The following is a 115,343-nucleotide window of genomic DNA, read 5'->3' as shown; positions in this document are numbered from 1 at the left end:
TCCTGGCCGCCGTTCCCGAGGCCGACGCGCTGCTGGTGCGCTCGGCGACGACCGTGGACCGCGAGGTCCTCGAGGCCGCCGAGAACCTGAAGATCGTCGGCCGCGCCGGCGTGGGCCTCGACAACGTCGACATCGACGCCGCCACCGAGCGCGGCGTGATGGTCGCCAACGCGCCGACCTCCAACATCCACTCCGCCTGCGAGCACGCCATCGCGCTGCTGCTGTCGACCGCCCGTCAGATCCCGGCGGCGGACAAGACCCTGCGCGCCGCCGAGTGGAAGCGCTCCTCCTTCAAGGGCGTCGAGGTCTTCGGCAAGACGATCGGCATCGTCGGCTTCGGTCACATCGGCCAGCTCTTCGCGCAGCGCCTGCGTGCCTTCGACGTCGACGAGATCGTCGCCTACGACCCCTACGCCAACCCCGCGCGCGCCGCCCAGCTCGGCGTCGACCTCGTCGACCTCGACGAGCTGATGCAGCGCAGCGACTTCGTGACCATCCACCTGCCCAAGACCGCGGAGACGGCCGGCATGTTCGACGCCGAGCTGCTGGGCAAGGCCAAGGAGGGGCAGATCATCATCAACGCCGCCCGCGGCGGCCTGGTCGACGAGCAGGCCCTGGCCGACGCCATCAAGGCCGGCCGGATCCGCGGCGCCGGCTTCGACGTCTACTCCACCGAGCCGTGCACCGACTCGCCGCTGTTCGCGCTCGACGAGGTCGTCGTCACCCCGCACCTGGGCGCCTCCACGGTCGAGGCGCAGGACCGCGCCGGCACCGACGTCGCCGCCTCCGTGCTCAAGTGCCTGGCCGGCGAGTTCGTCCCGGACGCCGTCAACGTCTCCGGCGGCGCCGTCGGCGAGGAGGTCGCCGCCTGGATGGACCTGGCCCGCAAGCTCGGCCTGCTGGCCGGCCGTCTCCTCGGCGAGGCCCCCGACAGCGTGTCCGTGCAGGCCCGCGGCGAGCTGTCCACCGAGAAGGTCGACGGCCTGGGCCTGTCCGCCCTGCGCGGCCTCTTCTCCGCGATCACCCAGGTGCCGGTGACCTTCGTCAACGCCCCGCGCATCGCCGAGGAGCGCGGCGTGGACCTGAAGGTCTCCACCGCCACCGAGTCGGCGACCCACCGCTCCGTCCTCGAGGTCACCGTCATCGGCGCCGACGGCGCCCGCGCCACCGTCATCGGTGCGCTGACCGGCCTGGAGCGCGTCGAGAAGATCGTGCGCATCAACGGCCGCGGCGTCGACATGCGCGCGGAGGGCCACAACCTCTTCCTGCGCTACACCGACGTGCCCGGTGCCCTGGGTAAGGCCGGTGCCCGCCTGGGCGAGGCCGACATCAACATCGAGGCCGCCGCGCTCACCCAGGCCGCCAAGGGCGACGGCGCCACCCTGATCCTGCGCGTCGAGCGCGAGGTGCCCGAGGAGCTCGTCGAGGACATCTGCTCGGCCCTGGGCGCCACCGCCGTCCAGCTCAACCTGGGATAGTCCCCGGCAGACCCTCCGGCCCCCGCGGCGTCCACGGACGGACGCCCCGGGGGCCGTGGTGTGTCCGGGTGCGTCGCCGCCACCGCTTCCGCCACTGCTTCCGCCGGCGCGTCCACCGGCGTCTCCGCAGGCGTCACCCCCGAAAATGAGGGTGCGCACGTGCGTCGGCCGAGCACGTTGTAGGGTGGACGAAAGCCCACTAGGCGAGAAAGGAATCCCGCAACATGAAACTGGCAGTGATCGGCGGAGACGGCATCGGCCCGGAGGTCACCGCGGAGGCCCTCAAGGTCCTCCAGGCGGTCCGCGACGACGTCGAGATCACCGAGTTCGACCTCGGCGCCCGGCGCTACCTGCGCACCGGCGAGCTGCTGCCGGAGGAGGACCTGGCCCGCCTGCGCGAGCACGACGCGATCCTGCTGGGCGCCATCGGCTCGCCCGGCGAGGTCCCGCCGGGCGTCCTGGAGCGCGGCCTGCTGCTGGCCATGCGCTTCAAGCTGGACCACCACGTCAACCTGCGCCCCGCGAAGCTCCACCGCCCCGAGGCCTCCCCGCTGGCCGAGCCCGGCGAGATCGACTTCGTCGTCGTGCGCGAGGGCACCGAGGGCCTCTACTGCGGCAACGGCGGCACCCTGCGCGAGGGCACGCCCCACGAGGTCGCCAGTGAGGTCTCCCAGAACACCCGCTACGGTGTCGAGCGCGTCGTGCGCGACGCCTTCGAGCGCGCGAACGGCCGCCGCCGGCACCTGACCCTGGTGCACAAGACCAACGTGCTGGTCAACGCCGGCGACCTGTGGCAGCGCACCGTCGCCGAGGTCGGGGAGGAGTACCCGGACGTCACGGTCGACTACTGCCACATCGACGCCGCGACGATCTACATGGTCACCGACCCGGGCCGCTTCGACGTCATCGTCACCGACAACCTCTTCGGCGACATCCTGACCGACCTGGCCGGCGCCGTCACCGGCGGCATCGGCCTGGCCGCCTCCGGCAACATCGACTCCACGCGCGCCAACCCGTCGATGTTCGAGCCCGTCCACGGCTCCGCGCCGGACATCGCCGGCACCGGCGTGGCCGACCCCTCCGCCGCGATCCTCTCGGCCGCTCTGCTGCTGCGCCACCTCGGCGACGAGGACAACGCCCGCCGCATCGAGGAGACCGTCGCCGCCGACGCCCTGTCCCGCGAGCCGGGCGCCCCGGTGCGCACCACCGAGGTCGGCAACCGCATCGCCGCCGCCGTGCGGGCCTGAAGCACCCGGGAATTGCCGACGTCGCGCCCCGCGACGTCGGCTTTTTCGTGCCACGTGGCGTGGCACGCGGCGTCGTCAAGCGTGGGTGGGAACCAACGTGGGCGGCTCAGTGCACGGGCACGCGCACGCGGTCGTCGATGGCGGCCGCGGCCTCGGTGCCCTGGCGGATGGCGCGCTTGGCGTCGAGCTCGGCGGCCACGTCCGCGCCGCCGATGACGGTGACGGGGACACCGAGGCGCTCGAGGGGCTCGACCAGCGCGCGCTCGGAGACCTGGCCCGTGCACAGCACCACGGTGTCGGCGGCGACCGTGTGCGCGCTGCCGTCGGAGAGGGTGACGTGCACTCCGGCGTCGTCGATGAAGCGGTAGGTCACCCCGGAGATCTGCTCGACGCCCTTGGCCCGCACGGCCGCGCGATGCACCCAGCCGGTGGTCTTGCCGAGCCTGCGGCCCATCTTGCCCTCGGTGCGCTGCAGCATGGTCACCCGGCGCGCCGGTGCGTCCGGAACGGGCTCCGTGACGAAGCCGGGGTTGTCCGGGTCGCGGCTGACGCCCCACTCGCGCTCCCAGGCGGCCAGGTCGAGCGTCGGGGACTCCTTGGTGGTCAGCCACTCGGTGACATCGAAGCCGATGCCTCCGGCGCCCAGCACGGCGACGGTGCCGGCCGGCTCCACGCGTCCGGAGAGCACGTCGGCGTAGGTGCACACGCTCGGGTGGTCCACGCCCTCGATGTCGGGCACACGCGGGCGCACGCCGGTGGCCAGCAGCACGTGGTCGTGGTCGGCGAGGTCCCCGGCCGCCACCCGGCGGTTGAGGTGGACGTTCACGCCGGTCTCCTCCAGGCGCACGGTGAAGTAGCGCAGGGTCTCGGCGAACTCCTCCTTGCCGGGGATCTCGGCGGCGAGCGCGAACTGCCCGCCGAGGTGCCCCGAGGCCTCGAAGAGGTCGACGCGGTGGCCGCACTCGGCGGCCGAGACCGCGGCGGCCATCCCGGCCGGGCCCGCGCCGACGACGGCGACGCGCACCGGGCGGCGGGCGCGTGTCAGCCGCAGCGTGGTCTCGCGCCCGGCGCGCGGGTTGACCAGGCAGGAGACGGGCTTTCCGGAGAACGCGTGGTCGAGGCAGGCCTGGTTGCAGCCGATGCAGGTGTTGATCCGCTCCGGGGAGCCGGCGGCGGCCTTGGCCACGAAGTGGGGGTCGGCGAGCAGCGGGCGGGCCAGGGCGACGGCGTCGACGCGGCCGCGGGCCAGGATCTCCTCGGCGACCTCGGGGGTGTTGATGCGGTTGGCGGCGATCAGCGGCAGATCGACGACGTCGCGCAGGTTCTCGGTGAAGTCGACGAAGGCGGCGCGCGGCACGGAGGTGACGATGGTGGGAACCCGCGACTCGTGCCAGCCGATGTCGGTGTTGATCGCGTCGACACCCAGGCGCGCGCAGGCCCGGGCGGTCTCGGCGATCTCCTCGAAGGTCTGCCCGCCCTCGACCAGGTCGGCGACGGACTGGCGCAGGATGACCGGGAAGTCGGCCGGCACGCGCCCGCGGATCGCGGAGACGACCTCGAGCAGGAAGCGGCGCCGGTTGGCCGGGCCGCCGCCCCAGTCGTCGGTGCGGTCGTTGGTGCGCGGGCACAAAAACTGGTTGATCAGGTAACCTTCGCCGCCCATGATCTCCACGGCGTCGTAGCCGGCCGCCACGGCTCGTGCCGCGGCGCGGCCGAAGGCGGCGATCTCGTGGCGGATCAGAGGGGCGTTGAGGCGGATGTGGCGGAACGGGTGGATCGGCGATGGCTCGGTGCCCGGCGCGGTCTTGAGCGGGGTGACCCCGTAGCGCCCGGCGTGCAGCAGCTGGACGGCGATCAGTCCGCCGGCGGCGTGCACGGCGTCGGTGACCCGGCGGTGCGCGGCGACGTCCCCGCGAGAGGTGAGCGTGCCGGCCAGGGGCTGCAGCTTGCCGGTGGCCGAGGGGGCGATGCCGCCGGTGACGATGAGGCCGACCCCGCCGCGGGCGCGTTCGGCGTAGAAGGCGCCGAGCCGGCCGGCGTCGCGGTGGCGGTCCTCCAGCCCGGTGTGCATGGAGCCCATCACGGTGCGGTTGGGCAGCTCGATCCCGCCGATGCGCAGCGGGCGCATCAGGTGCGGGAAGGGGGTGACGGTCTCGTGCCGGGAATCAGACATGTGACACAGGTTACTTGCTAGGGTTGGCGCATGTCCGCCGAATTGCGTGAGGTCCGCGACTTCCTCGCCGCCCACGAGCCGTTCTCCCGGTTGCCCGCCGAGGAGCTCGACCGCCTGCCGGCGAAGCTGACCATGCGCTACGTGCGCCGCGGCGAGGAGCTGCTCACCGAGGGCGAGACCAACGACGCGATGTTCATCCTGCGCTCCGGGGCCGTGGACGTGCTCTCCGGCCAGGTGCTGCTCGACCGCCGCGGCGAGGGCGACTACTTCGGCTACTCGACTCTGGTCGGCGAACCCGAGTCGATCTATCAGATGGTCACCGTCGAGGACAGCCTGGTGCTGGTCATGCCGCGGGAGGTCTTCGCCGGGCTGCACGCCGGCCACCCGGTGCTGCGCCGCTACTTCGACTCGGCGACGAAGCGCATGCGCGCCGCCGTCGACGAGCTGCACGACACCCGCTTCCAGGCCCTGTCCACCCCGGTCGCCGAGCTGATGAGCCACGGGGCGCACACCGTGGGACCCGGCGAGTCGATCGCCGCGGCGGCCCGGGCGATGGAGGCAGCCCGCTCCTCGAGCCTGATGGTCACCGACTCCGGGCGGCTCACCGGCATCCTCACCGACCGCGACCTGCGCGGCCGCGTCCTCGCCGCCGGGGTGGACCCGAGCGCCCCGGTGGCACGCGTGATGACCCCGGAGCCCGCGACCGTCGCCCCCGGCGAGCCGGCGCTGGCGGCCCTGCTGACCCTGGCGCGCCTGGGGGCCAACCACCTGCCCGTCGTCGACGGCGCGGAGCTGGTCGGGGTGATCACCACCGGCGACGTGATGGCACTCATGCGCCAGGACCCCGTGTACCTGGCCGCCGACCTGGCGCGCGCCGCCGAGCCCGGGCAGCTCACCGGGGCCTTCCGGCACGCCGCGGAGGTCACGGCCCGCTTCGTCGAGCGCGGGACCGGGGGAGCCGAGGCCGGCACCATCATGACCGCGCTCGTCGACGCCGTGGCCGTGCGCCTGTGCGAGCTCGCCGAGGAGGAGCTGGGCACCCCGCCGGTCGACTACGCCTTCGTCGTGCTCGGCTCCCAGGGCCGCGGCGAGACCATGCTCGCCAGTGACCAGGACAACGCGCTCATCCTCGCCGACGACTTCGAGGATGCGGCCCACGGCGCCTACTTCGCCCGCCTGGCCCAGTACGTCTGCCACGGCCTCGACGCCGCCGGCCAGGTGCTCTGTCCGGGCGAGATGATGGCGCTCAACCCCGGGTGGCGGATGACCGCACGGGCCTGGGAGGATACCTTCACCGCCTGGGCCACCGCCCCGGGGCCGGACGCCCTGCTGCACGCCCAGACCTTCTTCGACCTGCGCGTCGTGCACGGCGACGAGCGCCTGGCCGCCCGGGTGCGCGCGGCCGCCGTCAGCGCGGCGAAGGGCTCGAGGCGCCTCCACGTCCACCTGGCCACGCTCGCCGCCCGGCGCCAGCCGCCGCTGAGCTTCTTCCGCGGGCTCGTCGTCGAGCGCGGCGGCGACTACGCCAGCACCCTGGACGTCAAGAAGGGCGGGCTGCACGCCGTGGTGCAGATCGCGCGGCTGAGCGCGCTCGCCGCGGGGTCGACGGCCACCTCCACCCGCGATCGCCTGGCCGAGGGCGACCTCTCCGCGCAGGGCGCCCGCGACCTCACCGCCGCCTTCGACTGCCTGCAGGCCATCGCCCTGCGCCACCAGGCCGCCCAGCTGCGCGCGGGCGAACACCCCGACTACCACATCGACCCCGCCCGCCTGGCGCGTACCGACCGCGACGTCCTGCGCGACTCCTTCCAGGTCATCCGCTCCGCGCAGAACGGGCTGGCCACCCGCTACCCGGTGCACGCCGCATGACGGGCCGCGACACCGGGGGTCGGACGAGTGGCGCGGACGGGCTGTGGGCGCGCCTCGGTGAACTCCTCTCCCCGGCGCGCGCCCGCCTGCCTCGCCGCAGTATCGGCGAGCTGCGCCTTGTGGCCGTCGACGTCGAGACCACGGGACTGGACCCCCGCCGCGACCGCCTCGTCGAGGTCGCCTGGGTGCCCGTCGAGGACCGTGAGATCCGCCTCGGGGAGGCCGGTCGCCTCATCGTGCGCGGCGGCGAGGTGGGCCAGTCCGCCACCGTGCACGGAATCGGCGACGACGCGGTGGCCGGCGGAGTCGAGCCCGTCGCGGCGCGCCGGGCGGTCACCGAGGCACTTGACGGCCGCGTGCTGCTCGCGCACTTCGCCCCGATGGAGCTGCGTTTCCTTCGCCTGCGCGGGGTGCCGGTGGTCGACACGATGGACCTCGAGCGCACGGGGATGGAGCGGCGCGGCACCTACCCACGCGGGGAGGACCTCCGCCTGCCCAGAGCCAGGGCCCGCCACGGGCTACCGGCCTACCGCAACCACGGGGCGCTGACCGACGCGCTGGCCTGCGCGGAGCTCTTCCTCGCCCAGACCGCCGGCAGAGAGGACCGTCCGGCGCGCACGCTCGTGCGGTGACACGCACGCTCGTGCGGTGACACGCACGCTCGTGCGGTAGATCGTGCGGTATACGGGGTGTCAGCCGCGGGCGGCCAGGATCATCCGGTCGATCTCCTGGAGCACCTCGTCGACCGCCCCCGGGTCCACCCCGCGCTCACCCCGGGCGGCGAGCAGCTCCTGCTGGGCCGCGCGCAGCGAGGCCAGCCGCAGCTGTTGGGCCGCCCCGCGCCAGCGCTCGATCTCCTCGTGGTCGGGGCCGTGGCCGGACTCGTGCTCGTCGAAACGCACCCGCACCCAGCGCCCGACCGCCTCGTGGGCCTCCTCGGGAAGGTCGCGGGTGTGCCCGGCCAGGTAGTCGCGCGCGGCGCGCCGGGCCCGGTCGTGCAGGTGGTCGACCTGCTCGGGGCTCTCCACCAGGTCGAGCGCGCGCATCAGCGCCGGCAGGGTCAGCCCGGGCAGCACCATGGTCAACAGGAGCACGACCAGGGCGATGACGGCGGCCTCGTGGTGCAGGGTGTCCGAGGCACCCGCCGGGATGGACAGCACCAGCGCCAGGGTGACCAGCCCGCGCATGCCGGACCAGGTCATCAGCAGCACCTCCTGGAGGCGCAGCGGGGCGGTGGCGCGCCGCCCGCGGCGGATGTTGACCCGGTAGAGCAGCCACAGCCAGATACCGCGCACCACGACGGCGACCACGGCGAGGACCGCGCCGACCCAGGCGGCGTGCCACAGCTCGGCGCCGACCTCCTCGACGGCGTCGCGCACCGACAGCCCGATCAGGCCGAAGGCCACACCGGTGAAGAGCATCTCGACGGTGCCCCAGAACGCGCCGCCGGACAGGCGGTCCTCGGCGCCCAGGGAGGCCCGGCTGGTCAGCTCGACGGCGGCGATGACCACGGCGATCACCCCGCTGGCGGCGACCTCCTCGGCGAGCAGGTAGACGGCGAAGGGCACGACCCAGCTCAGGGCGTTACGCGCGGTGGTGTCGCCGACGTGGTCGGTGAACCAGGCGGTCGCGCGCCCGGCGACAAGCCCGATGACCACCGAGGCGATGACGGCCCAGACGAAGTCGAGGACGCCCCCGGCAAAGGAGACGTCCTCGCCGGCGAGCAGGGCGGCCAGGCCGAGGTGGAAGGTGACGATGGAGGCGGCGTCGTTGAACAGTCCCTCCGAGGCCAGCGCCGAGGTGATGCGCCGGGGGATGCCCACCGGCTCGGCCACGGCGTCGACGGCGACGGGGTCCGGCGGGGCGAGGGCCGCGGCCAGCACGATGGCCCCGGCCAGGCCCAGACCGGGCATCAGCCACAGGGCGGTGCCGGCCAGGGCGGCGACGGTGACGAAGACGAGCAGCACGGACAGCGAGACGATGGTGGACAGCTGGGCGCGGATCGAGCCCCAGGAGGTGCGCCGGGCCAGCGCCCACAAAAGGGGCGGCAGGAAGATCGGCAGGATCATCTCGGCGGGCACCTCGAGATCCGGCAGGCCGGGCAGGAACAGGGCGCCGGCGGTGAGCAGCACCAGGAGCACGGGCCAGGGCAGGCCCGCGCGGTCGCCGACGGCGACGACGATGACGGTGGCCAGCATGAGGCCGACCAGGGCGGCGAGGACGGTCACGGAGGGTCTTCTTTCGGGGCGGTGTGAGCGATCACCCCATTTTTACCCCCACGCCGGTGTCTGCCGGAGGTGGTGGCGGCGGGTAGGCTGCCCTGCATGCGTTTCGCCAGAATTGCCACCCCGGAGGGTATGTCCTTCGCCGTCATGGACGGTGAAGGCGACGACCTGACCGCCAAGGCCATCGCGGCCACCCCGTTCACCGCCCCGCAGTACACGGGCAAGGAGTACCGGGAGGGGGAGTACCGGCTGCTCGCGCCGATGCTGCCCGGCAAGGTGGTGGCCATCGGCCGCAACTACGCCGACCACGTCGCCGAGGTCTTCAAGCAGTCCGCCGAGCAGTTGCCGCCGACGCTGTTCATCAAGCCCCCGACGGCCGTCGTCGGCCCGGGCGCGCCGATCCGCATCCCCGACTTCGCCACCCGCGTCGAGTTCGAGGGTGAGCTGGCGCTGATCATCGGCAAGCCGTGCAAGAACGTCAAGGCCGACAACTGGCGCGACGTCGTCCTCGGCTACACCGTGGTCAACGACGTCTCCTCGCGCGACCTGCAGTTCTCCGACGGCCAGTGGGCCCGTGCCAAGGGCATCGACACGTTCTGCCCGCTGGGCCCGTGGATCCAGACCGACCTGGACGCCATCGAGACCGACGACCTGCCGATCAAGGCGCGGCTGACCCACGGCGGGGTCACCGAGGTCAAGCAGGACTCGAACTCGAACCAGATGATCATGGACCTCGGCGAGATCATCGAGTTCATCACCGCGTCGATGACGCTGTTGCCCGGCGACGTGATCTGCACCGGCTCGCCGGCCGGCACCGCGCCGATGGAGCCCGGCGACTACATCGAGATCGAGGTGCCCGGCGTCGGCGTGCTGGGCAACCCGGTCGAGCGCGCCTGACGCGCGGCTTCCTCCGGGGGCGCAGGCCCCGGTGGAACAGGACCCCGCTGAAACAGGCCCCCGCTGAAACAGGCCCTGGCGCACGCGCGCCGGGGCCTGTCGCCGCTCAGAGCTTGACCGGAACCTTCCAGAAGGTCTCGCTGGCCAGTGCGTCCTCGCTCTCGTCGTGGGAGAAGGATCCCGACGTGTCGGTGGGGAAGACGATCAGGACCGCGTCGAACTCGCCGCTGATGGATCGGAACGTCTGGCCGCAGTAATCGATGTCGTGGGTGTCGCCCGGGGACATCCGGTACGAGGACCGCGGCTCGATGAGCTTGACAACCTCGCCCGTCGGGGCCATCAGCCACATCTTGGGGGTCGAGAAGTGGGGCGCGTCGTTGACGTCCTCACCCAGGCGGTAGGTGGTGTGCGCGCAGATCTTGCCCTTACCGGAACCGGTGTCGGCCACGGTCTCGAACTCGTTGAGCTTCAGCCCCGATCCAGGGAAGTCAGGGGTGTCGGGGTCGATCTCCTCCTCGCGGGGCTTGGCGTTGGCCAGGCGCTTCGAGAACTCCTCGGTGTCCGCCTTGCCGTCGGCGGTGCCGACCTCGATGTACTCGGGGGAGGAGAAGTCGAAGAGGTCGTGGTCGGTGGTGTCGAACTCGTACTGTTTGGCTAGGTTGCTCAGCTGGCGGGCGGCCGGGGCGATGAACGCGCAGTCTCCCGTCGCCCGCAGGTGGACGCCCTTGAGCGACCCACGGCCGTAGAGGTTGCAGGCCGCGCCGTTATCCCACCACTCACCGTCTCCACCGGTGGACGTGCGCAGCATCTTCCAGTCCTCGAGCCCGGGCAGGTCGGCGGCGCCGGCGTCGTCCGGGACGTCCGCCTCCTTGGCCTCGGTCGTGGTGATGTCGACGGGGATCCGGGCGGTGCCGGCGTGCACCGTGCCGGTGCACTTCTCCGGGGAGTGGACCTCGGAGTCCCGGATACCGGCGCTCTCGTAGAAGTCGTCGCCGAAGTCGCAGTCGGTGAAGTCGCCGCCGTCGGTCTTGTCCGCGACGTCGTCGGCGGACCAGCCGAGCGGGCCGGGCGGGGCGTCGCGCTGGGAGTGCCGGTAGAGCAGGCCGCCCGCGACGAGCGCGGCGACGAGCACGACCGCGATCACGGTCAGCGGCCACCACCGGCGCCGGGACTTCGCGGGGGCACCGCCGGGGACGGGGCCGGCGGGACCGCCGGGGCCGCCGTAGCCGCCGCCCTGCGGCACGGGGTAGCCCTGCCGGGTCGCGGGATAGCCCTGCTGGGGCGCGGGATAGCCCTGCCGGCCTGCGGGGTAGCCCTGCGGGGCCGCGGGATGACCCTCGTGTCCTCCGGCGTGGCCCTGCCGGCCTGCAGGATCGGCGCCCCACTGGCCGTCATCCGCGGGGTTGTTCCACTGGCCGGGACCGGGGTTGTTCCCCGCGTCGCCGCCGCTTCCCCAGGTGTCGTTCATCGGTTCTCCCGTCATTGGCAGCGTTCAACAAGTCATTTGACAGGTTAACCGTGGGAAGCGGCCACCGGAAAGCGAATGGGGAGTGGTCCGCGCCCGGGCACCGGGGAACAAGAGAACTGGAGGGGCGGTTCCCGGTCAGGTCCGGACCGGAACCGCCCAGTAGTCGGGCGCGGCGGTGGCGGCCTCGTCGACACGCGAGGTGTCGGCGTCCGCGGCGAAGGTGAAGGGGATGACCAGCAGCTCGAAGTCACCGGCGATGGTGCCGACGCCTTCGCCGCAGTAGGTGATCCCACGGGCCTCGCCCACGGCGAGGGACAGGCCGTCCTCGACGGGGGAGAGGAAGGACGTCTCGCCGTTCGGGGTGACGGCCACCAGCGTCGGCACGCGCACCGTCGTCGAGCCGGCGGCGTCTTCGCCGAGCACGAAGGTGGTCTCGGCGCAGACCTCCAGGGTGTCCGCCCGCGCGGAGTCGAGGCGCAGCGTGGAGCCGGGGAAGTCCGCGTTGCCGGCGTCGAGGGTCTCGCCCGGGGCGGAGGCCGCGCCGATGCGCTCGTCGTAGCGCGCCCAGGAGAGCTCACCCTCGGGCTCGCCGACGTCGAGGTAGTCCGGGCCGGAGACGGCCAGCAGCCCGTGGGCAAAGTGCTCCTCGTCGAGCTGGACGCCGAAGTTCTGCAGCTGACGAGCCAGCGGCGCGGCGAGCGAGCAGGGGCCGTTGACGGAGACCGCCACGCTGGCGAGGCTGCCCGGCCCGGTCATCCGGCAGTTGGGGCGCCCGGCCAGGCTGCCCTCGAAGCCGTCGCCGCCAGGGTCGCCCGAGCTGGTCCACTCCTCGAGGCCGGGAAGATCCGAGGAGATCTTCTCGCGCTTCTGCTCGCCGGCGGGTTCCACGATCACCGAGGCGGTCACCCGCGCGTCGCCGACGGCGATCCAGCCCGAGCACTCCGTCTGCCCGTCCTCGCGCCCGCCCTCGGCGACGGTGACGTCCTCGACGCCGGCACGGGAGTAGAAGGCCTCGCCGAAGTCGCAGGAGCGGAACTGCTCGCCGTCGGTGAAGCCCTCGATCTCCGAGGTGGTCCAACCCAGCGGGCCGATCGGGGTCTCGTGGCGCGACCCGGCGATCAGCAGCACGGCCGCGGCCAGCACCATCACCAGCAGCACCCCGACGGCCACGCCCACCGGGATCCTGCCCCGGCGCCGCGCGGCGCTCCGGCTCCCGGGGCGCACCGCGGCGCGGCCGCCCACGGGGTCTGCCGTCTCGCCCACGGCCGCGGGGCGCACGTCGGTGGCCTCGCGTCCGGTCCGCGGCTCACCGTCCACGCCTCGGTCACCCTTTCTCTTCCGGTCCACAGTTACCCCGCAACATTAGCCAAAGCGCCCGCGCGCGAGGGCACCCGCCGCACGGAACCGCCCCGGGTGACCGACGCGGCGTCGGCAATCTCTCTAACGCAGGCGGGTGCCGTCGGCGAGCTCGAAGAGGTGGGCGAGCACCGCGCCGTCGGAGGCGCGCAGCCCGTTGTGCTCGTGCTCGCTGGTCACCCAGGTGCGCAGGCCGGGCATGAAGCCGGCGGTCTCGCGGGAGAACTCGAGCGGCACGTAGGCGTCGTTGACGTAGACGGCCGCCGCACCGCGCGCGCCGGACTCCTCGAGGGCGACCGGGTCGTAGAGGTGGTTCCACGGCTGGCCGGCCAGCTCGCGGGCGACCGGGGCCCAGGGGCGCAGCCCCGGCACGGTCTCGAGCCACTCGCGCGAGACGTGCTCGCCGGTCAGGAGCGTCGGGTCCTCGGCGAAGTCGGTGGGCATGGCGCGCTCGGCGGCCCAGTCGGTCACCACGCCGTCGGCCATCGAGGACTCGTGGAGGACGTAGTAGAGCGGGTTGCGCGCGCCGAAGGGCAGGAGACCGGCGAGGTCGTGGCGGAAGGCGGTGGTGCGCGGGTCCTGCTCGAGCAGGTTGAACAGGCTCAGCCAGCCGTCGTCGGAGCCGAGCAGCATGCCCAGGCTGCGCACGCGCGAGACGGAGACGACCTCGGAGTCCGGCAGCACCAGCTCGCCGGCGGCGGCCAGTTCCACGAGCTCGGCGACGGCGTCGCGGTGGTGCGGGAAGCGTGCGTAGTAGGCGAGGGATTTACGACGCAGCTCGGTGAAGGTGGTCGCGTAGATGTCCTCGGCGCGGTGGCCGACCGGGGCCAGCCCGCCGGTGAAGTAGGCGTCGTCGACGCTCTCCGGGTGCACGGTCAGGTAGTGCAGGAGGGTGAAGCCGCCGAAGGACTGGCCGAGCACGCTCCAGGTCTTCGCCCCCAGGTGCTCGCGCATGGCCTCGCAGTCGCGCACGATCGCGTCGGCGCGCAGGTGGGTCAGGTACTCGGCGGTGGCGCTCTCCGGGTCGACCGGGGTGGAGCGGCCGGTGCCGCGCTGGTCGAGCAGGACGACGCGGTAGCGGGTCAGTGCGGTGGTCATCCAGGACGGGAAGAGCGCCGGCGACTCGTTGCCTGGCCCGCCCTGCAGGAAGACCAGGTAGGGAAAGTCCTCGCCGCCGCGCGGGGTGATCACTCGGGCGAAGACGTCGACGGTGCGCGCGTCGGCCGGTTCCTCGGTCAGCGGGCAGGTGATGGTGTGGTCCTCGAGGAGGCGGGTGCCGATCTGGATGCTCATGTCCGCCATGCTAGCCCCGGGCGCGGCGGGCCCGGGGTCGTGACCGGGGCCGTTTCGGGCTGGTGCCCGGGGTGGCTCAGAGGCCGAGCGCGCCGAGGATGGTGCCGAGCTTCGCGGTGGTCTCGGCCAGCTCCGCGTCGGGGTCGGAGTCGGCGACGATGCCGCCGCCGGCCCAGGCCCGTGCCGAGGCCCCGTCGGCGGCGACCTCGGCGCAGCGGATGGCGACCATGTACTCGCCGTCGCCGCCGGCGTCCGCCCAGCCGACCGTGCCGGCGTAGAAGCCGCGGGGCGACTCGACGCGCGCGATGTAGTCGCGGGCCGGGGCGGTCGGCGTGCCGCAGATGGCGGGGGTGGGGTGCACCAGGGCGGCCAGCTCGAGGGCGGTCAGGTGCGCGTGCCCGGCGTCGAGCTCGCCGGTGATCGGGGTGGCCAGGTGCCAGACCTCGTTGGTGGCGGTCAGCTCCGGCTCGTCGGGGATCTGAAGGCGCGAGCAGACGGGCTCGAGTGCGGCGCGCAGGTGCTCGACGACGAAGGCGTGCTCGGCGCGGTCCTTGCCGGAGGCGGCCAGTCCGCGGGCGACCTCGGCGTCCTGTCCGGGGTCGGCGGCGCGGGCGGCGGAGCCGGCCAGCGGGTAGGCGCTGACCGTCGTGCCGGACTTGCGCACCAGGACCTCGGGGGAGGAGCCGACGAGCATGCGCCCGGCGAAGTGGCCGCCCGCCGGCGAGAGGTCGCAGATGAAGCCGTCGTGGCGTGCGGAGGTGTCGATCAGCCGGGCGGCGACCAGGCGCGGGTCGACCGGCGGGTCGAAGGCGATGTCGACGGCGCGGGCGAGGACGACCTTGTCCATCGCTCCTGCGCGGATTTCCTCGACGGCGGCGGCGACGCGCGCGCGATGCTCGTCGGCCTCGGGGTCGCCCCGCACGAGGCTTGCGTAAAGTTCAGAGCCTTTACCTTCGAGGTAGTACGGGTGCGGGTGGAGCACACCGGGCTCGCGGATGATGCTCTCCGGGACGGTGAGCGCGGCCGGGGCGTCGGGCAGGAAGGGCAGGGCGCCGACGACCATCTCCGCCTCGCCGGAACGCAGGGCCGCCGCCGCGGCGGGGACCTCGGTGAAGGTGCGCGCGGCACCCTGGGTGCGCACGGAGCCGTGGCCGCGGGAGAGCAGGAAGTCCGGGGCGGTGGACGGACGGGAAGTGGACATGACCCCCGAGTCTAAGACAGCGCGGCGGGGGTGCGGTCCTGAGGCGGCGGGCGCAGCGGTCTGGGTGCGGTCCCCGGCGAGGGTTCAGACGGGGGTATCGGTGCATGAAACGCATGGTGAATGTGTTGCGGCTGTGGTTTAAGTGACATAATCTCAGGTGCGTGAAACTCCTCCGTGACCTCCGCGCCCTCGCCGTCGCCGCACTGGCCGCCGGCGCCGTCATCGCCGCGCCCGGCCAGGCCGTCGCCCAGGAGGCGCCCGCCCCGGAAGCCGCCGTCGAGCCTGCGCCTGCACCCGCGCCCGAGGCTCCGGCACCCGCGCCGGGGCCCGAGGCACCCGCGCCGGGTCCCGAGGCGCCCGCGCCGGCGCCGGCCGCGCCGGAACCGCCGGCACCCGAGGCCCCGCCGGCACCGGTCGCCCCGCCCGTCGCCCCGGGCGCCGACGGGGAGATCGACCTGAACGGCCGTTCCTACGTCATCCACGTCCCGGCCGACTACACCCCGGAGAGGGCCTGGCCGGTGCTCGTCGGCTACTCGGCCTACCGGGACTCCACGGAGAACTTCCGCAGCTACTCCCGCCTGCGCGAGTCCACCGCCGGGCGTGAGGCGATCATCGTCTACCCGCGCTCCGTCGGCGGCTCCTGGGAGGGCTCGCCGACCGCGGAGTCGCGCCCCGGCGAGGACATCGCCTTCACCCGTGCGATGATCGACGACGTCGCGGGCAAGTACTCCGTCGACCGGGCCCGCGTCTACGCCACCGGAATGTCGACCGGCGGCGGGATGGCCATGGTCGCCGCGTGCCACCTCCCCGACGTCTTCGCGGCCGTCGCCCCGGTCTCCGGCGCCTACTACACGCCGGTCAACATGAACTGCCCCGGTGCCCCGGTCTCCGTGCTGATGGTGCACGGCACCGGCGACACCCTCATGGAGTACGACGGCGGCAACCGCCACGGCGCCGACTACCTCGCCGTGCCCGACCTCTTCGAGTCCTACGCCCAGCGCAACGGCTGCGGGCCGGGGCGAGAGACTCGTCCCGAGTGGGACGGCGCCGAGCGCGTGGTCGCCGGCGGCTGCGCGCGCGAGACCGAGCAGATCCGCGTGCTCGGCTCCAACCACCTGTGGTGGTACGAGAACCCGGACACCACCGAGGAGATCTGGGCCTTCCTCGCGCGTCAGCACAACTGACGCACCCCGCCGCGGGGAAACGTCCGCGGCGGGGAGCGGGACGCTGTCAATCGACGACGCCTCAACGCACGGCCGGGGCGGGGTGCGCGGGTTGTACGATGTGGGGCATGTCTGAAGCCTCTGACGTCCGCGTACGTTTCTGCCCCTCACCGACCGGCACCCCCCACGTGGGTATGGTGCGCACCGCGCTGTTCAACTGGGCCTACGCCCGGCACACCGGCGGCAAGCTCGTCTTCCGCATCGAGGACACCGACGCCGCGCGCGACTCCGAGGAGTCCTACCAGGCGATCATCGACTCGCTGAACTGGCTCGGCCTCGACTGGGACGAGGGCATCAACGTCGGCGGCCCGCACGAGCCCTACCGGCAGTCGCAGCGCGGCGAGATCTACGCCGACGTGCTGGACAAGCTCATCGAGGGCGGCTACGTCTACCCGGCGTACTCGACCAACGAGGAGGTCCAGGCCCGCCACAAGGCCGCCGGCCGCGACCCGCACATGGGCTACGACAACTACGACCGCGACCTGACCGACGAGCAGAAGGCCGCCTTCGAGGCCGAGGGGCGCAAGCCCGTCTGGCGCCTGCGCATGCCCGACCACGACTGGTCCTGGGACGACATGGTGCGCGGCACCGTGGAGTTCAAGGCCGGGACCCAGCCGGACTACGTGGTCGCCCGCTCCAACGGCGAGCCGCTCTACACCCTGGTCAACCCCGTCGACGACGCCCTGATGGGCATCACCCACGTGCTGCGCGGCGAGGACCTGCTGCCGTCCACCCCGCGCCAGCTCGCCCTCTACGAGGCGCTCAAGGAGATCGGCGTGGCCGAGCGCACCCCGGTCTTCGGCCACCTGCCGTTCGTCATGGGCGAGGGCAACAAGAAGCTGTCCAAGCGCGACCCGAAGTCCAACCTGTTCAACCACGTCGAGGACGGCATCATCCCCGAGGGCATGCTGAACTACCTCGCGCTGCTGGGCTGGTCGCTCTCCGCGGACCGCGACATCTTCTCCCGCGAGGAGCTCGTGGCCAACTTCGACGTCAAGGACGTGCTGGGCAACCCCGCCCGCTTCGACCAGAAGAAGCTCGAGGCCATCAACGCCGACCACATCCGTCTGCTCGAGCCGGACGACTTCCGCGACCGGCTGCGCACCTTCCTGACCGAGCACACCGACTTCCCGGCCGACTACCCGGCCGAAAAGTTCGCCGTCGCCGCCGAGCTGGTGCAGACCCGCATCAAGACCCTCTCCGAGGCCTACGGGCTGCTGAAGTTCCTCGTGACCGCCGACGACGAGCTCGAGCTCAACGAGAAGGCCGCCCGCAAGAACCTCAAGGAGGCCGCGATCGAGCCGCTCGACGCCGCCATCGAGCGCCTCGACGCCGTGCCCGAGGACTCCTGGGAGCGCGGCCGCATCGAGGAGGTCCTCTCGCAGGGCCTCATCGAGGAGCTCGGCCTGAAGCCGCGCAAGGCCTACGGTGCGCTGCGCGTGGCCGTCACCGGCGAGCAGGTCTCCCCGCCGCTGTTCGAGTCCATGGAGCTGCTGGGCAAGGAGTCCACGCTGAAGCGTCTGCGCGCCGGCCGCGCCGCGACGCCGTTCGTGCCCGCCGAGCAGTAGGGGAGCTCTGTAACGGGCTCCGAGGGGGCTTCCGGCTCCTTCAGACCGCGACCCCGTGGTCGCCTCCCGGGTGGAGGTGGCCGCGGGGTCGACGTCTGTCCGGGGGCGGTGCGGGGCGGGGCCGGGGCGCGGCGCCGGCTGCCGGGGCTGGGGCTAGAGCGCGTTCGTGCGCCGGACGCGTGCCCGCAACGTACTGACAACGCTGGAATTCGTTGATGACCTGCTGGTTTGTGTGTTTCCGCGCCGTCTGGTTATAGTAATCCCCGTTGCGCACGGAGATGCGGCAAGCAGATCCGGGCAAAACGATGGCCTATGGTGTAATTGGCAACACAGCGGTTTCTGGTACCGCCATTCTAGGTTCGAGTCCTGGTAGGCCAGCTGCGATCACAGATCGCGTCCTCAAGCCCCGTTCGTCTAGCGGCCTAGGACGCCGCCCTCTCACGGCGGTAACGCGGGTTCAAATCCCGCACGGGGTACAGATAAAGAAGTCCCGGACACCACCTGAGGTGGTGTCCGGGACTTCTTCGTTGTTTGGGTGTGGCCAGGCTGAGCGCCGACGCCCCTGACCGGCGGCGCCGGGTCCGCTCAGCCCACCGACCCCCGGAACACCCGCGCCACGGACGGCACCACGTTGGCGTCGAAGACGCTCGGGATGATCTTCTCCGGCGAGGCGTCCACCACCGCGGAGGCCAGCGCCTCGGCCGCGCGCATCAGGTGCTCCCGCGTGAAGCGGGTGACACCGTGGTCGAGCGCCCCGCGGAAGATCCCGGGGAAGGCCACCGCGTTGTTGACCTGGTTGGGGTGGTCGCCGCGCCCGGTGGCGATCACCGCCGCCCCGCCGGCGCGCGCCTCCTCCGGGGTGATCTCGGGGTCCGGGTTGGCCAGGGCGAAGACGATCGCGGCGCGGTTCATGCGCATGATGTCCCCGCGTGCGAGCAGCCCCTTGTGCGAGATGCCGATGACGGCGTCGGCGCCCTCGAGCGCCTCCTGGAGCGTGCGCGCCTGCGAGTCGTGGTAGGCGGCCAGGCGCTCCTTGTACTCGTTGAGGTGGTCGCGCCCGCGCGAGATGACCCCGCGGGAGTCCACGGCGATGATCTCGGGGGCGGCGTACTCGTGCAGCAGCGTGGCGATGGCGACGCCGGCCGCACCCGCGCCGACCATGACGATGCGGGTCTCTGAGAGCCTGCGCCCGGTGACCTTGCAGGCGTTGATCAGCCCGGCGAGCACCACCACCGCGGTGCCGTGCTGGTCGTCGTGGAGCACCGGGATGCCGAGCTCCTCGCGCAGCCGGGCCTCGACCTCGAAGCAGAGGGGCGCCGCGATGTCCTCGAGGTTGATCGCCCCGAAGCTCGGCGCGATCGCCTTGACCGCCGCGACTATCTCGTCGGCGGTGTGCACGTCGAGCACCACCGGCACGCAGTCCACGCCGGCGAAGTGCTTGAAGAGCATCGCCTTGCCCTCCATGACGGGCATGGCGGCCCGCGGCCCGATGTTCCCGAGCCCGAGCACCGCCGAGCCGTCCGAGACCACCGCCACCAGGTTTCCGGTCCAGGTCAGCTCGCGCAGGCGTGCCGGCTCCGCGGCGATCTGCTGACACGCGGCGGCGACGCCGGGGGAGTAGTAGGCGCTGAGCTTCTCCCGGGTGATCGGGCCTGAGTCGCGCAGCGCCGTGGCGATCTTCCCGTGGTGTTCGCGGTGCAGCTTCAGGGAGAGATCGTTGAGGTCCATGAGGCGCGACCTTATCAGCGCCCGCCATCGCCGGCCGGTTATGCGACCGTCCGATCGGTGGGGCGTGTCACAACGGCCCGTGCGACGTGCTTTCCGACGACCGCGGCGTCGCCTGTGAGGTCACCCCCGTGCGGCGCGGCACGCAGGCGATTTACGACGCCGCGGGGGTGGCCCACGCGCGCGGGCGCGCGCGGGCGTAGCGTCTGAGGTATCGGGAAAGCCCCGGTGGGGATGTCCCGACAGACCCCGTCCGCGGTGAGTAAAGGAGATTGTATGCAGGCAAGTTCCTCAGACGAGTCGCATCACTCCTCCCGGCTGCGTGCACAGCCGTAATCCTCGACTTCCCAGCGCAAGAGATGCGTGAAGTAGGAGCAGTCCGGTCGAGTGTGAGGATGCAGATGACGTCGATTTCCACGGATGCGGCGTCGGACGAGATCGCCCGGCACACGCCCTGAAGGGTCGACGCGGACGCGGTGACCAACCGCCGGAGACTTCCGCTTGAGCGCCGTGGAGCGTGACCGCCCACCGCCGCACCAGTTCAAACCCCGCCCCCCTCGGAGAGGGAGGCGGGGTGCCTCCGTCTTCGGGGCGCGGGCGCGACGTCGGGAATCGGCGGCGAAAATATGCGCCGACGTGCGGATTTGTGCGCTATTGAGCGTTCCTTTAAAGTGGTGCAGGTCCGAGAGACAAGCCCTGTTCGTCTAGGGGCCTAGGACGCCGCCCTCTCACGGCGGTAACACGGGTTCAAATCCCGTACAGGGTACAAAGGCCAGGCGCCGCCCGGAACCACTTCGGTTCCGGGCGGCGCCTTTTTGTCGCCGGTGGGGCAGGGGGGACGGCCTGCGACCGCCCCCGCGCCTCAGTGCATCAGCGGCGCAGCCGGCGGCTGAGCTCGGCGGCGGCCTCGAGGATCTCGTCGGCCCACAGCGCACCGGGCGAGGGCTTGAGGCGCTCGGCCACGCCGGACAGCGAGATGACGGCCACGGGCTCGCCCTCGGCGTCGAAGACGGGGGAGGAGAGGCTGGCGAGCCCCACCTCGCGCTCGGAGACCGACTCCGCCCAGCCGCGGCGGCGCACCTCCTCGAGGTCGGCCTCGGTGAACCCGGCCTCGGGCAGGACGCGCTCGCGCAGCTCCTCGTCGCCGTAGGCGACGAAGACGCGGGCGGCGGAGCCCGCGGTCAGCGGCATGCGCGTGCCCACGGGTACCGTGTTCTGCAGCCCGGACTCGGGCTCGCGGGCCGCCACACAGGTGCGCGTGGTGCCGGTGAGCCGGTAGAGCTGGACGGACTCGTTGGTGGCGTCCTTGAGCTCGTCCATGACGGGCTCGGCGGCGTCGATCAGCTCGTCGCGCCCCGTGGCCAGCTGCTCGAGCATCGGGCCGGGCACCCAGCGCCCGTCGCCGGCGCGACCGAGCAGGCGGTGCGTCTCCAGCGCGGTGGCCAGGCGGTGGGCCGTGGCCCGCGGCAGTCCCGTGTCGTCGCACAGCTCCGCGAGCGTGCGCGGCTCGCGCGAGACGGACGTCAGGATGGCGACCGCGCGATCGAGGACCTTGATGCCGGATGAGTTGAATTGTCCCATGCCACGATACTATCATCTCATTTAGCGGAACTTTCCGTTTGTGGTGTAGGTCTCGGATCACCGGAGACCACCTGCAGTTTCCCGTCTGGTGAGAGAGAAAGCGTGTGAGGACATGAGCGACAAGCTGACGCTGGCCGAGAAGGTCTGGCGCGATCACGTCGTCGCCCCCGGGGCGGACGGCGAGCCCGATTTGATCTACATCGACCTCCAGCTCCTCCACGAGGTCACCAGCCCGCAGGCCTTCGAGGGACTGCGCATGAGCGGGCGCACGCTGCGTCGGCCCGACCTGCACCTGGCCACCGAGGACCACAACGTGCCCACCGTCGGCGTCGTCGGCGGCAACCTGCTGGACATCAAGGACCAGACCTCGCGCACCCAGGTGGCCACCCTGCGCAAGAACTGCGAGGAGTTCGGCGTGCGCCTGTACCCGATGGGCGACGTCAAGCAGGGCATCGTGCACACCGTCGGCCCGCAGACCGGCGCGACCCAGCCCGGCATGACCATCGTGTGCGGCGACTCGCACACCTCGACCCACGGCGCCTTCGGCTCCATCGGCATGGGCATCGGCACCTCCGAGGTCGAGCACGTCATGGCCACCCAGACGCTGAGCCTGAAGCCCTTCAAGACCATGGCCGTCGAGGTCTCCGGCACCCTGCGCGAGGGCGTCACGGCCAAGGACATCATCCTGGCGATCATCGCCAAGATCGGCACCGGCGGCGGCCAGGGCCACATCATCGAGTACCGCGGCGAGGCGATCCGCAAGCTGTCGATGGAGGCGCGGATGACCATCTGCAACATGTCCATCGAGGCCGGCGCGCGCGCCGGCATGATCGCCCCGGACCAGACCACCTTCGACTACCTGGAGGGCCGCGAGTTCGCCCCCAAGGGCGCCGACTGGGACGCCGCCGTGGCGTACTGGAAGACCCTGCCCACCGACGAGGGCGCCGAGTTCGACACCGTCGTGCACATCGACGGCGACGCCCTGACCCCGTACGTCACCTGGGGCACCAACCCCGGCCAGGGCCTGCCCCTGGGCTCGAGGGTCCCGGACCCGGAGGACTTCACCACCGACGCCGCCAAGGCCGCCGCCACCAAGGCCCTGAAGTACATGGACCTGACACCGGGCACCCCGCTGCGCGACATCGCCATCGACACTGTCTTTTTGGGCAGCTGCACCAACGCCCGCATGGAGGACCTGCGCCTGGCCGCCGGCGTGCTGCGCGGGCGCCACATCAGCCCGAAGACCCGCATGCTGGTCGTGCCGTCCTCGGCCGAGGTCAAGCGCCAGGCCGAGGAGGAGGGCCTCGACGAGGTCTTCCGCGCCGCCGGCGCCGAGTGGCGCACCGCCGGCTGCTCGATGTGCCTGGGCATGAACCCGGACCAGCTGGCCCCCGGCGAGCGCTCCGCCTCGACCTCCAACCGCAACTTCGAGGGCCGCCAGGGCCCCGGCGGGCGCACCCACCTGGTCAGCCCGCTCGTCGCCGCCGCCACCGCCGTGGCCGGCCACCTGGCCGCCCCCGCAGACCTGTAGACCGCACGCCGAGAACCCAGGGAGAAAAGCCATGGAGAAGTTCACCACCCACACCGGCGTCGGCGTGCCGCTGCACGCCTCGAACGTCGACACCGACCAGATCATCCCCGCCGTCTACCTCAAGCGCGTCGCGCGCACCGGCTTCGAGGACGGGCTCTTCGCCAACTGGCGCAAGAACGACCCCGACTTCGTGCTCAACCAGGAGACCTACGCCAACGGCTCCGTGCTGGTCGCCGGGCCCGACTTCGGCACCGGCTCCTCGCGCGAGCACGCCGTGTGGGCGCTGAAGGACTACGGCTTCCGTGCCGTGTTCTCCCCGCGCTTCGCCGACATCTTCCGCGGCAACGCCGGCAAGTCCGGCCTGCTGGCCGGGATCATGGAGGAGACCGACGTCGAGCTGCTGTGGAAACAGATGGAGCAGGAGCCGGGCCTGAAGCTGACGGTCAACCTCGAGGACCGCACCGTCACCGCCGGCGAGCGCGTCTACCCCTTCGACGTCGACGACTACACCCGCTGGCGCCTGATGGAGGGCCTCGACGACATCGGCCTGACCCTGCGCCAGGAGGACAGGATCGCCGCCTTCGAGGCCGCCCGCCCGTCCTTCAAGCCCGCGGTGCTCTGACCGCCGCGGTGACTGACGGACCACTGGACAGGCGCCTGGACTACCTCGAGCTCGACGTCTTCGCCACCGGGGCCTTCACCGGCAACCCGGTCGGCGTGGTCGCCGGCGCCGACCGCCTGAGCGACGCCGGGATGGCGCGCATCGCGGCCTGGACCAACTTCTCGGAGACGACGTTCCTGCTCGAACCCCGCGAGCCGGGCGCGGACTACCGGGTGCGCATCTTCACACCCACCGAGGAGTTCCCCTTCGCCGGGCACCCCACCCTCGGCACCGCCGCCGCCTGGCTGGAGCTCGGTGGCAGGCCCGCCCGTCCCGGCACGGTGGTCCAGGAGTGCGGCGCCGGCCTGGTCGAGGTGCGCGTCACCGGCGACGAGCTGGCCTTCGCCACCCCGCCGCTGCAGCGCACCGGGCCGCTCGACGACGCCGAACTCGCGCGGGTCACCGCCGCCTTCGGGTTGGCGCCGGACGAGATCGTCGCGCACGCCTGGGGAGACAACGGCCCGGGCTGGCGGCTCATCCAGCTCGCCGAGCCCGCCCGTCTCGATTCGCTGAGGCACCCCGGACCGGGCGGACCGAAGGTGGGGTTCTGTGTCCTGACCGGCGACGACGCGCCGTTTTACCGTGTGCGCGCCTTCACCCCGAACTTCGAGGACCCGGTCACCGGCAGCCTCAACGGGGCGCTGGGACAGTGGCTGCGCGCCCGCGGGCTGGCGCCCGAGCGCTTCACCGCCGCCCAGGGCGCACACGTCGGCCGCGCCGGCGAGGTGCTGCTCTCCGACGACGGCACCGACGTCTGGGTCGGCGGGCGCGTGCGCACCCGCGTGCGCGGCACGCTGCGCGTCTAGGAGAGAGATTTCCGACGCCCCGACGCAGGCGCGTCAGTCCCCGCCGGCGTCGTCGCCGCCCGCGGCGCCACTGCCGTGCCCGCCCGGGGTACCGCGGTGCTCGGGCAGGAAGGCGGCGACCGCGAGCGCGATCCCGCCGAGGACCATCCCCGCCAGGCCGGCGATGTTGATGGCGGTCGGCGGGGCGGTGATGAAGGAGACCGCCGAGGCGGAGACCACCAGGCCCGCGATCAGGGAGACCACGCCCGAGGAGGTGCGCCGGTCCGCCTCCCGCAGCGCGGGAATCGCGCTGAGCGCGGTGAGCACGCCGAGGGGAACGGAGGACCACATCAGGACGGGCACGACGGCAGGGTTCATGACGGCCACCCAGATCCCGAGGGCGGCGAGCGCGGTCAGTGCGCTGAGGATCTTCCTGGGCATGTCGGGGCCTCCCGGAGGGTCGACGGCAGCGGAGGGCGGGTCGTGGTCGGCCCGTCGCGGCGACCCGGGGGCCGCCGCCAGGGGCCCGAGGCTACTTGGCGGGCAGGGGGCTCGCCAGGTAGTCGGCGCCGACCAGGCGGCCGTCGGCGAAGGAGAGCACCCAGCAGCTGGCCTTCTTCGCCTCCGCGTCGGAGTCCAGCGGGAGCGTGCCGTTGGCCGAGAGCCAGGCGATCATGTCCGGGATAATCAGGCCCTGGCCGACGATGACGGGCACCCCGCCCTCGGCCACGACGTCGGTGAACGCCTTCTGCGCGCCGGTCATGTTCTCCAGCCAGCCCTCGTCGCCGAAGGCGCGGTCGACGGTGACGTCCACGCCGAGCTCGTCGGCCAGCGGCGCGGCGGTCTGCCGGCAGCGGTCCGGCTCGGCGGAGTAGACGGCGGTCGGGTGGAAGGGCAGAAGCGCCGGGATGAGCATCTCGGACTGGCGGCGGCCCTTCTTGTCCAGCGGCCGCTTGAAGTCGTCGCCGGCCCAGTTGCGGCGCTGGTGCGCGCGGGCGTGGCGCACGTAGAGCACGCGCGTGTCCACCCCGGCGGTGATGCGCTTGAGCGCCTTCTCCAGCACCCTGCGGTCCACCGCGTAGCTGAGCAGCTCGGCGGCCTCGTCGAAGGGCAGCCAGCGCAGCTCGTCGACCTCGTTGTTGGCGGTGAACTCGCCGGAGACCACCGAGGCCGTCCAGTAGTAGACGACCTTGGTGCGGTCGCCGACCGGGTAGGTCACCGTGCCCACGAGCTTCTCCAGGCGGGTCTCCAGTCCCGTCTCCTCGACGATCTCGCGGTGCGCGGTGGTCGGCATCGCCTCACCCGGGTCGACCTTGCCCTTGGGCAGCGACCAGTCGTCGTAGTGGGGACGGTGCACCACGGCGGTCTCCCAGGCGTCGGTCCCGGTCGCGTCCTCGGCGGTGTCGGCGCGCCGGCGGTAGAGCACGGCGCCGGCGGCGAGCGTGGCCCGCTTGAAATGCTTGGCGGGGTCGCGCGGGATGCGCTGGTACCGCCCGTCCACGAGCAGTTCGGCGGCGGAGTCCTTGTCCTCTTCGTGCAGTGCCATGTACCTATTTCTACCCCGCCCGGGCCCGCACGCGCGCGTCGGCGACCGTTATGCTGGGGAAGCGATCCGCACCGCTATTCTTTTTGGCGGTCCTGCGACAGCTCGAGAGCGAACCGACGGAAAGGAGGCGGCCGTGGTCAACGTCGCCGTGATGGGGGCGGGTTCCTGGGGGACCACCCTGGCGAAGGTCTTCGCCGACGCGGGCAACTCCGTGCGCCTGTGGGCGCGCCGCGAGGAGCTCGCGCGCGCGATCACCGAGACCCGCGAGAACCCCGACTACCTGGCCGGCATCCGCCTGCCCGAGGCGATCACGGCCGGCAGCGACGACGCCGCCGCGCTCGAGGGTGCGGACATCGTGGTGCTCGGCGTGCCCAGCCAGACGCTGCGCGAGAACCTCTCGCGCTGGCGCGACGCGATCCCCTCCGACGCGACCGTGGTCACCATCTCCAAGGGTGTCGAGTCCGACACCTACCTGCTGATGAGCCAGGTCGTCGAGGAGGCCGGGGACGTTCCCCGCGAGCGCATCGCCGTGCTGACGGGCCCGAACCTGGCCCGCGAGATCGCCGAGGAGCAGCCCGCGGCCACCGTCATCGCCTGCGCCGACGAGACCCGGGCGAAGTTCGTCCAGGCCGCCGTGGCCACCGGCTATCTGCGCCCCTACACCAACACCGACGTCACCGGCTGCGAGATCGGCGGCGCCTGCAAGAACGTCATCGCCCTGGCCTGCGGCATCGCCGCCGGCCGCGGGCTGGGCCAGAACACCCTGGCCACCGTGATCACCCGCGGCATCGCGGAGATCACCCGCCTGGGCGTGGCGCTCGGCGCCGACGCGCGGACCTTCTCCGGGCTCGCCGGTCTCGGCGACCTGGTGGCCACCTGCACCTCGGACCTGTCGAGGAACCGCAGCTTCGGCGCCCGCCTCGGCGAGGGCGGCACCCTGGCCGAGGCCACCAAGGCCACCCACGGGCAGGTCGCCGAGGGGGTGATCTCGTCGCGCTCGATCTTCGAGCTGGCGGGCACCCGCGGCGTCGAGATGCCCATCACGCAGGCCGTCTTCGCCGTGTGCCACCGCGGTATGGACGTGCGCGACATGATCACCGCCCTGATGGGGCGCTCCAAGAAAGCAGAGTGAACTTGAGCCAGACCACCACCGTCGCCGTGCTCTACGGCGGCCGCTCCACCGAGCACAACATCTCCTGCATCTCCGCCGGGGCGATCATGTCCCACCTCGACCCCGAGCGCTTCGAGGTGGTGCCCGTGGGCATCACCCGCTCCGGCAAGTGGGTCGCCGGCACCCGGGACCCGGAGGAGCTCAAGGCCCACGACGGCAGGCTGCCCGAGGTCACCGACGGCGAGGAGGTCGTCCTCACCGTCAACCCCGAGCGCGCCGGCGAGCTGACCTACCTCGACGGGAGCCGCTACGCCCGCGTCGACGTCGTCTTCCCCGTGCTGCACGGCGTCTTCGGCGAGGACGGCACCATGCAGGGCCTCTTCGAGCTCTCGGGCGTGCCCTACGTCGGCCCGGGCGTGCTCGCCTCCGCCTGCGGCATGGACAAGGAGTTCACCAAGAAGGTGCTCTCCGCCGCCGGGCTGCCGGTCTCCGCGGGCACCGTGCTCGCCGCCGGGCGGACGCTGTCGACCGAGGACCGCGGGGAACTGGGCCTGCCCGTCTTCGTCAAGCCCGCCCGCGGCGGCTCGTCGATCGGCGTCTCGCGCGTGACCGACTGGGCCGACCTGGACGCCGCGCTCGAGGAGGCCTTCGCCGACGACGACAAGGTCCTCGTCGAGGCCGAGACCGTCGGTGCCGAGGTCGAGGTCGGCGTGCTCGAGCGTCCCGACGGCACCGTGGTCGCCTCCGTGCCGGCCAAGCTGACCGGCACCGAGGACTCCGACGAGGGCTTCTACGACTTCGACGCGAAGTACCTCGACGACGTCGTGCACGCGGAGATCCCCGCGAGGATCGGCGAGGAGACCACCGAGCGGCTGCGCCAGATGGCCGTGACGGCGTTCACCGCCCTGGAGTGCTCGGGGCTCGCCCGCGTGGACTTCTTCGTCACCGATGACGGCCCGGTGCTCAACGAGGTCAACACGATGCCCGGCTTCACGCCGATCTCGATGTACCCGCAGGTCTTCCGCGCCGTCGGCGTCGAGTACGCCGACCTGCTGGCCACGCTGATCGAGACGGCCCGCGCCTGAGGGCCGGCCCCGGCCTGACCTACTGTGCCTCCTTGAGCGCGTCGCTCAGCGCGACGAGCACGCCGTCGGCGCCCACCGGGGGAGTGGAGACCGCGACGACCTCGTCCAGTCCCAGCGCGTAGAGCGTGTCGCCCTCGGAGAACCAGTTGACCCCGTTGATCTCGGTGACCTGCCCGCCGGGGGCGTAGGACTCCGGCATGGCCACACCGCAGACGGCCACGACCGGCGGCAGTCCGCGCGCGGTCCAGTGCGCCCGCGGGGCCTCGGCCTCGACGCGGCGGTAGTCGCCGATCTCCCCGGGCAGCGCGGCGAGCACCTCCTCGCAGCCCCCGGCCTCCGGGGTGTCCAGGTCGGCCAGCGGCAGCGGGTTGCGCTCGACCGAACCGGCCGGCAGCGCGGCCACGGGCTCGGCGAGCTCCTCCGTCGGATCGAAGCCCTCGGCGGTGACGGCCACCACCACGGAACGGTCCACGGAGTACCAGGTGGTCAGGTCCGTGTCCGGGTCGGTGACCGGAAGCCACTCGACGCCGCCGCTCTCCTCCGTCTCGGCACCCTCGGTCCACTGCGCGGGGGCGTCGACACCGCAGCGCAGCGTGACGCGCTCGGTGGAGCTCTTCGACCAGGCGGCCGCGCCCGCCGGCGCGGGCTCGGCCAGCTCGGCGCGGTCGAAGTCGCCCAGGGAGTCCGGCAGGTCCTCGATCAGCCCCGTGCACTCGGGGGAGTCGGCCTGGCCCGCGGGCAGGTCCGGCAGCGCGACCGGCTGGTCACCTGCGCGTTCGAAGACGACGCGGGCGCCGATGAGCACGCCGACGACGAGAACGACCGCCAGTACCAGGGCCGCGTAGACAGGTGTGCGGCTAAATTGGTTCGTGTCGCCCATGGGCAACCAGTCTAGCGGTTTGCCTCCCGGGTCCAACTTTAGGAGGAATGCAGACCGTGGCCACCATCTTCCCCGCCCGTTTCACGGGACCGACCGTCGCCGAACTGGGGGAGAAGGCGGTGATCCGCGAGATCGTCGCCCAGGCGCCCTCCGAGTTCAACGGCGACGACGCCGCGGTGCTCTTCAACGCCCCGCCGAACTCGCGCACGGTGGTCACCACGGACATGGCCGTCGAGGGCCGCCACTTCCGCCTCGAGTGGTCCACCCCCGAGGAGATCGGCGGCAAGGCGATCATCCAGAACTTCGCCGACGTCGAGGCGATGGGCGCGCGCCCCGTCGCGGCCGTCCTCGCCGTCGCGGCCCCCACGAACACCCCGGTCAGCTTCCTGCGGGCGCTGGCCCACGGCATCGGCGAGCGCGTCGTCGAGTTCTCCGCGGACCTCGTCGGCGGGGACATCGTCGCCGGTGAGCAGCTGACGGTCTCGGTGACGGCCATCGGCTCGCTCGGCGGCAGCCTGCCGCCGCTGACCCTGGACGCCGCCCGCCCGGGCCAGCAGCTCGTCGCCGCCGGCCGCATCGGCCACTCGGCCGCCGGCCTCGCCCTGCTCGAACACTACGGCCGCGAGGTGCCCGAAGGCCTCGAGGTGCTCCGCGACGCCCACACCAGCCCGCGCATCGACCCCACCCGCGGCATGATCGCCCGCTCCACCGGCGCGACCGCGGCCACCGACAACTCCGACGGCCTGATCGTGGACCTGACCACGCTCGCCGCCGCCTCCGGGGTGACGATCGACCTCGACCGCGACGCGATCGCCCCGGACGCGGACATGATCCGCGCCGGCGAGCTGACCGGCACCGACCCCTGGGAGTGGGTGCTCGCCGGCGGCGAGGACCACACCATCCTGGCCACCACCGCCGGGCCCGCCCCCAGCGGCTTCCGCGTCATCGGCCGGGTGGCCAAGGGCTCCGGCGTCACCGTCGGGGGAGAGCGGCCCGCCCACTCGGGCGGCTGGGTAAGCTTCTAGGGACCATGAGTCTTCCCGTCCACCCCTCCTGGCAGCCCGTCCTCGCCGACGTCGAGGACCGAGTCCACGAGATCGGTCGGTTCCTGCGCGCGGAGAACGCCGCCGGGCGCGGCTACCTGCCGGCCGGGACCGACGTGCTGCGCGCCTTCCAGTACCCCTTCGACGAGGTCAAGGTCCTCATCGTCGGCCAGGACCCCTACCCGACGCCCGGCCACGCGATGGGGCTGTCCTTCTCCACTCAGCCCGGCGTGCGCCCGCTGCCGCGCTCCCTGGCGAACATCTTCACCGAGCTGCACGACGACCTCGGACTCGACAAGCCGGAGGACGGCGACCTGACCGCCTGGTCGCGCCAGGGCGTCGCGCTGTTCAACCGCGTGCTGACCGTGCAGCCGCGCAAGCCCGCCTCGCACCGCGGCAAGGGCTGGGAGGAGGTCACCGAGACCGCCATCCGGGCGCTGGCCGGCCGCGGCCTGCCGCTGGTGGCCATCCTGTGGGGCCGCGACGCGCAGAGCTGCGCCCGCTTCCTCGGCGACACCCCGCGCGTGGAGTCCCCGCACCCCTCGCCGCTGTCCGCCCACCGCGGCTTCTTCGGCTCGCGCCCCTTCAGCCGCGCCAACCAGCTACTCGTCGACCAGGGCGGCGAGCCCGTCGACTGGCGGCTGTAAGGTTGGGATCCATGACCGCCCCCGCACGCCTCGACGGCGAGACGCTGCTGCGCTGGTCCCGTCGCGCGGTGGCCGAACTGGCCAGCAGGCGGCGGGAGATCAACGAGCTCAACGTCTTCCCCGTCCCCGACGCCGACACCGGCTCCAACATGGCGCACACCATGAGCGCCGCCCTCGCGGAGGCCGAGAAGCTCGACGACGGCGCCACGGCCCCCGCCGTGGCCGCCGCCCTGGCCACCGGCGCCGTCAAGGGCGCCCGCGGCAACTCCGGCCTCGTGCTCTCCCAGGTGCTGCGCGGGCTGGCCGAGGCCGCCGGGCGCGGCGAACTCGACGGCACCGCCGTGGCCGAGGCCCTGCGCATCGCCCTCGTGCTCGTCGACCGCGCGATCTCCGAGCCCGTCGAGGGCACCGTGATCACCGTGCTGCGCGCCGCCGGCATCGCCGCCGCCGAGCAGAGCGAGCTTGCCGACGTCGTGCGGGCCGCCGTCGCGGCTGCCCGCACCGCCCTGGCGCAGACGCCCTCGCAGTTGAAGGCCCTGCGCGACGCCGGCGTCGTCGACGCGGGCGGGCGCGGCTTCGTGATCCTGCTGGAGTCGCTGGCCGAGGAGCTCGCCGGTGCCGAGGCACCCGAGGTGCCCGCGCCCGAGTCGCACGGCCGACCCGCCTACCTGGAGGTCATGTGCCACGTCGCCGGCACCGACCTCGCCGCGCTCGAGGAGCACCTGAGTGCGATGGGCGACAGCCTCGTGCTCGCCTGCGACGGCGAGGACGCCGCCGGGGTGCACATCCACACCCGGGCCGCCGGCGAGGTCATCGAGGCGCTCTTCGCCGCCGGCGCCGTCACCGCGCTGCGCCTGGAGGTCCTGCCCGAGCAGGCCCAGACCCCGCGCCGCGCCGTCATCGCCGTCACCCCGGCCGGCCCGGTGGCCGACCTCTACCGCGAGGCCGGCGCCGCCGTGGTCACGCCGCCGGCGCCCGAGGGCGACGACGACATCGTCTCCGCGATCGCGCGCACCGTGCGCACCAGCGGCGCCGACGAGGTCATCCTGCTGCCCAACGGGCTGCTCAACCACCGCGAGCTGGTCTCCGTCGAGCGCGCCGGCCACGCCTTCGAGCAGGAGATCACCCTGCTGCCCACCGCCCGGCTGCTCTCCGGCATCGCGGCGCTGGCCGTCCACGACCCCGGCCAGCCGGTCGGCGTGGCCGCCTACGTCATGCAGGAGGCCGCCGCCGGCATGCGCACCGCCGTGCTCGTGCGCGCCGAGTCCGCCCGTCTGACCCCGGCCGGGCCCTGCGCCCGCGACGACGTCCTCGTCCTCGAGGGCGAGACCGTCACCGCCGTGGCCGAGGACGTCGCCGAGGCCGTCGAGTCCACCTGCCGCCGCCTGCTCTCGGCCGGCGGCGAACAGGTCAGCCTGCTGCTGCACGAGTCCGTCGAGGTCGACGAGCTGGAGCTGGCCGAGCGTCTCGGCGTCGAGGTGATGGCCTTCCCGGCCGGCGACATCGACGAGCTGGTCGAGATCGGCGTGGAGTGACACCGTGCTCGGGTGGAGGGACCAGCGGCCGCTGAAGAAGATCCTGCCGGCCCGGCTCTCGCGCGGGCTGAAGCGCTCCTTCGGCTACGAGACCGCCGACCAGCTGTGGGCGCACCTGCCGCGCGCCTACTCCGTGTCCGGCTCCGCGGTGGACCTCGACGAGGTCGAGGCCGGCGAGATCGTCACCTGCGTCGCCCAGGTCATCAACGTCAAGACCCAGCAGCTGCGCCGCCGCTCGGCGGGGGAGCGCCCCCGGTTCCTGAGCAAGGTGCTCGTCACCGACGGCACCTCGCACATCGAGGTCACCTTCTTCAACAGCCCCTGGGTCTCCGAGCGCCTGCTGCCGGGCACCCGGGCGATGTTCTCCGGCAAGCTCTCCTTCTTCCGCGGGCGGGTCCAGCTGCAGCACCCGAAGTTCATCGAGCTGCCCGGCGGCGACGACGCGGATGCGGGCACGGCCGCACCCGCGGGCGCGGACGCAGCCGGCGGCACGGACCAGGGCGCCGCAGGCGCCCGCGACGGTGCGGGAACCGCCGACGCGGCGGGCGCGACGTCGTCAAGCGGCGGGGGCAAGGGCAGGGAAGAGGACGCCGACGCCGAGATCCGCCGCCTGCTCGCCCAGCAGCGCCACCTGCCCGTCTACCCCGTCAAGCAGGGCATCACCTCGTGGCGCATCCTGCAGGCCGTCGACTGCCTCCTGCGCGCCACGGAACCGCTGCCCGAGCCGCTCGACCGGGTGCCCGAGGGCTTCATCGGCTTCGACGCGGCCGTGCGCGGGGTGCACCTGCCCGGCCCCGAGGGACCCGAGGCCGCGGTGCGCCGGCTGAAGTACAACGAGGCGTTCACCCTGGCGTGCGTGACCGCCCTGCGCCGCGACGACAACCGCCGCCGCCACGCCGTGCGCTGCGCGCCCAGGCCGGACGGACTGGTGGACCGGCTGCTCGCCGGGCTCGGTTTCGAGCTGACTGCCGGCCAGCTCGAGGTGCTCGGCGAGATCTCGGCGGACCTGGACTCCACCGAGCCGATGTCCCGGCTGCTGCAGGGCGAGGTCGGCTCGGGCAAGACGCTCGTCGCGCTCGCGGCGATGCTGCAGGTCATCGACAACGGCCACCAGTGCGCCTTCCTCGCGCCCACCGAGGTGCTCGCCGCCCAGCACGCCCGTTCACTGACGGCCACGCTCGAGCGCGCCGGCCTGGACGTGACCGTCCACCTGCTCACCGGCAGCATGTCGGTGGCCGAGAAGCGCGCCGCCCTGCTCGCGGCCGTCACCGGCGAGGCCGACATCGTCGTGGGCACCCACGCGCTGCTCGAGGACACCGTCGAGTTCTTCCGGCTGGGCCTGGCCGTCGTCGACGAGCAGCACCGCTTCGGCGTCGAGCAGCGCGACCGGCTGCGCCTGAAGGGCGGCCACCCGCACCTGCTGGTCATGACGGCCACCCCGATCCCGCGCACGATCGCGATGACGGTCTTCGGCGACCTCGAGGTCTCCACCCTGCGCGAGCTGCCGCACGGGCGCCGCGACGTCAAGAGCTTCCTCGTGCGCCGCGACCAGGCCAGCTGGGTCGCGCGCGTGCCCGGGCGCATCCGCGAGGAGGTCGCCGCCGGCGGGCGCGCCTACGTGGTCTGCCCGCGCATCGAGAAGGAGGGCGGCGTCGAGGACGTCGCCGCCAAGCTGCGCCACGGCGCGCTGAGCGGCCTCTCCGTCGGGGTGCTGCACGGGCGCATGCGGCCCGAGGACAAGGAGCGGGTCATGGCGGACTTCGCCGCCGGGCGCGTCCAGGTGCTCGTCTCCACCACGGTCATCGAGGTCGGCGTCGACGTGCCCGAGGCGACCGTGATGCTCATCCGCGGCGCCGAGCACTTCGGCGTCAGCCAGATCCACCAGCTGCGCGGGCGCGTCGGCCGCGGGACGCGCCCCGGCGTGTGCTTCCTCTACACCGAGTCCGAGCAGCCGCGCGTGCTGCAGCGCCTGGCCGCGGTGGCCGACACCGACGACGGTTTCGCGCTCGCCGAGCTCGACCTCGAGCTGCGCCAGGAGGGCGACATCCTGGGCGCGAGCCAGTCGGGCCGCAACAGCCTGCGGCTGCTGGACATGAAGGGCGACCGCGACCTCATTGAGCTCGCGCGCGCCGAGGCCGACGCCCTGGTGGCGCGCGACCGCGGCCTCGCCGAGAGCTTCGCGGCGGAGATCAACCCGGACAGCCAGGACTACATCGAGAAAAGTTAAGCTGGTGCCCATGGAGATTCACGCACCCTTCGCCGGAACCATCCGGTATCACGTCGCGGTCGGCGACACCGTCGACACGGGCGACCACCTGGCGACCATCGAGGCCGCCAAGCTCGAGGCGAGCGTCGACGCCCCGGGCCCCGGCGTCGTCACCGACGTCGACCGCGAGGATTTCACCGATGTGGGCGGCGGCGACCGCATCCTGACCCTGGGCGAGCGGAAGTAATGCCGCGCATCGTCGCCGGCGCCGCCCGCGGCCGCAGGCTCGCCGAGGCGCCCGAGGGCACCCGGCCCACCGCCGACCGCGCCAAGGAGGGCCTGTTCTCCTCGCTGGAGTCCCGCTTCGGCGTCGAGGGCCGCCACGTGCTCGACCTCTACGCCGGCTCCGGCGCGCTGGGCCTCGAGGCGCTCAGCCGCGGCGCGGCCGAGGCCGTGCTCGTCGACTCCTCGGCCGCCGCCTGCTCGGTCGCCCGCACCAACGCGGAGGCCGTCGGGCTTCCCGGGGCGCTCATCGAGCAGGAGGACGTCTTCGCCTACCTGCGCCGCGCGCCGCGCGGGCGCTTCGACATGGTGCTCGCCGACCCGCCCTACGACGTACGCGCCTCCACCGTGCGCAAGGTGCTGGCCGCGCTCGAGCCCGTGCTTGCCGACGTCGCGGTGGTCGCCGTGGAGCGCCGCGCCGCCGACGAGGAGACCACCTGGCCCGAGGGGTTCGAACCCACGCGGCAGAAACTGAAGAAGCGCACCTACGGCATCGCGCGCATGGACGTCGCCGTCTTCGAGCGCGCCGAGAGCTGAGCGCGCGGACGTGCGGGCACCGGGCGTGCCGGCGCCGTTGAACTGACTGATCCGAACGAGGAGGCCGAGAGAGCCGTGAAAGCCGTCTGCCCCGGGTCCTTCGACCCGATCACCCTGGGACACCTGTCCATCTTCGAGCGCGCCGCCGCGCACGTCGACCAGCTGACGGTGCTGGTGACCGCCAACCCGAACAAGAACACCGGGCTGTTCACCGTCGACGAGCGCATGGAGCTCATCCGCCGCGCCGTCGAGCACCTGCCCAACGTGGACGTGGACACCTGGGGCGGCCTCCTGGTCGACTACACCACCGCCCACGGCGTCGACGCCCTGGTCAAGGGACTGCGCTCCTCGCTCGACTACGACTACGAGCTGCCGATGGCGCAGATGAACCGCCGGCTGACCGGGGTGGAGACCTTCTTCCTGCTCACCGACGAGAAGTACGGCTACGTCTCCTCGACGCTGTGCAAGGAGGTCGCCCGCTACGGCGGCGACGTCTCCGGGCTCATGCCCGACCACGTGGTCGCCGCGGTGCGCGAGAAGTACCGCGCCCTCGACAGCGGAGAGAAGGCCTGAGCCCCGTGGTCGGAACGGGAACCGGGGTGGTGCTCATCCTCCTGGTGACCATCCTCATCGGCGCGACCATGCAGCGCGTCTCCGGCATGGGCCTCGGCCTGGTCGGCGGCCCGGTGGTCAGCCTGCTGCTCGGCCCCGTCGAGGGCATCCTGGTCATCAACGTGCTCGCCGTGGTCAACGCGACGATCGTCACGGCGACGACCTGGCGCAACATCGACCTGCGCAAGTTCCTGCTCGTCGGCTCCACCCTGGTCGTCGGCGCGGTGCCGGGCGCGATCGTCGTCCGCGAGTTCTCCCCGGACCTGCTGCAGGTCGTCGTCGGCTCGCTGCTGCTCATCGCCCTGGGCGTGGTGACCTTCGGGCTGCGGTGGGTGCCCACCCCGCGCGGGAAGGCCCCCGCGCTGATCTCCGGGGCCATCGGCGGCTTCATGAACACGCTGGCCGGCATCGCCGGGCCGGCGATCACCGTCTACGCCCAGGCCGCGCGGTGGGACCAGCGCGTCTACGCCGCGACCCTGCAGCCGCTCTTCGTGGTGGCCGGCTTCATCAGCGTGGTGATCAAGCTGGTCACCGGCGCCGGCGACCTGACGGTGGTCAACCCCTGGCTGTGGCCGGCGGGCCTGGTGGGCATGCTGCTGGGCATCTGGGCCGGCACGCGGCTCTCGCGGCACATCCCCCGCGACAAGGCGCACGCGCTGGCGCTGGCGCTCGCCGCCCTCGGCGGGCTGACCGTGCTGGTCCGCGGCGCCTCAGGGCTCTTGAGCTGAGCCGCAGACAGCGGAAAACCGGGGCCACCGATGGGGTGGCCCCGGTTCTCTTGTGCCCGGCCGTGGCGGCGGTGCGCCTGCCGCGCGGGCGGGCAGCTACTTGAGCAGGTTGGAGAGAAACGACTGCGTGCGCTCCTCCTGCGGGTCGTCGAGCACCTCGGCCGGGGTGCCGCGCTCGACGATGCGGCCGTCGGCCATGAAGACCACCTGGTCGGCGACCTCGTGGGCGAAGCCCATCTCGTGGGTGACCACGAGCATGGTCATGCCGTCGGCGGCGAGCTGCTTCATCACGCGCAGCACCTCGCCGACCAGCTCGGGGTCGAGCGCCGAGGTCGGCTCGTCGAAGAGCATCAGCTTCGGGCGCATGGCCACCGCGCGGGCGATCGCCACGCGCTGCTGCTGGCCGCCGGAGAGCTGCGCCGGGTAGGCGTCGGCCTTGTGGCCGAGCCCGACCATGTCGAGCAGCTCGCGGGCGTGGCGCTCGGCCTCACCGGAGTCGATGCCCTTGACGTGCACCGGGGCCTCGGTGATGTTCTCCAGGGCGGTGCGGTGGGGGAAGAGGTTGAAGTTCTGGAAGACCATGCCGATGTCGGCGCGCTGGAGGGCGGCCTCCTTCTCGGAGATCTCGTAGAGCGTGCCCTCCTTCTCCCGGTATCCGATGAGCTCACCGTCGACGTAGAGGCGCCCGGCGGTGACTTTCTCGAGGTGGTTCACGCAGCGCAGGAACGTCGACTTGCCGGAGCCCGAGGGGCCGATCAGGCAGGTCACGGAACCGGCGGGCACGGTCATGTCGATGCCCTTGAGCACCTGCAGCTGGCCGAAGGACTTGCAGACCTGCTGGGCGTCGATCATCGGGGTCGCGGCGCCCGCGCCGGCGGCGTTGTTGTTGGGCTGGGTCACTTCTTGGCCCTCCGTTCCGGTTCGGGGATGACGGTGACGTTTCCGGGCAGCGAGCCCTCGGCGTCGGCGAGTGCGGCCAGCTGACGGCCGGTCAGCTCACGGGTGGAGCCGCGCTCGTAGTACTTCTCCAGGTAGTGCTGGCCGATCATGAACAGCGAGGTGATCACCAGGTACCAGGAGGCGGCCACCAGCAGCAGCGGCACCGGCTGGAACAGCGCGTTGGCGATGTCCAGCGAGCGGCCGTAGAGCTCGTGGGTGTAGGGGATGGCCACGACCAGCGAGGTGGTCTTCAGCAGCGAGATGAACTCGTTGCCGGTCGGCGGGATGATGATGCGCATCGCCTGCGGCATCACCGTGCGCCGCATCGTCATCCACCAGCCCATGCCGAGCGCCTTGGAGGCCTCGAGCTGGCCCTCGGGGACGGCCTGGATGCCGGAGCGGACGATCTCCGCCATGTAGGCGGCCTCGTTGAGGCCCAGGCCGAGCACGGCGAGCAGGAACATGTTGCTCAGCACGGCCTCGACGCTGATCTCGACGGGGCCGACGGCGATGACCTGGTAGATGGAGCCGAGCAGGCCCCAGAAGACCAGCTGGACGTAGATCGGGGTCCCGCGGAAGACCCACAGGAAGCCCCAGGCGACCACGCGCAGCACCGGGTTGGGCGACATGCGCATCACGGCCAGCAGCACGCCGCCGACGACGCCGAGGACCATCGCGAGCGTGGTGATCGCGATGGTGTGGCCCGCCGCGGTGACGATGCGGCTGTCGAAGAGGTAGGCGAAGTAGGTGTCCCACCCGTAGGCCTCGTTGGTGGCCGCGCCGATGAGGAACCAGGCGGCCAGCCCGACCACGATCGCGGCGGTCACCCAGCGGCCCGGGTGCTTCAGCGGCACCGCGCGGATGGGCGCGGGCTGAGTCTGTGCGTTTTCAGTCATCGGATATCAGCCGGTTCCTCGTTGATCAGGGCCTGGTCGACCAGGCCGTCGGTGATGTTCCACTGCGCCATGATGCGCTCGTAGTCGCCGGAGTCGATGAGCACCTGCATCGCCGCGGCGACGGCGTCGGTCAGCTGCGAGCCCTTCGGGGTGGCGAAGCCGTAGGGCGCGGCGGCGAAGACGTCACCGGTGGTGGTGATCTTGCCGTCGGCGCGCTCGATGGCCCAGGCGGTGATCGGGGAGTCCGCCGAGAGCGCGTCGGCGCGGCCGACCACCAGGGCGGTGGCGGCCTGGTCGGCGGTCTCGTAGGACAGGATCTCGATCGGCTTCTCGCCGCGGGCCTCGCACTCCGCGGACTTCGGGCGCACGTCGTCGGTCTCGGCGACCGTGGTGCGCTGCACCGCGACCGTCAGCCCGCAGGCGTTGTCCGGGTCCACCGGGGGCTTTCCGGACTGCTGCGCCCACTGGATGCCGGCGTAGAGGTGGTCGATGAAGTCGAAGCCCTGCCGGCGCTCCTCGGTGTCGGTGAAGCCCGTCGCGCCGAAGTCGATGGTGCCGCCGTTGATCGCCGGCAGGATCATGGCGAAGTCCTGCTGGCGGATCTCCAGGTCGAGCCCCATCACGGAGGCGACGGCGGCGGCGAGGTCCATCTCGAAGCCGATGATGTTGCCCTGCGAGTCCTTGAACTCGAAGGGGGCGAACGGCGGGTTGGTGCCGATGGAGATGGAGCCGCGGACGGCGATCTCCTCGGGGACCAGCGCCTGCACCTGCGGGTCGGCCGGGGGAGCGATCTCCTCCCAGCCGGCGGGGTGGCCGGTCTCCTCGTTGGTCACGCACGCGCTCAGGCCCAGCACGCAGGCGAGCGCGGTGACGGCACCGGCCAGCGTGCGCAGCGGGCGGCGCAGCGTTGAGGCGGTCATTGTCAGGCCTCCGGATCTTTCTCTGTGACGACCTTCGAGCCACGGGACTCGAGAACGTGGTCGGTGACCAGCAGGGCGGCGACGAGTGCCGCACCGACGGCCACCGCGACGAGCACCGGACCGACGTTGCCCGAGGGGGCCAGCAGCGCGGCGTCGTCGTTCTGCCAGGGCCACAGCGCGCGCAGGGAGCCGGCCATGAGCCCTGCCATGACAGTAAGCGTCACCGTCCGGTGCTCGGACATCAGGTGGTCCAAAACGCGCACGAAGAGCACCAGGCCGAGCAGCGCGCCGAGGGCGAAGGTGATGATCACCGGCCACTCGCGCGCCGAGAGCGAGCCCATCACCGGCTGATAGAGGCCGAAGGCCAGCAGCAGGAAGGAGCCCGAGAGACCCGGCAGCACCAGGGCGCAGACGGCGATCATTCCCGCGAAGAACAGGATGACCAGCGAGGGGTCCTCGCGTGGGGCCGAGGTGAATCCGGTGCCGAAGAACGCCGCGGCCGCGCCCAGAAGGAAGAGCACCACGAGCAACGGCAGGCGCTCGCGCACGTGCCGGCGGTCCATCATGCCGACCGGCACGAGGATGGAGACGGCGACCATGCCGAGGAAGAGGCCGCGGGCGATCTGCGGGTGGCCGTCGACGAAGCCGTGCAGCACGGAGGACATGGTGAACACGGCGGTGACCATGCCGACACCGACGGCGGCCAGGAACAGCCAGTCGATGCGGCGGGCCGCCTCGCGGGTGCGCTCCTTGGCCAGGTCGAGCAGGAGGCTGCCGTTGTGCAGGGCGCGCTCGTAGATGCCGACGATCAGGGCGACGGTGCCGCCGGAGATGCCGGGCACGAGCTCCGCGAGGCCGATCAGCCCACCGCGGACGAAGTCGAGGACGACGGATACCGGACGGGACATCTAGCGCACCACGCTCCCGGGCGGGCGGGTCATGGACAGGGGGCGACGCACGGGGCTACCTCCAGTTACGAGCGGATCTTGACCCACCCAGCCTAGCAGCGGTTCTGCACCCCCGAACGGCGCCGCGCCCGACGGTTACCGCCCACGGTAAGGGGCGCGACGTCGGCAATCGGGGGTGGCGGGGGCAGCAGAAAGGCGCCGCACGTGGTGCGGCGCCTCCGGCGGTGCCCCCGGTGGGAATCGAACCCACACATCCTCGCGGATACCGCATTTTGAGTGCGGCGCGTCTACCAATTCCGCCACAGGGGCCTGCGGGGGAATGCTAGCGCACCGGGACCGCGCGGAATAAACGCGGCTGTTTAGACTGGGCGGGCGTGACGGAACGACTGCTGCTCATCGACGGCCACTCCATGGCCTTCCGCGCCTTCTACGCTCTGCCGGTGGAGAAGTTCTCCACCTCCGGCGGCCAGCACACGAACGCGGTCTACGGCTTCCTGTCCATGCTCGCCGGCCTGCTGCGCGACGAGGAACCCACGCGCATCGCGGTCGCCTTCGACGTCGGGCGCCACACCTTCCGCACCGATCTCTTCCCGGAGTACAAGGCCCAGCGCGAGGCCGCCCCGGAGGCGTTCCGCGGCCAGGTGGAGATCATCCGGGAGGTGCTGGGCACCCTCGGCATCACGACGCTGAGCGTGGACAACTACGAGGCCGACGACATCCTTGCCACCCTGGCCACGGCCGCCGACGGCGACGAGGCGCTCGGCCAGACCCTGATCGTCACCGGCGACCGTGACTACCTGCAGCTCGTCGACGAGAACACCACCGTGCTCTACCCGACCAAGGGGGTCTCCACGCTGCACCGCTTCACCCCGGAGGCCGTCGAGGAGAAGTACGGGCTCACGCCTGCGCAGTACCCGGACTTCGCCGCGCTGCGCGGCGACCCCTCCGACAACCTGCCGAAGATCCCGGGCGTGGGCGAGAAGACCGCGCAGAAGTGGATCCTCAAGTACGGCGACCTCGAGAGCCTGCTGGACAACGCCGACGAGATCACCGGAAAGACCGGCGACAACCTGCGCGAGCGCCTCGACCAGGTGCGGATGAACCGTCGGCTGACGCAGATGGTCACCGACCTCGACCTCGGGGTCAAGCCCGAGGAGTTGACTTTCCGTGAGGCGAAGGTGGCCGAGGTGGCCGCCAAGTTCGACGAGCTCGAGTTCGGCACCCAGCTGCGCGAGCGCGTGCTGGCCGTCGTGCCGCACGACGACGGCGAGCTGCCCGCCGACGACACCCCCGACGCCGTCACCGTCTCCGACGACGGCGTGGAGTGGTTGAGCGAGCGCCCGATCGCGCTCGACCTCGTGGGCGAGGAGACGCTCGTGCTTGCCGACGTCGCGCGCAGCGCCGTGGTGCTGGAACTGGCCGACCTGGACGCGGCCGAGGAGGCCAGGCTCGCCGAGTGGCTCGCCGGCGACTCGCCCAAGTTCGTGCACGGCGCCAAGGACCTCATCCACCGGCTGGCCGAGCGCGGCTTCGAGCTCGGCGGGCTGGCCCACGACACCCTGCTGGCCACCTACCTGCTGCACCCGGGCCAGCGCACCTACGCCCTCGACGACGTCTACCAGCGCCACCTGCGCCGCTCGCTCGGCGAGCGCGACGTCGACCGGGCCGCGGCCGTCCTGGAGCTCTCCGCCGAACTGGTCGAGGAGCTGCAGGGCATCGACGCCTACGAGCTCTACCTGGACATGGAGCTGCCGCTGGTGGGGATCCTGGCGCGCATGGAGGCCACGGGCATCGCCGTGGACATCGACGTGCTGCGCGAGCAGCTCGCCGGCTTCGAGGACTCCGTGGCCCACGAGGAGGAGGCCGCCCGCGAGATCGCCGGCGACCCCGAGCTGAACCTGTCGAGCCCCAAGCAGCTCCAGGTCGTCCTCTTCGAGACTCTCGGCATGCCCAAGACGAAGAAGACGAAGACCGGTTACTCCACGGCGGCCAAGGAGATCGAGCAGCTGGCGGCCAAGCACCCGCACCCGTTCCTCGACCACCTGCTGGCCCACCGTGAGTACCAGAAGATGAAGTCGACGCTGGAGGGCCTGATCAAGTCGGTCGGCTCCGACGGGCGCATCCACACCACCTTCCACCAGACGGTCACCTCGACCGGCCGGCTCTCCTCGACCGACCCGAACCTGCAGAACATCCCCGTGCGCACCCCGGCCGGGCGCAAGATCCGCTCCGCGTTCACCGTCGGCCCGGACTTCGAGTGCCTGGTCACCGCCGACTACTCGCAGATCGAGATGCGTGTGATGGCGCACCTCTCCCGCGACGCCGGGCTGATCGAGGCCTACCGGGGCGGCGAGGACCTGCACAACTTCGTCGGCTCCCGCGTCTTCGACGTGCCCGTCGACCAGGTCACCCCGGAGCTGCGCCGCCGGGTCAAGGCCATGAGCTACGGCCTGGCCTACGGGCTGTCGGCCTACGGACTGTCCCAGCAGCTGGGCATCGCGCCCGGCGAGGCGAAGTCCATCATGGACAGCTACTTCGAGCGCTTCGGCGGGGTCAAGGACTACCTCGAGGGTGTGGTCGAGGTCGCCCGCCGCGACGGCTACACCTCCACCGTCTTCGGCCGGCGCCGCTACCTGCCGGAGCTGGCCAGCACCAACCGCATCGCCCGCGAGAACGCCGAGCGCGCCGCCCTCAACGCCCCGATCCAGGGCACGGCGGCCGACATCATCAAGGTCGCCATGATCCGCGTCGACCGCGCGCTGCGCGAGCGGGGGCTCTCCTCGCGGGTGCTGCTGCAGGTCCACGACGAGCTCGTTGTCGAGGTCGCCGCCGGCGAGCGCGAGGAGGTCACCGACATCCTGCGCACCGAGATGGACGGCGCGATCGAGCTGCGCGTGCCGCTCGAGGTCAGCGTCGGCGTCGGCGAGAACTGGGAGGCGGCCGCGCACTAGTCCGCGGCGACTTCGTCACCGCGGCCAGGGGAGCAGACGCCGCAGCCGGGGACACGACACCGCGGCCAGGGGAGCAGGCCCCGCAGCCGGGGACGCGACACCGCGGCCAGGGGAGCAGACGCCGCAGCCGGGGACGGGGCGCCGCGGCCGGGTGCGAAACCCGGCCGCGACGTGCCGTGTCGCGGTTGAAATAGGCGCCGGAGATCGCTAGTATCTACCGGGCGTATCTGTGCGCGCGCGTCCACGACCCGGTGATAGGTCGGGCGGGGCGGGCGTCGCGGGATCGGTGCGGCCGCGTGGCCGGGACCTTCGGGCCCGGGGCAGCCGTGGCCGGCACCGAGAGATGCGCGATCCTGTACACCTACGAGTCCTATCCCATTTCGGAGCACACGAACATATGCCCAACACCAACGTCCCTCAGGTAGCCGTCAACGACATCGGCTCCGCTGAGGATTTCCTCGCCGCGGTCGACCAGACCATCAAGTACTTCAACGACGGTGACATCGTCGAAGGCACCGTCGTCAAGGTCGACCACGACGAGGTCCTGCTCGACATCGGCTACAAGACCGAGGGCGTCATCCCGACGCGCGAGCTGTCGATCAAGCACGACGTCAACCCGGACGAGGTCGTCGAGGTCGGCGACGAGATCGACGCGCTTGTCCTCACCAAGGAGGACAAGGAAGGCCGTCTGATCCTCTCCAAGAAGCGTGCCCAGTACGAGCGCGCCTGGGGCACCATCGAGGACCTCAAGGAGAAGGACGAGCCGGTCACCGGTACCGTCATCGAGGTCGTCAAGGGCGGCCTGATCCTCGACATCGGGCTGCGCGGCTTCCTGCCGGCTTCCCTGGTCGAGATGCGCCGCGTGCGCGACCTGGAGCCCTACATCGGTCAGGAGCTCGAGGCCAAGATCATCGAGCTGGACAAGCACCGCAACAACGTCGTGCTGTCCCGCCGCGCCTGGCTCGAGCAGACCCAGTCCGAGGTCCGCTCCGAGTTCCTGCACCAGCTGCAGAAGGGCCAGGTCCGCAAGGGCGTCGTGTCCTCCATCGTCAACTTCGGCGCCTTCGTCGATCTCGGCGGTGTCGACGGCCTGGTGCACGTCTCCGAGCTGTCCTGGAAGCACATCGACCACCCGTCCGAGGTCGTCTCCGTGGGCGAGGAGGTCACCGTCGAGGTCCTCGACGTCGACCTGGACCGCGAGCGCGTCTCCCTGTCGCTCAAGGCGACCCAGGAGGATCCGTGGCGCATCTTCGCCCGCACCCACGCGGTCGGCCAGATCGTCCCGGGCAAGGTCACCAAGCTCGTCCCGTTCGGCGCGTTCGTCCGCGTCGAGGAGGGCATCGAGGGCCTGGTCCACATCTCCGAGCTGGCCCAGCGTCACGTCGACGTGCCGGACCAGATCGTCACCGTGGGCGAGGAGCTCATGGTCAAGGTCATCGACATCGACCTCGAGCGTCGCCGCATCTCGCTGTCGCTCAAGCAGGCCGACGAGGACTTCTCCGAGGAGTTCGATCCGTCGAAGTACGGCATGGCCGACTCCTACGACGATCAGGGCAACTACATCTTCCCGGAGGGCTTCGACGCCGAGACCAACGAGTGGCTCGAGGGCTACGAGACCCAGCGCGAGGAGTGGGAGGCCCGCTACGCCGAGTCGGAGCGTCGCCACCAGCTGCACGCCGCACAGGTCGAGCGTCACCGCGTCGCCGCCGCCGAGGCCGCCGACGAGGCTTCCGCCTCCGCCAACTACTCCTCCCGCACCTCGGACGCGGCTCCGGCGTCCGAGCCCGAGGAGAACCACGGTGGCACCCTGGCCTCCGATGAGCAGCTCGCCAAGCTGCGCAAGAAGCTGACCGGCAACTGATCGGTCCGCCGCCCCCGGCGGTGACCACCCGGTGACACCGGGCTGAGTCCCGCCGGCGGCACCAGCGGTCCCGTCCCCACAGAGGGACGGGGCCGCTTTTTCGCGTCTGACGGGGGTGTCGTCTGCGGGCGCCCGGGCCACGCAGCCTCCGGGCGCGCGGAACCGCCCCGTGTCGTGAGCGCCACGGTTGGGGTGATATTCACCACGACGCATCGGTGCGCGCGTGGGGGAACGGGTCAGGCGGGGGAGGCACGGACGGGGGAGCGGCGGGGCGTCGTGGGTCCCCCCGGTACGGGCACCGGGTGGGGCGCCCGCACCCGCGGATGTGGGAACGGGATCGTCTCGGACGCTGACGGGGGTGGTTATGTCCGATTCGGTGGAATTTAGGTGATCGGTGGAGCGCTCGTTTCTTTCGTTTTTCAACCCGAATAGGGGGAACGGAAGGCTGTGAGGGCGGTCCGAGGGTGTGGGAATGTGATCATCGCCATTGCCCCTAAACAGGGTAGCGGGCCCATTTTTATTGCCCGTTTTGCACCGAACGGGCGTAAAGTCGACTGGGCATACGTTGTGAGCGGGCGCGAACATCGCCCGTGGCATCGAAAGGGGAGCCAACACATGGCATCATCCACGACCACCACCGCGGAGCACATCCTCCGTGAGATGGGCGGTCCCGAGAACATCACGTCGTTGACCCACTGCGCCACCCGCCTGCGCTTCCAGGTCGCCGACCAGTCCATCATCGACACGGACAAGCTCGACAGCGACCCCGCCGTCCTCGGCGTGGTCAAGCAGGGCTCCACCGGCATGCAGGTGATCATGGGCGGCGGTGTGGCCGAGTACTACAGCGCCCTGAACAAGCTGCCCGGCATGGGCGACAACAAGAAGGCCTCGAACGAGGGCTCCAACAAGAAGGAGTACGGCGGTGTCCGCGGCAAGTTCGCCGGCGTCGACTACGCCTTCGAGTTCCTCTCCGACACCTTCCGCCCCGTCCTGTGGGCGCTGCTCGGTGCGTCGCTGATCATCACCCTGCTGGTCCTCGCCGACACCTTCAAGCTCCAGGACTTCCACCAGGACCTGGTCGACCAGCCGGCTGAGTTTCAGCTGGCCCACGCCATGTGGCGCTCGGTGTTCTACTTCCTGCCGATCATGGTCGGCGCCACCGCCGCAAAGAAGCTCGGCGCGAACGAGTGGGTCGGCGCGGCCATCCCCGCCGCCCTGTTCACCCCGGAGTTCCTCGGGATGAAGGAGATCGCCGAGGAGGTCCCGACCGCCGTCGAGGGCCAGTACAACTACGTGGTGCACATCTTCAACATCCCGATGTACATCCAGGACTACGGCGGCCAGGTCTTCCCGCCGATCTTCGCCGCGATCATCCTGTACTTCCTGGAGAAGGGCCTGAAGAAGATCATCCCGTCCGCGGTGCACATGGTCTTCGTGCCGTTCATCTGCCTGCTGATCATGATCCCGCTGACCGCCCTGGTCGTCGGCCCGTTCGGCGTGGGCCTGGGCAACGCCATCGCGCACTTCCTCGGCTGGATCAACGGCATCTCGCCGTTCATCCTCTCCGTGGTCATCCCGCTGCTCTACCCGTTCCTGGTGCCGCTGGGCCTGCACTGGCCGCTCAACGCCATCATGATCGTCAACATCAACACCCTGGGCTTCGACTACATTCAGGGGCCGATGGGCGCCTGGAACTTCGCCTGCTTCGGTGTCATCACCGGCGTCGTGGTCGTCTCCTGGCGTGAGCACAACAAGCAGATGCGCCAGCTCTCCTTCGGCGCCTCGATGGCCGGCCTGCTCGGCGGCATCTCCGAGCCCAGCCTCTACGGTGTGCTCCTGCGCTACCGCCGCTCCTACTACCGCCTGCTGCCGGGCTGCTTCCTCGGCGGTGTGGTCATGGGCATCTTCAACATCAAGGCCTACGCCTTCGTGTTCACGTCCCTGCTGACCATCCCGGCCATGGACCCGATCGCCGGCTACGTCATCGGTATCGCCGTCGCCTTCTTCACCTCCTTCCTGCTGGTCGTCTTCCTCGACTACCGCACCCCGGAGGAGCGCGACGAGATGCGCGCCCAGATCGCCGCCGAGCGCGAGGCCGCCAACGAGGCCGAGGACCAGCGCGTCGCCGCCGCCGGTGCCGCCGGTGCCGCCGGTGGCGCGGGCACCGCGCTGGCCGCCGACGAGGTCGCCGGCGAGCCGGTCCAGGTCGGCTCCCCGCTGGCCGGCGCCGTCGTGCCGCTGGCCGACACCCCGGACGAGGCCTTCGCCGCCGGTGCCGTGGGCAAGGGAGTCTCGGTCGACCCGACCGGCGACACCGTCTACGCCCCGGCCGCCGGCAAGGTCATGGCCGCGTTCCCGACCGGCCACGCCATCGGCCTCAAGCTCGACGACGGTGTCCAGCTGCTGATCCACATCGGCATCGACACCGTCAACATGGAGGGCGACGGCTTCACGCTCCACGTCAAGAAGGGCGAGCGCGTCGAGAACGGCACCCCGCTGGTCAGCTTCGACCGCGCCAAGATCGAGGCCGCCGGCTACTCGCCGATCACCCCGGTCCTGGTGACCAACCACAAGAAGCTCGCCGACGTCACCCCGCTGCTCAGCGGTGGCACCGTCGAGGTCGGCGAACCGCTGATCGAGGCGACGCCGAAGATCAAGGTCGCCCAGCAGTAGCGCACTGACACTGCGCGGCTGAGCCGCCGCCTCGACCCCGGAAGGACCCGGGCCCCACGCGGGCCCGGGTCCTTCTTCTCGTCCCGGCCCTCCTTCGGGGCCGACCGTTCCCGCGGCCGACCACACTCGACTTCCGGCCCCTTGCGGCCCGGACGCGGCTAGCATGGGCGCATGCTCAAGATCGGACTGACCGGGGGAATCGGCTCCGGCAAATCCACCGTCGCCAATCTGCTGGCCGAAGCCGGCCTCGAGATCGTCGACGCCGACCGCATCGCCCGCGAGGTCGTCGAACCGGGGCAGCCCGCCCTGGCCGAGCTCGCCGAGGCCTTCGGCGCGGACATCCTGAACGCCGACGGCACGCTCAACCGCGGGGAGCTCGCCCGCCGCGCCTTCGTCGACGCCGAGCACACCGGGCTGCTCAACTCGATCACGCACCCGCGCATCTCCGCCGAGACCACCCGGCGCTTCGCCGCGGCCGAGGCCGCCGGCACCCGTGCCGTCGTCTACGACATGCCGCTGCTCATCGAGCAGGGGCTCGACGCCGGGATGGACCTCACCGTCGTCGTCGACGTCCCCGCCGAGACACGCGTGCAGCGCCTGGTGGCGCAGCGTGGGATGGACGAGAACGACGCCCGTGCGCGCATCGCCGCGCAGATTTCCGACGAACGCCGGCGCGCCGCCGCCGACGTCGTCCTCGACAACTCCGGGCCGCGCGAGGCGCTCGACGCCCAGGTCGCCGAGCTGGTCGAGCGCGTGGACCGGATGGCCGCCGCGGAAGCGGCCGAGTAACCTCGTAGCCCATGAGTCAGGAGCAGAACGCACAGGACGACATCTGGGGCACCGGCCCCTTCGACAACTCCGAGGCCAAGGAGCTTCTCGAGGACATCGCCTCCGGGGTCTTCGACCCGGTGCACCTGCTTCCCGACCGCTCGCAGCGCCACCTCAACGCCGACGAGGGGCAGGTGATCGTCGCCCTGGCCGCCCTCGCGGCCGCCGACGACGCCGACCTGCCCGAGGGCATCGAGCCCGCGGCGGTGTCCGGTCTGCGCGAGCCGGCCCACCGCGAGCGGCTGCGTCAGTCGCTCGAGGCCGTGCTGGCAGACGCCTCGGTCTCCGGTCTCTACGAGCGCTGGCAGCTCTCCGACGGCCAGCTGCTCGAGTGGAAGGCGCAGAGCTGGGTCGACCTCTCCTGATCGGCGGTTGACGCGGGGGCTTTGATCCGGGACCGATCGGGGTCGCTCCGTCCGCGGTCAGGCGGCGACGACCACGCCGACGATCGCGGCGTTGAGCATGTTGGTCAGGAAGCCCGCGCACAGGGCCTTCGGGCCGTTCTTGGCCACCTCGCCGCGGCGCTCGGGGCACAGCCCGCCGATGGCGCCGATCTGGATCGCGATGGAGGAGAGGTTGGCGAATCCGGCCAGCGCGAAGGTGGCGATCATGACGGACTTCGGGTCCATGGCGTCCACGTGCTCGCTGAACGAGGTGTAGCCGACGAACTCGTTGAGGATGGTCTTCTCGCCGATGAAGCTGCCCACCAGCGTCATGTCCTGCCACGGCACGCCGATCAGCCACGCGACGGGGGAGAAGAGGAGGCCGAAGAGGCCCTCGAGGGACCAGTTGTCCTGCCCGAACCAGCCGCCGACGCCGCCGATGATCGCCGAGAGCATCGCGATGATGGCGATGAAGGCGATCAGCAGGCAGGCGACCGAGACGGCGATCCTGCCGCCGGCCATGGCGCCGGTGCCCATGGCGTCGATGACGTTGCGGGAGTCCTCGTCGCGGACGTCGCGCACGCTGGCGTCGAGCTCGCTCTTCTCGGTCTCCGGCACCAGCGCCTTGGCCACGAGCAGGGAGCCGGGGGCGTTCATGATGGAGGCCGCCAGCAGGTACTCCAGCGGCGCGCCGAGCAGGGCGTAGCCGAGCAGCGTGGAGCCGGCGACCGAGGCGAAGCCGCCGGACATGCAGGCGAACAGCTCGGACTTGGTCAGTCGCTTCAGATACGGGGCGATGACCAGCGGGGCCTCCGACTGGCCGAGGAAGATCACCGTGGCGGCCCAGACGCTCTCCACCTTGGAGGTGCCCATCACCTTCCCGATGCCGGTGCCGACGATGTCGACGATGTACTGGATGACCCGCAGGTAGTAGAGCACCGCGATGATCGCGCCGAGCACGATGACCACCGGCAGCACGTTGAGCGCGAAGATGAACCGCGAGTCCGGGTCGAAGAGGTCGCCGAAGACGAAGGCGGTGCCCTCGTTGGTGAAGTCGGACAGCTTCTGGATGCCCTCGGAGACCTTCTTGAGCACCCGGAAGCCCGGCTCCCAGGCCAGGACGAGGAGCGCGAAGACGACCTGGAGGGCGAAGCCGGCGGCGAGGGTGCGCCACCGGATCTTCCGGCGGGCGTTGGAGGCGACGTAGATGACGGCGAAGACGGCGAGGATGCCGAGCAGTCCCTGGAGGCGGTCCACGGTCAGTCCTCCAGATCCTGCGGGCCGAAGGCGTGGGGGAGGATCTCCGCGTAGTCGTGGGCGCGCGGGCTCCCGTCGGCCTCGACGACGAGCGTGCGGCAGCCGAACTCGTGGAGCACCTGGCGGCAGGCGCCGCAGGGGTAGCACGGCTGCCCGTCCGCCTTCAGGCCGACGACGGCGGCGACCTCGATGCGGGGCTGCTCGGCCGTCGCGCGGGAGACCACCGAGCGGGTCGTGGCGGTGCGCTCGGCGCAGATGGTCATCCCGAAGGACGCGTTCTCCACGTTGCAGCCGGTGACCACGCGGCCGTCGGCGAGCAGCAGGGCGGCGCCGACGGGGAAGCCCGAGTAGGGCACGTAGGCCTTCCCGGCGGCCCGGCGGGCCAGGTCGATCAGCTCCCCGTGGGTGGGGCGCTCCCCGTCTCCGGGGCCGGACGGTTCGGTGGGACCCATGGTCACCTCCTCGGCGACACATGCGCATATCGCCGTTGACAGTATGTGTGAGCGGCATCATAATTGGCACGAAAGGCCTTCACAAGGGTCTCGCCCAGGTGAAGGAGCCCCGACCCCAAGGAGAGACCGCAATGGCCGCCGAGAAGGAACAGACCACCACGGGCGTCGAGGACTTCGACGTCGTCGACATGATCCGCGCCAAGCGCGACCGTCACAGCCTCAGCGACGCCCAGATCGACTGGGTCGTCGACGCCTACACCCGCGGAGTCGTCGCCGACGAGCAGATGTCGGCGCTGGCCATGGCGATCTTCCTCAACGGCATGGAGCCCGGGGAGATCGCCCGCTGGACCAACGCGATGATCGACACCGGCGAGCGCATGAGCTTCGCCGACCTGGGCAAGGTCACCGCGGACAAACACTCCACCGGCGGTGTCGGCGACAAGGTGACCCTGCCTCTGGCCCCGCTGGTGGCCAGCTACGGGGTGGCCGTCCCGCAGCTCTCCGGGCGCGGCCTGGGCCACACCGGCGGCACCCTCGACAAGCTCGAGGCCATCCCCGGCTGGTCGGCAGACGTGAGCAACGCGCGGCTGCGCGAGATCCTCGCCGACCCCGGCTGCGTCATCTGCGCCCCGGGCGCCGACCTGGTCCCCGCGGACAAGCGCCTCTACGCCCTGCGCGACGTCACCGCGACCGTCGACTGCATCCCGCTGATCGCCAGCTCGATCATGTCGAAGAAGATCGCCGAGGGGGCCGGGAGCCTGACCCTCGACGTCAAGGTCGGCTCCGGCGCGTTCATGAAGGACGCACAGACCGCCCGCGCCCTGGCCGAGACGATGGTGCGCCTGGGCAAGGACTCCGGACTGGCCACCTCTGCGCTGCTGACCGACATGTCGCGCCCGCTCGGCCGGGCCATCGGCAACGCCCTCGAGGTCGAGGAGTCCGTGGCCGTGCTCGCCGGCGGCGGGCCGGCGGACCTGGTCGAGCTGACGGTCGCGCTGGCCGACGAGATGCTCACCAAGTCCGGCGTCGACCACGACGACCTGGCCGAGCGACTCGCCGACGGGCGCGCCATGGACACCTGGAAGGCCATGATCCGCGCCCAGGGCGGTGACCCCGACGCCGAGCTGCCGCGGGCCACGCACACCGAGGACGTCGTCGCCGAACGCGACGGCTGGCTCACGGAGACCGACGCGCTCGCCTTCGGCGTGGCCAGCTGGCGCCTCGGCGCGGGCCGCGCCCGCAAGGAGGACCCGGTGCAGGCCGGCGCCGGCATCGAGCTGCACGCCGTGGTCGGGGACAAGGTCAGCGCCGGGCAGAAGCTGTTCACGCTGCACACCGACACCCCGGAGCGCATCCCGCGCGCCCTCGAGGCGCTCACCCCGGGCTTCACCGTGGGCGACGACGAGCCCGCCGAGCGCGCCTCGGTGATCCTGGACGCAGTGAAGTAACGCGCGACGTCGTCAATCGGAGTCGCAAGGCCCACGCCGCGGCGTGGCTAGAGTGGGGCGCATGGCATTCGCTGCTGAACACCCCGTGCTGTCCCACTCCGAGTTCCGCCCCGTCGGCGAGGTGGAACGCTCCGACGGCAGGTTCGAGGTCATCTCGGACTACGAGCCGGCCGGCGACCAGCCGAAGGCGATCAAGGAGCTCGACGAGCGGCTCGACCGCGGCGAGTCGGACGTGGTGCTCATGGGCGCCACCGGTACCGGCAAGTCGGCGACGGCGGCGTGGCTGATCGAGAAGCAGCAGCGGCCCACCCTGGTCATGGCCCCGAACAAGACCCTGGCCGCGCAGCTGGCCAACGAGCTGCGCCAGCTGCTGCCCAACAACGCCGTCGAGTACTTCGTCAGCTACTACGACTACTACCAGCCCGAGGCGTACATCGCGCAGACGGACACCTACATCGAGAAGGACTCCTCGATCAACGAGGACGTCGAGCGCCTGCGCCACTCGGCGACCTCCGCGCTGCTCTCGCGCCGCGACGTCGTGGTCGTCTCGTCGGTGTCCTGCATCTACGGCCTGGGCACCCCGCAGTCCTACCTCGACCGCTCCCTGGTGCTGCGCGTCGGCGAGGAGGTCGAGCGCGACCGCTTCCTGCGCCTGCTCGTCGACATCCAGTACGACCGCAACGACTACTCGCTCGAGCGCGGCGCCTTCCGGGTCAAGGGCGACACCGTCGACATCATCCCCGCCTACGAGGAGGTCGCCGTCCGCGTCGAGTTCTTCGGCGACGAGATCGACTCGCTCTACTACATCCACCCGCTGACCGGCGACACCATCCGCCAGGTCGACGAGATCCGCATCTTCCCGGCCACCCACTACGTCGCCGGGCCTGAGCGCATGGCCAAGGCCGTCGAGGACATCAAGGCGGAGCTCGCCGAGCGGCTCGACAGCCTGGAGAACCGCGGCAAGCTGCTCGAGGCGCAGCGCCTGCGCATGCGCACCGAGTACGACCTCGAGATGATCGAGCAGGTCGGCTTCTGCTCCGGCATCGAGAACTACTCGCGCCACGTCGACGGCCGCCCCGCCGGTTCCGCCCCGGCGACGCTGATCGACTACTTCCCCGAGGACTTCCTAACGATCATCGACGAGTCCCACGTGACCGTCCCGCAGATCGGCGGCATGTTCGAGGGCGACATGTCGCGCAAGCGCAACCTCGTCGAGTTCGGCTTCCGCCTGCCCTCGGCCATGGACAACCGCCCGCTGACCTTCGACGAGTTCGAGGACCGCGTCGGCCAGACCGTCTACATGTCCGCCACCCCCGGCGACTACGAGATGGCGGCCGCCGGCGGCGAGTTCGTCGAGCAGGTCATCCGCCCGACCGGCCTGGTCGACCCGAAGGTCACCGTCAAGCCGACGACCGGCCAGATCGACGACCTGATCGCCGAGATCCGCGAGCGCACCGACAGAGACGAGCGCGTCCTGGTGACCACCCTGACCAAGAAGATGGCCGAGGACCTCACCGACTACCTGCTCGAGAACGGCGTGAAGGTGCGCTACCTGCACTCCGACATCGACACCCTGCAGCGCGTCGAGCTGCTGCGCCAGCTGCGCCTCGGCGAGTTCGACGTGCTCGTCGGCATCAACCTGCTGCGCGAGGGCATCGACCTGCCCGAGGTCTCGCTGGTGGCCATCCTCGACGCCGACAAGGAGGGCTTCCTGCGCTCGGATCGCTCGCTGATCCAGACGATCGGCCGTGCCGCCCGAAACGTCTCCGGCGAGGTGATCATGTACGCCGACTCGGTGACCGAGTCGATGCAGTACGCCATCGACGAGACCGAGCGGCGCCGCGAGAAGCAGATCGCCTACAACGAGGAGCACGGCATCGACCCGCAGCCGCTGCGCAAGAAGATCGCCGACATCCTCGACCAGGTCTACGAGAACGACGCCGACACCGCGGGCGACGGCGCGCGGGAGACCGACGGCTCGCGCGCCTCCGGCGCGGGCGCGGACGCCGCGGTGGCCGGCCGCCGCGACACCGGATCCATGGCCGCCGACGAGATCCAGGGCCTCATCGACGACCTGACCAACCAGATGCGCGCCGCCGCCGGCGAGCTGAAGTTCGAGCTGGCCGGCCGCCTGCGCGACGAGATCCTCGACCTGAAGAAGGAGCTGCGCGGGGTCAAGGAGGCCGGCATCTAGGCCGGGCGGCCGTGCGGCCGGGGCCGGGGGAGTCCACGGGGCCACCCGGAAGTGGGGGAGCACCCACGACCCGGCGCGGGGTGAGCCCCACGACAGTCCGGAGCGGGGTACCCTTAGGGGGCCAGCAAAGACGAAAGGACCTGATAGCCCCATGACCTCCTACTCTTCGATCGCCGTCGGCACGGACGGGACCGACACCGCCGAGGTCGCGGTCCGCCGCGCCGCAGGTATCGCCCGTGACGCCGGCGCGAAGCTCACCATCATCAGCGCCTGGCACGGCCAGAACCGGGCCCTGCTCGACCCGCCGACCGCGGACACCTCCGTGCCGGTGATGGGCCAGCGCAACGCCGAGGAGTACGCCGAGGCCGCGCGCGTCATCGCCGAGGAAGAGGGCGCCACCGACGTCGAGACGTACACCGTGCGCAACCCCGCCGCCAACGCGCTCATCGACGCCGTCGACGAGAAGAACATCGAGCTGATCGTCATCGGCAGCCAGGGCGTGCACTCCCTGGCCGGGCGCCTGTTCGGCTCCGTGGCCATGGAGGTCCTCCGGCACTCGCCGGTCGACGTCATGGTGGTCAACACCGACGCCGTCAAGTGACGGTCCGCCGGGGCCTCCCGGTGCTAGAATTTCCCCAGTTGACAGCAGTCTAAGGAAGGTCACATGAGCGACACGTACGAGAAGATCGTCGTCGGCACCGACGGCTCCAACTCCTCGATGCTCGCGGTCGAGCGCGCCGCCCGTATCGCGGCCGCTTTCGACGCCACCCTCGTCATCGGGTGCGCGTACTACGAGAACAAGGAGGAGGCGTCGAAGACCCTGCGCCAGGAGTCCGTCACCATCCTCGGCGACGACCCGGCCCAGAAGAACCTCGAGACCGCCGCCGAGCACGCCCGCAAGTTCGGCGTGGACAAGATCGAGACCGAGATCCGCCCCGGCGCCCCGGTCTCCGCCCTGATGCAGATCGTCACCGACCTCAGCGCCGACCTGCTCGTCGTGGGCAACCGCGGCATCAACTCCCTGACCGGCCGCCTCCTCGGCTCCGTGCCGGCCGACGTCGCCCGCCAGTCCGACTGCGACGTGATGATCGTCCACACCGTCGACTAGGTCTCCGCCACCCCGCCCGCGCCCTGCGTGGAGCGGGGACCCCGGGGAAGAGGGGGAGAGAAGAGGCCGCGCGGCAAGCCGTGCGGCCTCTCGTCATGCGGTGAGAGGGTCACCGTGGCACCGGGGCCCCGGTGCGCGGACACCCGACGACCCGCTCACCCGATCAGCGTCAGCGAGCGCGTCGCGCGGGTGACCGCCACGTAGAGGTCCTGCAGGCCCAGGGGCGAGGCCTGCTCGACCCCGTCCGGGTCGACCACGACGACGTGGTCGAACTCGAGACCCTTGAGATCACCCACCGAACCGGGACGCACCACCGCGACCGAGCGCTCCGGTTCCGCGCGCCGCAGGTCCCCGGCGACCTCGTCGGGGTCCGTGCCCGCGGGCAGGCGGCGCACCGGGATGCCGGTCGACCGGATCGCCTCGGCCGGCTGCGCCTCCGGGTCGATGCGGGAGAGCAGCTCGTCGGCGACCTCCATGACCTCGCTCGGGGTGCGGTAGTTGACGCTGAGCGCGTGCCGGCGGAACCGGGAGCCGACGAAGGGCTCCAGCGTGTCCGCCCAGCTGTCGACGCCGGCGGGCGAGCCGTTCTGCGCGATGTCGCCGACCAGCGTCATCCAGCGGGCCGGGCACCGGCGGAAGACCGCGCGCCACTCCATCGGGGTCAGCTCCTGCGCCTCGTCGACGACGACGTGGCCGTAGGCCCACCCGCGGTCGGCGGCCGCGCGCTCGGCGGTGGTGCGCGTGTCGCGCTCCTCCTGGCGCGCGGCCAGCGCCTCGGCGTCGAGGACGTCGTAGGCGCCCAGGTACTCCGCGTCGAACTGGTCGTCGTCGTTGTCCGTGACGGCCGAGCCCTCGAGGACGTCGAGGGCCGCCTGCGCGGCCTCCAGCCGGCGCCGCTCGGCCTTCTCCTCCGGGTCGTCGTCGCGTTCGCCGGCCTCGCCCAGCAGCTCGGCGAGCTCGTCGAGCAGCGCGGCGTCCGAGGCCGTCCAGGCCTCGCCGTCCTCGCGTAGCAGCGCCGCGCGCGTCTCCTCGTCGTAGGCGCGGGCCGCGGAGTCGACGGCGGCCCGGGAGGAGAGCAGGCCCGCGAGCACCCCGGTCGGGGTCAGCCGGGGCCACAGCTCCTCGACCAGGTCGCGCACGACGGGCTCCTCGGCGAGGTCGTCGTGGAGCTGGTCGACGTCCGCGGCACCGAGCAGGTTCTCCCCGCCGAGCGGGTCGGCGCCGATCAGCTGCGCCATCTGCTCGGCCAGCTGGGTGATGAGCGACTCGGCGAAGGCGCCGCGGGCCTCGTTGTGCGGGCGCCGCGAGCGCCGCGCCCGGGTGCGTGCCGTCTTGACCATCGCCGGCTCGACGGTCAGCGTCAGCGAACCGATACGCAGCTCGCGGGCCTCCCCGGGCACCACCTGCAGGTCGCGCACGGCCTCGCGCAGCACGGTGACCATCTCCTCGGAGCCCTTGATCTCCCGGCCGAGCATCGGCTCCTCGGCCACCGGGCGCACCCCGGGGTAGAGCTCGCCGACGGTGGAGAGCACCACGCCCGTCTCGCCGAGCTCCGGCAGGACGTGCGAGATGTAGTCGAGGAAGACGCGGTTCGGCCCGACGATGAGCACGCCGGAGCGCGAGAGTTGCTCGCGCCAGGTGTAGAGCAGGTAGGCCACGCGGTGCAGGGCCACGGCCGTCTTGCCGGTGCCCGGGCCGCCCTCGACGACGAGCACTCCGCGGGTGGGGTCGCGGATGATCTGGTCCTGCTCACGCTGGATCGTCTCCACGATCGAGGACATCCGCCCGGTGCGCGCGGCCTGCATCGCCTCGTAGAGCGCGGCCTCGCCGCCCACGCCGGCGCGCAGGCTCGCCGCCTGCTCGGCCGGCAGCTCGGCGGCGGCCTCGCCGGAGAGCCGCTCGTCGTCCACGCCGGTGACCTCACGGCCGCGCATGCGGATGTGCCGGCGGGTGCGCACGCCCTCCGGGTGCGCGGTGGTGGCCAGGTAGAAGGGACGGGCGGCCGGGGCGCGCCAGTCCAGCAGCAGCGTGCGGTAGTTGTCCTCGCGCGCGTCGAGACCCATGCGCCCGATGTAGCGGCGGTCCAGGCCCTCCGCTCCGGCGACCGGGTTGTCGCCGTCGCCGGTCGGGTCCTCGACGTCGATGCGGCCGAAGACGAGGCCGAGCTGGGCCAGGGCCAGGCGGTCGAGGCGCTCGTTCAGACCGTGGTACTCGGTCTCGCGCTGGACCAGCGCCTCGGCCTTGGGGTTGGCGGGGTCGACGTTGGCCTGGACCTCGTCGAGGCGGGCGCGCGCCTGCGCGATCTCGTCGTCCAACCGGGCGAACAGGCCGTCGGCGTAGGCCTGCTCCGCCGCAACCTCGGCGGCGTAGTCGGTGTCTTTCTCGCTGTCCCGGCTGGTCACGCTTGTTTCCTGCCTCCCGGTCTCGTCGGATGTGCGCATGTCACGAACAGAGCGACCAGGATACCCGTTTCCCGCGGCGCGCGGCGCCGGCTCACGGCGGCCCGGCCGGACGCGCGCGGCGCCGGCCCACGGCGGCCCGGCCGGACGCGCGCGGCGCCGGCTCACGGCGGCCCGGCCTCCGGGATTCCTCCGGGTGCGGCAGGCACCCGGACATGCGCGCGCCCCCGCACCGGTGGTGCGGGGGCGGGGCCGACGCGACGTCGGCAATCAAACGCGGGGAAGCGCTAGCCGAGCTTCTTCTGCGCCTTGGTGATCGCCTTGTCGGCGCGCTTGCGCAGCTTGGCGGCGCGCTTGCGGGCCTTCTTGGCGCCGCGGGAGTTGGCCTTCTTGTCGGCCTTCTTCTCCGCCTTCTCGGCGGCGTCCTGGAAGCGGTCCTGCGCCTTCGCGGCGGCCTTGACCACGCCCTTCTTGGCGGTCTCGGCGTTGTCCTTGGCGTCGGCCAGCCACTGGTCCTTGTTGTCCTCGAAGAAGTCCTGGGCCTTCTCGGCCAGGTCGGAGGCGGTCTCGCCGACCTTCTGGACACCCTCGCGGGCGGCGTCGATCCAGTCGTCCTTGTTGTCCTCGACGTAGTCCTGGACGGTGGTGGCCTTGTCCTGGATCCAGTTGTTCGCCTTCTCGGAGAACTCCTCGGTCTCGGACTGGCTCGGCAGCGCGGCCTGGACCTTCTTCTTGCCGCGGCGGGCGGCGTCGTTGGCGCGCCAGGCGACACTCGGCTTGCCCTCGGTGTCGACGGAGGTGATCGCCAGGCCGCCGAGCAGGGCCAGGTGGGTGATGAAGCCGGAGCGGCGGTCCGCCTTCTCGCTCTCGTCCTGGGTCTCCCAGAAGGCGTACCGGCCGACCAGGGTGGGCACCGCGGTCAGCGCCAGCGCCGTGGCGGCCGCGCGCGGCGCCTTGCCCAGGGCCAGCAGGGAACCGGCGCCGACCTTGACGCCACCGAGGGCGCGGGCCACCAGCTCCGGGTCCTCCGGGACCTTGCGGGCGTACTTGCGCGGCAGCAGGGAGCGGGTCCGGTTGATCACGGACTCCGCGCTGTCGATGTGGGCCTCGGTGTTCACGAGCGTGTCGACGCCGTCGATGACGTAGACCGACGCCAGCATGGGGCGGGCCAGCTTGCGGATCATGTGTACCACTCCTCGGTTCACAGGTAGATGTTCGCTACCCGTCTCACTGTACTTGTTCCGCGTCACCAGCGACGGCGGTACCACGTCTCGAGGTGCGGGCGCTCCGCGCCGAGCGTGGTCGCCGCGCCGTGACCGGGGTAGACCACGGTGTCGTCGTCGTAGACGTCGAAGATGCGCGAGGTGACGTCGTTGTAGAGGCGCAGGAAGTCGGCCTCCGCGGAGGTCTTGCCCAGCCCGCCGGGGAACAGCGAGTCGCCGACGAACAGGCAGGTGCGCCCGTCGATCTCGGCGGTCAGGGCGGCGCCGCCCGGGGTGTGGCCGCGCAGGATGGCCACCGGCAGCTCGTGGCCGGCGAAGTCGATGTGGTCGCCGTGGTTGAGCTCGACGTCGACGGCCGCGGGCAGCGCCGGGGCGTCGAGGAAGGGCGCGTAGTGGGTCGCGCCGGTGGCGTCGAGGACCTCGGCGAGCGCGCGGGTGTGGTCGGCGTGGCGGTGGGTGGTCAGCACCTTGGTGATGGTCACGTCGTTGTCGGCGGCCAGGCGCAGCAGGCGCGGGGCGTCGTCGGCGGCGTCGACGAGGAGGCCCTCGCCGTCGGCGTGGAGGAGGTAGCAGTTGTTGTCCATCGCGGAGACGGACACCTCGGCCATCTGCAGCGGCGTGGCGGGACGGTCGGTGCGGTCGGTAGTGTTCGCTTCGTTCGACTTCGTCTGGTCGGTCTCGTTCGGCTCGGTCATGCCCCCAGCTTAACGACGCGCGTTGGCGGCGTGAGCTGGCTCGATGCTATGTTCGAGAACCGACGGACCCGACAAACTTCTCAGGAACGGTGGGACGGAAATTGGCCGATCGGCTGGTGGTGCGCGGAGCGCGCGAGCACAACCTCAAGGGCGTCGACGTCGACGTGCCCCGCGACTCGCTGGTGGTCTTCAGCGGACTGTCCGGCTCGGGCAAGTCCTCGCTGGCCTTCGACACCATCTTCGCGGAGGGGCAGCGCCGCTACATCGAGTCGCTGTCCAGCTACGCCCGGATGTTCCTCGGGCAGATGGACAAGCCCGACGTCGACTTCATCGAGGGCCTCTCGCCGGCCGTCTCCATCGACCAGAAGTCCACCAACCGCAACCCGCGGTCCACGGTCGGCACGATCACGGAGATCTACGACTACCTGCGTCTGCTCTTCTCGCGCGCCGGCACCGCGCACTGCCCGGTCTGTGACGCCGTCATCGAGCGCCAGACCCCGCAGCAGATCGTCGACCAGATCCTCTCCGGGCCGGAGAAGGCGAAGTTCCAGGTGCTCGCCCCGGTGGTGCGCACCCGCAAGGGCGAGTTCGTGGACCTCTTCGAGGACCTCTCGGCCCAGGGCTTCGTGCGCGTGCGCGTCGACGGCGAGGTCCACCAGCTCAGCGACCCGCCGAAGCTGAAGAAGCAGGTCAAGCACGACATCGACGTCGTGGTCGACCGCCTGCAGGTCAAGGACAGCCAGAAGCAGCGCCTGACGGACTCCGTGGAGACCGCCCTGCGCCTTGCCGACGGGCTGGTCATCGCGGAGTTCATCGACGACGAATCGCTGACCCGACGTTTCTCCGAGAACCTCGCCTGCCCCAACGGCCACCACATCGACGTCGAGGAGCTCGAGCCGCGCGCCTTCTCCTTCAACAGCCCCTACGGCGCCTGCCCCGCCTGCGACGGCCTGGGCACGCGCACCGAGGTCGACGAGGAGCTGCTGATCCCGGACCCGGAGGCTCCGGTCGTCGACGCCGTGCAGCCGTGGCACTCCAGCCCGAACAAGAAGTACTTCGTCAAACTCGTCGAGGGGCTGGCCAAGGCGCTGGACTTCGACCCGAAGACGCCCTTCAACGAGCTGACCCACGCTCAGCAGCGCGCGCTGATCGACGGCAGCGACGCCGAGGTGTCGGTGCGCTACCGCAACCGCTTCGGCCGCATGCGCAGCTGGACCGCCCCCTTCGAGGGCGTGCGCGGCTACCTGCACCGCAAGCTCGACCAGGCGGAGAGCGAGCACCAGAAGGAGCGCTTCCTCGCCTACACCCGTCAGGTCGCCTGCCCGACCTGCAAGGGCGCGCGCCTGCGCCCGGAGATCCTCGCCGTGCGCCTGGCCGGCGGCGAGACCGAGCTCTCCATCGCCGGGCTGACCGAGCTGTCCATCGAGGCGGCCTCGGCCTTCCTCGACGACCTCAAGCTGGGCTACCGCGAGGAGAAGATCGCCGGCGCGGTGCTCAAGGAGATCCAGGCCCGCCTGCACTTCCTGCTCGACGTCGGCCTGAACTACCTGACCCTCGACCGCTCCGCCGGCTCGCTGTCCGGCGGCGAGGCCCAGCGCATCCGCCTGGCCACCCAGATCGGCTCCGGGCTCGCGGGCGTGCTCTACGTCCTCGACGAGCCCTCGATCGGCCTGCACCAGCGCGACAACCAGCGCCTGATCGGCACCCTGGAGAACCTGCGCGAGCTGGGCAACACGCTCATCGTCGTCGAGCACGACGAGGACACCATCCGCGCGGCCGACTGGATCGTCGACGTCGGCCCGCGCGCCGGCGAGTACGGCGGCGAGATCGTCTACCAGGGCGAGCCGAAGGGCATCCTGGACGCCGAGAACTCGCTGACCGGCGCCTACCTGGCCGGCCGCCGCGAGATCACGGTGCCCGCCGAGCGCCGCCCGGTCGACCCGGACCGCAAGCTGCGCGTCGTCGGCGCCCGCGAGAACAACCTCAAGGGCATCGACGTCGAGTTCCCGCTCGGCCTGTTCACCTGTGTCACGGGTGTCTCCGGCTCCGGCAAGTCGACGTTGGTCAACGAGATCCTGGCGAAGGTGCTCGCCAACGAGCTCAACCGCGCCCGTCAGGTGCCGGGGCGCGTGCGCCGCGTGGAGAACGTCGACCTGCTGGACAAGCTGGTCCAGGTCGACCAGTCGCCGATCGGGCGCACCCCGCGCTCGAACCCGGCGACCTACACCGGCGTCTTCGACAAGATCCGCACGATCTTCGCCGAGACCCCGGAGGCGAAGGTGCGCGGCTACAAGCCGGGCCGGTTCTCCTTCAACGTCAAGGGCGGCCGCTGCGAGGCCTGCCACGGCGACGGCACGATCAAGATCGAGATGAACTTCCTGCCGGACGTCTACGTGCCCTGCGAGGTCTGCCACGGCGCCCGCTACAACCGCGAGACCCTCGAGGTCACCTACAAGGGCAAGAACATCGCCGAGGTCCTCGACATGCCCATCGACGAGGCCGCCGGCTTCTTCGAGTCGATCACCTCGATTCACCGCTACCTCAACACGCTCGTCGACGTCGGCCTGGGCTACGTGCGCCTCGGCCAGGCGGCCACGACGCTCTCGGGCGGCGAGGCGCAGCGCGTCAAGCTCGCCGCCGAGCTGCAGAAGCGCTCCAACGGCCGCACCATCTACATCCTCGACGAGCCGACCACGGGCCTGCACTTCGAGGACATCCGCAAGCTGCTGCTGGTCATCCAGGAGCTGGTGGACAAGGGCAACTCGGTCGTGGTCATCGAGCACAACCTCGACGTGATCAAGTCCGCGGACTGGATCATCGACATGGGCCCCGAGGGCGGCGACGGCGGCGGCACCGTCGTCGCGCAGGGTACCCCGGAGCAGGTGGCCGAGGTCGAGGGCTCCTACACCGGCAAGTTCCTCGCCGACGTCCTCGGCGTTAAGAGGAAAGCGAGGAACTGAGGCCGCCGGCCGGCGTGGGGGCGCCGACCGGGGTGGGGGATCAGTTGCGGGGATCAGCCGCGCGGGGGAGTGCCCCACCCGGACTTCGGCTCCGCCTCGCCCGCCTCGCCCGCCTCGATTGCCGACGTCCCGGCGGTCGGCGTGGGTGCGCCCCACCCCGTGGCGCGCTGCGCCGCGGCGGGGTGTGCGGCCTCGGGGTCTCCGGCGCTGCGGCGCCCGGCGTAGCTGCGGCGCAGCGCCACCACGCCGAGGAGGATCAGGCCGCAGACGATGAAGGCGAAGGCCCGCGGCAGCCCGCTCATCGCGGAGAGGTCGTAGACGACGAGCTTGACCACCGCGGCGCCGGCGATGGTGCCGCCGACGGCCAGCGAGACGTTGTCGGGCATGCGGGCGCCGGTGACCAGGACCCAGGCGCCGAAGGCCATCCACGCCACCGAGACCAGGCCGTGGGTGACCAGGAAGGCCGTGCCGGCCGCGGCGGGGGCGACGGCGAAGACGGTGGCGCAGACGAGGGTGACGGTCACGGTCACGGTCAGCCCCAGGGCGACGAGGGCGGCGACCCAGCGGATCGCCACCGGCAGGCCGGAGAGCCTGCGCGCGTGGGTGAGCACGGCGACGATGACCACGATCAGTCCGAGCGCCGAGAGCACGTGGTAGGCGTCGCCGAGGCGGTCCGGGCGCAGGGGGTTGAGCGCGTCGGCCGTCGGGGCGGCGGCGAGCAGGACGACCAGCGCGAGCCAGACCCACCAGGGAATCGACCCGGCGAGGTGCCTGCCCTCCGGGTCGTGCTCCGGGCGCGGCGCCGGCGGGTAGACGGGGAAGGTGCGCGCGGCCAGCACCGCGCACGCGGCGACGACCAGGTGGACGCAGAGGTCGCGCAGGCCGTCGGCCAGCGGCCTGTCCAGCGGGGAGAAGCCGAGGTCCGCGAGGTTGTGGGCGACGACGGCCGTGGTCAGGGGGATCAGCACCAGCGTGGTCACGCCCAGCAGGAAGGCGTGGCGCGTCGGCAGGGACGGCCGGGCGAGGAGATGGACCCCGAGGAGGGCGCCCGGCACCAGCGCGGTGAGCGCTACGAGAGCCGAGGGGACCCGGGCCCCCGGCGGGGTCAGCGCCATCACCAGCAGGATCACGGGTGCGGAGAACCACCAGGCGGACATCCCGGTGGCCCCGCCCTGGGCGGCGGCCGGCGGGCGGCGCAGCATCAGGAAGGCCATGGCGAGGCCGAGGAGGACGGTCACCGGCACCCAGGCGGGGTAGAGGAGGTCGGTGGTGGCGGAGCGCAGGGGAGCCAGGCACAGCACGGCCGAGAGCGCGGCGACGGCGCGCAGGTGCCGGTCGAAGCGGGGGACGAGGACGGCTGCGAGGAAGAGCGCTCCGCCCTGGAGCCACAGGAGGGGCAGCAGGAGATTGCCGGCGTCGCCGAGGACCCAGGTGACCGGCGGAGCGATCATCGCCATCGCGCAGAGCAGGCGGTGCCAGCCCAGCAGCAGGCCCAGGACCAGGTAGGCGACGAAGGTGACCACCGCGATCAGCGCGCCGACGACGGTCGGCCACCAGTTCAGCCAGGCCAGCACCCCGAGCGTGGTGACCTGCACGCCGGCGTAAGAGGTGATGGACAGCGCCGCGACGGCCGTCTCGGCGGAGCCGTCGCGGCGGCGACGGTCGAGGGCGACGGCGGCGGGCAGCAGGGCCAGCGCGGCGGCGTAGGCGAGGATGACGCGGCCCAGCGGTCCGAGCCAGCCGCGCTGGATCGCGAGCGCGAGCAGCAGCACCAGGCCGACGACCACGATGAGGCCGCCGGCGACCGCGGCGACCCGCATGACGATCTGCTCCGTGCTCAGCGGCGGCTTCGGCGGTTGCGCCGGCTCCCGGGCCTCGTGCAGCCACGGCGGCACGGTAGGCCCGGACGCCAGAGCGGGTCCGGACGAGACGGCGTGCCCCGCGGGACGCTCCGCCGCCCACGCGTGCTGAACGTCCGTCGCGGGGGCGTCGTGGCGGACGGTCCGCGCGTCCTCGACCGCGGCGTCCGTTTTCGCGGCGCCCGGCCCCGTGACGTCCAGGCGGGCCAGCAGCTCGTCGCTGAGGCGGGCGGTCTCGGCGTTGAGCTCGACGAGCCGGCGCACCATGTCGGCGATCTCTGCGCGGTGCGGACCCCCGTCGGCCGCGGAGCCGCTGGTCTTCGGCGGTGGTGTCATGGGCCAAAGTTTAGTGGCCGGGGACAAGCCCCGTCGTCGCGGCGAACCGGGGAATCCGGGGCGTGGGGTGGTGCGGTTAAGATGGGACCGATTTCACCTGGCGGTCGACCACCGTCACGTCCGAGAGACCGGAGGATCACGCGGACCATGGAACCCCGCGACGACGACACCGCCGACCTGCCGCGCATCGACGACGACGGCCGCGAGGCCGCGCCCCGACGCGGCGAGCCGCGCTACTACTCGGGCACGCGCGACTCCTACCGCGTGCCGCGTGCCGACGAGCGCCACCCCTGGGCCGCCGTGGCGATCTTCGCGGCCCTGCTCGTCTGCGTGATGATCCTCGGTGCCTTCCTCTACGTCGTCTTCATCGGCCCGAACCGCTCGCACGAGGAGCGTGCCGCGGCCCCGGAGACCTCCAGCAGCCGGTCGCTGACCACCACCAGCCGGACCACGGCCACGACCTCGACGCCGCCGAGCTCGACCACACGGTCCTCGACGACCAGCTCGAGCAGCACCACGACCACGTCGAGCTCGAGCTCCGAGCCGACCACCTCGAGCTCCACCAGCGAAGAGCCGGCGCCGGCACCGGAGGGCGCGCGATCCTGTGGTGCCAGCGGGCGCTGGTCCGTCTACGCCGCCTCGGAGGCGACCAGCTGCCCGTTCGCCCAGAACGTCGCGCTGCGCGCCGGCTCCGGGAACACGACCCAGTTCGAGGCCGTCAGCCCCGTGACCGGCGAGAGCTACACCATGCAGTGCACCGCGGCCGGAAACGGGGCGATGGACTGCCGCAACGACACGGGCGCGGTGGTGGCGCTGCGCGCGCGGTAGGCGCGGGCGTCGGAAATCGAGGGGGCGCGCCACGCGCGCCGATTTGGACCCGCACGGCGGTGCATGTAACATACGTGCCACTACCGCCCGAGACCGTCCACCCGACGGTCCTGGGCCACAAGAGGAGATCATCCCACCTTCAGCCGCCGGGCGACCGGCTGGTCACAGGTCCACACCCCGCGGCACGGCGTGCCGGGTCGCGGAGCGCAACGCATCTCCTGTGTCACGCACACCGCGTGGCGCAGGATTTTTGTTGGGGGATCCCTCAAGTGGCGCGGTACAGACCCTATCTACCCTGCTATTTGAGGAGTACACATCAGCGCTGAAGCTCGCATCAATGAGCGAATCCGAGTTCCCGAAGTTCGCCTGGTAGGACCCAGCGGCGAGCAGGTCGGCGTCGTCCGTACCGACGACGCCCGCAAGCTCGCCTACGACGCCGACCTCGACCTGGTCGAGGTGGCCCCCAAGGCGAAGCCCCCGGTCTGCAAGATCATGGACTACGGAAAGTACCGGTACGAGCAGGACCAGAAGGCCCGTGAAGCTCGCCGGAACCAGCAGCGGACTGTGGTCAAAGAGCAGAAGTTCCGTCCCAAGATCGACGAGCACGATTACGAGACGAAAAAGGGCAACGTGGTGCGCTTCCTCGAGAAGGGCTCCAAGGTCAAGGTGACCATCATGTTCCGCGGTCGCGAGCAGTCCCGCCCCGAGCTGGGCTACCGCCTGCTGGAGCGGCTGGCCGACGACATCGCCGAGTATGGCGTCGTCGAGTCCCGTCCGCGCCAGGACGGCCGCAACATGACGATGGTCTTCGGGCCGGTTCGCAAGAAGAACAACAAGAAGAAGTAAACCGCAACAGGGATTGACGAGGACGAAGCCATGAAGCAGAAGACCCACAAGGGGATGGCCAAGCGCGTGAAGGTCACCGGCTCCGGCAAGCTGCGTCGCGAGCAGGTCAACCGCCGCCACCTGATGGAGAGCAAGCCCTCCAAGCGCACCCGCCGGCTCAAGGGCACCGTGGACGTGCACAAGTCGGACCAGAAGCGCGTCAAGCGCCTCCTCGGCCGCGCCTGACACGAAGCGTCAGAACCGCCGCCAAACACTCATCCCCCGAATGAATAAGTAAGGAAGTTCCACTGTGGCACGTGTCAAGCGCTCCCTGAACGCCAAGAAGAAGCGTCGCGAGATCCTCAAGTCCGCGAAGGGCTACCGCGGTCAGCGCTCCCGCCTTTACCGCAAGGCCAAGGAGCAGTGGCTGCACTCCATGACCTACTCCTACCGCGATCGTCGCGCCCGCAAGCGCGAGTTCCGGAAGCTGTGGATCCAGCGCATCAACGCCGCCGCCCGCATGAACGGCATCACCTACAACCGTCTGATCCAGGGCCTGCGCCTGGCCGAGATCGACGTCGACCGCAAGATCCTGGCCGAGCTGGCCGTCAGCGACTTCGACGCCTTCTCCGCCGTGTGCGAGGCCGCCAAGGCCGCCCTGCCGGAGGACGTCAACGCCCCCAAGGCCGTCGCCTAAGACCCTCGGGAGCCCGCGCGGTTCATGTCCGCGCGGAACAGATGACCCGCCGCACCGTCTCCGGTGCGGCGGGTTTTCCGTGTCTGGCGGGCGCGTTGGATTCGGGCGTGCCGGTTGTGGCTGAGTTAGCGGGGAGGGGCCTCTGCGGCGGGGACTGGTCCTCACCGGTGGGCACCGCGGGGCCCGGTGCGGCGGTAATCTGAGCGCGTACTTTCCGTGCGAGCCATCAGACGTCGACGCTGTCTGTGAAAGGAAGACCACCATGACGAACGCCGACAACGCAGCGGGTCAGCCCGCCGGCGACCCCGGGCACGGGGAGCAGAACCACCCGGGCTACGGCCAGCCGGAGGGCTGGTCGCAGCAGCAGGACGGTTGGCAGCAGCAGGGGCAGCAGCCTGTCTACCCGCAGCAGCCTGTCTATCCGCAGCAGCCCGCCTACCAGCAGCAGGGACAGGCGTACCCGGACTACGCGCCGCAGAACACCTACGGGTACCAGGGCTACGGCCAGCAGCCCGCCGGAGGCTTCCCCGGTCAGCCGATGGCCGCGGGGCCGAGTGAAAAATCGATGCTTCCGGCGGCCCTGCTCGCGCTCTTCCTCGGACCACTTGGTGTGCACAACTTCTATCTCGGTCAGACGAAGCTCGGTGTGGTCAAGATCGTCGCGTACCCGCTGGCGTCAATCGTCCTGCTCGTGAGTTTTTTCTTCTCGGACGCCATGGTTGCGGACCATGAAGCCGGCGCATATGTCTCTGCGGGTTCCGTTTACATGGTGTCAATGATCATGCTCCTGGGGCTCGCGGTCTGCGCTGGCATCCAGATCTGGGCCTTTATCGAGTTCATCCTCATTCTGATGCGCAAGGCGCGCTACGGCGTCGACGCCCAGGGTCGACCGCTGAGCTGAGTCGGGCGGGCTGCAACGGAGGTGCACCTCGGGGTCGCTGCGGTTTTCTCCCGTCCCGGGTTGCGATTCGGTGTCGGTGGGCCGATACGGGTGCGGCCCGACCGTGGTGGTCGTATGCTTTGCGGGCAATAGATTGACGACGCCGCGCGCGGCCGCAGGTGGCCCCGTGCGCCGTATCCGCAACGAAAGGTTCACCACGATGACGAACTACCCCGGAAACGGCCGCCACGAGCCCGACGACCCCTTCGGCCGGGAGGACGGCGGCTACGAGGCCGGCCGCCCCTACGACGGGCAGCAGCACGGTCAGGCGTTCAACGGGTTCGCCCAGGGCCCCAAGAACCAGCTCGCCGCAGGGCTGCTCGGGATCTTCCTCGGCCAGTTCGGCGTGCACAACTTTTATCTCGGCCACAAGGAACGCGCGATCACCCAGTTGGCGATCACCGTCGTCGGTTACATCACGGTCTTCATCTTCATCGGTTACCTCCTGCTCGCCATCACGTGGATCTGGGGAGTGGCTGAGGGCATCATGATCCTCGCGGGGACGGAGAACTACCGGCGCGACGCGGACGGCGTCCCGCTGGTCTGACCTGGCCGGTGCTCAGCGCTCCGCCCCGCCGGTAGAGTGGGGGACGGGCCCCGTCGGGGCCCGCGTGCGTGTCTGGGGCATGTACGCCCACGTCGCCACCGGAAGGCCGCTTTCATGAGTCCGCGCACCCCCGACCACCTCGACTTCTCGGAGCCTCTGACCGAGCGCACCCCGCGCGTGGTGCACGCGGCGAAGCTGCACCGTGCCGCGGCGCGTCGCAAGGCCGGCGTCTTCCTCGCGGAGGGGGAGAACTCCGTGGAGGCCGCCGTGGCCACCGGTGCGGCCACCGACGTCTTCGTCACCGAGGCCGCGGCCTCCCGCTTCGCCGAGCTGCTCTCCGCCGCGGTCAACCTCGGCGTCTACCTGCACCCGGTCACCGACCGCGCCGCCGAGTCGCTGGCCGAGACCGTGACCACCACCGGCGTCTTCGCCGTGTGCCGCCCGGTGACCTGGCCGCTGAAGAAGGCCCTGGCCGCCGGCCCGACGCTGGTCTCGGTGCCCGTGGAGACCCGCGAGCCCGGCAACGCCGGCACACTCATCCGCGTCGCCGACGCCCTGGGCGCCGACGCCGTCGTCTTCGCCGGCGACTCCGTCGACCCGCAGGGCGGCAAGGTGGTGCGCGCCTCCGCCGGATCGCTCTTCCACGTGCCCGTGGTGCGCGAGCGCGACCCGCGGGCGGTGCTCGACTCGCTGCGTGCCCGGGGCCTGCAGATCCTGGCCACCGCGGCCGACGGCGAGGTCGACCTGGCCGCCCCGCCGGAGCCGGACTTCTTCGCCCGCCCGACCGCCTGGCTCTTCGGCAATGAGGCCCACGGGCTGCCCGCCGAGCTGCAGGAGGCCGCCGACCACCGCGTGGCCATCCCGATCGCCGGGCGCGCCGAGTCGCTGAACCTCGCCACGGCCGCCTCGATCTGCCTGTGGGAGTCCGCCCGCGCGCAGCGGGGGTAGAGTGGGCCGGCCGGTCCCCGGCGCCAGGTGCGCCGTGCCCCGGACCGGACCCGTCGTTTCACCCAAGGAGGACCCCAGCATGCGTATTTCCGCCCGCAACCAGCTCGCCGGTGAGGTCGTCGAGATCGAGGAAGGCGCGGTCAACGCCGTGGTCAAGATCCGCCTCGACGGCACCGACGTCGTCGTCTCCTCGTCGATCACCATGGACTCGGTCCACGAGCTCGGCCTGAAGGTCGGCTCCCGGGCCACCGCCGTGATCAAGGCGTCCAGCGTCATGGTGGCCGTCGACTAGAGCGGCGTCCGCCGCGGTGTACCCTGTCTACGTCGCAATCTATTTTCCGTCGAGAACAGGGGAGTGCCGTGGCGCAAGACAAGGACGGGGCAGCTGAGGTCCCGGAGATCACCGACGAGGCCATGAACGCGGCCGCCGAGGCCGCCGTGGCGGCCTTCGACGCCGCCGACTCGCTCGAGGATCTCGCCGAGGCCCGTCGCACCCACCTGGGCGACGCCTCCGTGATCGCCCGGGCCCGCCAGGGGATCGGCTCGCTGCCCAAGACCGAGCGCAAGAACGCCGGCAAGATCGTCAACCAGGCACGTGGTCGCGTCGAGAAGCACTACGCCGGCGTGAAGAAGGAGCTCGAGGCCCGCCGCGTGCGCGAGGTCCTCGCGGCCGAGCGCGTCGACGTCACCGTGCCGACCACCCGCCGCCAGACCGGTGCGCTGCACCCGATCACCGCGCTCTCGGAGCAGATCGCGGACATCTTCCTCGGCATGGGCTGGGAGATCGCGGACGGCCCGGAGATCGAGGCCGAGTACTTCAACTTCGACGCCCTCAACTTCATCCCGGACCACCCCGCGCGCACCCTGCAGGACACCTTCTACGTCGGCACCGAGGACTCCGGTCAGCTGATGCGCACCCACACCTCCCCGGTCCAGGTGCGCACGATGCTCTCGCGCGACGTGCCGCTCTACATCGCCTGCCCGGGCCGCGTCTTCCGCACCGACGAGCTCGACGCCACCCACACCCCGGTCTTCCACCAGGTCGAGGGTCTGGCCGTCGACAAGGGCCTGACGATGGCCCACCTGCGCGGCACCCTGGACCACCTGGCCAAGGTCCTCTTCGGCCCGGAGACGCGCACCCGCATGCGCACCAACTACTTCCCGTTCACCGAGCCCTCCGCCGAGGTCGACGTCTGGTTCCCCGGCAAGAAGGGCGGCGCCGGCTGGATCGAGTGGGGCGGCTGCGGCATGGTCAACCCCAACGTCCTGCGCGCCGTGGGCGTCGACCCGGAGGAGTACACCGGCTTCGCCTTCGGCATGGGCCTCGAGCGCACCCTGCAGTTCCGCAACGGCCTGTCCGACATGCGCGACATGGTCGAGGGCGACGTGCGCTTCACGCTGCCCTTCGGCGTCCACGCATAACCGCCGCCAAGCTTTCCGACGCCCCGTCACCCCCGCTTTCCCCGAAAGGTTCCACGAACTCCCGTGTTCATCTCGCAGAACTGGCTCACCGGCATCCTCGACCACGCCAACCCCGGCTGGGAGGTGAGCGACGCCGAGCTCGACGGCGGCTTCGTCCGCGTCGGCTTCGAGACCGAGGGCTACTCCGCCATCCCCGAGTCGACCGGCCCGCTGGTGGTCGGCCGCGTCGACGAGATCGAGGAGCTGACCGGCTTCAAGAAGCCGATCCGCTACTGCCAGGTCGACGTCGGCCAGGCCAACGGCACCGGTGAGAAGCAGGGCATCATCTGCGGCGCGCGCAACTTCGCCGAGGGCGACCTCGTCGCCGTCTCGCTGCCCGGCGCCGTGCTGCCCGGCGGCTTCGAGATCTCCGCGCGCAAGACCTACGACCACATCTCCGCCGGCATGATCTGCTCGGCCGCCGAGCTGGGCATGTGCGAGCAGCAGACCTCCGGCATCATCAACCTCGGCCGCTCGACCGACGCCATCGGCGCCGTCCCCGGCGACGACGCCCGCCCGGTCCTGGGGCTCGACGACACCGTCTTCGAGGTCAACATCACCCCGGACCGCGGCTACGCGCTCTCCGCGCGCGGCCTGACCCGCGAGCTGGCCAGCGCCTTCGACATCACCTTCGAGGACCTGGCCGCCCACCCCGAGGCCGCCGGCCACGACGTCTCCGCGACCGTGCCCGAGGTCTCCGGCGGGCTGATGGACATCTCGCTGGACCCGGCCACCCGCGCCCGGCGCTTCGGCCTGCGCAAGGTCACCGGCATCGACCCGACCGTGCAGAGCCCGTTCTGGATGCAGCGCGAGCTGCTGCTGTGCGGCGCGCGCCCGGTCAACCTGGCCACCGACGTGACCAACTACGTGATGTTCCTGCTCGGCCAGCCGATGCACGCCTTCGACGCCGGCGTCGTCTCCGGCGACCTGAAGATCCGCCTGGCCGCCGACGGCGAGAAGCTGACCACCCTCGACCACGTCGACCGTGAGCTCTCCGCCGAGGACGTCGTCATCTGCGACGACAACGGCATCCAGTCGATGGCCGGCGTGATGGGCGGCTCGACCTCCGAGATCTCGGACGAGACCACCGAGGTCTACCTCGAGGCCGCCACCTGGCACACCCTGACCGTCGCGCGCACCTCGCGGCGCCACAAGCTGTCCAGCGAGTCCTCGCGCCGCTTCGAGCGCGGCGTGGACCCCGCGCTCGTGGAGCCGGCCCTGGACCTGGCCGCCCACCTGCTGGCCACCCTCGGCGGCGGCGAGGTCGACGCCCGGCGCACGATCGTCGGCGAGGTGCCCGAGCCCACCGTCATCGAGATGCCCGCGGGCATGCCGGCGCGCATCGCCGGCGTCGACTACGCCCGCGAGACCGTCGTCGCCCGCCTCGAGGAGGTCGGCTGCACCGTCACCGGCGACGAGACCCTGACCGTGACCGCCCCGAGCTGGCGCGGTGACCTGTCGATGGGCGTCGACCTGGTCGAGGAGGTGCTGCGCCTCGAGGGCCTCGAGGACATCCCGACCGTGCTGCCGACCCCGCGCGGCGGCCGGGGGCTCTCCCCGCGCCAGCGCCGCCGCCGCGCCGTCGGCCACGCCCTGGCCTACTCCGGCTACACCGAGGTCCTTCCCGACCCGTTCATGCGCGGCACCCAGGCCGACGACTGGGGCATGGCCGCCGACGACCCGCGCCGCCAGGCGGTGACCGTGCGCAACCCGCTGGAGTCCGAGCGCAACCTGATCGCCACGACCCTGATCCCGGGCCTGCTCGACGCGGTGGCCCGCAACGTCGCCCGCGGCCGCGTGGACCTGCAGGTCTTCGGCCTGCAGCAGGTCTCCTTCGCCCGCGCCGAGCACACCCCGATGCTCGACGTGAGCCATCGCCCCTCCGACGCCGAGGTCACGCAGGTCCTCGACTCGCTGCCCGCCCAGCCGCTGCACGTGGCCGCGGTCGGCGTCGGCGAGCTGGACACCACCGGCACCTGGGGCGCGGGCCGCGCCTACGGCTGGGCCGACGCCGTGGAGGCCGCCCGCACCGTCGCGCGCACCGCGGGCGTCGAGCTCGAGGTCGCCAACGCCGAGTACCTGCCGTACCACCCGGGCCGCTGCGCCGAGCTGCGCGTGGCCGGCGAGGTGGTCGGCCACGCCGGCGAGCTGCACCCGCAGCTGCTCGAGGCCGCGGGCCTGCCGGCGCGCACCTGCGCGATGGAGATCAACCTCGACGCGCTGCCCGCGACCGGCGAGCTGCCCGCCCCGGTGCTCTCCGCCTTCCCGCTGCTGCACCAGGACATCGCCCTGGTCGTCGCCGAGGACACCCCGGCCGAGGACGTCCGCCGCGTCATCGTCGAGGGCGCCGGCCCGCTGCTCGAGGAGGCCGTGCTCTTCGACGTCTTCCGCGGCGAGCGCCTGGGGGAGGGGCTGAAGTCGCTGGCGTTCTCGCTGCACTTCCGCGCCGCCGACCGCACGCTGACCGACGAGGAGGCCAACGAGGCCCGCCTGGCCGCCGCCGCGCTGGCCAAGGAGCGCCTCGGCGCCGAGCTGCGCGCCTAGCAGTCTTCATCTGACCCCGCACCCGGGACCCCGGGTGCGGGGTTCTTTCATGCGCGGACGGCGCCGCGTCTTTTTCGGCGACGGCCCCGCAGGCGCCGGTTCGTCCTCTGGTTGCGGCGTCGGAAGACGCCGCAACGGGTGGGGCCCGGGGGTGGGACCGACGCGCCGTCGGCAATGAATAATTTGCACGGGACTGCATAGAGTGTAGGGTGACCCACATGACAGTCTCCGTAGCAATCGCCGGCGCCACAGGATACGCGGGCGGCGAACTCGTCCGCCTCCTGCTCGGCCACCCCGAGCACCTCGCCGGGAACCTCCAGATCGGCGCGCTGACCGGCGCCAGCTCCGCAGGCACCCCCGTCTCCGAGGCGCTGCCGCACGCCCCCGAGCTCTTCGGCCGCACCATCGAGCCCACCGACGCCGAGCACCTCGCCGGCCACGACGTCGTCTTCCTCGCCCTGCCGCACGGCCACTCCGCCGAGATCGCCGCGCAGCTGCCCGAGGACACCGTCGTCATCGACTGCGCCGCCGACCACCGCCTCACCGACGCCGGGGACTGGGCCCACTGGTACGGCGGCGACTACTCCGGCTCCTGGCCCTACGGCATCCCCGAGATGCCCGGCCACCGCGAGGAGCTCGCCGGGGCCACGCGGATCGCCCTGCCCGGTTGCTTTCCGACGGGCGCGACCCTCGCCCTGCTGCCCGCCGTCGCCGCCGGGCTGGTGGCCCCCGAGGTGACCGTCACCTCCGTCTCCGGCGTCAGCGGCGCCGGCAAGAAGCCGGTGGTGACCAACCTCGGCGCCGAGACGATGGGCTCGCTGCGCGCCTACAACACCGCCGGGCGCCACCGCCACACCCCGGAGATCGCCCAGAACCTCGGCGAGTACTCCGAGGAGCCGGTCTCGGTGAGCTTCACCCCGGTGCTCGCGCCCCTGCCGCGCGGCATCCTCACCGTCGCCTCGGCGCCGCTCGCCGAGGCCGCCGCGGGCACCGACACCGCCGCCGCCCGGGCGGTGTACGAGGAGTTCTACGCCGACGAGCCCTTCGTCACCCTGCTCGCCGAGGGCGTGCAGCCGCAGACCCAGTGGGTGCTCGGCGCGAACACCTGCCACGTGCAGGTCGAGGTGGACGCCGCCTCCGGGCGCCTGCTGGCCACCGCCGCGATCGACAACCTGACCAAGGGCACCGCCGGCGCCGGCGTGCAGTGCATGAACCTCGCCCTCGGCCTGCCCGAGACCGCCGGGCTGCCGACCACCGCCGTCGCCCCCTGACGCGTCCCGCCCCTCCGGGGCACCCCACCGAGCCCGTCACAACCGTTCCGAAAGGACACACCCCAATGGATCTCACCGTCACCCGCGACGGTCACGTCACCTCGCCGGCCGGCTTCTCCGCCGCCGCGGTCACCGCCGGCATCAAGCCCTCCGGCAACCCGGACATGGCGATCGTGGTCAACACCGCAGGCTCCGCCGCCGCCGCGCTGTTCACCCGCAACAAGGTCGTCGCCGCGCCGGTCAAGGTCACCCGCGCCGCCGTCGCCGACGGCACGCTGCGCGCCGTGGTCTACAACTCCGGCAACGCCAACGCCTGCAACGGCGTGGCCGGCGACCGTGACGCCGAGGAGATCCAGTCCCGCGCCGCCGCCGCGCTCGATCTCGACGCCGCCGAGGTCGGCGTCTGCTCGACGGGCCTGATCGGCGAGCCGATGCCCATGGCCGAGGTCCGCTCCGGCGTCGACGCGCTCGCCGCGGGGCTGGGCGAGGACGCCGAGCACGGCGCGGCCGCCGCCGGCGCGATCCTGACCACGGACACCTGCAGCAAGGAGGTCCTCGTCTCCGGCGACGGCTGGTCGGTCGCCGGCATGGCCAAGGGCGTGGGCATGATGGCGCCGTCGCTGGCGACCATGCTCGTCTGCCTGACCACCGACGCCGACGTCCCGGCCGCCCGGCTCGACGCCGCCCTGCGCGCCGCCGCCGAGGTCACCTTCGACACCCTCGACGTCGACGGCTCGACCTCCACCAACGACACCGTGGTGGCCATGGCCTCCGGCGCCTCCGGCGTCACCCCCGACGCCGAGACCTTCGACGCCGCCGTGCTCGCCGCCTGCCGCGACCTGGCCGCCCAGCTGCAGGCCGACGCCGAGGGCGTGACCAAGCGCGTGGCCATCACCGTCACCGGCGCGGTCGACGACGGGCAGGCCCGCACCGCCGCCCGCGTGATCGGGCGCGACAACCTGGTCAAGTGCGCCATGTTCGGCTCCGACCCGAACTGGGGCCGCGTGCTCGCCGCCGTCGGCATGGCCCCGGTGGAGATGGACCCCGACCACATCACCGTGACCTTCAACGGCACCCCGGTCTGCGTCGACTCCGCCGGTGCACCCGGCGCGCGCGACGTCGACCTGAGCGGCGCCGACATCGACGTCCAGGTCGACCTCGGCCTGGGCGGTCACGGCCACGGCACCGTGCGCACCACGGACCTCTCCCACGCCTACGTCGAGATCAACTCGGCCTACAGCAGCTAGCAGACAGACAAACCGGAGCAGACAGATGACACCAGCAACTGATTCGGCGGCGGGCACGCAGCCCTCCGCGGGCCAGGCCGCCAGCCGGTGCGCGGCGCTGAGCTCGGCGGACCGCGCCGCGGTGCTAGCCGAGGCGCTGCCGTGGCTGCAGTTCTTCCGCGACAAGATCGTCGTGGTCAAGTACGGCGGCAACGCCATGGTCGACGACGCCCTCAAGGACGCCTTCGCCGAGGACATGGTCTTTCTGCGCACCGTCGGCGCCAAGCCCGTCGTCGTGCACGGCGGAGGGCCCCAGATCTCGGAGATGCTCACCCGCGTCGGCCTCGAGCCCGAGTTCAAGGGCGGCTTCCGCGTGACCACCCCGGAGGTCATGGAGATCGCCCGCATGGTCCTCTTCGGCCACGTCGGCCGCGACCTCGTCGGACGCATCAACTCCCACGGGCCCTACGCCGTGGGCACCTCGGGCGAGGACGCCGGGCTGTTCTCCGCGCGCAAGCGCCTGGTCGACGTCGGCGGCACACCCACCGACATCGGCCTGGTCGGCGACATCGTCGACGTCGACGCCTCCTCGCTGATGGACCTCATCGACGCCGGGCGCATCCCCGTGGTCTCCACGATCGCCCCCGGCGAGCACGGCGAGGTCTACAACGTCAACGCGGACACCGCCGCCGGCGCCCTGGCCGCGGCCCTGGGCGCCGAGCGCATCCTCGTGCTCACCAACGTCGAGGGCCTCTACACCGACTGGCCGAACCACGAGTCGCTGGTCTCCAAGATCCTCGTCTCCGAGCTGCGCGAGACGCTGCCGAAGCTGGACTCCGGGATGATCCCCAAGATGGAGGCCTGCCTGCGGGCCGTGGAGTCCGGCGTCAACGCCGCCCACGTCATCGACGGCCGCGTGCCGCACTCGGTGCTCCTCGAGCTGCTGACCATGGGCGGCGTGGGCACCATGGTGCTGCCCGACGGCTACGACGCCGCCGACTACCCCGACGGCAAGGTCTTCAGGAAGGACGATAACTCATGACGGACACCACCGACACCACGGGCACCACGCTCGCCGGCTGGGACCGCTACCTCATGCACACCTACCCGGTCCCGCCGGTCGAGATCGTCGACGGCCACGGCGCCACGCTGACCACCGCCGACGGCGAGGACCTGGTCGACTTCCTCGGCGGCATCGCCGTCAGCTCGCTCGGCTACGGCAACCGCGAGGTCGCCGACGCGCTCGCCGAGCAGGCCGGGCACTTCACCCACGTGTCCAACCTGCTGGGCAGCCGGCCGGTCGTCGACGTCGCCCGGGGCCTGGTCGAGCGCTTCGTCGCCGCCGGAGCCCCGGCCGAGCCCGGCGCCACCCGCGCCTTCTTCTGCAACTCCGGCACCGAGGCCAACGAGGCCGCCCTCAAGCTCGCCCGCAAGACCGGCAAGACCCGCGTCCTCGCCGCCCACCACGGCTTCCACGGCCGCACCATGGGCGCGCTGTCGATCACCGGCCAGCCGGCCAAGCGCGACATCTTCGCGCCCCTGCCCGGCGGCGCCGAGTTCTACCCCTACGGCGACCTCGACTACCTGCGCGCGCTCATCGAGATGGACCCCGCCGACACCGCGGCGGTCATCCTCGAGCCCGTCCAGGGCGAGACCGGTGTGGTGCCCGCCCCCGAGGGCTTCCTCGCCGGCGTGCGCGAGCTGTGCGACGAGTTCGACCTGCTGATGATCGTCGACGAGGTGCAGACGGGCGTGGGACGCACGGGCACCTTCTTCGCCTTCGAGGACGCCGGCGTGGTCCCCGACGTGGTCACCCTGGCCAAGGGGCTCGGCGCCGGCCTGCCGATCGGCGCCGTGCTCGCCGCAGGCGACGCCGCCGAGCTCTTCCGCCCCGGCGACCACGGCACCACCTTCGGCGGCAACCCCGTCGCCTGCGCGGCCGCGCGGGTCGTCCTCGACACCGTCGACGACGACTTCCTCGCCCAGGTCCGCGCCCGCGGCGAGCGCCTCGCCGCGGCCCTCGGCGAGGTCGAGGGCGTGGCGTCGGTGCGCGGACGCGGACTGATGCGCGCCGCCGTCCTCGAACGCGACGTCGCCAAGCGGACCGTGGAACTGGGACGCACGCACGGCGTCGTCCTCAACGCCCCCGGCGCGGACGTGCTGCGCTTCGTGCCGCCGCTGGTGGTCACCGACGCCGAGATCGACGCCGGGGTGGAGGCCACCGCCGCCGCGCTCGCCGCCGCGCTCGCCGCGGCGGTCGCGGAGGCCGGGGACGGCGGAGCGTCCGGCGGGCCGGACCAGAAGAACTGAGCAGGACCGGGAAGGAAGACATCCACATGACCCAGAACAGCACCGAGACCCCCGCCGTCAGGCACTTCCTGGCCGACGACGACCTCACCCCGGCCGAGCAGGCCGAGGTCCTCGAACTCGCCGCCGCGCTGAAGGCGGAGCCGTACTCGAAGCAGACCTTCGCCGGGCCGCAGTCCGTCGCCGTGCTCTTCGACAAGACCTCCACGCGCACCCGCTTCTCCTTCGACGCCGGTGTGGCGCAGCTCGGCGGGCACGCGATCGTCGTCGAGACGAAGAACGCGCAGATCGGCAAGGGCGAGACCCTGCAGGACACCGCCGCGGTGCTCTCCCGCTTCGTCTCCGCGATCGTCTGGCGCACCTACGCCCAGCAGAACCTCGTCGACATGGCGGAGACCTCCCGAGTGCCCATCGTCAACGCGCTGACCGACGACCTGCACCCCTGCCAAATCCTCGCCGACCTGCAGACCTGCGTGGAGAAGCTGTGCCCCGGGCAGGGCCCGGCCGGCCTGAAGGGGCGCCGCGCGGTCTACCTCGGCGACGGCGCCAACAACATGGCCAACTCGTACCTGATCGGCTTCGCCACCGCGGGCATGGACATCACGGTCTGCGCCCCGGAGGGCTTCCACCCGGCCGAGGAGTTCGTCGCCCGCGCCGAGAAGCGCGCGGCCGAGACCGGCGCGACCGTCGCCGTGACCGCGGACACCGGCTGCGTCGCCGGCGCCGACGTGGTCATCACCGACACCTGGGTGTCGATGGGCCAGGAGAACGACGGGCTCAACCGCGAGGAGATCTTCGTCGACTACCGGGTGACCGAGGAGCTGATGGCCACCGCCGCCGACGACGCCATCTTCCTGCACTGTCTGCCGGCCTACCGCGGCAAGGAGGTCACCTCCGGGGTCATCGACGGCCCGCGGTCGGTCGTCTTCGACGAGGCCGAGAACCGCCTGCACGCCCAGAAGGCGCTGCTGGTCTGGCTGCTCGAGCACCAGCCGGCGGCGGGGGAGCGGGCGTGAGCACCCCGGTGACCCGCACCGCCCGCCAGGCGCGCATCCTCGACATCCTGGGGCGCACCCGCGTGCACAGTCAGGTGCAGCTCTCCGAGCTCCTGCTCGACGAGGGCATCGACATCACGCAGGCGACGCTCTCGCGCGACCTCGACGAGCTGGGCGCGCGCAAGGTGCGCCCGCCCGAGGGCGGCCGGGCCCACTACGCCGTGGGCGGCACCGCCGACGGCGCCGCGGTGGGACCGGCCGGGCCCCGGCAGAAGCTGCGACGCATGCTCGACGAGCTCGTCGCCGGCGTCGACCACTCCGGCCAGACGGCCGTGCTGCGCACCCCGCCCGGGGCGGCGCAGTACCTGGCCAGTTTCATCGACCGCGTCGGCATGCCCGAGGTCGTCGGCTGCATCGCCGGCGACGACACGGTCTTCGTGCTCGCCCGCGAACCCGTCACGGGCGCCGAGCTCGGTGACCTCCTCGCCGGGGGAGCGGACGGCCGCCGCTAGAATGGCAGCGGTCGCCGCAGGCACTTTGAAATCATTGTCCACACGCTAAGGAAAGAGACGAAAGACATGAAGAATCGCGTGGTTCTGGCCTACTCCGGAGGCCTGGACACCTCCGTGGCCATCCCGTACCTGGGCAAGATGCTCGACGCCGACGTGGTCGCCGTCTCCCTGGACCTGGGCCAGGGTGGCGAGGACATGGACTCGGTGCGCCAGCGCGCCCTGGACTGCGGCGCGGTCGAGGCCGTCGTCGTCGACGCCAAGGACGAGTTCGCCGAGGACTACTGCCTGCCCACCGTCAAGGCCAACGGCATGTACATGAAGCAGTACCCGCTGGTCTCCGCGATCTCGCGCCCGCTGATCGTCAACCACCTGGTCCAGGCGGCCAAGGAGCACGGCGGCACGCACGTCGCCCACGGCTGCACCGGCAAGGGCAACGACCAGGTCCGCTTCGAGGTCGGCTTCATGGACACCGCCCCCGAGCTCGAGATCGTCGCCCCGGCGCGTGACTACGCCTGGACCCGCGACAAGGCCATCGCCTTCGCCGAGGAGGTCAAGCTCCCGATCGAGCAGTCCGAGAAGTCCCCGTTCTCCATCGACCAGAACGTCTGGGGCCGCGCCGTGGAGACCGGCTTCCTCGAGGACCTGTGGAACCCGCCGACGAAGGACCTCTACTCCTACACCGAGGACCCGTCGCTGTCCGCCGCCCCGGACGAGCTGATCATCTCCTTCGAGGCCGGCCGCCCGGTCGCCATCGACGGCCGCAAGGTCACCATGCTGCAGGCCATCGAGGAGCTCAACCGCCGCGCCGGCGCCCAGGGCATCGGCCGCCTCGACATGGTCGAGGACCGCCTCGTCGGCATCAAGTCCCGCGAGGTCTACGAGGCCCCGGGTGCGATCGCCCTGATCACCGCCCACGAGGCCCTCGAAGACGTCACCCTCGAGCGCGAGCTCGCCCGCTACAAGCGCCTCGTCGAGGCCCGCTGGTCCGAGGAGGTCTACGACGGCCTCTGGTTCGGCCCGCTCAAGCGCTCCCTGGACGCCTTCATCGAGTCCACCCAGGAGCACGTCACCGGCGACATCCGCATGGTCCTGCACGCCGGCAAGATCACCGTCAACGGCCGTCGTTCGAGCCACTCGCTCTACGACTTCAACCTGGCGACCTACGACACGGGCGACACCTTCGACCAGACCCTGGCCAAGGGCTTCGTCCAGCTGCACGGCCTGTCCAGCAAGATCGCCAACCGTCGCGACCGCGAGGCCCGCTAGAGTGCCGGCCAAGCACGGAACCAACCAGGGAGCCCTGTGGGGCGGCCGCTTCTCCGGCGGCCCCGCCGAGGCGATGAGCGCGCTGAGCGTGTCCACCCACTTCGACTGGGTGCTCGCGCCGTACGACGTGCTCGCCTCCAAGGCGCACGCGCGCGTGCTGCACAACGCCGGGCTGCTCACCGACGACGACTTCGCCACGATGCTCGACGGCCTCGACCGGCTCGGCCGGGACGTCGCCGACGGCACCTTCGGCCCCGAGCCGACCGACGAGGACGTCCACGGCGCCATGGAGCGCGGCCTGATCGACCGCGTCGGCCCCGAGGTCGGCGGCCGGCTGCGTGCCGGGCGTTCGCGCAACGACCAGGTGGCCACGCTGTTCCGCATGTGGCTGCGCGACGCCGTGCGCGACGTCGCCGTCCAGGTCACCGACCTGGTCGCGGCGCTGTCGGGGCAGGCCAAGGCCCACCCGGACGTGATCATGCCGGGCAAGACCCACTTCCAGGCCGCCCAGCCGATCCTGCTGGCGCACTCGCTGCTGGCGCACGCCCAGCCGCTGCTGCGCGACCTGGACCGCATCCGGGACCTGGACGACCGCCTGGCGGTCTCGCCCTACGGCTCCGGCGCGCTGGCCGGAAGCTCGCTGCACCTGGACCCGGACGCGATCGCCGAGGAGCTCGGCTTCGCGTCGGCGGCGGAGAACTCGCTGGACGCCACCGCGTCCCGCGACTTCGCCACCGAGGCCGCGTTCGTGCTCGCCCAGATCGCCGTCGACATGTCCCGCCTGGCCGAGGAGATCATCGCCTGGTCCACCCCGGAGTTCGGCTACGTCACGCTGGCCGACGAGTGGTCGACCGGGTCCTCGATCATGCCGCAGAAGAAGAACCCGGACGTCCCCGAGCTCACGCGCGGCAAGACCGGCCGGCTCATCGGCGACCTCACCGGCCTGATGGCGACCTGCAAGGCGCAGCCGCTGGCCTACAACCGCGACCTGCAGGAGGACAAGGAGCCGGTCATCGACGCCGTCGCCCAGCTCAACCTGCTGCTGCCCGCGATGACGGGCCTGGTGGGCACCCTGACCTTCCACGAGGACCGCATGCGCGAGCTCGCCCCGCGCGGTTTCACCCTGGCCACCGACCTGGCCGAGTGGATGGTCCGCCAGGGTGTGCCCTTCCGCGAGGCCCACGAGGCCTCGGGGCAGTGCGTGCGCATCGCGGAGTCCCGCGGCGTGGACCTGGTAGACCTGACCGACGAGGAGCTCGCGGGCGTCGACCCCCGCCTGACCCCCGAGGTCCGCGAGGTGCTGACCATCGACGGCGCCGTCGCCTCCCGCTCGACCCACGGCGGCACCGCGGGCGTGCGCGTCGCCGAGCAGCGCGAGCGCGTCGACGCCGCCAACGCCGAGGCCCGCAGCTGGGCCGAGACGCCGGTCATCCCCGCCGGGAAGTGACGGCGTGCGGCTGAAGCGCCGCAGCGCGCCGCCCGAGCGCCGGTGAGCGCCCGGGCGGCGGTGAGTGCTTCGCGCACCTGAGAGGGTGTCCCCGTCCGCGGGGGCACCCTCTCCGTCGTTTCGTGCGTTCCTGCTGCAGGACCGGTGCGGCGGCCATGAGCCTTCGGGCATGAATGCCGCCACCGGTGCCGGCGGCACCGGTCCCCGGCGTGCCACGACGGTGATCGGGCCGTCCTGCTCGGCGCCGTGCACCGCGAGGGCCGGGCGGGCCCGCCCCGCCGCGCCGGGCGGGTCACCCCGACCCGCCCCGGACGGTGCCCACGGGTAGTATCTGGGCTCATGAGCCTGGACCCGAAGTTGTTGGACGTGCTGGTGTGCCCGAAGGACAAGGGCCCGCTGGTCTATCTGGACAAGGAGCAGCGTCTGGTCAACGAGCGCCTCGGGATCGCCTATCGCATCGACGAGGGCATCCCCGTCCTGCTCGTCGACGAGGCCGAGGCCTGGCCGCCGGACACGGCGGGGGAGTAGACGCGAGCACCTGACCGACGTTTGACCACGGGAAGAGACGACTAGAGAAGACATGACCGAGAACATCATCGACGAACTGTCCTGGCGCGGGCTGATCAACCAGTCCACCGACCTCGACGAGCTGCGCAAGGCGACCGAGGCCGGCCCGATCACCCTGTACTGCGGCTTCGACCCGACCGGCCCCTCGCTGCACGCGGGCCACCTGGTGCCGCTGCTGATGCTGGCCCGTTTCCAGCGCGCCGGCCACAACCCGCTCGTGCTCGCCGGCGGCGCGACCGGCATGATCGGCGACCCGCGCGACGTCGGCGAGCGCTCGATGAACTCCGCCGAGACCGTCGCCGACTGGGCCGGCCGCATCTCGGGGCAGCTCAAGCGCTTCGTCACCTTCGAGGGCGAGCACGCCGCGAAGCTGGTCAACAACGCGGAGTGGACCAACGAGCTCAACGTCATCCCGTTCCTGCGGGACGTGGGCAAGCACTTCTCGCTGAACACGATGCTCGCCCGCGACACGGTCAAGCGCCGCCTGGACAACGACGGCATCTCCTACACCGAGTTCTCCTACATGCTGCTGCAGGCCAACGACTACCGCGAGCTCAACCACCGGTACGGCTGCACCCTGCAGGTCGGCGGCGGCGACCAGTGGGGCAACCTCGTCGCCGGCGTGGACTACGTCCGCCGCGTCGACGGCACCGCCGTGCACGCGCTGACGGTGCCGCTGGTCACCGACTCCGAGGGCAAGAAGTTCGGCAAGTCCACCGGCGGCGGTTCGCTGTGGCTGGACCCCGAGATGACCAGCCCGTACCGCTGGTACCAGTACTTCATCAACACCGCCGACGCCGACGTGATCCGCTGCCTGCGCTGGTTCACCTTCCTCGGCCGCGAGGAGCTCGCCGAGCTCGAGCGCGAGGTCGAGGAGAACCCGCACAAGCGCGTCGCCCAGCGCACCCTCGCCCGCGAGATGACCAACCTCGTCCACGGCGAGGAGGCGACGAAGGCGGTGGAGCTGGCCAGCCAGGCCCTCTTCGGCCGCGCCGAGCTCGCCGACCTCGACGAGGCGACGCTCGCGTCAGCGGTCGGGGAGACCGAGGTGCTCGAGCTTGACGACGCCGCGCCCCGCACCGCGGTGGATCTCTTCGTCGAGTCCGGGCTCGTCGCCTCCCGCGGCGCTGCGCGCCGCGCGATCAAGGAGGGTGGCGCGTACGTGAACAACGTGCGCGTCGAGAGCGACGACTGGGAGCCCGCCGCCGAGGACTTCCTGCACGGGCGGTGGCTGGTGCTGCGCCGCGGCAAGAAGAACTTCGCGGGAGTGCGTCGAGTTTAATGCTCTGACCAGCCGATTTGGCCCCGGCGACGGAGGTGGGTAACTTATCACCTCGTCGCCGGGGCCGCGGTTATTCCGGGCCCGCAAGCGACAGGAGAGACACCGGGTTGACTTCGAGTCGAGCCCGGGCGTACACTCCAGAATCCGGGCCGCAAGGCAGTGACCGTCCGAGAGGCGGTGGCTACCGGCGTGCTTGTGTTGTGTGAGAACTCGATAGTGTGTTGATGTACTTTTTGTGGTGCGTTTCTTGTGGCTTGTCCGCCGGCACCGCCTGACTGGATGTCAGGGTGGTGTTGGTGTGTGCCGGTGGGGGTTGACCTTCCTGGGCTTGGTTGTCCGAATGAATGGTTTTTACCGGTGGCAGGTTGCTTGGAGTGCATTATTTGTACTTTTGAGTTTTTTCTTGTCAGTTTTTTGTTTGTCAGGTTTCGGGCTTTTCACGGCTCGTTTTTTGCGAATTTTTTGTGGAGAGTTTGATCCTGGCTCAGGACGAACGCTGGCGGCGTGCTTAACACATGCAAGTCGAACGGAAAGGCCAGTGCTTGCACTGGTACTCGAGTGGCGAACGGGTGAGTAACACGTGGGTGATCTGCCCTCAACTCCGGGATAAGCCTGGGAAACTGGGTCTAATACTGGATAGGACCACATCGTGGATGGTGTGGTGGAAAGCGTTTTGCAGCGGTTGGGGATGAGCTCGCGGCCTATCAGCTTGTTGGTGGGGTAATGGCCTACCAAGGCGGCGACGGGTAGCCGGCCTGAGAGGGTGTACGGTCACATTGGGACTGAGATACGGCCCAGACTCCTACGGGAGGCAGCAGTGGGGAATATTGCACAATGGGCGCAAGCCTGATGCAGCGACGCCGCGTGGGGGATGACGGCCTTCGGGTTGTAAACCTCTTTCGACCGTGACGAAGCCTTTGGTGACGGTAGCGGTAGAAGAAGCACCGGCTAACTACGTGCCAGCAGCCGCGGTAATACGTAGGGTGCGAGCGTTGTCCGGATTTACTGGGCGTAAAGGGCTCGTAGGTGGTTTGTCGCGTCGTCTGTGAAATTCCGGGGCTCAACTCCGGGCGTGCAGGCGATACGGGCATAACTTGAGTACTGCAGGGGTAACTGGAATTCCTGGTGTAGCGGTGGAATGCGCAGATATCAGGAGGAACACCGATGGCGAAGGCAGGTTACTGGGCAGTTACTGACGCTGAGGAGCGAAAGCATGGGTAGCGAACAGGATTAGATACCCTGGTAGTCCATGCTGTCAACGGTGGGCGCTAGGTGTGAGACCCTTCCACGGGTTTTGTGCCGTAGCTAACGTTTTAAGCGCCCCGCCTGGGGAGTACGGCCGCAAGGCTAAAACTCAAAGGAATTGACGGGGGCCCGCACAAGCGGCGGAGCATGTGGATTAATTCGATGCAACGCGAAGAACCTTACCTGGGTTTGACATACACCGGATCGCCCCGGAGACGGGGTTTCCCTTTGTGGTCGGTGTACAGGTGGTGCATGGTTGTCGTCAGCTCGTGTCGTGAGATGTTGGGTTAAGTCCCGCAACGAGCGCAACCCTTGTCCTGTGTTGCCAGCACATTGTGGTGGGGACTCACGGGAGACTGCCGGGGTGAACTCGGAGGAAGGTGGGGATGACGTCAAATCATCATGCCCCTTATGTCCAGGGCTTCACACATGCTACAATGGTCGGTACAACAGGTTGCGATACCGTGAGGTGGAGCTAATCCTTTTTAAAGCCGGCCTCAGTTCGGATTGGGGTCTGCAACTCGACCCCATGAAGTCGGAGTCGCTAGTAATCGCAGATCAGCATTGCTGCGGTGAATACGTTCCCGGGCCTTGTACACACCGCCCGTCACGTCATGAAAGTCGGTAACACCCGAAGCCCACGGCCCAACCTTTTAAGGGGGGAGTGGTCGAAGGTGGGATCGGCGATTGGGACGAAGTCGTAACAAGGTAGCCGTACCGGAAGGTGCGGCTGGATCACCTCCTTTCTAAGGAGTATTTCTAATTTTTCTGAAATCCGGGTGGACGCACGCCACATTGGCGGCGGACAACGGCCACAGACAATGAAACGTCCACAGAGCCCACACCGTTCCAGTACGGGGTGGAGCAGAAGTCATCAGCGCACTGTCGGGTGTCTGGCACGACACCGCACACACCAGTTCGTCTGGTGTCGCGTGGTTCGTGTGCGGCACGGTGACGCCGGCCGGGACGATTCGTTCCTTGGTCTGGTCGCTGCCGTGTGTGGTGTGTGAGAACTGGAGAGTGGACGCGAGCATCTTATTTTTCTTGTTGTTGTTCGAATTTTTTGCCTTTTTGGTTATTCGATTCGTGTTTGTCTAGTGGCGCACGGTGGATGCCTTGGCATGCTGGGCCGATGAAGGACGTGTGAGGCTGCGTTAAGCCTCGGGGAGTTGTCAACTAAGCGTTGATCCGAGGATGTCCGAATGGGGAAACCCGGCCGTCGTTGTTGGCGGTCACCTGCCGGTGAATGTATAGCCGGTCGGGAGGTAAGGCGGGGAAGTGAAACATCTCAGTACCCGTTGGAGAAGAAAACAATTGTGATTCCGTGAGTAGTGGCGAACGAAAGTGGATTTTTGGCTAAACCTGTCCGCGTGTGACACCGTTTCCGGGGTTGCGTGGCAGGGGTTGTGGGCTTGGAACGTGTCGGTGCGGTAACCGCCGGCGGATGGATGTGTGTGGTAAGCGGAACCGGCTTGGAATGGTCGACCGGAGTAGGTGAGAGTCCTGTACGCGAATGCCACGGGCGTTGTCTTGTTCTTGTTTGCCCGAGTAGCAGCGGGCTCGTGGAATCTGCTGTGAATCTGCCGGGACCACCCGGTAAGCCTGAATACCCAGTGTGACCGATAGTGGATAGTACCGTGAGGGAATGGTGAAAAGTACCCCGGGAGGGGAGTGAAATAGTTCCTGAAACCGTGCGCTGTCAAGCCGTCAGAGCCCTTTAAGGGGTGATGGCGTGCCTTTTGAAGAATGAGCCTGCGAGTCAGCGGCACGTCGCGAGGTTAACCCGATGGTGGGGTAGTCGTAGCGAAAGCGAGTTTTTATGGGCGTTTAGTGGCGTGTCCTGGACCCGAAGCGGGGTGATCTACCCATGGCCAGTGTGAAGCGACGGTAAGACGTCGTGGAGGCGCGCACCCACTTAGGTTGAAAACTGAGGGGATGAGCTGTGGGTAGGGGTGAAAGGCCAATCAAACTCCGTGATAGCTGGTTCTCCCCGAAATGCATTTAGGTGCAGCGTCGAAGTGAGCGTGCCGGAGGTAGAGCTACTGGTTGGTTGAGCGGGATTATCGTCTTAGCAACATCAGCCAAACTCCGAATGCCGGTGTACGTGTTCTTCGGCAGTGAGACCGTGGGGGATAAGCTCCATTGGTCGAGAGGGAAACAGCCCAGATCGCCGGTTAAGGCCCCTAAGGGTGTGCTCAGTGGAAAAGGATGTGGGATCGCGAAGACAGCCAGGAGGTTGGCTTAGAAGCAGCCATCCTTGAAAGAGTGCGTAATAGCTCACTGGTCGAGTGGTCCTGCGCCGACAATTCAGTGGGGCTCAAGTACACCGCCGAAACCGCGGCAGACTTTTTTGTCTGGGTAGGGGAGCGTCGTGCACGCGTTGAAGCGTCCGGGTGACCGTGTCGTGGAGTGTGTGCGAGTGAGAATGCAGGCATGAGTAACGAATCTGGCAGGTGAGAATCCTGCCCGCCGGATGACCAAGGGTTCCTGGGTCAAGTTCGTCTTCCCAGGGTGAGTCGGGACCTAAGGCGAGGCCGACAGGCGTAGTCGATGGTAAACGGGTTGATATTCCCGTACCCGAGTGTGCGCGCCCAGTGGTGAGCCGGGGATACTAACCATCCGGTCGGTGCCTTTTTGTCCACTTCGCCTTCGGGTGTTGTGGCGTGGTACCGGTCGCGTGGGGCCTGATCCGTAGTAGCCAAGTGATGGGGTGACGCAGGAGGGCAGCCACGCCGTGTTGTTGGATTGCGCGGTGTAAGCGGTGAGAGGCTCCGGTGAGGTAAATCCCGCCGGAGGATAACCTTGGGCCGTGAAGCGTAGACACGTATTCGTGTTGATGGTGGTGTGCTCATGCTGCCGAGAAAAGCCTCTAGCGAGTGCACATTCGGCCCGTACCCTAAACCGACACTGGTGGTCAGGTAGAGGAGACTAAGGCGTTCGGGTGAACTGTAGTTAAGGAATTCGGCAAATTGCCCCCGTAACTTCGGGAGAAGGGGGGCCACACCGTGGTTGGTGTGGCCGCAGTGACAAGAGGGAAGCGACTGTTTACTAAAAACACAGGTCCGTGCGAAGACTTCACGTTGATGTATACGGACTGACGCCTGCCCGGTGCTGGAAGGTTAAGAGGACCTGTTAGACCCTTTGGGGTCGAAGCGGAGAATTTAAGCCCCAGTAAACGGCGGTGGTAACTATAACCATCCTAAGGTAGCGAAATTCCTTGTCGGGTAAGTTCCGACCTGCACGAATGGCGTAACGACTTCCCTGCTGTCTCAACTACAGGCCCGGTGAAATTGCACTACGAGTAAAGATGCTCGTTACGCGCGGCAGGACGAAAAGACCCCGGGACCTTCACTATAGCTTGGCATTGGTGTCCGGTCCGGTTTGTGTAGAATAGGTGGGAGATTGTGATCCGGCATCGCCAGGTGTCGGGGAGTCGTAATGTGAAATACCACTCTGACCGGGTTGGCCACCTTGAACCTTGGCCCATGATCTGGGTCGGGGACAGTGCCTGGTGGGTAGTTTAACTGGGGCGGTTGCCTCCTAAATGGTAACGGAGGCGCCCAAAGGTTCCCTCAGCCTGGTCGGTAACCAGGTTTTAGAGTGTAAGTGCACAAGGGAGCTTGACTGCGAGAGGGACTTCTCGAGCAGGGACGAAAGTCGGGACTAGTGATCCGGCACCTACTTGTGGATATGGTGTCGCTCAACGGATAAAAGGTACCCCGGGGATAACAGGCTGATCTTCCCCAAGAGTCCATATCGACGGGATGGTTTGGCACCTCGATGTCGGCTCGTCGCATCCTGGGGCTGGAGCAGGTCCCAAGGGTTGGGCTGTTCGCCCATTAAAGCGGCACGCGAGCTGGGTTTAGAACGTCGTGAGACAGTTCGGTCTCTATCCGCCGCGCGCGTGGAAACTTGATGGAAGGCTGTCCCTAGTACGAGAGGACCGGGACGGACGTACCTCTGGTGTGCCAGTTGTCCCGCCCGGGGCATGGCTGGTTGGCTACGTACGGGAAGGATAACCGCTGAAAGCATCTAAGCGGGAAGCCTGTTCCAAGATGAGGTTTCATTTGAGGTCCCCTGTAGATGACGGGGTTGATAGGCCGGATCTGGAAGCATCGTAAGGTGTGGAGGTGACCGGTACTAATCCGCCGAACAAACACAAACACAATGACAGGTGATCCTGTTGCTCGCGTCCCACTCTCCGGTATCTGACACGCCACACGGGCCACTGGTTTCGGCCCGCCGGTTACAGGTCGTGTCGGTGGTTATAGTGGCGGGGAAACGCCCGGTCCCATTCCGAACCCGGAAGCTAAGCCCGCCAACGCTGATGGTACTGCACTCGGGAGGGTGTGGGAGAGTAAGTCACCGCCGACACCACAACTCAAAACAATCAAACAGTGGATGCTCAAGGCACGGGGTGAGGGAGAAGGACAGTTGAAGTCCTCTTCTTCGCTCCGTGCCTTTTGCGCGCGTAGACTCCGGTTCGACCGGCCCAGACATACGGAAGTGATGGTGCACCGATGGACGACGATCGTCACGGCAAGGACGGACGCCGAGGCGGCGGCCGTCGCGACAACGACGGGCAGCGTCGCAACTCCCGCGACGCCCGCGGGGGACACCGCGGCAACGGCGGTGGACGCGGCGGTCACGGTCGCGGCCGCAACGACCGCAACGAGCGGGGCGGCCAGCGCGGCCGTAGCGGCCGGGGCGGCCAGAACCGTCGCGGCGGCAAGGGCCACGCCCAGCGTGCCGGCCGCGAGCGCGACCGCGCCGGCCTGAACCCGCAGCGCCCCGGCTTCCGCGAGGAGCGGTTGAACAACCGCATGAACGAGCCGGAGATCCCCTCCGACGTCGACATCCAGGACCTCGACCCGATGGTGCTCCAGGACCTCAAGGTGCTCTCCAAGCAGAACGCCGAGAAGGTCGCCCAGCACCTCGCGGCAGCCGCCATCCTCATGGACGAGTCGCCGCGGCGCGCCCTCGAGCACGCCCGCGCCGCGAAGGACCGCGCCGGCCGTGTGGCCGTCACCCGCGAGACCAACGGCATCGCCGCCTACCGCGCCGGTGAGTGGCACGAGGCGCTCTCCGAGCTGCGCGCCGCCCGCCGCATGAGCGGCGGCCCCGGCCTGCTCGCCGTCATGGCCGACTGCGAGCGCGGCCTGGGCCGCCCCGAGCGCGCCCTCGAGCTCGCCCGTGGCGAGGACGCCCAGAAGCTCGACCACGACTCCGCCATCGAGCTGGCCATCGTCGCCGCCGGCGCCCGCGCCGACATGGGCGACCACGACTCCGCCGTGACCACCATCGAGGCCGCCGGCCCCGACAAGAAGGCCAAGGGCCCCGAGGCCGCGCGCCTCAGCTACGCCTACGCGGACGCGCTGCTCAGCGTCGACCGCCGCGCCGAGGCCCGCGAGTGGTTCCTCGCCGCCCGCCGCCAGGACGAGTTCGGCGTCACCGACGTCGAGGACCGGCTTGCCGAGCTCGACCGTGGCGGGGTGGAGTAGCCCGCGATGACCCTCGCCGAGAACTACGACGCCCTCCTGCTCGACCTCGACGGCACCGTCTGGGAGGGCGGCGACGCCATTCCCGGGGCAGTCGAGGCCATCACGGCCTCCGGGCTCACGGACGTCTACGTCACCAACAACGCCTCCCGCGCGCCCGAGACCGTTGCCGAGATGCTCCGCGCCATCGGACTGGACGCGACTTCCGAGAAGATCGTGACCTCCGCCCAGGCCGCCGTGGAGCTCGCCCGAGCCGAGCTCGAGCCGGGCACCCCGGTGCTCGTCCTCGGTGCCGACACCCTGCGCGAGCTCGCCACCGACGCCGGCCTCACGGTCGTCGACTCCGCCGACGCGCACCCCGGCGCCGTGCTGCAGGGCCACGACCCGCGCACCGGCTGGGAGCAGCTCTCCGAGGCCGCCCTGGCCATCCACGCCGGCGCGCGCTTCATCGCCACCAACCTCGACACCACGCTGCCCATGCAGCGCGGCCTGATGGTCGGCAACGGCTCGATGGTCGCCGCCGTCGTCTCGGCCACCGGTGTCACCCCGCTGTCCGCCGGCAAGCCCGAGGCCGCGATGTTCGACGTTGGCGCCCGGCGCTTCGGGGCAAAGCGTCCCCTGGCCGTCGGCGACCGCCTCAACACCGACATCCAGGGCGGCAACGCCGCCGGCCTGGACACCCTCCAGGTGCTCACCGGCGTCTCCGGCGCCGCCGAGCTGCTCGCCGCCCCGCCCGAGCAGCGCCCGACCTACATCGCCGACGACATGTCCGGGCTCTTCGCTGAGCCCGCCGACCTCGAGGTCGGCGCCCAGGGCGGTTTCACCGCCGACGTCGCGGACGGCACCGTCGTCCTGCGCGGCGGCGACGTCGACTCGACGCCCACGCAGGGGCTGCGCACCGTGCTCGCCGCCGCCTGGCGCGCCGCCGACGCCGGCGAGCCCGCGACCGTCGTGCGCGCCGAGGGCACCCACGCCGAGCGCGCCGCCGAGGGGTGGCGTCCGTGACGCCGGCGCCCGTCCCGCACGACCCGACGGCGACCCGGGTGCGCCCGGAGGAGGTGCGCGCGGGCGTCGGAAATCTCCTGCGCCGCGCCGACGCCGCCGAGAACGCGGACGCCGAGGCCGCGCACCTCGAGGAGGCGCACGCGCTGCTGCAGGCCGCGCTCAAGGACCAGCCGCACCGCGGCGCAGAGGAGGAGGCACATGCCCGCCCGTAGACGCCTCGACGCCGAGCTCGTGCGCCGCAAGATCGCCCGCTCCCGCGAGCAGGCCGTCACCATGATCAAGGAGGGCCGGGTCAGCGTCAACGGCCTGCCCGCCACCAAGCCCGCCACCCAGGTCACCCCGGAGGTCTCCGTGCGCGTCACGGAGGCCGAGGAGGACCGCTGGGCCTCGCGCGGCGCGCACAAGCTGCTCGGGGCGCTCGAGGCCTTCGAGCCGCGGGGGCTGCGCCTGAAGGACCGCCGCGTCCTCGACGCGGGTGCCTCCACCGGCGGCTTCACCGACGTCGCGCTCGACCGCGGCGCCCGCGAGGTCGTCGCCGTCGACGTCGGCTACGGACAGCTGATCTGGCGCCTCCAGGACGACGAGCGCGTGCGCGTGCTCGACCGCACGAACATCCGCTTCCTCGACCTCGAGCAGACCGGCGGGCCCTGCGACGTGATGGTCGGCGACCTGTCCTTCATCTCGCTGAAGCTCACACTGCCGGCGATTGCGAAGGTCATGGCCCCGGGCGCGGACCTGCTGCCCATGGTCAAGCCGCAGTTCGAGGTGGGCAAGGACCGCCTCGGCCACGGCGGCGTGGTCCGCTCGCCGGAGCTGCGCGCCGAGGTCACCGCCGACGTCGCCGCGGCCGCCGCCGGGCTGGGGCTGAGCCTGCGCGGTGTGGTCGCCTCGCCGCTGCCCGGGCCGAGCGGGAACGTAGAATACTTCCTGTGGCTGGTCAACGACGCCGGGGCGAGCGCCCCGGGCGCCGCGGAGACCGCCGAGATGATCCGCACCGCCGTCGAGGAGGGACCTCAATGACCGCACCCGCCCACGACCGCGAGGTCCTGCTCGTCCCGCACGTGGGGCGGCGCAGCAACCTCGAGGCCGCCGCGCGGGTCGCCGAGCTGCTCGAGGCCGGCGGCGTGCGGGTGCGCACCCTCGAACTCGACGACGCCGAGCCGCTCGAGGAGGAGCCCGCCCTGGCGCGCCTGCCGCGCTACCCGGCCGCCGAGGCCGGTGAGGGCGTCGAGCTCGTGCTCGTGCTCGGCGGCGACGGCACCTTCCTGCGCGCAGCCGACCTGGCGCACGCCGCCGACCTGCCCGTGCTCGGCATCAACCTCGGCCACGTCGGCTTCCTCGCCGAGTGGGACGCCGAGTCCCTCGAGCTGGCCGCCCAGCGCGTCATCGACCGCGACTACCGCGTCGAGGACCGCATGACCGTCGACGTGCGCGTGCTCGACGAGAACCTCGAGACCATCGACACCGGTTGGGCGCTCAACGAGGTCAGCGTGGAGAACCTCAACCGCCGCGGCGTGCTCGACGCCGTCCTCGAGGTCGACGGCCGGCCGGTCAGCTCCTTCGGCTGCGACGGTGTGCTCATCTCCACGCCCACCGGCTCGACGGCCTACGCCTTCTCCGCCGGCGGCCCCGTGCTGTGGCCCGAGCTCGACGCGCTGCTCGTCGTGCTCAACAACGCCCACGCGCTGTTCACCAAGCCGCTGGTGGTCAGCCCCTGGTCGACCGTCGCCGTCGAGTCCGCCCGCGGCGCGACGCCGGCGCTGGCCGTCATGGACGGCTTCCGGCCGGTGGCCATGCCGCCGGGCTCGCGCGTCGAGGTCGTGCGCGGCCGCCGCCCGGTGCGCTGGGTGCGCCTCGACGACCGGCCGTTCACCGACCGGCTCGTGACCAAGCTGCACCTGCCCGTCGAGGGCTGGCGCGGCCCCAACCCGCGACGCACGAGTCACTGAGCGCGCGGCGCTAGGGTAGGGCCCATGCTCGCCGACATCACCATCGAGAACCTGGGCGCGATCCCGCGCGCCGGCGCGGAGTTCTCGCCGGGCCTGACCGTGCTCACCGGCGAGACCGGTGCGGGCAAGACCATGGTGGTCACCGGCCTGCGCCTGCTCGCCGGCGGGCGTGCCGACGCCTCGCGCATCCGCACCGGCCAGAAGCGCGCCACCGTCGAGGGCCGCTTCTCGCGGGAGGGCATGCCCGGGGACATCGCCGCGGCCGCCGACGCCGTGGTCGCCGAGGCCGGCGGGCGCGACGACGAGAACGGCGACTGGCTGGCCTCCCGCGCGGTCAGCGTGACCGCCGACGGCGCCGGGCGCTCCCGCGCGCACCTGGGCGGGCGCAGCGTGCCCGCCGGGACCCTGGCCGACTTCGCCTCCGGCGTGCTGGCCATCCACGGCCAGCACGATCAGCTGCGCCTGCTCTCCGCCGACGAGCAACTCGCCGCCCTCGACCGCTTCGACCCGGCCATCGCGCCCCTGGCGGAGGCCTACGCGCGCGCCTACCGCGAGCACCGCCGCCTGGCCAGGGATCTCGCCGAGCGCACCGGGAAGCGCCGCGAGCTGGCCCAGGAGGTCGACCGCCTGCGCTTCGCCCTCGACGAGATCGACAAGGTCGCCCCCGAGGCCGGGGAGGACGACGAGCTGATCGCGCAGATCCGCCGGCTGCAGGACGTCGACGCCCTTCGCGAGTCCGCCTCGGGTGCGCTCGGGCTCATCGACGGCGCCGAGGCGCTGGGCGGCTACGACGACTCGACCGCCGAGCCCGCCGCCGTCGCCCTCGGACGCGCCGCGAGCACGCTGACCGGCTCCGGCGACGAGCAGCTCGCCGCGCTCGGCCGCCGGCTCGCCGCCGTGACCACGGAGCTCTCCGAGGTCAGCGCGGAGCTCGGCGGCTACCTCGGCGAGCTCGACGCCGACCCCGAGGCCCTCGAGCACGCCCTGCTGCGCCAGCAGGAGCTCAAGACCCTCACGCGCAAGTACGCCCCCGACGCCGCCGGCGTGCTCGCCTGGCGCGACAAGGCCGCCGCCCGCCTGGAGCGCATCGACGTCTCCTCCGACGCCGTCGAGAAGCTCACCGCCGCCGTGACGGCCGCGAAGAAGGAGCTTGACGACGCCGCGCGCGCCCTCACCGACGCGCGCACGGGTGCGGCGTCCGGCCTGGGCGAGGCCGTCTCCGCTGAGCTCGCGGGCCTCGCCATGGGCGACGCGCGGCTCACCGTCGAGGTGCGCCCGGCCACGCCCGGCCCGCGCGGGGCCGACGAGGTCGAGCTCATGCTCGCCCCGGCCGCCGACGCCGCCGCCCGGCCCCTGGCCCAGTCCGCCTCCGGCGGCGAGCTCTCGCGCGTCATGCTCGCCCTCGAGGTGATCCTGGCCGGCGAGAGCGGCGGTACCACGCTCGTCTTCGACGAGGTCGACTCCGGGGTGGGCGGACACGCCGCCGCCGAGATCGGCCGGCGCCTGGCCCGGCTCAGCCGCAGCCACCAGGTCATCGTGGTCACCCACCTGCCCCAGGTCGCCGCCTACGCGGACACCCACCTGCACGTCGAGAAGGCGACCGCCGACTCCTCCGAGGTCACCGACCTGACCGGGGAGCGCCGGGTCGCCGAGCTGGCACGCATGCTCGCCGGCCTGGCCGACACCGACACCGGCCGCGCCCACGCCGCAGAGCTCCTCGAGCGCGCGCAGGCCGAGGTCGCCGCGATGGGGGACTGAGGCCGCCGGCGACGCACCGAACGGCGCGCCTCCGCCACGCCGGGGGACCGGCGGGACAGAATATGGCCCATGAGTCTGTTCTCCCGCACCGACGACCTGCCCGGCATCCACGGCACGGTCCGTGACCTGACCGGAGCGGCCCTGGCCAAGGGGCTGAAGAAGTTCTCCGACGGCGACATCGCCGTCGTCGACGCCCCCGACATCTCCAGGCCGGCGGCCCAGCAGCTCATCGACCTGCGCCCGGCCGCCGTGGTCAACATCGCCCGGTTCAGCACCGGTGCGGTGCCGAACTTCGGCCCGCAGATGCTCATCGACGCCGAGATCCCCGTCTTCGAGGACCTGGGCGCCGAGGCGCACGCGAAGCTGCGCGGCGGCAAGAAGGGCCGCGTGACCGAGGACGGCGAGCTCTTCCTCGGCAGCGACGCCGTGGGCACCGCCGCCCCCGTCGACGCCGCGGCCGCCGAGTCCCGCTTCAACGAGGCGCAGCGCAACCTCGTCGAGCACATGGAGGCGTTCTTCGGCAACACCATCCAGTTCATCCACTCCGAGGCCCCGCTGCTCATCGACGGGCTCGGCATCCCGGACACCGGCGCCTCCGTCAAGGGCCGCAAGGTCGTCGTGGTCAGCCCCGGTGCGGACCACGCGGAACAGCTCAAGGGCCTGCGCAACTTCATCCGCGAGTACGACCCGGTGCTCATCGGCGTCGACGCCGCCGCCGACACCCTGGTGCGCGAGGGCTACACCCCGGACCTGATCGTGGGCAACCCCGCCGGCATCGAGTCCGAGACCCTGCGCAGCGGCGCCAGCGTGGTGCTGCCCGCCGAGCCCGACGGCCACGCCGCCGGCCTCGAGCGCATCCAGGACCTCGGCATCGGCGCGATGACCTTCCCGTCGGCCACCGACTCGGCGACCGACCTCGCCCTGCTGCTGGCCGAGTACCACGGCGCCGAGCTGGTGGTCAACGCCGGCGCCCCGCTGGACCTCGACGCGATCTTCGCCGACCGCCCGGAGGCCACCCCGGCCGCGCTGCTGACCCGCTCGAAGGTCGGCGCCCGCCTCATCGACGCCGAGGCCGTCATCGACCTCTACCACGTGCCCTCCGGCCGCGGCACGGCCTGGCTGTGGGCGATCCTGGGCATCCTGGTCGCCGTCGCGGTCGTCGTGCTCGTCGCGGGCACCGCGGGGGACGGCGGGTTCACCGAGAACCTGATCGACACCTGGAACAACATCGCGCTGACCGTCCAGAGCTGGTTCAAGTAAGGAGCCGAGGAAACCATGGCCAAGAACAAGCAGGGACGCACCGGCGTCCTGATCGCGGGACTCGGTTTCGGCGTGGCCGCGGGCGTCGCCCTCGGCGCGCTGGTCATCGCCCCGAACTCCCCGGACGGCGGGCACACCACCGCGGCCGCCGGCGACGAAGGCTCCGACCGGGAGGTCGCCGTGGCCGAGGCGCAGGCCTCCTCGGCGGACGCCGTCGTCTCCGAGCTGGCGGGCAGGAGCGTCGCCGGCACACTCACCGACCGGCCGGTGCTCGTGCTGCGCACCGCCGACGCCGCCGACGAGGACGTCGAGGGGCTCTCCCGCCTGCTGCGGGAGGCCGACGCCGTCGAGGCGGGCACCGTCACGCTCACGGACAAGTTCACCGACCAGCAGGGCGCGGACAAGCTGAAGACCATCGTGACCAACACGCTGCCCGCGGGCGCCCAGCTCTCCGAGGAGCACCTGGACCCGGGCACGCACGCGGGCCAGGCCCTCGGCTCGGCGCTCATGCTCGCCCCCGACAGCGGTGAGCCCCAGGCCACCGAGGACGAGCGCGGTGCGCTGCTCGGCGCGCTGGCCGACGCCGGCTACCTCGAGTACGAGCGTGGCACAGTGCGCCCGGCCCAGGTCGTCGTCGTGGTCACCGGCGGCGCGGACGGTTCCGGCGAGACCGGCTTCGGCGCCCAGGTCGTCTCGAACCTCGTCGAGGCCATGCAGGAGCGCGGCAACGGCGCCGTGCTCGCCGGCCGCATCGGCTCCGCCTCGGACACCGGCGCGATCGGGCTGACCCGCGCGGCCGGCCAGGGCGACGAGGGCGCCGACCGCGCGCCGTCGACCGTCGACTCCGTCGACCGCTCCTGGGGCCGGATCGCCACCGTGCTCGCCGTCGCCGAGCAGCTCGACGGCCGCTCCGGCGCCTACGGCTCGGCCGAGTCCGCCGAGGCGGCCACCCCGCAGGTCCCGGACGCCGGGACCGAGGAGGAGTCCCCGCAGTCCTAGGACGGGCCTAGACTGGGCAGCCATGAGCACCCCCGGCACCCACACCTTCACCGTCACCGACTCCGAGACCCTCGTCGACGCCCCGATCATGGCCGTGCGCCGCGACCAGGTCGTCATGCCCGGCGGTAAGACCGCCGACCGCGAGATCGTCGAGCACTTCGGCGCCGTCGCCGTCGTCGCCTACGACGCGGAGCGCGACGCGGTGGCCATGGTGCGCCAGTACCGCCACGCCGTGGGCGTCCGGCTGCTCGAGCTGCCCGCCGGCATCCTCGACGTCGCCGGCGAGGACCCGCTGACCGCCGCGCGCCGCGAGCTCGGCGAGGAGGCCGGCCTCGACGCCGACCGCTGGGACAGCCTGGTCGACCTGGTCACCAGTCCAGGCTTCTGCGACGAGGCCGTGCGTGTCTTCCTCGCCCGCGACCTGCGCGCCGTCGAGCGCCCCGAACCCGAGGACGAGGAGGCGGACATGGCCCTGGAGTGGGTCGGCCTCGAGGCCGCCCGCGAGGCCGTCCACGCCGGCGAGATCGCCAACTCCATCGCCGTGGCCGGTGTGCTCGCCGCGCACGACGTCCTGCGCCACGGCGCAGCCGTGCGCCCCGCCGACGCCGAGTTCACGCTGCGGCCGCAGGCGCTGGCGCGACGTCGTCAAGCGGCGGGCATTGTCCCGGACATGAAGAAGCTGTGAGCCGCGTCGACCCGCACGCGCTCGGGCGCGCCTGGCTGAACCACCTCGCCGTCGAGAAGGGGCTCAGCCGCAACACGTTGGCGAGCTACCGGCGCGACACCGCGCGCTACCTGGACTGGCTCGCCGGCGCGGGCGTCACCGACCTCGCCGAGGTCACCTCCGCCCAGGTGGAGGCCTATGTGGCGGACCTGCGCCGCGGCGGGGAGGGCCGGCGTGCGCTCTCGGCCGCCTCGGCCGGCCGCGCGCTCGTCGTGGTGCGCGGGCTGCACAAGTTCGGGCTGACCGAGGGCGAGCTCGACGTCGACGTCGCCGCCGAGGTCTCGCCGCCGGCGACCGGGCGGCACCTGCCGGACACGCTGAGCGTCGAGGAGGTCACCCGGCTGATCGAGGCCGCCCCCGACGGGGAGGCGGCCACCCCGGTGGACCTGCGCGACCGGGCGCTGCTCGAGCTGCTCTACGCCACCGGTGCGCGCGTCTCGGAGGTCGTCGGCCTCGACGTCGACGACGTCGCCGGGCCGCTGGCGGAGGCCGGGGAGGCGGGGGAGGACACCGCCTTCCTGCGCATCCTCGGCAAGGGCGGCAAGCAGCGCCTGGTGCCCGTGGGGCGCTCGGCGCGCGCGGCCGTCGAGGCCTACCTCGTACGCGCCCGCCCGGTGCTCGCCCGTGGGCGCAGCCACCGGTTGCTGCTCAACCAGCGCGGCGGGGCGTTCTCCCGGCAGAGCGCGTGGGGCGTGCTGAAGAAGCGGGCCGCGCGCGCCGGCATCGAGCGCGACATCTCGCCGCACACGCTGCGGCACAGCTTCGCGACCCACCTGCTCTCCGGCGGGGCGGACGTGCGCGTGGTCCAGGAGCTGCTCGGGCACTCCTCGGTGACGACGACGCAGATCTACACGCACGTCACCGCCGACGGGTTGCGCGAGGTCTGGCGGCTGGCGCACCCGCGGGCCTGAGCGCGCCTGAGCGAAGCCGGCCCGGGCGCGGCGGGCCGCGGGCCCGAAGTGCACGGAGTCCGCGTGCCCGCCAGCGCGGCGCCGGGGGTGCCGGGTAGAATGACACGCGTGTCATCCGACCGGAAGGCGGGTAGCGAAAAGTCAAGGGAGAGGGTTTGACCATGGGAGACGGAGGACTGTTCGACTCCGCGGACGTCGAGGTCGGCCTGACCGGCCGTCCGGTGCGCGAACTGCCTGAGCCGGGCCCCGTCGACCGCCACGGGCCCGCGCGCATCCTCGCGATGTGCAACCAGAAGGGCGGGGTGGGCAAGACCACCTCGACGATCAACCTCGGCGCCTGCCTGGCCGACCTCGGCCGCAAGGTGCTGCTCGTCGACCTCGACCCGCAGGGCGCGCTCTCGGCCGGCCTCGGGGTCTCCCTGGCGGACCTGGACACCTCCGTCTACGACCTGCTCGTGGACAACGAGGCCTCGATCCACTCCGCGCTCATGCACACCCGCGTGCCCGGCCTGGACCTGGTGCCCGCCAACATCGACCTCTCGGCCGCCGAGATCCAGCTGGTCAACGAGGTCGGCCGCGAGCAGACCCTGGCCCGCGCCCTGCGCCCGGTGGTCCGCGACTACGACTTCATCATCCTCGACTGCCAGCCCTCCCTCGGCCTGCTCACGGTCAACGCGCTGGCCTGCTCGCACGGGGTGATCATCCCGATGGAGTGCGAGTACTTCTCGCTGCGCGGCCTGGCGCTGCTGACCGACACCGTCGAGAAGGTCCGCGACCGCCTCAACTTCGACCTGGACATCCTGGGCATCCTGGTGACCATGTTCGACCGGCGCACCACGCACTCGCGCGAGGTGATGTCGCGCGTGGTCGAGGTCTTCGGCGACAAGGTCTTCGACTCCGTGATCACGCGCACCGTGCGCTTCCCGGAGACCTCCGTGGCCGGCGAGCCGATCACCTCCTGGGCGCCGAAGTCCCAGGGTGCGGAGCAGTACCGCAACCTCGCCAAGGAGGTCGTGGAGCGCTGCGCCGAGCTGCCGTGAGTCCCCGGGCCGACGCGGGCCCGGGTCCGGGCACTGACCCCGGCGCCACGGCCACCGCGACGCCGGCCGCTACCCCGGCCGAGAAGCGCCTGCCGGACGGTTCCGTCCAGCCGGAGATCACCGGCTTCACCGTCGCGCTGCACAACTTCACCGGCCCCTTCGACCTGCTGCTGCACCTGATCCAGGTGCGCAAGCTGGACGTCACCGAGGTGGCGCTGGCCGAGGTCACCGACGAGTTCATCGCCTACACCCGCCAGCTCGGCGAGCGCGCCGAGCTCGAGGAGACCACCGGCTTTTTGCTGGTGGCCGCCACGCTGCTCGACTTCAAGGCCGCACGCCTCATCCCGCGCGGCGACGTCGACGACGAGGCCGACCTGGAGCTGCTGAGCTCCCGCGACCTGCTCTTCGCCCGCCTGGTGCAGTACCGCGCGTACAAGAAGGTCGCCGCGCTCTTCGCCGAGTGGCAGCGGGGCGCCCGGCGCCGCTACGCGCGCACCGGCGGGCTCGAGGAGCGCTTCCGCCACCTGCTGCCCCCGGTGGAGCTCGGCCACGACGCGGAGTCCTTCGCCGAGCTGGCCGCCGGCGTCTTCCGCCCGCGCCCGCCCGAGGAGGTCGGCGTGGACCACCTGCACCACGCGGAGGTCTCCGTGCCGCACGAGGCCGGCCGCGTGCTCGAGGCGCTGCACCTGGCCGGGGTGGAGCAGTGGCTGACCTTCGACCGGCTGACCCGCTCGTGCACCTCCACCATCCAGGCGGTGGGCACCTTCCTGGCCCTGCTCGAGCTCTACAAGGCGCACGCGGTCGAGGCCCGCCAGCCGGAGCCGCTCGGCGAGCTGGCCGTGGCGTGGACGGGCCTCGAGGTGGATCCGGCGGTCGTCGCCGCCGCGAACTGGGACTGAACCGGCGCTCCGGGAGCCCGGCCCCGTGGGCGTCAGCCGATGCCCATGGCGGTCAGGACGAGCAGCGCGACGTTCAGCACGATCACGAGGGCCGCGATGATAAAGGCCAGCACCTTGACGGTCGTGCCGTCGGCGTAGCGGCCCATGACCTTCCTGCTGCCGGTGGCCAGGAAGAGCGGGACGATGGCGAAGGGGATGCCCACCGAGAGCAGCGCCTGGCTCCACACCAGCGCCAGCGTCGGCTCGACGCCGACGGCGACGACGATCAGAGCCGGGATCAGCGTGACCACGCGGCGGGTGAGCAGCGGCACGCGCACGTGCAGCAGGCCGTCCATGATCTCGGAGCCGGCGTAGGAGCCCACCGAGGTCGACGCGAGGCCGGAGGCCAGCAGGCCCAGGCCGAAGACCACACCTACGGCGTCTCCGAGATTGGCGACGACGGCGGCGTGGGCGCCCTCGATGGTGTCGGTGCCTTCCACGCCGTAGAGCGAGTTGGCGGCGAGGACGAGCAGGCCGATGTTGACCAGGCCCGCGATGACCAGCGCCCAGGTCACGTCGAACTTGCTGGCGCGCAGCAGGCGCGGCAGGCGGGCGTCGTCCGCGCGGCCGAAGCGGTGCTTGACCAGCGAGGAGTGCAGGTAGATCGCGTGCGGCATGACCGTCGCGCCCAGCATCGAGGCCGCCAGCAGCACCGTTTCGGCGCCGTCGAAGCGGGGGATGAGTCCCCCGGCGACCTCGGCGGGCACGGGCGGGTCGACGACGAGGCCCGCGAGGAAGCCGATCGAGATGACCAGCAGCAGGCCGATGATCACGCGCTCGAAGACGTGCTGGAGGCCGCGCGCCTGGAAGGCGAGCAGGACGATGGAGACCACGCCGGTGATCACGGCGCCGGCCAGCAGCGGCAGGTCGAAGAGCAGGTTGAGCGCGATCGCGCCGCCGACGACCTCGGCGAGGTCGGTCGCGGCGGCGACGAGCTCGGCCTGCACCCAGAAGGACAGCCGGGCGGGCTTCTTCAGCCGCATGCCGAGCACCTCGGGCAGGCTGTGGCCGGTGACCAGGCCGAGCTTGGCGGACTGGTACTGGATGAACACGGCCATGGCGTTGGCGAGCACGAGCACCCACACCAGCAGGAAGCCGTACTTGGCGCCGGCGGTGATGTTGGCGGCGACGTTGCCGGGGTCGACGTAGGCGACGGCCGCGACGAAGGCGGGGCCGAGCAGCACGACGAGGCGGCTCTGGTCGAGTCCCGCGGAGGTCGGCTTTTCGCTCTCTTGTCGAACAGAATTCATGGTATTGAACTCTAGTCCGGGTTGGCGCGTCTGGGAAACGGAGGCATGCGCGTCGCGGCGGACCGGCGCGGCCTGGCCCGACCCGGGGGTGGCCGCGGCGGCCGTATAATCCGGCCCATGGCTGCCATCATCGACGTCGACCAGTTGTCCTCGGTCCGCCGCCGCGCGGTCCTGCTCTTCGCGACGATGGGCGGCGGTCGCCCCACCGAGGCGATCCCCGGCTCCTTCGTGGCGGACCTCGACGCGGACTTCTCCGACCGCACCCACCCGCTGCCGAACACGGTGCCCGCCGACCCGGCGCGCGTCTTCGAGGCCTACGGCATCAGCGACAAGACGCCGGTGGTGGTCTACGACGACTCCGAGACGCCCGTGGCGCCGCGCGTCTGGTGGCTCGCCCGGGTGGCCGGCCTGCGCAACGTCGCCGTCCTCGACGGCGGGCTCGCCGCCTGGCGCGCGGCCGACCGTCCGCTCGCCGAGCCGAGGTCGGCCGCCGAGGCGACCCCGGGGCAGATCACCGCGGCGCCGTCCTGGGAGCTGCTCACCGACGCCGACGGCGTGCGCGAGGCGCTCGCCCTGGGGAACCGCCACGTGGTGGACGTGCGCTCGGCGGCCCGGTTCGCGGGCGCCGAGCCCGAGCCGCGCGAGAACGTCCGCCCCGGCCACATGCCCGGCGCGGTCAACCTGCCCCACACGGAGTTCCGCACCGCGGACGGGCGCTACCGCGACGTCGACGAGATGCGCGAGCTCCTCGAGACCGTGCTGGGCCCGGCGGGCGCGGCGACCTTCGTCTGCGGCTCCGGCGTCACCGCCTGCGTCGGCGCGCTCGCCGCCACGCTGGCCGGGTACGGCGACGTCGAGGTCTACGAGGGCTCCTGGACGGAGTGGGGCCACGTGGACAACGACCCGGCGGAGTTCCCGGCGGTCACCGGCGACGGGGGAGAGGCCGGGCATGGGCGCGCCTGAACCGGTCGGCCAGCTCCGCTCGCGCATCGAGTCGGTGCTGCTCGTCGTCGACCAGCCGGTGACCACCGCCGCGCTGGCCTCCGCCCTGGCCGCCGAGGAGACCGACGTCGCCGCCGCGCTGGCGGAGATGCGCGCCGAGTACGAGGCCCGCGGGCTCGGCTTCGAGCTGGCGAGCACGCCTGAGGGCCACCGCCTGGTCAGCCGCCGTGACAACGCCCCGGCCGTCGAGGCCTTCCTCCTGGACGGCTCGCAGACCCGGCTCTCGCGCGCCGCGCTGGAGACCCTCGCCGTGGTCGCCTACCGCCAGCCGGTCACCCGCCGCCAGGTCGCCGCCGTGCGCGGCGTGAACGTCGACGGCGTCATGCGCACCCTGGCCCTGCGCGGGCTGATCCGCGAGGTCGAGGCGGACCCGGCCACCGGCGCGCACCGCTACGCGACCACTGAGCTCTTCCTCGAGCTGCTCGGCGTCGACTCCCTCGACGCGCTGCCGGACCTGGCCCCGCTGCTGCCGGACATCGACGACATCGACGAGCTCGACGCCTTCGACGCCGCCTCCCGCGGCGACTGAGCCTCGCCGCGCCCGCACGCGCGTGCGGGCCGAGCGGATGGGGTCTCCGGGGTGCGCGCGGGGTACGATCGGGCGCGTCAGAAACCCGTAGTGAATAAGGATGTTCAACCCGTGACACCACCCGCAAGCCGAGACGGCACTCCGCAGGTATCCAACGCCCGGCCCGCGCGCCACCAGCACCTCAGCGACGAGGAGCTGCGCGCCGCCCTGGCCGAGGCCTCCGGGTCGCGCACCGACGGCGAGCGCCTGCAGAAGGTGCTCGCCCGCGCCGGCGTCGCCTCGCGCCGCCACTCCGAGCAGCTCATCGACGCCGGCCGCGTCGAGGTCAACGGCAAGACCGTGACCCGGCAGGGCGTGCGCGTCAACCCCGAGACCGACGTCATCCGCGTCGACGGGGTGCGCGTGCAGACCGACCAGTCGCTGCGCTACTTCGTGCTCAACAAGCCCCGCGGCGTCCACTCCACCATGTCCGACGACATGGGCCGGCCCTGCGTGGGCGACTTCGTCGCCGAGCAGACCGCCGCCGGTCAGCGCCTCTTCCACGTCGGCCGCCTCGACGCCGACACCGAGGGCCTGATCATGCTCACCAACGACGGCGAGCTGGCCAACCGCCTGACCCACCCGCGCTACGAGGTCTCCAAGACCTACGTGGCCACGGTGCTCGGCGAGGCCGACCGCGAGCTCGTGCGCGCCCTGTGCGAGGGCGTCGAGCTCGACGACGGCCCCGTCAAGGCCGACTCCGCGCAGATCATCGACACCTACAACGGCGAGTCGCTCGTCCGCGTCGAGCTGCACGAGGGCCGCAAGCACGTCGTGCGCCGCCTGCTCAAGGCCCTGGGCTACCCGGTCCAGCGCCTCGTGCGCACCAAGATCCACACCGTGGCGCTCGGCGAGCAGCGCCCCGGCATCCTGCGCGCGCTCAACCGCGCCGAACTGACGAGCCTCTACAAGGCGGTGGGACTGTGACCGAGCGCTACTCCAACATGCCCGACGACGGCCTGATCCTCGCCGTCGACGGGCCCTCCGGCACCGGCAAGTCGACCACCTGCCGGGCCCTGGCCGAGCGCCTCGACGCCAAGTACGTCGACACCGGCGCGATGTACCGCGTCGCCACGCTCGCCGTGCTGCGCGCCGGCGTCGACCCGGCCGACACCGGGGCCGTCATCGCCGAGACCGCGCGGCTGCGCCTCGACGTCAGCGACGACCCGCAGTCGACCGCCGTGTGGCTGGCCGGCGAGGACGTCTCCGGCGAGATCCGCGGCCCCGAGGTCACCGCCCACGTCTCCGCGGTCTCCGCGATCCCGCAGGTGCGCGAGAACCTCGTCGCCCTGCAGCGCGAGCTCGCCGAGCGCGCCCACCGCGCCGTCGTGGAGGGCCGCGACATCGGCACCGTCGTGCTCGCCGACGCCCCGGCGAAGGTGTATCTCACCGCCGCCCCCGAGGTGCGCGCGCAGCGCCGGTACGACCAGGACGTCGCCGCCGGTCGCGAGGCCGACTTCGACGCCGTGCTCGCCGACGTCCAGCGCCGCGACGCCGCCGACTCCTCGCGCGAGACCTCCCCGCTGCGCCCGGCCGACGACGCCGTCATCGTCGACACCTCCGAGCTGACGCCCGACGAGGTGCTCGACCGCCTCACGGAGATCGTCGCCGCCTCCGCGGGCGAGGGGATTGACGACGCCGCGCCGGCCGACGCCGCCGAGACCGAGTTCATCCAGGCGGGCTTCGACGACGCCGCCGCCTACGGCGCCGACGACTTCGACCTCTCCGCCGCCGACGCCGAGCAGCTGGCCGGCACCGACTGGGAGGGCGTCGAGGACGCCTTCGGCGTGCAGCACCACGAGGAGGAGGCCCTGTGCACCGTCGCGGTGGTGGGCCGGCCGAACGTGGGCAAGTCCTCCCTGGTCAACCGCTTCCTCGGTCGGCGCGAGGCCGTCGTCGAGGACACCCCCGGTGTCACCCGCGACCGCGTGAAGTACCTGGCCGAGTGGACCGGGCGCCGCTTCTGGGTGCAGGACACCGGCGGCTGGGACCCCAACGTCAAGGGCATCCACGCCGCCATCGCCCGCCAGGCCGAGAGCGCGATGGCCACCGCCGACGTCATCGTCGTCGTGGTCGACGCCAAGGTCGGCATCACCGAGACCGACGAGGTCATGGCCCGCAAGCTGCAGCGCTCCGAGGTGCCCGTCATCCTCGTGGCCAACAAGGTCGACTCGCCGATGCAGCTCGGCGACGTCGCCGAGCTCTACTCGCTCGGCCTCGGCGACCCCTGGCCCGTCTCGGCCCTGCACGGCCGCGGCGGCGCCGACGTCCTCGACGAGGTGCTCAAGGCCTTCCCGGAGCACCCGCGCGAGACCTCCGTGGTCTCCGGCCCGCGCCGCGTGGCCCTGGTCGGCCGGCCGAACGTGGGCAAGTCCTCGCTGCTCAACAAGATGGCCAGCGAGGAGCGCAGCGTCGTCGACAACGTCGCCGGCACCACCGTCGACCCCGTCGACTCCCTGGTGCAGCTGGACAAGAAGCTGTGGCGCTTCGTCGACACCGCGGGGCTGCGCCGCAAGGTCAAACAGGCCCGCGGCCACGAGTACTACGCCTCCCTGCGCACGCAGAACGCGATCGAGGCCGCCGAGGTCTGCGTCATGCTCATCGACGCCTCCGAGCCGGTCACCGAGCAGGACCAGCGCATCCTGAGCTCTGTCGTCGACGCCGGCAAGGCTCTCGTGCTCGCCTTCAACAAGTGGGACCTCGTCGACGAGGACCGCCGCACCGAGCTCGAGCGCGAGATCGACCTGCAGCTCGCCCACCTGCCGTGGGTGACCCGGGTCAACATCTCCGCTCGGACCGGACGCGCCCTGCAGAAGCTCGAGCCCGCCATGCTCGAGGCCCTGGAGAGCTGGGACCAGCGCGTCTCCACCGGACGGCTGAACAACTGGCTGCGCGAGACCATCGCGCAGAACCCGCCGCCGATGAAGAACAACCGCCTGCCGCGCGTCCTCTTCGCCACGCAGGCCGGCACCCGCCCGCCGACGGTCGTGCTGTTCACCACCGGCTTCCTCGACGCCGGCTACCGGCGCTACCTGGAGCGCAAGTTCCGCGAGGAGTTCGGCTTCCACGGCACCCCGGTGCGCGTGGCCGTCCGCGTGCGCGAACGCCGCCAACGCCGGTGACCGGGCGGCGCCGACGACGGTGACCGGGCGGCGTCTGCGCCGCCGGGCCGCCGCGGGGCGGTAGAGTGAGTCGCCGTGACTGAGCAACCCGAACTGCCACGGTTCCTCGAGAAGCCCGACAAGGTCGACATCTGGCTCTTCGTCGGGCTCTTCGCCGTCGTCATCTACGGGTTCGCCATGATCCCGCTGCGCGCCTACCTGCTCTCGCACCCGCTGGCCTACACCCTGCTGGTCGGCGGCTACACCTCGGCCGTCGTCTCCGGGGCCAACGCCTCGGTGGGCAACGGCGTGTGGTGGGTCTACCTCTTGTGCACCGTGTTCGGCGCGGTGAAGTTCATGCCGCTCTACTGGTGCATGGGCCGACGCTGGGGCATGGACTTCATCGAGATGTCCGTGCGGTACATGCCGCGCATGCGCAGGCTCATCCTGCGCGCGCTCGGCTCGCGCTCCCGCAAGGCCACCCTGGTCACCTCCGGGCTCGTGCCGCTGGGCTACGCGCCCGGGCCCGTGCCCAACAACGTCGTCAACGCCGTACTGGGCCTCCTCGGCGTCTCGCTGAGCGCCATGCTCGCGCTCAACGCCGCGAGCGTCGCCCTGGTCAACGGGATCATGATGTGGCTCGGGTACACCTTCGGCGACGAGGTCCTCGACGTCGTCCAGGTGGTCAACCGCTACCTGCTCTGGGTGACCCTGGCCCTGTTGGCCGTCGTCTTCTGGCGCGCCTGGCGCCAGTCCCGCGCCCGCGCCTAGGCCCGCTCGAGGACGAAGGCGTCGGTGCGGTAGGGCAGCTCCACCGGGTCGCCCGGGTGCATCCCGGTGTGCTCGAAGAGGTACCACTCCAGGTTGCCGCGCACCCGCTCGCGCACCTTCTCCCCGTTGCGCAGCCAGTAGGAGCGCGTCGCCGTCAGCGCGAAGACGCCGTCGGTGTCCAGCCGGTCGCGCCAGCGTCCCGTCCAGCGCCGCGTGATCCGCCACGGCGCGTGCACCTCCGGGGTGAAGCCCTCGGCGAGCACGTCGCCGGAGTGCATGATGCGCGCGAGACGCAGCACCCACGGGTCCGCGACGTCCAGCGTGTTCCACGCCAGCACCACGCGTCCGCCGGGGCGCACCACCCGGTCCAGCTCCGCACAGGCGGCGGCCACGTCCACCCAGTGCCACGTCTGCGCGCAGGCGACGGCGTCCACCGCGGCGTCGGCGAGCGCCGTCGCCTCGGCCGTGGCACGCCAGACGGGCACGTCGACGCGCTCGGCCAGGGTGCGCGCCATGTCGGCGGCGGGTTCGACCGCCCAGACCTCGCGGCCCGCGGCCATCAGGGCCGCCGTCAGCTTGCCGGTGCCGGCGCCGACGTCGGCCACGCGGGCGCAGCCGTCGAGAAGCGCGGCGACCTCCGGCGGGTAGCCGGGGCGGGCGTCGTCGTAGGCGCGGGCGCCGGCGCGGAAGGCGCGTGCTGACGCCGCGCGGTGGCCGGCGTCGCGGAAACGCGGCGCGTTGACCGTCGACGGCGGGCGGTAGGCGGGGTAGTGGTCTGCGGGCGGCTGGGTCATGGCGGGAGACACTCTAGCGCGCCGCCCGCCCACGTTGTCTACGATGAATGGTCGTGACCGCCGCCGTGAACCCCGTCCCGACCATCCCGGGACCGCGGCCGCGCCCCTCGAAGCTGCCGGCTCCGACGGACCGGCGCTGGCTGATCAAGACCGCGATCTCGCAGCGGCCCTGGTCCTTCCTCTCCGCGGCCCTGATGTCCGTGGTCTTCGTCTGCAACGGGCTGACCCCCGTCATCCTCGGCCGCGCCGTCGACGCCGCCGTGGCCACCGGGTCGACCCGGGCGCTTGTGACCTGGCTGGGCGTGCTCGCCGGCGTCTTCGCCCTCAACGCCGCCGCCGGCTACGCCGGGCGCTGGCTCTTGACCTACTCGCGCATGCTCGTCGGCCACGACCTGCGCATGGCCGTCACCGACCGCATCATGGACCCGCGCGGGGTCGGCGGGCGCCGGCGCACCCCGGGCGCGCTGCTCTCGGTGGCCTCCACCGACACCCAGCGCGTGGCCGACGTGGTGATGATGACCGTCTTCCCGGTCGCCGAGGTCGTCTCCGTGCTCTACGTCGCCGTCGCCATGGCGCTGATCTCCCCGCCGCTGGGCCTGGCGATCCTCGTCGGCGGCCCGCTGATCGTCGCCGTCTCGCTGCGCGCCGCCCGGCCGCTCAAGCGCCGCTCCCGCGAGCGCCAGCGCGCCCTGGCGAAGGCCGCGGGGCTCGCCGCCGACGTCGTGGAGGGCCTGCGCACGCTCAAGGGGCTGGGCGCCGTGCACGTCGTCGACGACCGCTACGCCGGGGCCTCCGCCAGGGCCTACCGCGCGACCGTCGCCGCGGACGCGGCGCGTGCCGGGCTCAACGTGCGCACCGAGGTCGTCGGCTCCTGCTACGTCATCGGCGTGGCCCTGGCCGCCGGCTGGCTCGGGACCACGGGCCGGCTCAGCGTCGGCGAGCTGATCACCCTGATCGGGCTGACCCAGTTCATCATCCACCCGATGACGATGCTGGGCCGCAACCTCGCCTCCCACTGGGCCACCGCGCAGGCCTCCGCCCAGCGCATCGTCGAGGTGCTCACCGCCCCGCCCGCCCACGGCGAGCGGCGCACCGACGCCGTGCGGCTGCCTGAGGGACTCACCGTCGTGCGCACCGCCCCCGAGCTGGAGACATTGGCGACGCTGCCCGCCGCGGTCGTCGTCGCCCCGCACGCCGCCCGCCTCTTCGAGGGCACCGTCGGCGTGAACGTCCACCCCGACCCCCAGCGCGCCGACGCCGCGCTCGAGGCCGCCTGCGCGACCGACATCCCCGGCGGGGCCGGCCGCGAGGTCGGCGAGGGCGGGCGGGCCCTGTCCGGCGGGCAGCGCCAGCGCGTCGCGCTCGCGCGCGCCCTGGCCACCGGCGCCGACCAGCTGATCCTGCAGGACCCGACCACGGCCGTGGACTCGGTGACCGAGCAGCTCATCGTCGCCGCCGTCGCCCGCGCCCGCGCCGGCCGCAGCACCGTTGTGGTCACCGACTCGCCGGCCTGGCGGGCCGTGGCCGACCGCACCCTCGGGGAGATCGAGCTGTGAGCGCGCGCTTCCCGCTGGCCACCTGGGCCCAGGTGCGCGCCGAGGTCGCCGCCCGGCTGCGCGCCCTGCCCGGCGCGCGCCGCCGCGGCCTTCTCGCCGTGCTGCTGCTCGCCGCCGGCGCCGGGGCCAACGTCGCCGTGCCGCGGCTGCTCGGCGAGGTCGTCGACATCGTCACCGCCGGCGACGGCGCCGGCGGGCTCGTGCGCGTCGCACTGTGGCTGGCCGTGGCCGCGGTCGTGGCCGCCGTGCTGCAGGCCGGCGGGTTCTTCCTGGTCTCCCGCGAGGTCGAGCGCGTCATCGCCGCGCTGCGCGGGCGCATGGTCGGCACCGCCCTCGGCCTGCCGGTCCACGAGGTCGAGGCCGCCGGCTCCGGCGACCTGGTCAGCCGCTCGACCGACGACGTCGCCGAGCTCTCGGCGGCCGTCAGCGAGACGGTGCCGATCCTCTCGCGCTCGGTGTTCATGATCGGCGCGACCGTGGTGGCCCTCGCCGGCCTGGACTGGCAGTTCCTGCTCGTGCCCCTGGTCGCCCTGCCGTTCTACTGGATCGCCGGGCGGCGCTACCTGGCGCGTGCCCCGCGGCGCTACGCCGAGGAGCGGGCGAGCATGGCCGACCGCGCCCGTCGGGTGCTCGAGGCCATCCACGGCCGCGAGACCGTGCGCGCCTACGGCACCGAGGACCGCGTCCACGGGCGCATCGGGGCGGCCAGCGCCCGCGTCGTCGAGACCGGCCTGAGCGCGCGCACCACGATGCTCACGCTGCAGACCTGGGTGACCTTCTGCGAGTTCCTGCTCCTGGCCACCGCCCTGACCGTCGGCTTCCACCTCGCGCGCACGGACGTGCTCAGCGTCGGGGCCGTCACGGCCGCGGTGCTGATGCTGGTGCGCCTGCGCGGGCCGCTGCTGATGTTCATGCGCGTGCTCGACACCGTCCAGTCCGCCTACGCCTCGCTGGCCCGCATCGTCGGCGTCGTCGTCGAGGCACCCGAGCCCGTCGCCGACTCCGGCGCGCCCGTGCGCGGCGGCTCCGCCCGCCTGGAGGACGTCACCTTCACCTACCCGGGCACCGGGGAGCCGGCCGTGCGCGACGTCTCCCTGGAGCTGGCGGCGGGGGAGACCCTCGCCGTGGTCGGCGCCTCGGGCGCCGGCAAGACCACGGTGGCCGCCCTGCTGGCCGGCCTGCGCGTGCCGGACTCCGGTCGCGCCCTCATCGACGGCGTCGACGTCGCCGACCTCTCGGACGCCGAGCGCGTGCGCCGCCTGGCCCTGATCAGCCAGGACGTCCACGTCTTCTCCGGCACCCTGCGCGACGACCTCACGCTGGCCCGCCCCGACGCCGACGACGCCGCGCTCGAGGACGTGCTCGCCCGCGTCGGCGCGCGCTGGTACCACGACCTGCCCGACGGCCTGGACACCGAGGTCGGCGCCCGCGGCGAGCAGCTCGACCCCGTCGCGGCCCAGCAGCTGGCCCTGGCCCGCGTGCTCCTGCTCGACCCCGAGATCGTCCTCATGGACGAGGCCACCGCCGAGGCCGGCTCCGCCGGGGCGGAGACCCTGGAGGCCGCGGCCGCCGAGGTCACCCGGGAGCGCTCGGCCGTGGTCATCGCCCACCGCCTCGACCAGGCCGCCCGCGCCGACCGCGTGCTGGTCATGGACTCGGGCCGCGTCGTCGAGTCCGGCCCGCACGCAGAGCTCGTCGCCGCCGGCGGGGCGTACGCCCGCCTGTGGCAGGCCTGGAGCCGGGGGCGCGCATGAGGGACATGAGCGGCCTCGACCGCACGCTCGCGGTGCGCGTGGCGCTGGCGGGGCTGGCCACGGGTGCACTGCTCACGGGCTCGTTTCTCGCGCCGTCGGAAAGCAACCACGGCCAGACGCAGCAGGTGCAACCGACGCAGCCGGCCCAGCCGCCCGAGCACGCCCGCGTCCAGGGCCACGCAGACTCCTTCATCCGCGCGGACGCCGCCCCGCTGGCCGGGACCGCCCCGGGCGCGACGGAACGGGTGCAACTCACCGCGGCCGGCTGGGACCGCAGCGCGCTGGTCCACGTGCCGGACGCGCCCGCGCCGGCCGACGGCTTCCCGGTCGTCTTCGTCTTCCACGGCTTCGGCGAGTCCGCAGAGAAGGCCCGGGACTACACCGGCTTCGACGGCACAGACGCCATCGTCGTCTACGGCACCGGCCTGCCGTCCTCGGCGGGACTGGCCTCCTGGCAGGGCGCGCCCTACTCGCCGGCCGGGGCCACCGACGCCGACGTGGCCTACGTGCGCGGGCTGCTCTCCGGGCTCGCGGCGACCTACCCGGTGGACCGCGACCGCGTCTACGCCACCGGGTTCTCCAACGGCGGCGGCTTCACGGCCCTGCTGGCCTGCCGCGCCCCGGAGGTCTTCGGGCGCGTGGCCGTCGTCTCGGGCGCCTACTACGACGGTGTCTTCGCCGACTGCGCCGACCGGCCCGTCGGCCTGCTCGACATCCACGGCACCGCCGACGAGACGATGTCCTACGGCGGGGGAGAGCGCCACGGCGCGCACTACCGGCCGGCCGCCGAGGTCGTCGCGGAGCGCGCCCGACTCAACGGCTGCGGGGGTGCGCCGCGCGAGGAGGAGGCCGCCCCGGGGATCACGCACTCCTTCCGCCCGGAGTGCCCGGTGCCGGCCGAGCTCTACCGCGTCGAGGGCGGCCGTCACGCCTGGACGGGTTCGGCCTCGGACGCGGGTTCGCCCGCGCCGGCGGGTTTCGCCTCCTACCGGGTCCTGGAGTTCTTCGGGTTGGCCGCCAGCCACTCGGCCAGCGAACCGTCGTAGACCGCGACGTCGTCGCGCCCCAGCTCGGCCAGGCGCAGCGCGTCCAACGCGGCGGTGATCCCGCCGTGGCAGTAGGTGATCGTGCGCTTGCCGGGGTCCAGCGCGCCGCAGGCCTCGGCGTCCTCGCGGCGGTAGCCGCTCATCGCCGGCAGGTTCACCGCACCGGGGATGTGCCCGGCCCCGGCGTACTCCCGCGGGCTCAGCGCGTCGACGAGCACCACCGCGTCGTCCTCGGCCGCCGCGTCGACCTCGGGGGTCGATGCGATCAGCCCCGGGCGGCGCTTCGCGGTGAACTCGGCCGGCTCGCGGCTCTCGAAGCCGGAGGCGACCAGTCCGCCGGCCTGCTTCCAGGCGGGCAGCCCGCCGTCGAGGACGGCGACGGCGTCGTGGCCCTCGAGGCGCAGGTTCCACCACAGGCGCGCGGCCCACAGCGTCGGACCCTGGTCGTAGACGACCACGGTGTCGCCGTCGCCGATGCCCAGGGTGCCGGCCTGCACGGCGAAGTCGGCGCTGTCGAGCGCCATGAACGGCAGGTCGGTGTCGGTGCGCGAGAAGGCGCCGGCCAGGTCGGCGTGCACGGCGCCGGGGATGTGCCCGGACTCGTAGACCTCGCGGCCGGTGGGGGTGCCCCCGGGCACGGTGGACACGTCGACGACGACCACGTCGTCGAGGTGGGCGGTCAGCCACGCCGCGTCCACGACGGGCCCGGGGAGGTCGACGGTGTTCTGTGCGTTCTTCTGCTCGTTGTCGGTCATGGCAGAAGTCTACCGGCCCTCAGGCACGCGAAAAGCGGGCCGACGCTCTCGCGCCGGCCCGCCGGTTGGTCGGACTGACAGGATTTGAACCTGCGACCCCTACACCCCCAGTGTAGTGCGCTACCAAACTGCGCCACAGTCCGCCGCCGCGAACCCGGTCACCCGGCGTTCGCAACTGCCCCAGAATACATCACGACCCCGCTCAAATGAAAACGCCTGGTCTTAAGCCGAAGTGCGGGTTGATCCGGGGGTGTGGTTAGGCTGGGCGGGAAGACAGGTCCACGACCGGGAGGTTCCACGGTGGCAGCATTCGACTGGTTCTGGCGCGCGATGGGCGCGAGCGGCGGCCGCGACCGCAGGCGCGGCCGGGCGACCGTCGGCAAGGCCGGGGAGCGCGCCCGGGACATCGAGGCGCTTGACGACGCCGCGGTGGTCACCGCCGCGCGCGACTCCCTGCGCGAGCGCGGCGGGGAGACCGTCGTGGCGGACGAGCCGACGTTCCTGGCCGCGCTCGGCGTCGCCGCCGGGCGCACCGTGGGGCTGCGCCCGTTCCCGGTGCAGGCGCAGGCGGTGCTGCGCCTGGTCGCCGGCGACGTCATCCAGATGGCCACCGGCGAGGGCAAGACGCTCGTCGGCGCGATGGCCGCCACCGGCTTCGCCCTGACGGGCAAGCGCGTGCACGTGATCACCGTCAACGACTACCTGGCCGGCCGCGACGCGGAGTGGATGCGCCCGCTCGTCGAGTTCTTCGGGCTGACCGTCGGCTCGGTGGGGGAGGACGCCACCGCCGAGGAGCGCCGCGCGGCCTACGCCTGCGACATCGTCTACGGCCCGGTCAACGAGATCGGCTTCGATCTGCTGCGCGACCGCCAGGTCACCGACCGCGCCGAGGAGGTCCAGGCCGCCCCGGACGTCGCCCTGGTCGACGAGGCCGACTCCGTGCTCGTCGACGAGGCCCTGGTCCCGCTCGTGC

At 71.5% G+C, this 115,343-nt stretch carries 95 protein-coding genes, 5 tRNA genes and 3 rRNA genes (2 of these 103 cut by a window edge); 77 read left to right on the top strand and 26 right to left on the bottom strand.

Going from position 1 to position 115,343, the window contains the following annotated elements:
* Together serA and CFRA_RS06475 are read left to right on the top strand one after the other, a co-directional pair.
* Positions 1-1,478, top strand: the 3' portion of a protein-coding gene (gene serA, locus CFRA_RS06480) for a phosphoglycerate dehydrogenase (protein WP_075663952.1). The gene continues 109 nt to the left of window position 1, outside the view; the window shows 1,478 of its 1,587 coding nt (coding positions 110-1,587); its start codon lies beyond the left edge, outside the window; it ends in the stop codon at positions 1,476-1,478.
* Positions 1,479-1,702: 224 nt separating this feature from the next.
* On the top strand, positions 1,703-2,725 hold the full coding sequence (locus tag CFRA_RS06475) for a 3-isopropylmalate dehydrogenase (RefSeq protein ID WP_075663951.1): 1,023 nt from the start codon (positions 1,703-1,705) through the stop codon (positions 2,723-2,725).
* Between the two features lie 106 nt (positions 2,726-2,831).
* On the opposite strand, the gene CFRA_RS06470 is transcribed toward CFRA_RS06475, so the two are convergent.
* A complete protein-coding gene (locus tag CFRA_RS06470) occupies positions 2,832-4,898 on the bottom strand; it encodes an NADPH-dependent 2,4-dienoyl-CoA reductase (protein ID WP_075663950.1) in 2,067 nt (688 codons plus the stop codon).
* Between the two features lie 30 nt (positions 4,899-4,928).
* Here CFRA_RS06470 and CFRA_RS06465 point away from each other — a divergent pair, with 30 nt between their 5' ends.
* Both CFRA_RS06465 and CFRA_RS06460 read left to right on the top strand, forming a co-directional pair.
* Complete coding sequence (locus CFRA_RS06465; RefSeq protein WP_075663949.1) at positions 4,929-6,767, top strand: DUF294 nucleotidyltransferase-like domain-containing protein; 1,839 nt, start codon at positions 4,929-4,931, stop codon at positions 6,765-6,767.
* Positions 6,764-7,399 carry a 3'-5' exonuclease gene (locus tag CFRA_RS06460; protein ID WP_083666878.1) on the top strand — a complete coding sequence of 212 codons (636 nt, stop codon included), beginning with the start codon at positions 6,764-6,766 and terminating at the stop codon, positions 7,397-7,399. The genes CFRA_RS06465 and CFRA_RS06460 overlap by 4 nt, the downstream gene beginning before the upstream one ends.
* A gap of 60 nt (positions 7,400-7,459) precedes the next feature.
* Here CFRA_RS06460 and CFRA_RS06455 read toward each other — a convergent pair whose 3' ends face one another.
* On the bottom strand, positions 7,460-8,995 hold the full coding sequence (locus CFRA_RS06455; protein ID WP_075663948.1) for a cation:proton antiporter: 1,536 nt from the start codon (positions 8,993-8,995) through the stop codon (positions 7,460-7,462).
* A gap of 96 nt (positions 8,996-9,091) precedes the next feature.
* On the opposite strand from CFRA_RS06455, the gene CFRA_RS06450 reads away from it, so the two are divergent.
* Positions 9,092-9,889: a fumarylacetoacetate hydrolase family protein gene (locus CFRA_RS06450; protein ID WP_075663947.1), complete on the top strand. Its 798-nt coding sequence runs from the start codon at positions 9,092-9,094 to the stop codon at positions 9,887-9,889.
* A gap of 106 nt (positions 9,890-9,995) precedes the next feature.
* On the opposite strand, the gene CFRA_RS06445 is transcribed toward CFRA_RS06450, so the two are convergent.
* The 4 genes from CFRA_RS06445 to CFRA_RS06430 form a co-directional block, all read right to left on the bottom strand.
* The gene (locus CFRA_RS06445) at positions 9,996-11,357 is read right to left on the bottom strand and encodes a hypothetical protein (protein WP_156887978.1); all 1,362 of its coding nucleotides are present in this window, start codon (positions 11,355-11,357) and stop codon (positions 9,996-9,998) included.
* Between the two features lie 135 nt (positions 11,358-11,492).
* The gene (locus CFRA_RS06440) at positions 11,493-12,674 is read right to left on the bottom strand and encodes a hypothetical protein (RefSeq protein ID WP_075663945.1); all 1,182 of its coding nucleotides are present in this window, start codon (positions 12,672-12,674) and stop codon (positions 11,493-11,495) included.
* Positions 12,675-12,797: 123 nt separating this feature from the next.
* A complete protein-coding gene (locus tag CFRA_RS06435; protein ID WP_075663944.1) occupies positions 12,798-14,015 on the bottom strand; it encodes an alpha/beta fold hydrolase in 1,218 nt (405 codons plus the stop codon).
* Between the two features lie 67 nt (positions 14,016-14,082).
* Positions 14,083-15,207: an isochorismate synthase gene (locus tag CFRA_RS06430; RefSeq protein ID WP_075663943.1), complete on the bottom strand. Its 1,125-nt coding sequence runs from the start codon at positions 15,205-15,207 to the stop codon at positions 14,083-14,085.
* A gap of 161 nt (positions 15,208-15,368) precedes the next feature.
* Here CFRA_RS06430 and CFRA_RS06425 point away from each other — a divergent pair, with 161 nt between their 5' ends.
* The 4 genes from CFRA_RS06425 to CFRA_RS06410 all read left to right on the top strand — a co-directional run bounded on the left by CFRA_RS06425 (position 15,369) and on the right by CFRA_RS06410 (position 18,474).
* Entirely contained in the window at positions 15,369-16,391 is a 1,023-nt protein-coding gene (locus CFRA_RS06425; protein ID WP_075663942.1) for a CE1 family esterase, read from the top strand.
* 107 nt (positions 16,392-16,498) lie between these two features.
* Positions 16,499-17,998 carry a glutamate--tRNA ligase gene (gene gltX, locus CFRA_RS06420; protein ID WP_075663941.1) on the top strand — a complete coding sequence of 500 codons (1,500 nt, stop codon included), beginning with the start codon at positions 16,499-16,501 and terminating at the stop codon, positions 17,996-17,998.
* Positions 17,999-18,304: 306 nt separating this feature from the next.
* Positions 18,305-18,376 (top strand) — tRNA-Gln (locus tag CFRA_RS06415).
* Between the two features lie 25 nt (positions 18,377-18,401).
* Positions 18,402-18,474, top strand: a tRNA-Glu gene (locus CFRA_RS06410).
* Between the two features lie 109 nt (positions 18,475-18,583).
* Here CFRA_RS06410 and CFRA_RS06405 read toward each other — a convergent pair.
* The gene (locus tag CFRA_RS06405; protein WP_075663940.1) at positions 18,584-19,726 is read right to left on the bottom strand and encodes an NAD(P)-dependent malic enzyme; all 1,143 of its coding nucleotides are present in this window, start codon (positions 19,724-19,726) and stop codon (positions 18,584-18,586) included.
* A gap of 690 nt (positions 19,727-20,416) precedes the next feature.
* On the opposite strand from CFRA_RS06405, the gene CFRA_RS06400 reads away from it, so the two are divergent.
* Positions 20,417-20,489, top strand: a tRNA-Glu gene (locus tag CFRA_RS06400).
* Between the two features lie 104 nt (positions 20,490-20,593).
* Here CFRA_RS06400 and CFRA_RS06395 read toward each other — a convergent pair.
* Complete coding sequence (locus tag CFRA_RS06395; protein WP_075663939.1) at positions 20,594-21,304, bottom strand: IclR family transcriptional regulator; 711 nt, start codon at positions 21,302-21,304, stop codon at positions 20,594-20,596.
* 112 nt (positions 21,305-21,416) lie between these two features.
* Here CFRA_RS06395 and leuC point away from each other — a divergent pair, with 112 nt between their 5' ends.
* From leuC to CFRA_RS06380, 3 genes are read left to right on the top strand one after another with little or no spacing between them, the layout of a single operon-like run.
* Positions 21,417-22,835, top strand: a complete 1,419-nt coding sequence (gene leuC, locus CFRA_RS06390; RefSeq protein ID WP_075663938.1) for a 3-isopropylmalate dehydratase large subunit — start codon at positions 21,417-21,419, stop codon at positions 22,833-22,835.
* 31 nt (positions 22,836-22,866) lie between these two features.
* The gene (leuD, locus tag CFRA_RS06385; RefSeq protein ID WP_075663937.1) at positions 22,867-23,457 is read left to right on the top strand and encodes a 3-isopropylmalate dehydratase small subunit; all 591 of its coding nucleotides are present in this window, start codon (positions 22,867-22,869) and stop codon (positions 23,455-23,457) included.
* Positions 23,458-23,465: 8 nt separating this feature from the next.
* On the top strand, positions 23,466-24,302 hold the full coding sequence (locus CFRA_RS06380; RefSeq protein ID WP_245797499.1) for a PhzF family phenazine biosynthesis protein: 837 nt from the start codon (positions 23,466-23,468) through the stop codon (positions 24,300-24,302).
* A 33-nt stretch (positions 24,303-24,335) separates the two neighbouring features.
* Here the strand turns inward: CFRA_RS06380 and CFRA_RS06375 are convergent, their stop codons facing one another.
* Together CFRA_RS06375 and CFRA_RS06370 are read right to left on the bottom strand one after the other, a co-directional pair.
* Positions 24,336-24,722, bottom strand: coding sequence for a hypothetical protein (locus CFRA_RS06375; protein ID WP_075663936.1), 387 nt, complete (start codon positions 24,720-24,722; stop codon positions 24,336-24,338).
* Between the two features lie 91 nt (positions 24,723-24,813).
* On the bottom strand, positions 24,814-25,827 hold the full coding sequence (locus CFRA_RS06370; protein ID WP_075663935.1) for an NUDIX hydrolase: 1,014 nt from the start codon (positions 25,825-25,827) through the stop codon (positions 24,814-24,816).
* 133 nt (positions 25,828-25,960) lie between these two features.
* Here CFRA_RS06370 and CFRA_RS06365 point away from each other — a divergent pair, with 133 nt between their 5' ends.
* Positions 25,961-26,959 (top strand): NAD(P)H-dependent glycerol-3-phosphate dehydrogenase, encoded by a 999-nt coding sequence (locus CFRA_RS06365; RefSeq protein ID WP_156887977.1) that lies wholly within the window; start codon positions 25,961-25,963, stop codon positions 26,957-26,959.
* Between the two features lie 2 nt (positions 26,960-26,961).
* A complete protein-coding gene (locus tag CFRA_RS06360) occupies positions 26,962-28,023 on the top strand; it encodes a D-alanine--D-alanine ligase family protein (protein WP_075664922.1) in 1,062 nt (353 codons plus the stop codon).
* Between the two features lie 19 nt (positions 28,024-28,042).
* On the opposite strand, the gene CFRA_RS06355 is transcribed toward CFRA_RS06360, so the two are convergent.
* A complete protein-coding gene (locus tag CFRA_RS06355; protein ID WP_075663934.1) occupies positions 28,043-28,903 on the bottom strand; it encodes a DUF3515 domain-containing protein in 861 nt (286 codons plus the stop codon).
* Between the two features lie 56 nt (positions 28,904-28,959).
* Between CFRA_RS06355 and CFRA_RS06350 the strand changes: the two genes are divergently transcribed.
* The 8 genes from CFRA_RS06350 (at position 28,960) to CFRA_RS06315 (ending at position 36,493) form a co-directional block, all read left to right on the top strand.
* The gene (locus CFRA_RS06350) at positions 28,960-29,928 is read left to right on the top strand and encodes a thiamine-phosphate kinase (protein ID WP_245797497.1); all 969 of its coding nucleotides are present in this window, start codon (positions 28,960-28,962) and stop codon (positions 29,926-29,928) included.
* A 5-nt stretch (positions 29,929-29,933) separates the two neighbouring features.
* Positions 29,934-30,593, top strand: coding sequence for a uracil-DNA glycosylase (locus tag CFRA_RS06345; RefSeq protein ID WP_075663932.1), 660 nt, complete (start codon positions 29,934-29,936; stop codon positions 30,591-30,593).
* A gap of 11 nt (positions 30,594-30,604) precedes the next feature.
* The gene (locus CFRA_RS06340) at positions 30,605-32,128 is read left to right on the top strand and encodes a DAK2 domain-containing protein (protein ID WP_075663931.1); all 1,524 of its coding nucleotides are present in this window, start codon (positions 30,605-30,607) and stop codon (positions 32,126-32,128) included.
* Between the two features lie 4 nt (positions 32,129-32,132).
* Positions 32,133-34,355, top strand: a complete 2,223-nt coding sequence (locus CFRA_RS06335; protein WP_075663930.1) for an ATP-dependent DNA helicase RecG — start codon at positions 32,133-32,135, stop codon at positions 34,353-34,355.
* 10 nt (positions 34,356-34,365) lie between these two features.
* Positions 34,366-34,581 carry an acyl-CoA carboxylase biotin carboxyl carrier protein subunit gene (locus CFRA_RS06330; RefSeq protein ID WP_075663929.1) on the top strand — a complete coding sequence of 72 codons (216 nt, stop codon included), beginning with the start codon at positions 34,366-34,368 and terminating at the stop codon, positions 34,579-34,581.
* Complete coding sequence (locus CFRA_RS06325; RefSeq protein WP_075663928.1) at positions 34,581-35,153, top strand: RsmD family RNA methyltransferase; 573 nt, start codon at positions 34,581-34,583, stop codon at positions 35,151-35,153. Before CFRA_RS06330 ends, CFRA_RS06325 begins: the two co-directional genes overlap by 1 nt.
* A 75-nt stretch (positions 35,154-35,228) precedes the next feature.
* Entirely contained in the window at positions 35,229-35,726 is a 498-nt protein-coding gene (gene coaD / locus CFRA_RS06320; protein ID WP_075663927.1) for a pantetheine-phosphate adenylyltransferase, read from the top strand.
* A 5-nt stretch (positions 35,727-35,731) separates the two neighbouring features.
* Positions 35,732-36,493, top strand: coding sequence for a sulfite exporter TauE/SafE family protein (locus CFRA_RS06315; protein ID WP_281247422.1), 762 nt, complete (start codon positions 35,732-35,734; stop codon positions 36,491-36,493).
* A 96-nt stretch (positions 36,494-36,589) separates the two neighbouring features.
* Here CFRA_RS06315 and ehuA read toward each other — a convergent pair whose 3' ends face one another.
* The 5 genes from ehuA to CFRA_RS06290 all read right to left on the bottom strand — a co-directional run bounded on the left by ehuA (position 36,590) and on the right by CFRA_RS06290 (position 40,465).
* On the bottom strand, positions 36,590-37,345 hold the full coding sequence (gene ehuA / locus CFRA_RS06310; protein ID WP_075664920.1) for an ectoine/hydroxyectoine ABC transporter ATP-binding protein EhuA: 756 nt from the start codon (positions 37,343-37,345) through the stop codon (positions 36,590-36,592).
* A 44-nt stretch (positions 37,346-37,389) separates the two neighbouring features.
* The gene (locus CFRA_RS06305) at positions 37,390-38,328 is read right to left on the bottom strand and encodes an amino acid ABC transporter permease (RefSeq protein WP_075663925.1); all 939 of its coding nucleotides are present in this window, start codon (positions 38,326-38,328) and stop codon (positions 37,390-37,392) included.
* Entirely contained in the window at positions 38,325-39,248 is a 924-nt protein-coding gene (locus CFRA_RS06300) for an ABC transporter substrate-binding protein (protein ID WP_075663924.1), read from the bottom strand. Before CFRA_RS06300 ends, CFRA_RS06305 begins: the two co-directional genes overlap by 4 nt.
* A 2-nt stretch (positions 39,249-39,250) precedes the next feature.
* Entirely contained in the window at positions 39,251-40,156 is a 906-nt protein-coding gene (locus CFRA_RS06295) for a DUF368 domain-containing protein (protein WP_075663923.1), read from the bottom strand.
* A 225-nt stretch (positions 40,157-40,381) separates the two neighbouring features.
* Positions 40,382-40,465, bottom strand: a tRNA-Leu gene (locus tag CFRA_RS06290).
* Positions 40,466-40,566: 101 nt separating this feature from the next.
* Here CFRA_RS06290 and polA point away from each other — a divergent pair.
* The 5 genes from polA to CFRA_RS06265 all read left to right on the top strand — a co-directional run bounded on the left by polA (position 40,567) and on the right by CFRA_RS06265 (position 48,834).
* Positions 40,567-43,107: a DNA polymerase I gene (gene polA / locus CFRA_RS06285; protein ID WP_245797752.1), complete on the top strand. Its 2,541-nt coding sequence runs from the start codon at positions 40,567-40,569 to the stop codon at positions 43,105-43,107.
* A 397-nt stretch (positions 43,108-43,504) separates the two neighbouring features.
* Complete coding sequence (rpsA, locus tag CFRA_RS06280; RefSeq protein ID WP_075663921.1) at positions 43,505-44,968, top strand: 30S ribosomal protein S1; 1,464 nt, start codon at positions 43,505-43,507, stop codon at positions 44,966-44,968.
* Positions 44,969-45,583: 615 nt separating this feature from the next.
* Positions 45,584-47,641: a glucose PTS transporter subunit IIA gene (locus CFRA_RS06275; protein ID WP_075663920.1), complete on the top strand. Its 2,058-nt coding sequence runs from the start codon at positions 45,584-45,586 to the stop codon at positions 47,639-47,641.
* 171 nt (positions 47,642-47,812) lie between these two features.
* Positions 47,813-48,430 (top strand): dephospho-CoA kinase, encoded by a 618-nt coding sequence (gene coaE, locus CFRA_RS06270; protein WP_075663919.1) that lies wholly within the window; start codon positions 47,813-47,815, stop codon positions 48,428-48,430.
* Positions 48,431-48,441: 11 nt separating this feature from the next.
* Complete coding sequence (locus CFRA_RS06265; RefSeq protein WP_075663918.1) at positions 48,442-48,834, top strand: DUF4259 domain-containing protein; 393 nt, start codon at positions 48,442-48,444, stop codon at positions 48,832-48,834.
* 57 nt (positions 48,835-48,891) lie between these two features.
* On the opposite strand, the gene CFRA_RS06260 is transcribed toward CFRA_RS06265, so the two are convergent.
* Together CFRA_RS06260 and CFRA_RS06255 are read right to left on the bottom strand one after the other, a co-directional pair.
* Positions 48,892-50,109, bottom strand: coding sequence for a NupC/NupG family nucleoside CNT transporter (locus tag CFRA_RS06260; protein WP_075663917.1), 1,218 nt, complete (start codon positions 50,107-50,109; stop codon positions 48,892-48,894).
* A gap of 2 nt (positions 50,110-50,111) precedes the next feature.
* Positions 50,112-50,561, bottom strand: a complete 450-nt coding sequence (locus CFRA_RS06255) for a cytidine deaminase (protein ID WP_075663916.1) — start codon at positions 50,559-50,561, stop codon at positions 50,112-50,114.
* Between the two features lie 131 nt (positions 50,562-50,692).
* Here CFRA_RS06255 and CFRA_RS06250 point away from each other — a divergent pair, with 131 nt between their 5' ends.
* The 4 genes from CFRA_RS06250 (at position 50,693) to CFRA_RS06235 (ending at position 55,311) form a co-directional block, all read left to right on the top strand.
* Complete coding sequence (locus CFRA_RS06250; RefSeq protein WP_075663915.1) at positions 50,693-52,009, top strand: thymidine phosphorylase; 1,317 nt, start codon at positions 50,693-50,695, stop codon at positions 52,007-52,009.
* Between the two features lie 61 nt (positions 52,010-52,070).
* Positions 52,071-54,203 (top strand): excinuclease ABC subunit UvrB, encoded by a 2,133-nt coding sequence (uvrB, locus tag CFRA_RS06245; RefSeq protein WP_075663914.1) that lies wholly within the window; start codon positions 52,071-52,073, stop codon positions 54,201-54,203.
* A 151-nt stretch (positions 54,204-54,354) separates the two neighbouring features.
* On the top strand, positions 54,355-54,804 hold the full coding sequence (locus CFRA_RS06240; RefSeq protein ID WP_075663913.1) for a universal stress protein: 450 nt from the start codon (positions 54,355-54,357) through the stop codon (positions 54,802-54,804).
* A 63-nt stretch (positions 54,805-54,867) separates the two neighbouring features.
* Positions 54,868-55,311 (top strand): universal stress protein, encoded by a 444-nt coding sequence (locus CFRA_RS06235; protein ID WP_075663912.1) that lies wholly within the window; start codon positions 54,868-54,870, stop codon positions 55,309-55,311.
* Between the two features lie 155 nt (positions 55,312-55,466).
* Here the strand turns inward: CFRA_RS06235 and CFRA_RS06230 are convergent, their stop codons facing one another.
* From CFRA_RS06230 to CFRA_RS06220, 3 genes are all read right to left on the bottom strand, one after another.
* Entirely contained in the window at positions 55,467-57,752 is a 2,286-nt protein-coding gene (locus CFRA_RS06230; protein WP_083666877.1) for a HelD family protein, read from the bottom strand.
* Between the two features lie 245 nt (positions 57,753-57,997).
* Positions 57,998-58,894 (bottom strand): DoxX family membrane protein, encoded by an 897-nt coding sequence (locus tag CFRA_RS06225; RefSeq protein WP_075663910.1) that lies wholly within the window; start codon positions 58,892-58,894, stop codon positions 57,998-58,000.
* 62 nt (positions 58,895-58,956) lie between these two features.
* The gene (locus CFRA_RS06220; RefSeq protein WP_075664919.1) at positions 58,957-59,541 is read right to left on the bottom strand and encodes an MBL fold metallo-hydrolase; all 585 of its coding nucleotides are present in this window, start codon (positions 59,539-59,541) and stop codon (positions 58,957-58,959) included.
* Positions 59,542-59,729: 188 nt separating this feature from the next.
* Between CFRA_RS06220 and uvrA the strand changes: the two genes are divergently transcribed.
* A complete protein-coding gene (uvrA, locus tag CFRA_RS06215) occupies positions 59,730-62,588 on the top strand; it encodes an excinuclease ABC subunit UvrA (RefSeq protein ID WP_075663909.1) in 2,859 nt (952 codons plus the stop codon).
* Between the two features lie 53 nt (positions 62,589-62,641).
* Here the strand turns inward: uvrA and CFRA_RS06210 are convergent, their stop codons facing one another.
* A complete protein-coding gene (locus CFRA_RS06210; protein ID WP_156887976.1) occupies positions 62,642-64,783 on the bottom strand; it encodes a DUF2339 domain-containing protein in 2,142 nt (713 codons plus the stop codon).
* A gap of 147 nt (positions 64,784-64,930) precedes the next feature.
* On the opposite strand from CFRA_RS06210, the gene CFRA_RS06205 reads away from it, so the two are divergent.
* The 35 genes from CFRA_RS06205 to CFRA_RS06035 all read left to right on the top strand — a co-directional run bounded on the left by CFRA_RS06205 (position 64,931) and on the right by CFRA_RS06035 (position 101,734).
* Entirely contained in the window at positions 64,931-65,611 is a 681-nt protein-coding gene (locus CFRA_RS06205; RefSeq protein WP_075663907.1) for a hypothetical protein, read from the top strand.
* Between the two features lie 315 nt (positions 65,612-65,926).
* A complete protein-coding gene (gene infC, locus CFRA_RS06200) occupies positions 65,927-66,457 on the top strand; it encodes a translation initiation factor IF-3 (protein WP_075663906.1) in 531 nt (176 codons plus the stop codon).
* Positions 66,458-66,487: 30 nt separating this feature from the next.
* Entirely contained in the window at positions 66,488-66,682 is a 195-nt protein-coding gene (gene rpmI / locus CFRA_RS06195; protein ID WP_075663905.1) for a 50S ribosomal protein L35, read from the top strand.
* A gap of 64 nt (positions 66,683-66,746) precedes the next feature.
* Complete coding sequence (gene rplT / locus CFRA_RS06190) at positions 66,747-67,133, top strand: 50S ribosomal protein L20 (protein WP_075663904.1); 387 nt, start codon at positions 66,747-66,749, stop codon at positions 67,131-67,133.
* Positions 67,134-67,395: 262 nt separating this feature from the next.
* Positions 67,396-68,034: an NINE protein gene (locus tag CFRA_RS11865; protein WP_075663903.1), complete on the top strand. Its 639-nt coding sequence runs from the start codon at positions 67,396-67,398 to the stop codon at positions 68,032-68,034.
* A gap of 199 nt (positions 68,035-68,233) precedes the next feature.
* A complete protein-coding gene (locus CFRA_RS06180) occupies positions 68,234-68,620 on the top strand; it encodes a TM2 domain-containing protein (RefSeq protein ID WP_083666876.1) in 387 nt (128 codons plus the stop codon).
* 114 nt (positions 68,621-68,734) lie between these two features.
* The gene (locus CFRA_RS06175; protein ID WP_075663902.1) at positions 68,735-69,568 is read left to right on the top strand and encodes a TrmH family RNA methyltransferase; all 834 of its coding nucleotides are present in this window, start codon (positions 68,735-68,737) and stop codon (positions 69,566-69,568) included.
* A gap of 79 nt (positions 69,569-69,647) precedes the next feature.
* The gene (locus CFRA_RS06170; RefSeq protein WP_075663901.1) at positions 69,648-69,860 is read left to right on the top strand and encodes a TOBE domain-containing protein; all 213 of its coding nucleotides are present in this window, start codon (positions 69,648-69,650) and stop codon (positions 69,858-69,860) included.
* Positions 69,861-69,982: 122 nt separating this feature from the next.
* Positions 69,983-70,990: a phenylalanine--tRNA ligase subunit alpha gene (gene pheS / locus CFRA_RS06165; protein WP_075664918.1), complete on the top strand. Its 1,008-nt coding sequence runs from the start codon at positions 69,983-69,985 to the stop codon at positions 70,988-70,990.
* A gap of 63 nt (positions 70,991-71,053) precedes the next feature.
* Positions 71,054-73,573, top strand: a complete 2,520-nt coding sequence (pheT, locus tag CFRA_RS06160; protein ID WP_075663900.1) for a phenylalanine--tRNA ligase subunit beta — start codon at positions 71,054-71,056, stop codon at positions 73,571-73,573.
* A 218-nt stretch (positions 73,574-73,791) separates the two neighbouring features.
* A complete protein-coding gene (argC, locus tag CFRA_RS06155; protein ID WP_075664917.1) occupies positions 73,792-74,844 on the top strand; it encodes an N-acetyl-gamma-glutamyl-phosphate reductase in 1,053 nt (350 codons plus the stop codon).
* A gap of 65 nt (positions 74,845-74,909) precedes the next feature.
* On the top strand, positions 74,910-76,091 hold the full coding sequence (gene argJ, locus CFRA_RS06150) for a bifunctional glutamate N-acetyltransferase/amino-acid acetyltransferase ArgJ (RefSeq protein ID WP_075663899.1): 1,182 nt from the start codon (positions 74,910-74,912) through the stop codon (positions 76,089-76,091).
* Positions 76,092-76,116: 25 nt separating this feature from the next.
* Positions 76,117-77,112, top strand: coding sequence for an acetylglutamate kinase (argB, locus tag CFRA_RS06145; RefSeq protein WP_083666875.1), 996 nt, complete (start codon positions 76,117-76,119; stop codon positions 77,110-77,112).
* A complete protein-coding gene (locus tag CFRA_RS06140; RefSeq protein ID WP_075663898.1) occupies positions 77,109-78,380 on the top strand; it encodes an acetylornithine transaminase in 1,272 nt (423 codons plus the stop codon). The genes argB and CFRA_RS06140 overlap by 4 nt, the downstream gene beginning before the upstream one ends.
* A 26-nt stretch (positions 78,381-78,406) precedes the next feature.
* On the top strand, positions 78,407-79,393 hold the full coding sequence (gene argF, locus CFRA_RS06135; RefSeq protein ID WP_075663897.1) for an ornithine carbamoyltransferase: 987 nt from the start codon (positions 78,407-78,409) through the stop codon (positions 79,391-79,393).
* Positions 79,390-79,884 carry an arginine repressor gene (locus CFRA_RS06130; protein ID WP_075663896.1) on the top strand — a complete coding sequence of 165 codons (495 nt, stop codon included), beginning with the start codon at positions 79,390-79,392 and terminating at the stop codon, positions 79,882-79,884. Before argF ends, CFRA_RS06130 begins: the two co-directional genes overlap by 4 nt.
* 66 nt (positions 79,885-79,950) lie before the next feature.
* Entirely contained in the window at positions 79,951-81,150 is a 1,200-nt protein-coding gene (locus CFRA_RS06125; protein WP_075663895.1) for an argininosuccinate synthase, read from the top strand.
* Position 81,151: 1 nt separating this feature from the next.
* On the top strand, positions 81,152-82,597 hold the full coding sequence (gene argH / locus CFRA_RS06120) for an argininosuccinate lyase (protein WP_075663894.1): 1,446 nt from the start codon (positions 81,152-81,154) through the stop codon (positions 82,595-82,597).
* A gap of 339 nt (positions 82,598-82,936) precedes the next feature.
* Positions 82,937-83,125: a Trm112 family protein gene (locus tag CFRA_RS06115; RefSeq protein WP_075663893.1), complete on the top strand. Its 189-nt coding sequence runs from the start codon at positions 82,937-82,939 to the stop codon at positions 83,123-83,125.
* A 52-nt stretch (positions 83,126-83,177) separates the two neighbouring features.
* Positions 83,178-84,446 (top strand): tyrosine--tRNA ligase, encoded by a 1,269-nt coding sequence (gene tyrS, locus CFRA_RS06110; RefSeq protein WP_075663892.1) that lies wholly within the window; start codon positions 83,178-83,180, stop codon positions 84,444-84,446.
* A 461-nt stretch (positions 84,447-84,907) separates the two neighbouring features.
* Positions 84,908-86,437, top strand: a 16S ribosomal RNA gene (locus CFRA_RS06105).
* 338 nt (positions 86,438-86,775) lie between these two features.
* A 23S ribosomal RNA gene (locus CFRA_RS06100) occupies positions 86,776-89,855 on the top strand.
* Positions 89,856-89,948: 93 nt separating this feature from the next.
* Positions 89,949-90,065 (top strand): 5S ribosomal RNA (gene rrf / locus CFRA_RS06095).
* Together the 16S, 23S and 5S rRNA genes form the textbook arrangement of a ribosomal RNA operon.
* Positions 90,066-90,211: 146 nt before the next feature.
* The gene (locus CFRA_RS06090) at positions 90,212-91,192 is read left to right on the top strand and encodes a tetratricopeptide repeat protein (RefSeq protein WP_156887975.1); all 981 of its coding nucleotides are present in this window, start codon (positions 90,212-90,214) and stop codon (positions 91,190-91,192) included.
* A 6-nt stretch (positions 91,193-91,198) separates the two neighbouring features.
* Positions 91,199-92,194 (top strand): HAD-IIA family hydrolase, encoded by a 996-nt coding sequence (locus CFRA_RS06085; RefSeq protein ID WP_075663891.1) that lies wholly within the window; start codon positions 91,199-91,201, stop codon positions 92,192-92,194.
* The gene (locus CFRA_RS06080) at positions 92,191-92,406 is read left to right on the top strand and encodes a hypothetical protein (protein ID WP_075663890.1); all 216 of its coding nucleotides are present in this window, start codon (positions 92,191-92,193) and stop codon (positions 92,404-92,406) included. Before CFRA_RS06085 ends, CFRA_RS06080 begins: the two co-directional genes overlap by 4 nt.
* Entirely contained in the window at positions 92,393-93,214 is an 822-nt protein-coding gene (locus CFRA_RS06075; protein WP_075663889.1) for a TlyA family RNA methyltransferase, read from the top strand. The genes CFRA_RS06080 and CFRA_RS06075 overlap by 14 nt, the downstream gene beginning before the upstream one ends.
* The gene (locus CFRA_RS06070) at positions 93,211-94,143 is read left to right on the top strand and encodes an NAD kinase (protein WP_075663888.1); all 933 of its coding nucleotides are present in this window, start codon (positions 93,211-93,213) and stop codon (positions 94,141-94,143) included. The genes CFRA_RS06075 and CFRA_RS06070 overlap by 4 nt, the downstream gene beginning before the upstream one ends.
* A 24-nt stretch (positions 94,144-94,167) precedes the next feature.
* The gene (gene recN, locus CFRA_RS06065) at positions 94,168-95,901 is read left to right on the top strand and encodes a DNA repair protein RecN (RefSeq protein WP_075663887.1); all 1,734 of its coding nucleotides are present in this window, start codon (positions 94,168-94,170) and stop codon (positions 95,899-95,901) included.
* A gap of 60 nt (positions 95,902-95,961) precedes the next feature.
* Positions 95,962-97,161 carry a putative cytokinetic ring protein SteA gene (steA, locus tag CFRA_RS06060; protein ID WP_156887974.1) on the top strand — a complete coding sequence of 400 codons (1,200 nt, stop codon included), beginning with the start codon at positions 95,962-95,964 and terminating at the stop codon, positions 97,159-97,161.
* A gap of 15 nt (positions 97,162-97,176) precedes the next feature.
* Entirely contained in the window at positions 97,177-98,160 is a 984-nt protein-coding gene (locus CFRA_RS06055) for a copper transporter (RefSeq protein WP_075663885.1), read from the top strand.
* Positions 98,161-98,182: 22 nt separating this feature from the next.
* Positions 98,183-98,845, top strand: coding sequence for an NUDIX domain-containing protein (locus tag CFRA_RS06050; RefSeq protein WP_075663884.1), 663 nt, complete (start codon positions 98,183-98,185; stop codon positions 98,843-98,845).
* Positions 98,842-99,795, top strand: coding sequence for a site-specific tyrosine recombinase XerD (locus tag CFRA_RS06045; protein ID WP_075663883.1), 954 nt, complete (start codon positions 98,842-98,844; stop codon positions 99,793-99,795). Before CFRA_RS06050 ends, CFRA_RS06045 begins: the two co-directional genes overlap by 4 nt.
* A 161-nt stretch (positions 99,796-99,956) precedes the next feature.
* Positions 99,957-100,835, top strand: a complete 879-nt coding sequence (locus CFRA_RS06040) for a ParA family protein (RefSeq protein ID WP_075663882.1) — start codon at positions 99,957-99,959, stop codon at positions 100,833-100,835.
* 89 nt (positions 100,836-100,924) lie between these two features.
* Positions 100,925-101,734, top strand: a complete 810-nt coding sequence (locus tag CFRA_RS06035; RefSeq protein WP_075664915.1) for a segregation and condensation protein A — start codon at positions 100,925-100,927, stop codon at positions 101,732-101,734.
* Positions 101,735-101,766: 32 nt separating this feature from the next.
* On the opposite strand, the gene CFRA_RS06030 is transcribed toward CFRA_RS06035, so the two are convergent.
* Positions 101,767-103,023 (bottom strand): Nramp family divalent metal transporter, encoded by a 1,257-nt coding sequence (locus CFRA_RS06030; protein WP_075663881.1) that lies wholly within the window; start codon positions 103,021-103,023, stop codon positions 101,767-101,769.
* 117 nt (positions 103,024-103,140) lie between these two features.
* Here CFRA_RS06030 and CFRA_RS06025 point away from each other — a divergent pair, with 117 nt between their 5' ends.
* The 5 genes from CFRA_RS06025 (at position 103,141) to CFRA_RS06005 (ending at position 108,465) form a co-directional block, all read left to right on the top strand.
* Entirely contained in the window at positions 103,141-103,986 is an 846-nt protein-coding gene (locus CFRA_RS06025) for a sulfurtransferase (protein ID WP_075663880.1), read from the top strand.
* Positions 103,973-104,554 (top strand): SMC-Scp complex subunit ScpB, encoded by a 582-nt coding sequence (gene scpB / locus CFRA_RS06020; RefSeq protein ID WP_075663879.1) that lies wholly within the window; start codon positions 103,973-103,975, stop codon positions 104,552-104,554. The genes CFRA_RS06025 and scpB overlap by 14 nt, the downstream gene beginning before the upstream one ends.
* A gap of 111 nt (positions 104,555-104,665) precedes the next feature.
* On the top strand, positions 104,666-105,520 hold the full coding sequence (locus tag CFRA_RS06015) for a pseudouridine synthase (RefSeq protein WP_075663878.1): 855 nt from the start codon (positions 104,666-104,668) through the stop codon (positions 105,518-105,520).
* A gap of 17 nt (positions 105,521-105,537) precedes the next feature.
* On the top strand, positions 105,538-107,715 hold the full coding sequence (gene der, locus CFRA_RS06010) for a bifunctional cytidylate kinase/GTPase Der (protein ID WP_075664914.1): 2,178 nt from the start codon (positions 105,538-105,540) through the stop codon (positions 107,713-107,715).
* Positions 107,716-107,790: 75 nt separating this feature from the next.
* The gene (locus CFRA_RS06005; protein ID WP_075663877.1) at positions 107,791-108,465 is read left to right on the top strand and encodes a hypothetical protein; all 675 of its coding nucleotides are present in this window, start codon (positions 107,791-107,793) and stop codon (positions 108,463-108,465) included.
* Here CFRA_RS06005 and CFRA_RS06000 read toward each other — a convergent pair.
* Positions 108,462-109,259 carry a class I SAM-dependent methyltransferase gene (locus CFRA_RS06000; protein WP_075663876.1) on the bottom strand — a complete coding sequence of 266 codons (798 nt, stop codon included), beginning with the start codon at positions 109,257-109,259 and terminating at the stop codon, positions 108,462-108,464. The genes CFRA_RS06005 and CFRA_RS06000 overlap by 4 nt on opposite strands.
* A 53-nt stretch (positions 109,260-109,312) precedes the next feature.
* Here CFRA_RS06000 and CFRA_RS05995 point away from each other — a divergent pair, with 53 nt between their 5' ends.
* The 3 genes from CFRA_RS05995 to CFRA_RS05985 are packed head-to-tail and all read left to right on the top strand — an operon-like array spanning position 109,313 to position 113,615.
* Positions 109,313-110,815 (top strand): ABC transporter transmembrane domain-containing protein, encoded by a 1,503-nt coding sequence (locus CFRA_RS05995; protein WP_245797495.1) that lies wholly within the window; start codon positions 109,313-109,315, stop codon positions 110,813-110,815.
* Positions 110,812-112,569 carry an ABC transporter ATP-binding protein gene (locus CFRA_RS05990; RefSeq protein ID WP_075663874.1) on the top strand — a complete coding sequence of 586 codons (1,758 nt, stop codon included), beginning with the start codon at positions 110,812-110,814 and terminating at the stop codon, positions 112,567-112,569. Before CFRA_RS05995 ends, CFRA_RS05990 begins: the two co-directional genes overlap by 4 nt.
* A gap of 5 nt (positions 112,570-112,574) precedes the next feature.
* Positions 112,575-113,615 (top strand): CE1 family esterase, encoded by a 1,041-nt coding sequence (locus CFRA_RS05985; protein ID WP_083666874.1) that lies wholly within the window; start codon positions 112,575-112,577, stop codon positions 113,613-113,615.
* Here CFRA_RS05985 and CFRA_RS05980 read toward each other — a convergent pair.
* Positions 113,555-114,370, bottom strand: a complete 816-nt coding sequence (locus tag CFRA_RS05980; RefSeq protein ID WP_075663873.1) for a sulfurtransferase — start codon at positions 114,368-114,370, stop codon at positions 113,555-113,557. The two genes, CFRA_RS05985 and CFRA_RS05980, sit on opposite strands and share 61 nt — an antisense overlap.
* A 66-nt stretch (positions 114,371-114,436) precedes the next feature.
* Positions 114,437-114,513, bottom strand: a tRNA-Pro gene (locus CFRA_RS05975).
* 157 nt (positions 114,514-114,670) lie between these two features.
* Between CFRA_RS05975 and secA2 the strand changes: the two genes are divergently transcribed.
* Positions 114,671-115,343, top strand: the beginning of a protein-coding gene (gene secA2, locus CFRA_RS05970; protein ID WP_075663872.1) for an accessory Sec system translocase SecA2. It continues 1,628 nt past the right edge of the window; 673 of the gene's 2,301 nt are visible here — the first part of the coding sequence; its start codon is at positions 114,671-114,673; its stop codon lies off the right edge, out of view.

The sequence above is a fragment of the Corynebacterium frankenforstense DSM 45800 genome, from assembly GCF_001941485.1.
Taxonomy (GTDB): Bacteria; Actinomycetota; Actinomycetes; order Mycobacteriales; family Mycobacteriaceae; genus Corynebacterium; species Corynebacterium frankenforstense.
Note: the sequence above shows the minus strand (reverse complement) of the source record. Positions and strands in the feature narration are given on the sequence as shown.

Excerpts from the sequence above, each read along its gene's own strand:
- CFRA_RS06275 (WP_075663920.1), top strand. The coding sequence starts at position 45,584 with ATGGCATCATCCACGACCACCACCGCGGAGCACATCCTCCGTGAGATG.
- CFRA_RS06345 (WP_075663932.1), top strand. The coding sequence starts at position 29,934 with ATGAGTCTTCCCGTCCACCCCTCCTGGCAGCCCGTCCTCGCCGACGTC.
- CFRA_RS06330 (WP_075663929.1), top strand. The coding sequence starts at position 34,366 with ATGGAGATTCACGCACCCTTCGCCGGAACCATCCGGTATCACGTCGCG.
- recN (WP_075663887.1), top strand. The coding sequence starts at position 94,168 with ATGCTCGCCGACATCACCATCGAGAACCTGGGCGCGATCCCGCGCGCC.
- CFRA_RS06140 (WP_075663898.1), top strand. The coding sequence starts at position 77,109 with ATGACGGACACCACCGACACCACGGGCACCACGCTCGCCGGCTGGGAC.
- polA (WP_245797752.1), top strand. The coding sequence starts at position 40,567 with ATGGCCTTCCGCGCCTTCTACGCTCTGCCGGTGGAGAAGTTCTCCACC.
- CFRA_RS06240 (WP_075663913.1), top strand. The coding sequence starts at position 54,355 with ATGACCTCCTACTCTTCGATCGCCGTCGGCACGGACGGGACCGACACC.
- argC (WP_075664917.1), top strand. The coding sequence starts at position 73,792 with ATGACAGTCTCCGTAGCAATCGCCGGCGCCACAGGATACGCGGGCGGC.
- CFRA_RS06450 (WP_075663947.1), top strand. The coding sequence starts at position 9,092 with ATGCGTTTCGCCAGAATTGCCACCCCGGAGGGTATGTCCTTCGCCGTC.
- CFRA_RS06050 (WP_075663884.1), top strand. The coding sequence starts at position 98,183 with ATGAGCACCCCCGGCACCCACACCTTCACCGTCACCGACTCCGAGACC.
- argB (WP_083666875.1), top strand. The coding sequence starts at position 76,117 with ATGACACCAGCAACTGATTCGGCGGCGGGCACGCAGCCCTCCGCGGGC.
- CFRA_RS06030 (WP_075663881.1), bottom strand. The coding sequence starts at position 103,023 with ATGAATTCTGTTCGACAAGAGAGCGAAAAGCCGACCTCCGCGGGACTC.
- CFRA_RS06230 (WP_083666877.1), bottom strand. The coding sequence starts at position 57,752 with ATGCGCACATCCGACGAGACCGGGAGGCAGGAAACAAGCGTGACCAGC.
- CFRA_RS06220 (WP_075664919.1), bottom strand. The coding sequence starts at position 59,541 with ATGGCCGAGGTGTCCGTCTCCGCGATGGACAACAACTGCTACCTCCTC.
- pheS (WP_075664918.1), top strand. The coding sequence starts at position 69,983 with ATGAACGCGGCCGCCGAGGCCGCCGTGGCGGCCTTCGACGCCGCCGAC.
- CFRA_RS06205 (WP_075663907.1), top strand. The coding sequence starts at position 64,931 with ATGGAACCCCGCGACGACGACACCGCCGACCTGCCGCGCATCGACGAC.
- CFRA_RS06475 (WP_075663951.1), top strand. The coding sequence starts at position 1,703 with ATGAAACTGGCAGTGATCGGCGGAGACGGCATCGGCCCGGAGGTCACC.
- CFRA_RS11865 (WP_075663903.1), top strand. The coding sequence starts at position 67,396 with ATGACGAACGCCGACAACGCAGCGGGTCAGCCCGCCGGCGACCCCGGG.
- CFRA_RS05985 (WP_083666874.1), top strand. The coding sequence starts at position 112,575 with ATGAGCGGCCTCGACCGCACGCTCGCGGTGCGCGTGGCGCTGGCGGGG.
- CFRA_RS06125 (WP_075663895.1), top strand. The coding sequence starts at position 79,951 with ATGAAGAATCGCGTGGTTCTGGCCTACTCCGGAGGCCTGGACACCTCC.
- CFRA_RS06070 (WP_075663888.1), top strand. The coding sequence starts at position 93,211 with ATGACCGCACCCGCCCACGACCGCGAGGTCCTGCTCGTCCCGCACGTG.
- CFRA_RS06235 (WP_075663912.1), top strand. The coding sequence starts at position 54,868 with ATGAGCGACACGTACGAGAAGATCGTCGTCGGCACCGACGGCTCCAAC.
- CFRA_RS06395 (WP_075663939.1), bottom strand. The coding sequence starts at position 21,304 with ATGGGACAATTCAACTCATCCGGCATCAAGGTCCTCGATCGCGCGGTC.
- CFRA_RS06025 (WP_075663880.1), top strand. The coding sequence starts at position 103,141 with ATGGCTGCCATCATCGACGTCGACCAGTTGTCCTCGGTCCGCCGCCGC.
- CFRA_RS05980 (WP_075663873.1), bottom strand. The coding sequence starts at position 114,370 with ATGACCGACAACGAGCAGAAGAACGCACAGAACACCGTCGACCTCCCC.
- CFRA_RS06040 (WP_075663882.1), top strand. The coding sequence starts at position 99,957 with ATGGGAGACGGAGGACTGTTCGACTCCGCGGACGTCGAGGTCGGCCTG.
- leuC (WP_075663938.1), top strand. The coding sequence starts at position 21,417 with ATGAGCGACAAGCTGACGCTGGCCGAGAAGGTCTGGCGCGATCACGTC.
- CFRA_RS06265 (WP_075663918.1), top strand. The coding sequence starts at position 48,442 with ATGAGTCAGGAGCAGAACGCACAGGACGACATCTGGGGCACCGGCCCC.
- CFRA_RS06075 (WP_075663889.1), top strand. The coding sequence starts at position 92,393 with ATGCCCGCCCGTAGACGCCTCGACGCCGAGCTCGTGCGCCGCAAGATC.
- gltX (WP_075663941.1), top strand. The coding sequence starts at position 16,499 with ATGTCTGAAGCCTCTGACGTCCGCGTACGTTTCTGCCCCTCACCGACC.
- CFRA_RS06225 (WP_075663910.1), bottom strand. The coding sequence starts at position 58,894 with ATGATCCGCAAGCTGGCCCGCCCCATGCTGGCGTCGGTCTACGTCATC.
- CFRA_RS06085 (WP_075663891.1), top strand. The coding sequence starts at position 91,199 with ATGACCCTCGCCGAGAACTACGACGCCCTCCTGCTCGACCTCGACGGC.
- der (WP_075664914.1), top strand. The coding sequence starts at position 105,538 with ATGCCCGACGACGGCCTGATCCTCGCCGTCGACGGGCCCTCCGGCACC.
- CFRA_RS06445 (WP_156887978.1), bottom strand. The coding sequence starts at position 11,357 with ATGAACGACACCTGGGGAAGCGGCGGCGACGCGGGGAACAACCCCGGT.
- CFRA_RS06405 (WP_075663940.1), bottom strand. The coding sequence starts at position 19,726 with ATGGACCTCAACGATCTCTCCCTGAAGCTGCACCGCGAACACCACGGG.
- CFRA_RS06300 (WP_075663924.1), bottom strand. The coding sequence starts at position 39,248 with ATGACCGCCTCAACGCTGCGCCGCCCGCTGCGCACGCTGGCCGGTGCC.
- argF (WP_075663897.1), top strand. The coding sequence starts at position 78,407 with ATGACCCAGAACAGCACCGAGACCCCCGCCGTCAGGCACTTCCTGGCC.
- tyrS (WP_075663892.1), top strand. The coding sequence starts at position 83,178 with ATGACCGAGAACATCATCGACGAACTGTCCTGGCGCGGGCTGATCAAC.
- CFRA_RS06430 (WP_075663943.1), bottom strand. The coding sequence starts at position 15,207 with ATGTCCACTTCCCGTCCGTCCACCGCCCCGGACTTCCTGCTCTCCCGC.
- rpsA (WP_075663921.1), top strand. The coding sequence starts at position 43,505 with ATGCCCAACACCAACGTCCCTCAGGTAGCCGTCAACGACATCGGCTCC.
- CFRA_RS06325 (WP_075663928.1), top strand. The coding sequence starts at position 34,581 with ATGCCGCGCATCGTCGCCGGCGCCGCCCGCGGCCGCAGGCTCGCCGAG.
- scpB (WP_075663879.1), top strand. The coding sequence starts at position 103,973 with ATGGGCGCGCCTGAACCGGTCGGCCAGCTCCGCTCGCGCATCGAGTCG.
- coaE (WP_075663919.1), top strand. The coding sequence starts at position 47,813 with ATGCTCAAGATCGGACTGACCGGGGGAATCGGCTCCGGCAAATCCACC.
- CFRA_RS06460 (WP_083666878.1), top strand. The coding sequence starts at position 6,764 with ATGACGGGCCGCGACACCGGGGGTCGGACGAGTGGCGCGGACGGGCTG.
- CFRA_RS06470 (WP_075663950.1), bottom strand. The coding sequence starts at position 4,898 with ATGTCTGATTCCCGGCACGAGACCGTCACCCCCTTCCCGCACCTGATG.
- CFRA_RS06355 (WP_075663934.1), bottom strand. The coding sequence starts at position 28,903 with ATGGGCGACACGAACCAATTTAGCCGCACACCTGTCTACGCGGCCCTG.
- CFRA_RS06340 (WP_075663931.1), top strand. The coding sequence starts at position 30,605 with ATGACCGCCCCCGCACGCCTCGACGGCGAGACGCTGCTGCGCTGGTCC.
- CFRA_RS06250 (WP_075663915.1), top strand. The coding sequence starts at position 50,693 with ATGGCCGCCGAGAAGGAACAGACCACCACGGGCGTCGAGGACTTCGAC.
- CFRA_RS06210 (WP_156887976.1), bottom strand. The coding sequence starts at position 64,783 with ATGACACCACCGCCGAAGACCAGCGGCTCCGCGGCCGACGGGGGTCCG.
- CFRA_RS06180 (WP_083666876.1), top strand. The coding sequence starts at position 68,234 with ATGACGAACTACCCCGGAAACGGCCGCCACGAGCCCGACGACCCCTTC.
- CFRA_RS06055 (WP_075663885.1), top strand. The coding sequence starts at position 97,177 with ATGGCCAAGAACAAGCAGGGACGCACCGGCGTCCTGATCGCGGGACTC.
- CFRA_RS06175 (WP_075663902.1), top strand. The coding sequence starts at position 68,735 with ATGAGTCCGCGCACCCCCGACCACCTCGACTTCTCGGAGCCTCTGACC.
- CFRA_RS06170 (WP_075663901.1), top strand. The coding sequence starts at position 69,648 with ATGCGTATTTCCGCCCGCAACCAGCTCGCCGGTGAGGTCGTCGAGATC.
- CFRA_RS06435 (WP_075663944.1), bottom strand. The coding sequence starts at position 14,015 with ATGGCGGACATGAGCATCCAGATCGGCACCCGCCTCCTCGAGGACCAC.
- uvrB (WP_075663914.1), top strand. The coding sequence starts at position 52,071 with ATGGCATTCGCTGCTGAACACCCCGTGCTGTCCCACTCCGAGTTCCGC.
- CFRA_RS06465 (WP_075663949.1), top strand. The coding sequence starts at position 4,929 with ATGTCCGCCGAATTGCGTGAGGTCCGCGACTTCCTCGCCGCCCACGAG.
- CFRA_RS06000 (WP_075663876.1), bottom strand. The coding sequence starts at position 109,259 with ATGACCCAGCCGCCCGCAGACCACTACCCCGCCTACCGCCCGCCGTCG.
- ehuA (WP_075664920.1), bottom strand. The coding sequence starts at position 37,345 with ATGATCGACGCCCAGCAGGTCTGCAAGTCCTTCGGCCAGCTGCAGGTG.
- CFRA_RS06115 (WP_075663893.1), top strand. The coding sequence starts at position 82,937 with ATGAGCCTGGACCCGAAGTTGTTGGACGTGCTGGTGTGCCCGAAGGAC.
- CFRA_RS06375 (WP_075663936.1), bottom strand. The coding sequence starts at position 24,722 with ATGCCCAGGAAGATCCTCAGCGCACTGACCGCGCTCGCCGCCCTCGGG.
- CFRA_RS06090 (WP_156887975.1), top strand. The coding sequence starts at position 90,212 with ATGGACGACGATCGTCACGGCAAGGACGGACGCCGAGGCGGCGGCCGT.
- CFRA_RS06295 (WP_075663923.1), bottom strand. The coding sequence starts at position 40,156 with ATGTCCCGTCCGGTATCCGTCGTCCTCGACTTCGTCCGCGGTGGGCTG.
- argJ (WP_075663899.1), top strand. The coding sequence starts at position 74,910 with ATGGATCTCACCGTCACCCGCGACGGTCACGTCACCTCGCCGGCCGGC.
- CFRA_RS06305 (WP_075663925.1), bottom strand. The coding sequence starts at position 38,328 with ATGACTGAAAACGCACAGACTCAGCCCGCGCCCATCCGCGCGGTGCCG.
- rpmI (WP_075663905.1), top strand. The coding sequence starts at position 66,488 with ATGAAGCAGAAGACCCACAAGGGGATGGCCAAGCGCGTGAAGGTCACC.
- leuD (WP_075663937.1), top strand. The coding sequence starts at position 22,867 with ATGGAGAAGTTCACCACCCACACCGGCGTCGGCGTGCCGCTGCACGCC.
- CFRA_RS06255 (WP_075663916.1), bottom strand. The coding sequence starts at position 50,561 with ATGGGTCCCACCGAACCGTCCGGCCCCGGAGACGGGGAGCGCCCCACC.
- CFRA_RS06370 (WP_075663935.1), bottom strand. The coding sequence starts at position 25,827 with ATGGCACTGCACGAAGAGGACAAGGACTCCGCCGCCGAACTGCTCGTG.